This is a genomic window from Pseudomonas putida (genome assembly GCF_001976065.1).
Lineage (GTDB): Bacteria > Pseudomonadota > Gammaproteobacteria > Pseudomonadales > Pseudomonadaceae > Aquipseudomonas > Aquipseudomonas serbica.
The window spans coordinates 1-112,799 of the sequence record NZ_MNAH01000009.1 but is presented as its reverse complement, the minus strand read 5'-3'; the positions used below and the strand labels follow the sequence as shown (position 1 = coordinate 112,799).

Sequence of the window (112,799 nt, the reverse complement as noted above, 5' to 3'; positions counted from 1 at the left end):
GCTGACCCAAGTGACTGCCTGCGGTTCGATCTTCTATCCCGATCGCCGCGGCCAGATCGATGGCAAGATCGACCCGGCCATTGCCGTGCTCGATGCCGTGGGCCTGCTGTTCTACATCATCCCCGGCCTGATCGCGTTTGCCGTGGACTTCGCCACGGGTGCGATCTACTTCGAACCGGGCAAGACCGCCCAGGTCGATCCGGAAAAACTCAAGGACGCCATTGGCGTCGACGGCCAGGTCGATAACCTCAAGTTACAGTCTATTCTGCAGCGTGAACTGGGCCGCAGCTTGCCGCTGGATGATCCACGCCTGATCCAGCACAAGGGCAGCGCCCAGCAACTGGCCATGTTCGGCCTGCAACCCGCCGCTTAATCGGGGCACGACAAGGAACATCCGCACCCATGATCTCAAGCGTCGAACACGCCCGCCTGCTGCGGCTGGCGACCCGTGCCTCGGTAGCGGTGGCCTGCACGCTGATCGTCGCCAAAGCCATCGCCTGGTGGTTGAGCGGTTCGGTGAGCATGCTCGCCGGGCTGACCGACTCGACACTCGACGGCGTGACCTCGCTGCTCAACCTGCTGGCGGTGCACTACGCCTTGCGCCCGGCCGACGACGATCATCGCTACGGACATGGCAAGGCCGAGTCACTGGCGGGCATGGCCCAGGCGCTATTCATTGGCGGCAGTGCGGTGTTGATTGCGCTACAGGCAGTGGACCGGCTCAAGCATCCGGAACCGGTGGGCGCGCCGTGGATCAGCATCGGCGTGATCGTGTTCTCGCTGGGCCTGACCCTGGCGCTGCTGATGGTGCAGCATCGGGTGGTCAAGGCCACCGGCTCTAACGCCGTGCACGCAGACTCCCTGCATTACCGTTCAGACCTGCTGCTCAATGGCAGCATCCTGGTGGCGCTGGTGCTCGCCGGGTTTGGCTGGCATCAGGTCGACCCCTGGTTCGGCCTGGGGATTGCTGCGTACATCCTCTGGAGCGCAATCACCATCGCCCGGGCAAGCTTTGCGGTGTTGATGGATGAAGAATTGCCGCCGGATGTCAGCCAGCACATGCTGGAACTGGCCTGCAGTGTACCGGGGGTGTTGGGCGCCCATGACTTGCGTACGCGGATTTCCGGCAACCAGTGGTTTGTGCAGTTGCACCTGGAATTGCCGGGGGAACTGACCCTGTCAGTCGCCCACGGCATCAGCGACCAGGCTGCCGATGCGATTCATGCCGCCTACCCGCGGGCTGAAGTGTTGGTGCACGCCGATCCGCAGGAAGTCGTCCAGGCCGCCAAGGCTCAGAACGTCACCTGATAACCGCGACTGCTCAGGCAACCACCCTGGGCCTGACGGTAGGTCTGCACCACCGTCGGGTCCGGCTGGTAAGTATCGACCCGCGGATCAAAACCACTCTGCTCGACCGCCCAGCGGTAGCAATCGTAGCCATCCTGGTTGACCTGCTCCGGTGACTGACCGTTGGCCGGATAAGCCTCCACGTCGTAGCCATTGCCGCTCGCCAGCGGTTGGCCGGGCGGCTCGACCACCACGTAATCCTGAGTGCTTTCCTGATAGGCGTAATAGGCACCAGCCGCCAGGAACAACAACGAACCACCGATCCAGACTTCACGGGCGTAATCGGGCAGGTACTGGATGCGAATCCCGCGCGGTGGCTGCACTACTACATAACGCGGGCCTTGCGGGCGATACCAGTAGCCGCCGGAGTAGTAATAGTCCCGGCCACCGTAGGGCACCCGGTAGTCTCGGTCGGGAAAGCGGTCGATCACATGACCTGGACGATACTGCGGGCCGGGGCCCCAGCCATTGCCGTGACCACTGGGGCGACCCTGCCAATGGTTATTGCCATTGGACGGCGCGCCTGTGTAGCCATTCCAGTGCTGGTTGGGATCGTTGCGCCGCGGCTCGTCCTGATAGTAACCACGACGTGGCGGCTGAGTCTGTTGTACCGTGTCCGGTCGAGGCTGGATGGGCAGGTCGTTGGCCGGCAGTTGCGGCGGTGGCGGCGGCGAACGCACCCGGCTGTTGTAATCCGGCGCTGGACGGCTTTGCCCGTGGCCATTGTTGTGCGGATTCTGATTCTGGCCATTGTCCTGCTGCTGGCCATTTTGCGGGCGCGGCGGGTTGTTGCCGCCATGGCCCTGATTGCTGCCCTGATGGCCGCCGTCCCCGTGTTGTCCACCCTCGGGGCCGTGGTTTTGCGGCTGGTCGGCCAGCGAATGCGCGCTGACACTGACACATAACACACCAACACCGGCTAAACGCCAGATGCGCGATCTCATGCTTTTCCTCAATGCGGGTCAGGGCCTGTACATAAGACTGGAATTGCCCAGGCCGGTTCTGCAACAGGTTATCAGTCGCGCGACTTATTTAATGAGGGCGGGAGGAAAATCGCGGGCAAGAAAAAGGGGAGACCCGTCGGCCTCCCCTTGAGAACTTCGTCCGTGCTCGACGCTTTTGACGTCGGCTCACCTCACGCCGTCTTCTGGACAGTGTGCAGCTCGGGGGCCAGCACATCCCCTGTGGGGGTGGCGACCGCGGCGGGCCTGATTCGGCGGGCCGCTGTGGACTGTTTGTCCGAGCAGTGATTCTGGTGATAAGAATAGGCCTGGGGCGGCGGCAGAGGATTGCGAAGATTGCTGAAATAAACATCACTTGCGCAATTTTTAACCCTGGATAGATAATCTGTCGCAATAGTTATGACAAGGGACCGTTTGATGAGCAAACTTGACCGATACGACCTGAGCATTCTGGCTGAATTGCAGCGCGATGCGCGCATCTCCAATCAGGAGCTGGCCGAACGCATCGGCCTGTCGCCTTCACCCTGCTCGCGGCGGGTCAAGCAGCTGGAAGACGATGGCTACATTACCCGCCAGGTCGCCCTGCTCGACCGCAAGATGCTCGGCCTGAGCCTGACGGCGTACGTACTGATCGGCATGGACCGACACACGCCGGAGCGCTTCGAAAACTTCGAAGCCGCCATCCGCACCTTGCCGCAGGTACTGGAATGCAGCCTGGTGACCGGGATGGATGCCGATTATCAGCTCAAGGTGGTGGTGCCGGACATGGACCATTATCAGAAATTGCTGTTGGGGCATCTGACGCGGATTGAAGGGGTGACCAGTGTGCGTTCGAGTTTTGTGTTGAACCAGGTGTTGAACAGCACTGAACTGCCTTTGACTCATCTGCGCAGTTAAAATCGCCTTCGCTGGCGAGCCAGCTCCTACAGGGGTTCATATACGCTGGAGATTCATTGTAGGAGCTGGCTTGCCAGCGAAGGGGCCAGCACAGGCGACGAATAGCTGCGACACGCTGCCGCAGGTCAACGCCCAGCCAATGTCCATTGGCGTATACTCCGCGCGCCCTTTCAGCCTCGCCCGCGCCGGAGATGTTCAATGGATCCTGCAGTTTTTGAAGAGTGGATGATGACCGGCCTGGTCAGCATCCTTATCATTTTCATGGGTTTCATCGTCTGGGATCTGGCGAAAAAGTCCAAGGCCGGGCGGTTCGGCTCGTTTATCCTGTTTTTCGTGCTGGGGCTTGGCGTGGCGGCATTCGTCATCAAGAGCGTGGTGATCGGCCTGATCGAAACCGGCACTTTATAAACGCGCCGGCACCTCTTTCCACTGGCCCTGATCGAGCCCCTCGATCGACCAGTCACCGATCCTGACCCGCACCAGCCGCAACGTCGGCAACCCAACCGCCGCGGTCATGCGGCGCACCTGCCGGTTGCGGCCTTCGCGAATCACCAGCTCCAGCCAATGGGTCGGCACGCTTTTACGAAAGCGTACCGGCGGGTTGCGCGGCCACAACTGCGGCTCATCCAGTTGCCGCGCCTCGGCAGGCAGGGTCATGCCATCGTTCAATTCGACACCGTCACGCAAGCGCTGCAACTGCTCGGCGCTCGGCTCGCCTTCGACCTGCACCCAGTAGGTCTTGGCCAGTTTGTGTTTCGGGTCGGCGATGCGCGCCTGCAACTGGCCGTCATTGGTCAGCAGCAGCAGGCCTTCGCTGTCGCGGTCCAGCCGTCCTGCGGGGTAGATCCCCGGAACATCGATGTAGTCCTTGAGGGTCGAGCGCCCTTCTGCGTCGCTGAATTGCGTCAGCACATCAAAAGGTTTGTTGAACAGGATCAACCTGGGCTCGGCCGGTGGCGCCTTGGCGACACGGCGCGGGGCTGCGGGGGATGGTTTTGCGCCAGGGCGGCGGGAAACAGGACGTGGCGGACGGGACATGGCGTACAAACATCTAACGGTCAGGGCTGCCAATGCTAGTAGCCCGACCGTTAAATAACCATCGGCAAATCAGCGGAACGGTGGCTCGTCGAAGCTGCGCAGCTTGCGCGAGTGCAACGAATTGAGCTCGGTGCGCAGCAGATCCACGGCTTCGATGCCGATTTTCAAGTGCTGGCTGACCGCGCGCTCATAGAAGGCGTTGGCTGACCCTGGCAACTTGATCTCGCTGTGCAGGGGTTTGTCCGACACACAGAGCAATGTGCCGTAAGGTACCCGCAAGCGATAACCCTGGGCCGCGATCGTGCCGCTTTCCATGTCCACCGCCACCGCGCGGGACAGGTTGATCAGCGGCCGCTCCTGGGCCCAGCGCAACTCCCAGTTGCGATCGTCGTAAGTCAGTACGGTGCCGGTACGCAGGCGTTTTTTCAGTTCGTCACCCTTCTCGCCGGTGATGTTGGCCGCCGCCTGTTGCAGTGCGAGCTGCACTTCGGCCAGGGCTGGAATCGGAATATTCGGTGGCACGACCCGGTCGAGAATTCCATCACGGCGCATATACGCGTGGGCCAGCACGTAGTCGCCAATGGTCTGCGATTGGCGCAGGCCACCGCAGTGGCCGATCATCAGCCAGCAATGCGGACGCAGTACCGCCAGATGGTCAGTGATGTTCTTGGCGTTGGACGGCCCGACGCCGATATTGACCAGGGTCACGCCGTGACCGTCGGTGGCGATCAGGTGGTAGGCCGGCATCTGGTAGCGATGCCAGACCACGCCCGCGGCGATCGCCGAGGCTTCGCCGTGATCCATGCTCTTTTCGATGATCACGTTGCCCGGCAGCACCATGCGCACGAAGCGCGGGTCTTTGCGCAGTTGCTCCAGGCCATGGACGATGAACTGGTCGACGTAGCGGTGATAGTTGGTCAGCAGGATCCATGGCTGCACATGCCGCCAGTCGCTGCCGGTGTAATGCACCAGGCGGCGCAGGGAAAAATCCACCCGGGCGGCATCGAACAATGCCAGTGGCAGCGGATCGGTGTTTTCCCAATCGTACAAACCATCGGCAATTCCGTCGGTCGCCGCCGACAGGTCGGTACTGGGGAATACCCGCGCCAGCACGGCGGCGGTGACACCGGAACCGGCCAACTCATCACCCTGCTCGACCACGTACGGATAAGGAATGTTCTGCTGGCTGACACCGACTTCTACAGTCACGGTGAAGTCGTGCATCAACGGCACGAGTTGCTCCAGCAGGTATTTACGGAAGGCGGAGGGATGGGTGACGGTGACGCTGTAGGTGCCCGGCAACTGGACCTTGGCGTAGGCGCGCGTGGTCTGCGGGACTTCGCCCTGGCAGAGATAAGTCAGGCGCAGTTCGGGATAACGAAACATCGCCCGTTGTTCGGCGTCCGGCTCGACACGATCCTTGAGATAACGCTTGAGCGCCTGGCTCAGCGCGGTGGTTGCACGATTGTGCAAGAGCGCAAGCCGGTCTACAGCTTGCTCGGCGGTTTGAACGACAATAAAAGCTTCGGTCACGATCAGCATCCTGTGTTCTGACTTGCAGGCCTTCATCTTGCCTGTAACGTCGCTTCACGGGAACAGTGGCCACTGCACAAATAGAATGTTCACCACCGATCAATGTGGGCGCGGGCTTGCTCGCCAAAGCAGTAGATCATTCAACATTGATGCCGACTGAAAACCGCTTTCGCGAGCAAGCCCGCCCCCACAGGGTTGAGTGGCGCTCATCCGATTGTGTTCAGAATCCCTGCGGGGTGGACCGGGCGACAATGGCTTGCACATCCACCCCGCGCGGCAGCCCACCGTAAACCCGGCCGCCGCCATTCAAACGACTGGCGATAAACCCGTCACTCACCGCCGCATTCCCCGCCTCCAGCAACAGCTTGGCCTGCAACCCGAGCGCAATGTCTTCGGTCAATTGCCGGGCGCGGTATTGAATGTCGCCGGTGTCCTTGAAAGCGCTGTGCAGCTGGCTGATGTGCGCGGCCAGACGCTTGTCGCCATGACCATCGCCCAACTCGCTGAACAGAGCATCGAGCACACCCGGCTCCTTGGACAGGGCTCGCAGCACATCGAGGCATTGCACGTTGCCGGAACCTTCCCAAGTCGAGTTCACCGGAGCCTCGCGGTACAGGCGTGGCAGGATGCTGTCTTCGACGTATCCCGCCCCACCCATGCATTCGGCGGCTTCGTTGATCATGGCCGGCGCGCGCTTGCAGATCCAGTACTTGCCCACGGCCGTCACCAGCCGGGCAAACTTCGCTTCCTGTGCGTCATCCAGATGATCCAGCGCCCGGCCCATGCGCAGGCTCAAGGCCAGGGCGGCTTCGCTTTCCAGTGCCAGGTCCGCCAGCACGTTCTGCATCAAGGGCTGTTCGCTGAGCAACTTGCCGCCCACCTGGCGGTGGGCGCAGTGATGGCTGGCCTGGGTCAGTGCCTGGCGCATCAACGAGCTTGAGCCGACCATGCAATCGAAGCGGGTCATGGCGACCATCTCGATGATCGTCGGCACCCCGCGCCCCTCTTCTCCGACCATCCACGCCAGGGCACCGCGAAACTCCACTTCACTGGACGCATTGGAGCAGTTGCCGAGTTTGTTTTTCAGGCGCTGGATGTAGAACTGATTGCGCGTGTCGTCCGGACGATGCCGCGGCAGCAGGAAACAGGTCAGGCCCTTGTCCGTTTGCGCCAGCGTCAGGAAGGCATCGCACATGGGCGCCGAACAGAACCACTTGTGCCCCACCAGCTCGTAAGCCTGGCCAGGACCGCTGGCGCCCACAGGATACGCCTTGGTGGTGTTGGCCCGGACGTCGGTACCGCCCTGCTTCTCGGTCATGGCCATACCGATGGTAACCCCGGCCTTGTGGGCCATGCCGACGTTGCGCGGATCGTATTTCGTGGCGAGGATCTTTGGCAGCCATTGCTCTGCCAGGTCCGGTTGCAGGCGCATCGCCGGAACACTGGCGAATGTCATGGTCAGCGGGCAGCCGCTGCCGGCCTCGGCCTGACTGTGCAAGTACGTCATGGAGGCGCGGGCGACATGGGCACCGTCCTGCGGATGAGCCCAGGGCAACGAGGTCAGGCCATGCTCGACCGCTGTGCGCATCAACTCGTGATAGGCCGGATGAAATTCCACCAGATCGATGCGATGACCGTAGCGATCATGGCTGCTGAACACAGGTTTGTTCTGATTGGCCAGAAATCCCGCCGCCATCAGCGGTCCGCCAGCGAGAGCGCCGTATGCATCGATCCGCGACTCGGCCCAACCGGCCCCGAAACGCCGCAACCACTCCTGCAGGGGCAAGTCGATGCGATACAGGTTGACGCCATCCAGCGAAGGCGGCTGGTTGGTGACGTCGTGGGTTTCGGCGAACTGATGCAGGTTCATGACGGGGCTCCTTTGGTCAGCCAAGGGATTTCAGTTAAGCACCGCCCATTGGCCGAACAAAGTGTCATATCTGCCTAACTGTCGGCGCTTTCGCCCTGCTCTGCACAGAGCACTCGTCGATGAAGCGCGGCCTGCAAGTCCTCGAACTTCACCGGCTTGCTCAAATGGTCGATCTGCGCGCCGGTCGGGCAGCGCTCCCGGTCGGTACCCAGGGCGATCATGAACACCGGCAGTTGCGAGCAACCAGGCAACGCCCGGACCTGGCAGCACAGGGAAACACCGTCCAGAGACTGCAACTGACAATCGACCAGCACCGCATCGAAGCTTTCGCGCTGCAGCAAATCGAGTGCGGCGAGGCCGCTGTCAGCCGTTCGCACGCGGAATCCGAGTTTAAGCAACATACCGCGCATCACCAACTGACTGACGTTGTTGTCATCCACCAGCAATACGCTGCAATCCTGTGGCAGGCGCATTTGTGACCCTTCCCGCGTCGCAAGTGGCACGGCAGGCCGCTCCGGTGCCGGCACGTCAAACTCGACGTCCAGCTGGAAACGGCTACCGCGCCCCGGCTCGGAGCGGTGTGTCAGGCGTCCGCCGAGCAGCTCCACCAGTTGCCGGCAGATGGCCAGGCCGACACCCAGGCCGCCGTACTCGCGCGTCATCGAACCGTCGAACTGGAAAAAGCGCTGATACATCGTCGCCTCGCCAAGATCGGTGAAGCCGATACCGGTGTCGATCACCGCAAAGGACAATGCCAGTCGCTCGGGGCTGAGCGTTTTCCCAGTGACCCGCAGCGCCAGGCCACCCACCCGGGTGAACTTGATGGCGTTATCGAGCAAGCACTCCAGGCATTGCGCCAACTTTACGCTATCGCCGTGCAAGCGATCCGGCACACCGGGAGCCACGTCGACCTTGAAGTCCAGCGACTTACTCGAAGCATTACCATCGAACTGTGCGCGCAATGTCTCCACCACCGCGCGCAAACTGAAGGTAGCCGGGGTCGCCGTGAGCTTGCCGGCCTGCAGCTCTGTCAGGGTGAGAATGCCGTTGACCATGCGCATCATGTCCCGCGCCGACCCCGCAGCCGTTTGCTGATATTGCTCCAGCTCAGGGTCCATCTCGACGGTCTGCATCAGTTCCAGAGAACCGATCACGCCGTTCATGGGCGTGCGCAACTCGTGGGTCAGGGTGGCGAGGAATTCGTCCTTGAGCTTGTTGCTGTGTGCCAGTTGCTGGTTGAGCACCTCAAGCTTTTGCCCCGCGTCGAGCAGGGTTTGCGCCTGCTGCTCACGCATGGCATTGATACGGTCGGCGAGGGCCATGGACAGCAGCGCCACTTCGATGGCCGAGCCGATCTGGCTGGAGTACATGGTCAGGAAGACGTTGGGCAGGTAACCCAGCACCATCAGGGTATTGATGATGCCGCCGAGCAGAAACGCCGACCAGGCAATGATGAAATAACGCGCGACCCGCAACCCCCGCAGCCAGGCAAAAATACCCGCGGCAAAGATTACCACCGTGAAGGTCAGCGCCAGGGTCGTGGCCAGGCGCAAGGCCAGGGCGTAACTGGTCATCAGGGAAAGCCCGACCACCAGCGCGCCGAAGGCCACCAACGCCAGCAGCAAGCGATCCATCCAGCGGCTGAGGGTGGCGGTCTGCAGGAAGCTGCGCGCGAACTGGCTGCCGAATAACCCGGCGCAACCAATGAAAAAGGGCGTAGAAGCGTTGGCCCACCAGGGATTGTCGGGCCAGAAGTACTGCACGGCGGCGCCGTTCACAGACAGCTGATACAAGCCGAACGAGGCGATGTAGAAGATGTAGTAGAGATAGCTGGTGTCGCGCACGCTGAGGTAGATGAACAGGTTGTAGACCAGCATCCCCAGCAATACACCGTAGATCAGCCCCAACACATAGAGGCGCACCGGCTGGTCTTCGAGATACGCCGTACTGGACCACAGCGTGACCGGGGCCTGGATCGACCCCTGGCTTTGCAGGCGCAAGTACAGGGTTTGCGCCTGGTCAGGGGCAAAATTCACAGTGAACAGGTAGTTGTTCTGGCGGATTTCGCGACTGGCGAACGGCAAGGCATCGCCGGTCTGCCTGGCCAACTCATAATTGCCGCTTGCATCAGGCAGATACAGGTCAAGGTGATCGAGCGGTGGGTACGCCAACTCCAGCAGCCAGGTCCGGTGCGCAGACGGGTGGGTCGGGCGATAATGCAAATCGATTTTCAGCCAGAACACCGATCGCGAATAACCGGCATTGAGGGTGTCTTTATCATGCGCCTTGAAGTTGCCGGCCGCCGCCTGCGCACGGACATCAGCGACGGTCGCCTGACCACCCACATCTTCAAACACTTGCAGGGTTCGCCCGAGGGGAAGGCTTTGGGTGAGTTCATTGAACTCAACGGCGTTCGCCAAGAGGGGCAAACACAACACAAACATCAGCAAATAGCGCATTTATGCCCCAGCGTGGCCTGTCCGGTCTTGTCAGGAAGCCCCCCATTCCTTTTGAGTAGACGTAAACCGGTGACACCCATTATTGGTTTGGATCCACTCTAGCATAGCCGTTGATGGCTAATGAGCACTACAGAAATTTTTCCTACAACAGCTCTAGCACGGGCGTTCCAGCGAAGATTATTGAGTTAGAGCGGTTCTATCGAACAGAAAAGGACAAGGGCTTGAAAGCAGGTGTCATTTCCCGCATCAACGTTCATTGGCCGACGCCCGGAAAAAGATGTTTGGTGGTAAGCTCGCGCACCATGAATATCTACAGCTCTCGCCCCGTTGTCCTCTGTCTCTCCGGCCACGACCCAAGTGGTGGCGCCGGCTTGCAGGCAGATATCGAAGCCTTGCTCGCCCAGGGTTGCCATGCGGCTCCGGCCGTTACCGCCCTGACCGTGCAAGACACTGTCAATGTCACTGACTTTCGCGTCCTCGACCGTGAGTGGGTGTTGGCCCAGGCCAATGCCGTGCTCAACGATTCCGAAGTCGCCGCCGTCAAGCTAGGCATGCTCGGTTCCCTGGAAATGGTCGACACCGTGGTCGAACTGCTCTCGGCGCACCCGCACTTGCCAGTAGTCTGCGACCCGGTCCTGCGCGCCGGTGGCGGTGGACGCCTGGGCAAGGACGAAGTCGGCTATGCCATGCGCGAACGCCTGCTGCCGCTTTCGATCATCGCCACCCCCAACCTTCCCGAGGCCCGTATCCTCGCGGAACTGCCCGAAGGCACCGCGGACCAGTGCGCTGAAAAACTCCTGCCATTCGTCAAGCACCTGCTGATCACCGGCGGCCATGGCGACGAAACCGAAATCCACAACCGCCTGTACAGCCGCGATGGCTTGCGCGAAACCTATACCTGTCAACGCCTGCCTGGCAGCTACCACGGCTCGGGCTGCACCCTGGCCAGTGCGCTTGCCGGCCGTCTGGCCCAAGGTGAAAACCTCGCCAGCGCCGTACAGACTGCACTTAACTACACGTGGCGCACCCTGCGCGATGCGGAGCAGCTGGGCAAAGGCCAATTCGTGCCACGCCGCCTGCCACTGGACTTCTGTTCGTAACGCCATGAGGCCTGCTTGATGAAACTACGTGGCCTGTACGCCATTACCGACAGCCAGTTGCTGGCCGGTAAATTTCTTTCGTACGTAGAGGCGGCGCTGGAAGGCGGCGTCACCCTGCTGCAGTATCGCGACAAAAGCAGCGATGAAGCCCGTCGACTGCGCGAGGCCGAAACCCTGCGCGATCTGTGCGAACGCTACAAGACCCGGTTGATCATCAACGACGACGCCGAGCTGGCGGCACGCCTGAACGTGGGCGTGCATCTGGGCCAGACCGATGGCCCGCTGTCGCCAACCCGCGCCCTGCTCGGCTCGAAGGCCATCATTGGCTCGACGTGCCACGCGCAACTCGAACTGGCCGAGCAAGCTGCCAAGGAAGGCGCCACGTATGTCGCGTTTGGCCGCTTCTTCAATTCCAACACCAAGCCCGGCGCACCGACCTGCAGCCTCGACCTGCTCGACCAGGCCCGCCAGCAGTTGCACCTGCCGATCTGCGCGATCGGCGGCATCACCCTGGACAACGCCGCTCCGCTGGTGGCCCACGGCGTCGATCTGCTGGCGGTGGTGCATGGCTTGTTCGGCGCCGAGAGCACGGCTGAAGTGACCCGTCGTGCCCGCGCCTTTAACGAATTACTGAAAATCTGATTTGAGAGCCCGATCATGTCTCGTTCCGAAACGCTGTTTGCCAATGCCCAGAAACACATTCCCGGTGGTGTGAACTCGCCGGTTCGCGCGTTCAAGAGCGTTGGCGGCACGCCGTTGTTCTTCAAGCACGCTGAAGGCGCCTACGTCACCGACGAAGACGACAAGCGTTATGTCGATTACGTCGGTTCGTGGGGCCCGATGATCCTCGGCCACAGCCACCCGGACGTCCTGGACGCGGTGCGCAAGCAGCTTGAACACGGCTTGTCCTACGGCGCGCCGACCGAGATGGAAACCCAGATGGCTGATCTGGTGTGCTCGCTCGTACCGTCGATGGAAATGGTACGCATGGTCAGCTCCGGCACCGAAGCGACCATGAGCGCCATTCGCCTGGCCCGTGGTTTCACCGGTCGCGACAGCATCATCAAGTTCGAAGGCTGCTACCACGGCCACTCCGACAGCCTGCTGGTCAAGGCCGGCTCCGGCGCCCTGACCCAGGGCGTGCCGAGCTCGGCGGGTGTGCCCGCGGCGTTCGCCAAGCACACCCTGACCCTGCCGTTCAACGACATCGACGCCGTCGAGGCCATGCTCGCCGAAGTCGGCCAGGACGTGGCGTGCATCATCGTCGAGCCGGTCGCCGGCAACATGAACTGCGTGCCGCCGGCCCCAGGTTTCCTCGAAGGCCTGCGGAGCCTGTGCGACAAGCACGGCGTGGTGCTGATTTTCGACGAAGTGATGACCGGTTTCCGTGTTGCCCTCGGCGGCGCCCAGGCTCACTACGGCGTGACGCCGGACCTGACCACCTTCGGCAAGATCATTGGCGGCGGCATGCCGGTGGGCTGCTTCGGCGGCAAGCGCGAAATCATGTCGCGCATCGCCCCGCTGGGTCCGGTCTACCAGGCCGGTACACTGTCGGGCAACCCACTGGCAATGGCGGCGGGCCTGACCACCTTGCGCCTGATCAGCCGTCCCGGCTTCCACGACGAACTGACCGACTACACCACTCGCCTGCTCGACGGCTTGCAAGTGCGTGCCGATGCGGCCGGCATTCCATTCGTGACCACCCAGGCCGGCGGCATGTTCGGCCTGTACTTCAGTGGCGCCGACGACATCGTGACCTTCGATGACGTGATGGCCAGCGACACAGCCTTGTTCGGCCGCTTCTTCCACCTGATGCTGGAAGGTGGCGTCTACCTGGCGCCGAGCGCTTTCGAAGCCGGCTTCACCTCGATCGCCCACGGCGACGCCGAGTTGAAACTCACCCTGGATGCCGCCGAGCGCGCATTTGCAGCACTGAAGTAACGCTGTTGCGCTGACGCCGGCCATTGCCGGCGTCAGCTTTTACTTACGCTCCTGCCCTTTTTTCTACTCATCTGCTAATAATCCCCTGCAAAGTGGGCGATATATTTCCCGCGCAGCAGAAAAACGAGTAAAGACTTTGTAAGGTTGGCCCTGCTTATTTCATAATGCGCGCTTATTGGATCCCCTCGATGGGTCCGCGCGCCCCTCAGAGGTAAGTCGATTCCCATGAACCGCACCGGCCGCGCCCTTTCACTGGGCTGCCTGTTGCTCCTTCAGCCCCTGCTCGCGCTCGCACAAGCAGGCGGTAACTCGTTGTTAATCCCAGCGATGGGTCGCTGCACCCTCAATACCGAGCCGCAAGACCTGGCCCAGGCACTCGCCGCCTGCCAGAAAGCGTCTGATGAAGGGGATGCTCAAGCGCAATACGAGTTGGGTGAGTTCTACTACGACGGTAAAAACGCGCCACGGGATCTCAATAAAGCCCTGAGCTACTTCGAAAAGGCCTCGCTGCAAGGCCACGCCCAGGCACAATTCAAACTCGGCACCATGTTCTTTCATGGCGAAGGCGTACCGGCCAATAACATTCAGGCGTATATCGTGCTGAAGATGGCCGCGGTCAATGGCGCAGAAGAAGCGCTGGACACCGCCGACGAAGTGGCCGAGAAAATGCCCCGCCAGGAACTGGAAGTCGCCACTCAGGTGCTTGGGCAGATTTTCCGCAAATACCTGATGGAATTGCAGAGCGCCGATGGGCGTACGCCGTTCGCGCCGCTTCCCTGATTTCTGTATTGATCTGTCTGGCCCCTTCGCGAGCAGGCTCGCTCCCACAGTTGATTTCTGGTGTTCACAAATATTGTGTTCGCAGAAGATCCATTGTGGGAGCGAGCCTGCTCGCGAAGAGTGCGTTGAGCCTTACTTCTCAGGCATCGGCACCGGAAACGGCATCACATTGCCGACCGTGCCGCGGGCTTCGCTGATTTTCGGTGTGCCCAGGCGCTCGACCTCGTCGATACGCACGATCGAATGCATCGGCACGAAACTGCGCACGACGCCTTCGAATTGCGCCTTGAGCTTCTCTTCGCTCGGGTCTACGACTACCTGTGTGCGCTCGCCAAAGACGAACTCTTCCACTTCCAGGAAGCCCCACAGATCGCTCTGATAGATCTGCTTGGCGTACATTTCGAACACCTGGCCCTGATTGAGGAAAATCACCTTGTAGATTGGAGCTTCACGTTTGGTCATGGTGGGCGAGCAACACATCGAGGGATAAAAATGAGGGCGCGAACTATAGCATAGCCGCCAGACGCGCAGCGGTAGGAACCTGAGTACATGTTCCCTATAATGCGCGGTTCTTTGAATCACGTGATGACTCTCTCCATGGCCAAGAAGCTTTACATCGAAACCCACGGTTGCCAGATGAACGAGTACGACAGCTCGCGCATGGTCGATCTGCTGGGCGAACACCAGGCCCTGGAAGTCACCGCGCGCGCTGAAGATGCCGACGTGATTCTGCTCAACACCTGCTCGATCCGCGAGCGCGCCCAGGATCGTGTCTATTCCCAACTGGGCCGCTGGCGCGAATTGAAGTTGGCCAACCCGGAGATGGTGATCGCCGTCGGTGGCTGCGTGGCCAGCCAGGAAGGCGCCGCCATTCGCGATCGCGCGCCCTATGTCGACGTAGTGTTCGGCCCGCAGACCCTGCACCGCCTGCCGGAAATGATCGACGCCGCACGCAGCAGCAAGCTGCCGCAAGTCGACGTCTCGTTCCCCGAAATCGAAAAATTCGACCATTTGCCAGAGCCGCGCATCGACGGCCCGAGCGCCTACGTGTCGGTGATGGAAGGTTGCAGCAAGTACTGCACGTTCTGCGTGGTGCCCTACACCCGCGGTGAAGAGGTCAGCCGCCCGTTCGATGACGTGATTGCCGAAATCATTCACCTGGCCGAACACGGCGTGCGAGAAGTGACGTTGCTCGGGCAAAACGTCAACGGCTATCGCGGCAAGACCCACGACGGTCGCCTGGCGGATCTGGCCGAACTGATCCGCGTGGTCGCCGCAGTCGATGGCATCGACCGCATCCGCTACACCACCTCGCACCCGCTGGAATTCTCCGACAGCCTGATCCAGGCCCATGCCGACGTTCCGGAACTGGTCAAACACCTGCACCTGCCGGTGCAATCAGGCTCGGACCGCATCCTCGCGGCGATGAAGCGCAACCACACGGCGCTGGAATACAAATCCAAGCTGCGCAAACTGCGCGCCGCCGTGCCGGGGATATGCATCAGTTCGGACTTCATCGTCGGCTTCCCCGGCGAGACCGAAAAAGACTTCGAACAGACCATGAAGCTGATCCAGGACGTCGGCTTCGACTTCTCCTACTCGTTCGTCTACAGCCAGCGCCCGGGCACGCCCGCCGCCGACCTGGCCGACGAGACGCCGGAAGAACTGAAGAAAGAGCGCCTGAACGCCCTGCAACATCGCCTTAACCAGCAGGGTTTCGAGATCAGCCGACAAATGGTCGGTTCGATTCAGCGGATTCTTGTTACCGATTATTCCAAGAAAGACCCCGGTGAGCTGCAAGGCCGGACCGAGAATAACCGTATCGTCAACTTCCGCTGCGATAATCCGACCCTGATCGGCCAGTTCGCCGATGTGCATATCGACGCCGCACAGCCACACTCGCTGCGGGGCTCACTGATCCAGTAACGCCGAAGATCCCTGTGGGAGCGGGCTTGCTCGCGAAGAGGGCGTGCCAGTCGACATTAACGGGGCTGACACACCGCATTCGCGAGCAGGCTTGCTCCCACAGGGGACGGTGTTTGAAGCTGGAATATTTAAGAGCTTTCGCACCCGCGCCACTGGCGCTATCCTTGAATCATCCCAATTGCCCCAGGGCGGCTAAATACGACCTTGAACGCACCCATCGAACCACATCGTTTCATCCTCGAGCCCTTTGAGGCTCGCCGCTTCGCCAATCTGTGCGGGCAATTCGACGAGCATCTGCGCTTGATCGAACAGCGCCTGACCATCGAGATCCGCAACCGCGGAAACCAGTTCGAGCTGATCGGCGAGCCAAAACACACCACCTCCGCGGAAAACCTCCTGCGCCGCCTGTACCGGGAAACCAAGGGTACCGAGCTGTCGCCGGACATGGTGCACCTGTTCCTGCAGGAATCCGCCGTCGAAGAGCTGGACAACCACTCCCCCGCCGAAGCCTCCGTCGCCCTGCGCACCAAAAAAGGCATGATTCGCCCTCGCGGCTTGAATCAGTTGCGCTACGTGAAGGAAATCCTCGGTAACGATATCAACTTCGGCATCGGCCCGGCCGGTACTGGCAAGACCTACCTGGCCGTCGCCTGTGCGGTAGATGCGCTGGAACGCGAACAGATCCGGCGCATCCTGCTGGTGCGTCCGGCGGTCGAAGCGGGTGAAAAACTCGGTTTCCTGCCCGGTGACCTGTCGCAGAAAATCGACCCGTACCTGCGTCCGCTCTACGACGCGCTTTATGAAATGCTCGGCTTCGAATACGTCGCCAAGCTGATCGAACGCCAAGTGATCGAAGTTGCGCCACTGGCCTACATGCGTGGCCGGACGTTGAACAACAGCTTCATCATCCTCGACGAAAGCCAGAACACCACGGTCGAACAGATGAAGATGTTCCTGACCCGGATCGGCTTCGGCTCCACGGCCGTCATCACCGGTGACATCACCCAGGTCGACCTGCCTCGCGGCACCAAGTCCGGGCTGCACCACGTGATCGAAGTCTTGAAGGACGTGCCGGGCATCAGTTTCACGCACTTCCAGCCCAAGGACGTTGTGCGCCATCCATTGGTGCAACGGATTGTCGAAGCCTACGAGCGCTTCGAAACCAAGGCGGCCGATGATGCTGCCGCCAGGGATAGCCGACGCGATGCTTGAGCTTGATCTGCAAATCGCGACCCAAGCGCCTGCCCCTGGCGAAGCCGAGTTCCGCCAATGGTGCGAGCTGGCCCTGCGCCAGCGCACCGCCGACTCCGAGATGACCATTCGCCTGGTCGACGAGGCCGAAGGTCGCGAGCTGAATAACACTTGGCGGCAAAAGGATTACGCCACCAACGTCTTGTCGTTTCCTGCAGATGTGCCTGACGAATTTCTCGACATCCCGCTGCTGGGCGACCTGGTGATCTGCGTGGCCGTGGTCGAGCGTGAAGCCGCCGAGCAAGGCAAGGCACCCCAGGCCCACTGGGCGCATCTGGTGATCCACGGCTGCTTGCATCTGCTTGGTTACGACCATATTGAAGATGACGAAGCCGAAGAGATGGAAGCACTGGAACGAACGTTGCTTGCAGAACTGGGCTATCCCGATCCGTACGCGGACGACGAAATCGAAACATCCCCTACCGAAACAACAAAGGATTCAGAGTAATCGCTATGAGCGAAGATCGATCGAGCAACGGGCAGAAGTCTTGGCTGGGTAAGCTCACCCAGGCTTTTGCCCACGAGCCGAAGAACCGCCAGGAGCTGCTGGAGCTGCTGCGCGATGCACACCAGAACAAACTGCTGGACAGCGAAGCGCTGGCCATCGTCGAAGGCGCTATCCAGGTTGCCGACCTGCAGGTACGGGACATCATGGTCCCGCGCTCACAGATGGTCAGCATCAAGGCGACCCAGACACCTCGCGAGTTCCTCCCCGCCGTGGTCGACTCGGCCCACTCCCGCTACCCGGTGATCGGCGAAAGCCACGATGACGTGATGGGCGTGTTGCTGGCCAAGGACTTGCTGCCGTTGATCCTCAGGGAGAACGGCGACAGTTTCAACATCAAGGACCTGCTGCGCCCGGCCACTTTCGTGCCGGAGTCCAAGCGCCTGAACGTACTGCTGCGTGAATTCCGCGCCAACCACAACCACATGGCCATCGTCATTGACGAATACGGCGGCGTGGCAGGCCTGGTGACCATCGAAGACGTACTGGAACAGATCGTCGGCGATATCGAAGACGAACACGACGTCGAAGAAGACAGCTACATCAAGCCACTGCCCAGCGGCGACTTCCTGATCAAGGCCCTGACCCCGATCGAGAACTTCAACGAGTTCTTCGACAGCGAGTTTTCCGACGATGAGTTCGACACCGTTGGCGGCCTGGTGATGAGCGCGTTCGGACACCTGCCAAAACGCAACGAAATCACTGAAATCGGCGCCTATCGCTTCCGCATCCTGAACGCCGACAGTCGGCGGATTCATTTGCTGCGACTGACGCCTATCGCCCGGTAAAAACCTAAGGATTGAAATGCGCTGGACAACCCGCCCCGGCTGGCCCGGTAACCTGCTGGCCGTGGCGGCCGGTGCAATCACCACCCTGGCCCTGGCGCCGTTCGATATCTGGCCACTGGCACTGCTGGCGGTCGGGCTTTTCTATGCCGGCTTGCGTGAACTGAATCCACGCCAGGCCCTGGGGCGAGGCTGGTGTTTCGGCTTCGGCCTGTTTGGCGCCGGCACCAGCTGGATCTACTACAGCATTCATCACTTCGGCGGTGCGTCAGTGCTGCTGGCCGGTTTCCTGATGCTGATCTTCACGGCGGCGATTGCCTGGTTCTTCGCCCTGCCCGCCTGGATTTGGGCGCGCTGGCTGCGGCGCAACGAAGCGCCGCTGGCGGACACCCTGGCATTCGCTGCGCTATGGGTCGGCCAGGAGGCATTTCGCGGCTGGTTCCTGACCGGTTTCCCATGGCTCTACTCCGGCTACAGCCAACTGGACGGCCCCTTGGCCGGGCTCGCGCCTGTCGGCGGAATGTGGCTGATATCCTTCACCCTGGCCCTGACTGCGGCATTGATCTACAACGCCATGCGCCTGGTACGCACGGGACGCAAAGGTTTCATCGCCGTGGGCGTGGTGCTGCTGGCAGGTCCGTGGGTAGCCGGCATGGCGCTCAAGCAGCACGCCTGGACCAGCCCCTCCGGTGCGCCGTTGAGCGTCGCGGCGATCCAGGGCAACGTCGAACAGAGCATGAAGTGGGACCCGGCGCAGCTCAACGCGCAATTGGAGCTGTACCGCGACATGAGCTTCAGTTCGAAACGGGTCGATTTGCTGATCTGGCCGGAAACTGCGGTCCCGGTGCTCAAGGAGTCGGCCCAGGGCTACCTGGACATGATGGGTAAATTCGCAGCCGAGCGGGATTCGGCCATGATTACCGGCGTGCCTATCCGCGAAGTCGTCCACCAGCAGAAACGCTTCTACAACGGCATTACCGTAGTCGGCGAAGGCGATGGCACCTACCTCAAGCAGAAGCTGGTGCCGTTCGGCGAATACGTGCCGTTGCAGGATGTGCTGCGAGGCCTGATCGCGTTCTTCGACCTGCCCATGTCGGACTTTGCACGGGGCCCTTCCGACCAGGCCATGTTGCAAGCCAAGGGTTACCAGATTGCACCATACATCTGCTACGAAGTGGTGTACCCAGAGTTCGCCGCCGGCCTTGCCGCCCAAAGCGACCTGCTGCTGACCATCAGTAACGACACCTGGTTCGGCACGTCCATCGGCCCGCTGCAGCACTTGCAGATGGCACAGATGCGTGCACTCGAGGCTGGACGATGGATGATTCGCGCCACCAACAATGGCGTGACCGGCCTGATCAACCCATTTGGCCAGATCACCGCGCAGATCCCGCAGTTCGAGCGCGGCATTCTGTATGGCGAAGTGGTCCCGATGCACAACCTGACGCCTTACCTGCAATGGCGGTCGTGGCCGTTGATCATTGTTTGTGTGCTGCTGTTTGGCTGGGCGTTGATTGCCAGCCGGATGGCCAAGACGGTCTAGACCGACGACGCATGAACCCTGTAGGAGCTGGCTTGTCGGGTCGCCGCATCGCAGCGAAGAACGCCTTCGCCGGCAAGCCGGCTCCTACAGAACGGGGTCAACGGTAAAACAACCAATAACCGATCTGTCCCGCCGCCTCATTCAACAACTGTCCGTTGCGCCAGATCGCCTTGAACTCCGGCATCCAGCCACCCAGTGGCTCGCCGTTGTTGACGCTCAGGAATCCCACTGGCGCTGGTACCACTTCAAAACCTGCCTTGTGGAAACTCCAGACCGCTCGAGGCATGTGCCAGGCCTGAGTGACCACCACCACGCGCTTGATGCCTTCAGGCAACAAGACCTCGGCGCTGAATGTCGCGTTCTCCCAGGTGGTTCGACTTTGGCCTTCCTGCCAACGCACCGCCACGCCAAAATCATCGCGCAACGACTCAGCCATCAATTTGGCTTCAGTTGGCGGTGTGCCGTAATGCAAACCGCCACTGGTCAATATCGGCAAGCCCGAAGCCTTGGCCAGGCGAGCGGCATAGCGCATTCGCTCAAGGGCCACTCCGGTGGGCTGGTCACTGCCCCAGGCCAGATCACCCCGTTCGCGTCCGGCCCCCAGCACCACGATCGCATCGGCGCGCTGGGCCAAGGTTGCCCATTCGTCACGAGCCAAGGGAGCTTCACGCTCAAGGAGCCCGGCGCCCCATTGCACCATCACCGGCAGGCTCATCAACCAGAAGCCACCCACACCCAGCGCAAAGCACCCACCGGCAAGGCGCGGCCTTGAGCGGCGCAGCCACCAGGCAAGCACCAACAACAGGATTAGAACGCCGGGCGGCATCAGAAGGTGTTTAACGAAATAGCGAAAAGGCATCGGGCATCTCCTCAAAGATGCCCGAAGCCTAAGTGGGTTGACGCATTGCGACAATAAATACGGAAGGACTATGCTTCAAAAAACCGTGGAGCATGGCTCTATGCCTTATTTGAACTGCAGGGACCGGACCTTTACCGCGTCTCTGCCAGGTATTTTGTCCTTGAGCCAGATGATCTTGGCCGAACGTGGTGCGTCGAGTTGCTTCACTGCCTCAGACAAGCATCCCTGCGTCTCACGCTCACTGCGATCGAGGTACGCCTTGACCAGTGCAAACTCTGCGGGGCTCAGGCCCCGCAACTCCAGTTCCAAAGGGCGTTCGTCGCGCAGCCGACCAGCTGTTTTGGCTGCATCAAGGGCCATGCCCAAACGATCGATCAGTCTTTCGTACAACTCCGGTTTTGTAACTTTCTGCCGTGACTCAACCATCCCTCACCTCATTGGAAGATAAGACCTACTCCCCAGTTAGAGCTTAGCTTCCATCGACAAACCGGCTGGACGCCGCGACCAACGGCCCTCGCAGCGGTTTTTGCGAGACGCACGGCAGTAATCAGGGTTTCCCTCGATAGAGTGCGGTCATGTATGCTACGGCGCTTCCTGTAACTCCACTTCCAGCTCCTCTGGACACCGAAACGCCGAATTGGCGCGATCACCGTCCAGCGTCGCATTGAAGAGGATTAGGCCACCCCTATTCAGTTCAAAAGTAGCCATGCACGAACAATATCAGCCCCGTGAAATCGAAGCCGCCGCCCAGTCATTCTGGGACGAGCAAAAGTCCTTTGAAGTCAGTGAACAGCCAGGCAAGGAGACCTACTACTGCCTGTCGATGTTCCCTTACCCCAGCGGCAAGCTACACATGGGGCACGTGCGCAACTACACCATCGGCGACGTGATCTCCCGCTACCAGCGCATGCAGGGCAAGAACGTGCTGCAACCCATGGGTTGGGACGCCTTCGGCATGCCGGCGGAAAACGCCGCGATGAAGAACAACGTAGCGCCCGCCAAGTGGACCTACGAGAACATCGCCTACATGAAGACCCAGCTGCGCAGCCTGGGCCTGGCGGTGGACTGGTCGCGCGAAGTGACCACCTGCAAGCCCGACTACTACCGTTGGGAACAATGGCTGTTCACCCGCCTGTTCGAAAAAGGTGTGATCTACAAAAAAAGCGGCACCGTGAACTGGGACCCGGTCGACCAGACTGTCCTGGCCAACGAGCAAGTGATCGACGGCCGTGGCTGGCGTTCCGGCGCGCTGATCGAAAAGCGCGAAATCCCGATGTACTACTTCAAGATCACCGCCTACGCGGATGAGCTGCTGGAAAGCCTCGACGACCTGCCGGGCTGGCCTGAACAGGTCAAGACCATGCAGCGCAACTGGATCGGCAAATCCCGCGGCATGGAAGTGCAGTTCCCGTACAACGTCGACTCCATCGGCGAAACCGGCGCACTGAAAGTCTTCACCACCCGTCCGGATACACTCATGGGAGCGACGTACGTCGCTGTGGCTGCCGAGCACCACCTGGCCACCCTCGCCGCCAAGAACAACCCTGAGCTGCAAGCGTTCATCGCCGAATGCAAAGGCGGCAGCGTCGCCGAAGCCGACGTCGCCACCCAGGAGAAAAAAGGCCTGCCAACCGGCCTGTTCGTCGAGCACCCGCTGACGGGTGAAAAACTGCCGGTATGGGTCGCCAACTACGTGCTGATGCACTACGGCGACGGCGCGGTCATGGCTGTTCCGGCCCACGACGAGCGCGATTTCGAGTTTGCCCACAAGTACAACCTGCCGGTTAAATCGGTAGTGCGCACCAGTTCCGGTGACATCAACCCGGCGCCATGGCAAGACGCCTACGGCGAGCACGGCACGCTGATCAATTCCGGCGAGTTCGACGGCCTGGACTTCGCCGGCGCGTTCGACGCCATTGAAGTCGCGCTGATCAAGAAAGAACTGGGCGCCTCGCGCACCCAATTCCGTCTGCGCGACTGGGGCATCAGCCGCCAGCGCTACTGGGGCTGCCCGATCCCGATCATCCACTGCACCACCTGCGGTGACGTGCCGGTGCCGGAAGATCAACTGCCTGTCGTACTGCCAGAAGACGTCGTACCCGATGGCGCCGGTTCGCCACTGGCACGCATGCCCGAGTTCTACGAGTGCAGCTGCCCGAAATGCGGCCAGCCTGCCAAGCGTGAAACCGACACGATGGACACCTTCGTCGAGTCCTCGTGGTACTACGCTCGTTACGCCTCGCCGCACTTTGAAGGCGGCCTGGTAGAAAAATCCGCGGCCGACCACTGGTTGCCGGTCGACCAGTACATCGGCGGCATCGAACACGCGATCCTGCACCTGCTCTATGCGCGCTTCTTCCACAAGCTGATGCGCGACGAAGGCCTGGTGAGCTCCAACGAGCCGTTCAAGAACCTGCTGACCCAAGGCATGGTGATCGCCGAGACTTATTACCGTCGTGAAGCCAACGGTGCCTACACCTGGTTCAACCCGGCGGACGTCGAGCTCGAACGCGACAGTAAAGCCAAGGTCATCAGCGCCAAGCTGATCGCGGACGGCCTGCCGGTGGAAATCGGTGGCACCGAGAAGATGGCCAAATCGAAGAACAACGGCGTTGACCCACAGTCGATGATCGACCAGTTCGGCGCCGACACCTGCCGGCTGTTCATGATGTTCGCCTCGCCGCCGGACATGAGCGCGGAATGGTCCGACTCGGGCGTCGAAGGTTCGCACCGCTTCCTCAAGCGCGTCTGGCGCCTGGCTCAAGCGCACGTCACCCAGGGCCTGCCGGGCAAACTGGACGTCGCCGGCCTGAACGACGAGCAGAAAGCCATTCGCCGTTCGATCCACCAGGCCATCAAGCAGGCCAGCCACGACGTCGGCCAGAACCACAAATTCAACACCGCCATCGCCCAGGTGATGACGCTGATGAACGTACTGGAAAAAGCCGCGCAAGACACCGAACAGGATCGTGCACTGGTCCAGGAAGGCCTGGAAACCGTGACCTTGTTGCTGGCGCCGATCACCCCGCACATCAGCCACGAACTGTGGAATCGACTGGGTCACGCCGATCCGGTGATCGACGCCGCCTGGCCGGTGCTGGACGAGAGCGCGCTGGTGCAGGACAGCCTGACGCTGGTCATCCAGGTCAACGGCAAGCTGCGCGGCCAGATCGAAATGCCGGCCAGTGCCAGTCGCGAAGAAGTCGAAGCCGCCGCACGGGCCAACGAGAACGTGCTGCGCTTCGTCGATGGTCTGACCATTCGCAAAGTGATCGTGGTGCCCGGCAAACTGGTCAACATCGTCGCCAGCTAATTGGATCAGGCGCCTGGCCATGCCAGGCGCCGAACAAAACCTTTCGGGCCGCTCGATTGGCCCACATGGTTTCAAGGGGAGCAACACAATGATCAAACGCAACTTGCTGGTGATAGGCCTCGCAGTCCTGTTGAGCGCCTGCGGCTTCCAGCTGCGTGGCACCGGCACCACCGAACTGGCGATCAAGGAACTCGACGTGAGCGCCCGCGACGCTTACGGCGAAACCGTGACGCAACTGCGCCAGATGCTGGTAAGCAGCGGCGTCAAGGTCTACAACGGCGCCCCTTACAAACTCATCCTGACCAACCAGCAGGAATCCCAGCGTATCCTCAGCTACGCCGGCGCCGGTCGTACGGGCGAGTATCAACTGAGCACAGTGCTCAACTATGACATTCGCGGCCAGGGCAACCTGCCCCTGCTGAGCGACAAACTCGAAGTGCAGAAGGTGTTCATCCATGACGGCAACAACCTGGTAGGTTCCGACCAGGAGGCCAGCGATGCTCGCCGTGAAATGCGTCGCGAGCTGGTTCAACGCATGATGTTGCGCCTGCAGCAATTCACGCCGTCCCAGCTCGACCAGTTGCAGCAGACAGCCGAAGCCAAGGCCAAGGCGGAAGCCGCGGCGCTGGAAGCGGCGCAAAAGGCTGAGGCGCAAACGCCTCGTCAGTCGCCTCTCGAACTGCCTCAGCAGTAAGACTTACGGGGCGCCCTGGCGCCCCGTTTGCCCGCTTATGAAGCTCGCTCCCGCCCAACTCGCCAAACACCTGCAAGGCGCCCTCGCGCCGGTCTACGTCATCAGTGGCGACGATCCCTTGCTGTGCCAGGAAGCCGCCGACGCCATCCGCACGGCCGCCCGCCAACAAGGCTTCGACGAACGCCAGGTGTTCGCCGCCGACGCCAGTTTCGACTGGGGTACCTTGCTGCAAGCTGGCGCCAGCATGTCGCTGTTCGCCGAAAAACGCCTGCTGGAATTGCGCCTGCCTTCCGGTAAACCCGGCGATAAAGGTGCCGCCGCACTCATCGAGTACTGCTCGCGACCGGCCGAAGACACCCTGCTATTGATCAGCCTGCCGAAGCTCGATGGCAGCGCGCAGAAAACCAAATGGGGCAAGGCGCTGGTCGAAGGCCAACAGACCCAATTCGTCCAGATCTGGCCGGTGGATGCCAACCAGTTGCCCAGCTGGATCCGTCAGCGCCTGTCCCAGGCCGGACTGTCCGCCAGCCCGGACGCCGTTGAGCTGATCGCTGCCCGGGTCGAGGGCAACTTGCTGGCTGCTGCCCAGGAAATCGAAAAACTCAAGCTGATGGCCGAAGGCGGCCAGATCACCATTGAAACCGTACAGGCTGCGGTGGCTGACAGTGCGCGCTTCGACGTTTTCGGCCTGACCGACGCCATTCTCAACGGCGAAGCCGCCCACGCACTGCGCATGCTCGAAGGGCTTCGCGGTGAAGGTGTCGAGCCTCCGGTGATTCTCTGGGCCCTGGCCCGGGAACTGCGCCTGCTGGCCAACATTTCGTTGCAGTACAGCCAAGGCACGCCACTGGACAAGGCCTTCAGCCAGGCCAGGCCGCCGGTCTGGGACAAACGTAAACCGCTGATGAGCAAAGCCCTGCAACGCTATTCGGCACAACGCTGGGCGCAACTGTTGCTCGAAGCCCAGCGCATCGACGCGCAGATCAAGGGCCAGGCGGCGGGTTCGCCGTGGATGAGTCTGAGTCGCCTGACATTGTTGATGGCCGGGCAGCGATTGTCGTTACCTGCCGAATAAGATTCTTCCTACAAAACACACGTGCATTTGCGCTATAGACAGCCGCCCAACTTCAGCCGATGATTTGTCCCGCAAAAACCCCTCACTTGCGAGAGCCCATCATGAGTAAAAAGCCGTCCAGACACGGCCCCAACAAGGCCAAATCCATCGTCGCCCAGCCATTGTTCCGTAGTCGCCAGGAGCGCCCCGGCAAGGGCAAAGGCAGTTACCGCCGCGAAGCCTTCCAGTCTGACAACTGGGAGGCTTCTTACTTTCTGGCGGCCTGAAAGGCAAGCATCCGCTCAACATGTTAAGGTCTGTATCTGATTCGTTTTCCCTGGACCCGTGCATGCCCCTTTGTCTTTCCCGTCGTTGGCACTTTCGCCAATTGATTGCTGCCTCCAGCCTCATTTTGCTCGTCGCCTGCGCGGAAAAACCCACCGCCGCCGACGCCCAGCCGATTCAGTCACTGCCTGTTGCCACCGCCCCAGCGGTTATTCCACCCGTGGTTCCGACTGGCGAAAGTCTCGACATCCAGCCAACCCAGACCTTCGCCGAATGGCAGGCGGGATTTCGCAAGGACGCCCTGGCCGCCGGGATCCGTGCCGACCTGTTCGACCGCGCCTTCGCCAATGTCAGCTTCGACCCGAGCGTAATCCGCGCCGACCGTAGCCAACCGGAATTCGCCAAACCGGTGTGGGAATACCTCGATGGCGCCCTGTCGCCACTGCGCGTTCGCAAAGGCCAGGCACTGGTCGACCAGTACAACGGCATCCTGCAAAGCATCGAGCAGCGCTATGGCGTCGACCGCCAGGCCCTGGTTGCGGTGTGGGGCATGGAAAGTAACTTCGGCCAGTTCCAGGGCAGCAAATCGGTGATCAACTCACTGGCCACCCTGGCCTACGAAGGGCGTCGCCCCGGTTTCGCTCACGCGCAATTGATCGCCGCCCTGCAAATCCTCCAGCAAGGCGATATCGAACCCGAGAAAATGCTTGGTTCCTGGGCGGGCGCCATGGGCCAGACCCAATTCATCCCGACCACCTACAACACCCACGCCGTGGACTTCGATGGCGACGGTCGCCGCGATATCTGGGGAAGCGCCACCGACGCCCTGGCGTCGACTGCCCACTACCTGCAAAGCTCCGGCTGGCAAAAAGGCCAGCCATGGGGCTTTGAAGTACAACTGCCAGGCAGTTTCGACTACGTCCTCGCCGATGGCTCGATTCGCAAGAGCGTCGCCGAATGGCGGCAACTGGGTGTGGTCCTGCCCAATGGCGGCCAGTTCCCGGCAGGCTCCGAACAATTGTCCGCAGCGCTGCTGTTGCCGGCAGGCTATCGCGGCCCGGCCTTCCTGGTGCTGGACAACTTCCGCGCGATTCTCAAGTACAACAACTCGTCGTCCTACGCCCTGGCGGTGAGCCTGCTGGCCGAGCGCTTCAATGGCGCAGGGTTGATCAGCGGCACGTGGCCCAAGGACGATCTGCCCCTGAGCCGCACCGAGCGGATCGAACTGCAAAATCTGTTGAGTGCCCAGAACTACGACGCGGGCACTGCCGACGGAATCATTGGCGCCAATACCCGCAAGGCGATCCGCAGCGCCCAGCAGTCGTTTGGCTGGCCGGCGGATGGTTACCCGACGCACAAGTTGCTGGAAGGATTGCGCAACCGCTAAGCGCCTTATCCACTGTAGGAGCGAGCTTGCTCGCGATGGACCCGAGATCGCTGCGTTTAACCGGTAAACACGCGCAATCGTTTTACGACCATCGCAAGCAAGCTTGCTCCTACCGCCTGACGACGTTTTGTTCCAGGATCAGTTGCTGGTCCCCTGCATCCAGCTTCACCAAGGCGCCCATTGGCAACGTCAGGTTCGGATTGCAGTGCCCGCTGCGCCACCCGGACAGCACCGGGATGCCAAAGGGTTCCAGGGTCTGCTTGAGCAATCGATCCAGAGCCTGCGGCTCTACCCCCGCTACATCACCCACCAGAACCCCGCGCAGCTTGCGTAATACGCCCGCCAGGCGCAGATGGGTCAGCAGCCGGTCGATGCGATACAGCGGCTCGTTGATGTCCTCGATAAACAGAATGACACCTGCAGCATCAATCTCGTAAGGCGTGCCCATGGTCGCGGCAATCATCGACAGGTTGCCACCTAGAAGGCGCCCAAAAGCGACACCCGGCACGATCGTGGTCAAAGGGCGGCCAACCGGGTGGGTAAGCACCATACCAGCCCTGCACTGCCCTCTGAGCATGTTGAAGAACGAGGACTCGGTCGGTGGCAGCCGTTCGCCCAGCAGATCGGCGTTGAGCAGCGGGCCATGGAAGGTCACGAAACCCGCGTAGCGGCTGATCGCCAGGTGCAGCGCGGTGATGTCGCTATAGCCAATGAATGGCTTGGCATTTTGGCGCAGCAGCTGGAAATCGATGCGATCCAGCAACCGAGGGGTACCGTATCCGCCGCGCAGGCAAATAATCGCATCGACCTCAGGGTCCATGAACGCGGCGTGCAGGTCGTTGAGTCGCACATCGTCGCTGCCGGCCAGGTAGCCATCCTTCTCGAACACCCCGGGAAATATCCGCAGTGAATGACCGCGAGCACGCATCCAGGCGATGGCTTTCTTGGTGTCCAGCGCGGCCGGACCTGCTGGCGCGATAACACCGATCAGCCCTTTCATCGGCAAGGCCGGTACAGGGGTGTGGGGAATGAGCGTCGGGTCAGGTCTTGCGTTCATCCATGGATCTCCCTGCGTGAAAGCATCAAACACACATTAGTCAGGAACGTAGATAAACAGAAGCGGATCAAGCATCGCGTAGTCGCAGGAAAAGACCGATGTCGTTGTGAGACACGCAAAAAAAGCCCGCAAGGCCGATTGAACGTTGCGGGCTGTGTTTTCATGGCCGAATCAGGACGACATCAACTCGGCCTTGACCAGCTTCGCCTGCTCGTCGGCGTGGTACGAGGAGCGTACCAGGGGGCCGGAAGCAACGTTCTTGAAGCCCATTTTGTAACCTTCCTCGGCGAACCAGGCGAAGGTGTCCGGGTGCACGAAACGCTGCACCGGCAAGTGGCTGCGTGACGGCTGCAGGTACTGGCCCAGGGTCAGCATGTCGATGTCGTGTTCGCGCATGCGCTTCATGACCTCGATGACTTCTTCGTCGGTTTCGCCCAGACCCAGCATCAGGCCGGATTTGGTCGGGATGTGCGGCATCATCTGCTTGAAGCGTTGCAGCAACGTCAGCGACCACTGGTAGTCCGAACCCGGACGCGCAGCCTTGTACAGGCGCGGCACGGTTTCCAAGTTGTGGTTGAAGACATCCGGTGGCTCGGCAGCGGTGATTTGCAGGGCGATGTCCATGCGGCCACGGTAGTCCGGGACCAGGGTTTCGAGCTGTACGTTCGGCGACAGTTTGCGGATTTCGCGGATGCAGTCGGCAAAATGCTGGGCACCGCCGTCGCGCAGGTCGTCGCGGTCGACCGAGGTGATCACCACGTACTTGAGTTTCAGGTCGGCGATGGCGATGGCCAGGCTTTCCGGCTCGTTGACGTCCAGTGGCTTCGGACGGCCGTGGCCGACGTCGCAGAACGGGCAACGACGGGTGCAGATGTCACCCATGATCATGAAGGTCGCGGTGCCGCCGGAGAAGCACTCGCCCAGGTTCGGGCAGGAAGCTTCTTCGCACACGCTGTGCAGCTTGTGTTTACGCAGCAGGGCCTTGATGCGGTCGACTTCCGGAGAGACCGGAATACGCACACGAATCCAGTCCGGTTTCTTCGGCAGTTCGGTGGTCGGAATGATCTTTACCGGGATGCGTGCAACCTTCTCGGCGCCGCGCAGCTTGACGCCGGCTTCAACCTTGGCACGCGGGGCCGGGCGCTCGGAGACATCGAGCGTCGGGATCATGGTTTGCACTGCATCAGTAGTCATATCAGTCGATTCCGCCCGTCAGGGTCGTCTGCTCAGCATAGTCGAGGTGTTTGACGAGCTGCGCGCGCAGCCGGGCACTAACCTCGGCAAATTCAATCGATCCTGCGTGATCGCTCAGCTGGGTCATCGCCAGCCCGGCGTAGCCGCAGGGATTAATCCGTCGAAACGGTTCCAGGTTCATGTCCACGTTCAGGGCCAGGCCGTGAAAGGAACAACCGTGGCGGATCCGCAGACCCAGGGAAGCGATTTTCGCTCCATCGACATACACACCCGGCGCATCCGGCTTGGCCGCGGCGGTCACGCCGTAACTGGCGAGCAGCTCGATCAGGCATGACTCCATGCGACTCACCAGGTCTCGTACGCCGAAACCCAGCTTGCGTACATCCAGCAACAGGTAGGCCACCAGTTGCCCGGGGCCGTGATACGTCACCTGGCCACCGCGGTCGACCTGCACCACCGGGATATCGCCCGGCAGCAGCAGGTGCTCGGCCTTGCCGGCCTGGCCCTGGGTGAAGACTGGCGGGTGCTCGACCAGCCAGATCTCGTCGGCAGCGTCGCTGCCCCGTTCGTTGGTGAAGCGCTGCATGGCATGCCAGACCGGCTCGTAAGCCATCTGGCCAAGCTCGCGAAAGCCCAGCGTGCCGGACATCACAGCACCATGTGCACGAAACCGGTTGCCCGCAGTTCGCTGTTGATGTTGTACAGCTGGTCCTGGTCGGTCGCAACGATGTGCAACTGGATCGTGGTGTACTTGCCGTTGGTGCTCTGGCGCTCATCCACGCGGTCATGGTTGATCGTCGCGTGTTTCTTGACGATCTCGATGATCTTGTCCTTGTTGCCCACACCGGTATCGCTGATCACCTTAACCGGGTAATCAACGTTGGGGAATTCGATCTTGGGCGCCTTTACTTCGGTATCGGTCATGGCGTAACGGCCTCGTAAGCGTAAGCCGTGGCGACGGCATGGCCCCACGCCGGGTCAGCGCGGGGCCATGCTGGTGCACACTATCAGTTGAACAAGCCGTAGAAGAATAGACGGATGCTATCCCACATGCGACGGAAGATACCACCCTCTTCTATGCCATCCAGGGCGATGAGGTCGGCGCTGTGCACCACCTTGTCTTCCAGTTTGACTTCGACTTTACCGATCACGTCGCCCTTGGCGATTGGCGCAATCAGTTGCGGGTTCATGGTCATGCTGGCGGCAAGCTTTTTCAGCTGGCCTTTTGGCAGGGTCATGGTCAGGTCTTCAGCCAGGCCAGCCTTGACCTGGTTGGTGGCGCCTTTCCAGACCGGAGCCTGGGCCAGCTCGGTGCCCTTCTGATAGAAGGTCTGCGTTTCGAAGAAGCGGAAACCGTAGGTCAGCAGCTTCTGGGTTTCGGCGGCGCGGGCCACTTCGCTGTTGGTGCCGAACACTACGGCGATCAGGCGCATGCCATCACGTACGGCCGAAGACACCATGCAGTAGCCGGCTTCGTCGGTGTGGCCGGTTTTCAGGCCATCGACGGTCTTGTCGCGCCACAGCAGCAGGTTGCGGTTTGGTTGCTTGATGCCGTTCCAGAAGAACTCTTTCTGCGAGTAGATCGCATAGTGAGCCGGGTCTTCGTGGATGATCGCGCGGGCCAGCACGGCCATGTCGTGAGCCGACGAGTAGTGCTCGGGGTTCGGCAGGCCGGTCGGGTTCATGAAGTGGCTGTTGGTCATGCCCAGGTCAGCCACGGTCTTGTTCATCATGTCGGCGAACGCGTCTTCGCTGCCGGCGATGTGCTCGGACAGCGCAACGCTGGCGTCGTTACCCGACTGGATGATGATGCCGTGCAGCAGGTCGCTGACGGTCACCTGCGAGCCGACCTTGATGAACATCCGGGAACCGCCGGTACGCCAGGCGTTTTCGCTGACGGTCACCGGATCGTTTTCACCGATCTGGCCACGACGGATTTCGAGGGTCGCGATGTACGCGGTCATCAGCTTGGTCAGGCTGGCTGGCGGCAGACGCTGGTCACCATTGTTTTCGACCAGCACGTTGCCGCTGCTGGCGTCCATGAGCACGTAGGCCTTGGCGGCCAATTGCGGTGGGGACGGCATCATCTCGACCGCGAATGCGGCAGGCGAGAGGAGCAGCGGGACTAGAAGGCACAGGCGTTTGGCAAAGGTGGTGATGTTCATCCGTCTCTCGAAATCGCTAATGGAAACTGCCCGAAGGCAAAACTAATCAAATAACCTTCTAACGGGTTATCGCGTGTTCAGTTGCTCACTCCAGCCACCCTTTGCCGGGCTTTTGTTCTTCGACGAGCCAACAACCTGGTTCACCCCCCAAAACCGCAGATGAACCGTCAATCAAGTTCTACGTATTACTCAGTCACGACACTTGGCGAACCGAGATTGGCCAGGCGCACGCTGTTCTGCACTTGCTGGATTTCACCCGGCGAACCGATCGGCCCCAAGCGTACCCGATGCAGGGTCTGTTGATTGCGCACGATCGAGCTGATGAACACCGGAGCGCTCACCATCCCGCTGAGCTTGGACCTCAGCAGTTCGGCAGCGTCCGGGTTGGCGAACGCGCCCACCTGCAGATACTGGCCAGACGCTGGTGCAGAAGCGTTTTTTTTTGCATCCAGTTGTACCGGGACAACGGCGGCGGCGTGTTGCTGCGGCGGTGGCGTCCATTGCTCGACGGTGCCGGCCGAGGCCGTGATCACCGGGGCGCTATTCTGCGCGACTTTCGGCTCATTGAGCATCAATGGCGCCGGACGGCCTTTGGCTGCCCACCATTGCTGCGGATCGATGCCTTCGACCTTGACCCGCGCGGTGCCGGTTTCGGCATACCCGAGCTTCTTGGCGGCGGCATAGGACAAGTCGATGATCCGGTCCGAGTAGAACGGACCGCGGTCGTTGACCCGCAGGATCACGGACTTGTTGTTGTCCAGGTTAGTCACCCGAACGTAACTCGGCAGCGGCAAGGTCTTGTGGGCGGCACTCATGCCATACAAGTCATACACTTCGCCGTTGGCAGTGTTCTGACCGTGGAATTTGGTGCCGTACCAGGACGCGGTACCCGACTGCACGTAGGTCTTGGACTCTTGCAGCGGGAAGTAAGTCTTGCCCAGCACCGTGTACGGGTTGGCCTTGTACGGGCCGGTGTGCAGGGTTGGCGTGGCGTCCGGGATACGCGAAACGTCGACGTCCCACCATGGCGCGCCATCCTTGTGCGCACGGTTGATGTCCAGCCCCGGCGCCGAGCGCACGGCGGTGGACGACTTCTGCGCCGGCGCGCGGCTGGTCGAACAACTGGCGACCAGCACTGCCAACGCGGCAAATGCCATCAGCTTCAGGGGTTTATTCATAGGCAATGCCCGCATTACTTGACGCCCCGTGCTTGGACCAGCTGTTCAGACAGTTGATGTACGGCCATGGCGTACATCACGCTGCGGTTATAACGCGTGATCGCGTAGAAATTCTTCAGGCCCATCCAGTATTCAGGGCCATTGTCGCCTTCCAGCCGGAATGCGGTAACCGGCATATCATCGCGCAGCGCATCATGACTTGACCAGCCCAGGGCCCGCAACTCTCCAACGGTTTTAGTCGGTTCGATACCGGTGGTCAAACCTTCGTCCACCTGCTCACCCCGCACATCGGCGCGACTGACCACCGGCTCGCCGGCCACCCAGCCATGGCGCTTGAAATAACTGGCGACGCTGCCGATGGCATCGTCCGGGTTGTTCCAGATATTGATGTGGCCGTCTCCGTCGAAGTCCACCGCGTAGGCGCGAAAGCTGCTGGGCATGAACTGCGGCAAGCCCATGGCGCCGGCGTACGAGCCCTTGAGGGTCAGCGGGTCGACCTGCTCTTCCCGGGCCAGCAGCAGGAACTCACGCAATTCCTTGCGGAAAAATTCGGCACGGGGAGGATAGTCGAAACCGAGGGTCGACAAGGCGTCAATTACCCGGAAATTACCGGTATTGCGGCCAAAAAAGGTCTCAACGCCGATAATCGAGACAATTACCTGCGCCGGCACGCCGTATTCCTGCTCGGCACGGGCCAGTACGGCCTCATGCTGGCGCCAGAAGTCGACGCCACGGGCAATACGCGCATCGGTGATGAACATCGGCCGGTATTCGTTCCACTGCTTGACCCGCTCGGCGGGTTTCGAAATGGCGTCCAGGATCGATTGTTTACGCTGCGCCTCGCGGAACACGCCCATCAGCTGCTCACCGGCGAAGCCATAGTCGCGGGTCATCTCGCCGACGAACTCGGCCACTTGGGGCGAGCCTTCGTAATCGCCGGCCGACGCTTGCGGCGCAGTGCCAAGGATGCTTACCAGGCCGACCCATGGCGCGTATCGAGTCGCCCAGCCACGCATTACTTGCATTGAACTCTTCACCTTATTCAAACCTGCGCGATCCACTTGCGATGGGTATGGATCGACATCAAAACCCCAAACGCTGACAGCAGCGTTACCAGCGAAGTTCCTCCGTAGCTAATGAACGGCAACGGCACCCCCACCACCGGCAACAGGCCGCTGACCATACCGATGTTGACGAAAACATACACAAAAAATGTCATGGTCAAGGCGCCCGCCAGCAATTTGCCGAACAGTGTCTGCGCCTGGGCGGTGATCACCAGCCCACGACCGATCAACAGCAGGTAGATCAGTAACAGGGCGCAAATGCCCACCAGGCCGAACTCTTCCCCCAGTACCGCAATGATGAAGTCGGTGTGGCTTTCCGGCAGGAAATCCAGGTGTGACTGGGTGCCCAGCAACCAACCCTTGCCGAACACACCGCCGGAACCGATGGCGGCTTTGGACTGGATGATGTTCCAGCCGGTGCCTAACGGGTCACTTTCCGGGTCGAGGAACGTGAGGACGCGCTGCTTCTGGTAATCGTGCATCACGAAATACCACATGGCCACGGACACCGGCACGGCGGCAGCGAGCACGCTGAGGATCCAGCGCCAGCGCAGGCCGCCCATGAACAGCACAAAGGCGCCCCCCGCCAGAATCAGCAATGAAGTGCCGAGGTCGGGCTGACGCACGATCAGGATGAATGGCAAGCCGATCAGAAACAGGCTCACACCCACATGCTTGAGTTGCGGCGGCAAGGTGCGCTTGGACAGGTACCAGGCGATGGTCGCCGGCATCAGGATCTTCATGAACTCCGAAGGTTGGAAGCGGATCACACCGGGAATGTTGATCCAGCGCGTGGCGCCCATGGCGTTGTGACCCATGATGTCGACCACTACCAGCAAAAGCACGCCGATCACGTAACCGACCGGTACCCAGCGAGCCATGAAACGCGGCTCTAACTGAGCGATAACGATCATCGACACCAAGCCGATGCCGAACGACGTGGCCTGCTTGGCCAGCAAATCCCAGCTCTTGCCACTGGCCGAATACAACACGAACAGGCTGCCGGCAGCCAGGGTCAGCAGCAGAATCAGGAGCGGACCGTCGATGTGCAGGCGTTGCAGCAGCGTCGCACGACGACGCATCACATCCTCGCTGGAGAGCATGCGATCAAAATTATTCATCACGGGGCGGTTGCCTCTGCACTGATAGGGGCGGCGTATTCGGGCTTCAAGCGGCCGTCCGGGCCCAGGAGCCAGGCGTCCATGACTTGACGCACCACCGGCGCGGCGACGCCAGAGCCGGATTCACCGTTCTCGACCATCACCGACACCACGATCTTCGGATCGTCCGCCGGGGCGAAACCAACGAACAGGGCGTGGTCGCGATGACGCTCCTGGACCTTGGAACGGTCGTACTTCTCGCCTTGCTTGATCGCAACCACCTGGGCGGTACCACTTTTGCCGGCAATCCGGTATTGCGCGCCGATCGAGGCCTTGCGCGCGGTACCCCGGGCGCCGTGCATGACCTGCTGCATGCCATGGTTGACCCGCGTCCAGTCCGACGGATCGCGCAGGACGATGTCCGGCATCGGGTTCTCGTCCACCGGCTTCTCGCCTTCGATGGTCTTGGCCAGGTGCGGACGGTTCCAGATGCCCTTGTTGGCCACCAGTGCCGTGGCCTGGGCCAGTTGCAATGGCGTCGACTGCATGTAGCCCTGGCCGATCCCGAGGATCAGTGTTTCACCCGGGAACCACGCCTGGCGACGGGTCGCCCGCTTCCATTCCCGGGTCGGCATCAACCCCGGCGACTCTTCGAACATGTCCAGGGAGACCTTCTGGCCAATGCCGAACTTGGTCATGTACGCCGACAACCGATCGATCCCCAGCTTGTGGGCCAGGTCATAGAAGTAGGTATCGTTGGAGCGCATGATCGCCGTATCGAGGTCGACAAAGCCGTCACCGGTACGGTTCCAGTTACGGTATTTGTGATCGTAGTTGGGCAGCATGTAGTAACCCGGGTCGAACACCCGGGATGAAGCGGTCACCACACCCGCATCCAGCCCGGCGATCGCTACCGCCGGCTTGATGGTCGAACCCGGCGGGTACAGGCCACGCAGGACTCGGTTGAACAGCGGCCGGTCGATGGAGTCGCGCAGCTCGGAATAGGCCTTGAAGCTGATGCCGGTGACGAACAGGTTCGGGTCGAAACTCGGCTGGCTGACCATCGCCAGTACTTCACCGGTTTTCGGGTCCAGGGCCACCACCGCGCCGCGACGCCCGCCGAGTGCGGCTTCGGCGGCTTCCTGCAGCTTGATGTCCATGCTCAGGACGATGTCCTTGCCGGAAATCGGTTCGGTACGCTTGAGCACCCGCAAGACGCGACCGCGGGCGTTGGTCTCGACTTCCTCGTAACCCACCTGGCCGTGCAGCTCCGGCTCGTAGAAACGCTCGATGCCGGTTTTGCCGATGTGGTGGGTGCCGCTGTAATTGACCGGATCGAGCGACTTCAGCTCTTTCTCGTTGATCCGCCCCATGTAACCCACCGAGTGGGCAAAATGCGCGCCCTGTGGATAGTGGCGGACCAGTTGCGCGACCACTTCCACCCCGGGCAGGCGGAACTGGTTCACGGCAATGCGGGCGATCTGCTCTTCGGTCAATTCAAACAGGATCGGTACCGGCTCGAACGGACGTCGCCCCTGGCGCATGCGCTTCTCGAAAATCACCCGGTCCTCGGGCGTCAACTCCAGCACTTCGACGATCACATCGAGCACTTGCTGCCAGTCACCGGAGCGCTCGCGGGTCATGCTCAAGCTGAAGCTGGGGCGGTTGTCGGCAATCACCACGCCGTTGCGGTCGAAAATCAAGCCGCGGGTCGGCGGAATCGGTTGCACATGGACGCGGTTGTTTTCCGACAGGGTCGAGTGATATTCGTATTGGATGACCTGCAGGAAATACAGGCGCGCGATCAGCACACCAATGAGCAGCACCACTGCAATGGCCCCGAACACGACGCGGCCACGCACCAGACGGGCGTCTTTTTCGTGGTCCTTGATGCGGATCGGTTGGGACATGAGGGCGCAACTACTTGTGGTAAGGGTGACCGGACAGCACTGTCCAGGCACGATACAGCTGCTCGCCGATGAGGATGCGCACCAGCGGGTGCGGCAACGTCAGCGGTGAAAGCGACCAGCGCTGATCGGCACGGGCGCAGACTTCCGGCGCCAGCCCTTCGGGGCCGCCAACCATGAAATTCACCGTGCGCGAGTCCAGCCGCCAGCGGTCGAGCTCGACCGCCAGCTGCTCGGTGCTCCAGGGCTTGCCGTGGACTTCGAGGGTGACAACGCGCTCGTTCGGCCCGACCTTGGCCAACATGGCTTCGCCTTCCTGACGGATGAAGCGCGCCACGTCGGCGTTCTTGCCACGGGTATTGAGCGGTATTTCCACCAGTTCAAGCGCCAATTCGGACGGAAGACGCTTGGCATATTCATGCCAGCCTTCTTCCACCCACTTGGGCATGCGTGAACCGACGGCGATCAGTCGCAGTCGCACAGCCGTTCCTTATTCCTGGTCTTTATTGAGCTTGGTGAAATGCTCATGACCGACTTCAGGGCTGTGGTGCTTGCCGTCAGCGGCACGGCTCTGCTCGGCACCTTTCCACAAGCGCTCCAGGTCGTAGAACTGGCGGGCATTGGAGGTCATCATGTGAACGATCACGTCGTCCATGTCCAGCAAGACCCAATCGCTGTCGCCCTTGCCTTCTTCACCCAGCGGCTTGATACCCAGGGCTTTGACGGCCTCGCGGACCTTGTCCAGCATCGCGCCGATCTGGCGGTTGGAAGTACCGGTGGCGATGATCATGTAGTCAGTGATGCTCTGCTTGTCGCGAACATCGATCACCAGCACGTCCTGGGCCTTGACGTCTTCCAGGGCGGCTACGGCGATCTTGACCAGCTCGTCGCCTTTTGGCGGCTCGGCAGCCAGGACTTTCTCAGGCAGCGGCGCGCTCTTGAAGGTGCCTTTGCGTTTTACTTTGCTTTCGTTGTTGCTCGTCATATAAAACTCGTTTTGCTCGTATGTTCGGGCGCTTCAATACACGTTGTTGCCACGTGCCTTGAGGCACCCCTATTCAGTTCGACGCACGGTAGAGCCCGTGCGCATCGATGTAGGCCAGGACCGCGTCGGGCACCAGGAAACGTACCGACTTACCGCTGGCCAGCAGTTGACGGATCTGGGTGGCGGATACCGCGAGCGGCGTCTGCCAGACGAATGCAATCTGTCCGCTCGACCCCTTGAGGGCCAGCGGGTCGCTCACCGAGCGCGCTGCCAGCAGGTTGCGCAAGGCATCCGGCGGTTCGCTGTCGGCATCCGGGCGTTGCAACACCAGGATATGGCAATGCTGGAGCAACTCTTCCCAGCGGTGCCAAGTGGGCAGGCCGCAAAATGCGTCCCAGCCCAAAAGCAGAAAAACCTGGGTCTCGGCGGCCAGCTCGGCACGCATCAGTTCCAGGGTATCAATGGTGTAGGACGGTTTGTCCCGCTGCAATTCGCGGGCGTCCACCACCAACGGCGCCACTCCGGCTACCGCGCACTCGACCATCGCCAGACGGTCTTTCGCCGACACCTGCGGCGTGCCCCGATGGGGCGGCCTGGCACTGGGTGTCAGGCGCAGCTCATCGAGCGCCAGCGACTCGGCGACTTCCAGCGCACCACGTAGATGGCCGATGTGCACCGGGTCGAAGGTCCCGCCCAGTACGCCGATGCGTCGAGGGGCTGGCACGCTGGCGGCTACCGGGGCTGACGGGTCGAGGTCGCCCAAGTCAGACCGGCTCCTGTCCGCGCAACTGGCCATCACCGACCACGACGTACTTCTCGCAGGTCAGGCCTTCGAGACCGACCGGGCCGCGGGCGTGCAGCTTATCAGTAGAAATGCCGATCTCGGCACCCAATCCGTATTCGAAGCCATCGGCGAAGCAGGTCGGGGTGTTGATCATCACCGACGAAGAATCGACTTCAGCCACGAAACGCCGGGTGTCGCCCTGATGTTCGCTGACAATCGAATCGGTGTGATGGGAGCCGTAATGGTTGATGTGCTCGATGGCCTGGTCAAGCCCGTCGACCACGCAGATCGACAGGATGGGCGCCAGGTACTCGGTGCTCCAGTCTTCTTGCGTGGCCGGCACGGCATCGATGATGGCCCGGGTGCGTTCGCAGCCACGCAGTTCGACGCCTTTTTCGCAGAACTGGGCCGCCATCGCAGGCAGGAAATCTTTCGCAACGGTTTTATCGACCAGCAACGTCTCCATCGCCCCGCAGATGCCGTAGCGGTAAGTCTTGGCGTTGAACGCGATGCGCTGGGCTTTCGCCAGGTCGGCGTGTTCGCTCACGTAAACGTGGCAGATACCGTCCAGGTGCTTGATCACCGGCACGCGGGCGTCACGACTGACACGTTCGATCAGGCCACGGCCACCACGGGGCACGATGACATCGACGTATTCGGGCATGGTGATCAGTGCGCCAACGGCAGCGCGATCAGTGGTTTCGACCACTTGGACCACGGCGGCCGGCAGATCGGCCTCGGCCAGGCCACGCTGGATGCAGGCGGCGATGGCACGGTTGGAATGAATGGCTTCGGAGCCGCCGCGCAGGATGGTCGCGTTGCCGGACTTCAGGCACAGGCTGGCCGCATCGATGGTCACATTCGGCCGGGACTCGTAGATGATCCCGATCACGCCCAGCGGCACGCGCATCTTGCCCACCTGGATACCTGACGGACGATAGCTCATGTCGCGGATCGCGCCGACCGGGTCGGGCAGCGCCGCGACCTGACGCAGGCCAACGATCATGCCATCGATACGCGCCGGGGTCAGCGCCAGACGCTCGAGCAGGGCCGGTTCCAGACCATTGGCGCGACCAGCCGCCAGGTCCAGCTCATTGGCAGCGGTCAATTCGCCGCGGGCGGCATCCAGCGCATTGGCAGCCGCCTGCAACGCGCGGTTTTTCTGCGCGGTGCTGGCACGGCCGATGACGCGGGAAGCCTCGCGGGCAGCGCGACCCAGGCGGGTCATGTAGTCAAGAACGGACTCAGTCATGGTCTGGAGTGGTCTTTGCTAAGGTCTTGGTAAAGAGTAAAGCGGCAGATTATAGCTGTCGCGTCCGCCGACTAACAGCGGTGACGGGCGGATGGTCGAAATCGAGGGCAATTTGCCGACGTTCAGCCGGGATTAAGCTGCAAATTGTTATCATCACGACTCAATCAGCCCTGATAAACGCCGTTCATCATGACCAACCTGACTGTCCGTGCGTCCGCCATGAGCCTGCCCAAGGGCCTCCCGGACGCGTTCTTCGACCGCGACGCCCAAGTTCTCGCCCGCGATTTACTCGGAAAAGTCATTCGCCACCGGGTCGACGACCTGTGGCTCAGCGCCCGGATCATCGAGACCGAAGCCTATTACTGCGCAGAAAAAGGCAGCCACGCCTCCCTCGGCTATACAGAAAAGCGTAAGGCTTTGTTTCTGGACGGTGGGCACATCTATATGTACTACGCCCGCGGTGGCGACTCGCTGAACTTCAGCGCCCAGGGTCCGGGTAACGCGGTACTGATCAAATCCGCCTACCCTTGGGTCGATGAACTGAGCGGGCCGGCGAGCCTGGCGCAAATGTTGATGAACAACCCTGACGCCCAGGGCCGCCCTCGCCCCTCGCAAAAGCTCTGTGCGGGGCAGACACTGCTCTGTAAGTCGTTAGGCCTTAAGGTTCCCGTCTGGGACGCCAAGCGCTTTGATCATGAAATATTACTGGTGGAAGATGTCGGCCAGACACCCGCCCACATCATCCAGGCTGCACGCTTGGGCATTCCCCATGGTCGCGACGAACACCTGATGTATCGCTTCGTCGACGCGGCCTATGCCGCGTATTGCACGCGGAACCCGCTGCGACGGGGTCAGGTCGAAGGTCGCGACTATATCCTGCTGACCTGACAATGCACGGAACATGAAACTGAAGGAATACCCTGTGGGAGCGAGCCTGCTCGCAATGAGGCCAGTACATTCAACATCATTACTGACTGAAGCTGCGCCATCGCGAGCAGGCTCGCTCCCACAAGGGCCAATTGAACATTCAATGGAGTTGTTTTTATGGGCCCATGGCTCGATAGCGTGACCGGCTGGTTGACGGTCAACCCGCAATGGCTGGCGGCGGCGGTATTCATCGTGGCCTTTGTCGAATGCCTGGCGATTGCCGGCCTTATCGTGCCTGGCACCGTGTTGCTGTTCGCCGTAGCGGTACTGGCCGGCAGCGGCGCACTGTCATTGAGTGAAACCCTGCTGCTGGGGTTTCTCGCCGGCGTGCTTGGCGACGTGATTTCGTATTTCCTCGGCCGGCATTTCCATCAGAACATCCGGCGCCTGCCAGGCTTGCGTCATCACCCGGAATGGATCGCCGGAGCTGAGGCATATTTCCAGCGCTACGGCATCGCCAGCCTGATGGTCGGGCGCTTCATCGGCCCCTTGCGCCCCATGCTGCCAATGGTCGCCGGGATGTTCGACATGCCATTCCCGCGATTCTTCGCCGTGAGCCTGCTGGCTGGCGCGGGCTGGTCGGTGGCGTATTTGTTGCCGGGTTGGGCAACGGGCGCGGCGATTCGCTTGCCACTGCCCGAAGGCTTCTGGCTTGAAGCCGGCATCGTCGCCGGCAGCATTGCGGTCATGGTCGGGCTGAGCGCAACCAGTAGCCTGCGCCGCCATCGCAAGGCCACGGTGTTCATTGCCGGCATGAGCCTGCTGATCCTGGCGGGGCTGTTTATCGGCTATCCGCACCTGAACGCCCTCGATCAGGGAGTGATGACCCTGGTGCAGGAACACCGCAGCTCGATGCTCGACGAAGTGGCAGTGGTCTTCACCCTCATAGGCGAATTTCGCAACATGCTGATCTTCAGCGCCTTGCTGGTGGTGCTGCTGCTGATTACCCGGCAATGGCGGCAGCTGTTCTTCGCCACCACCACCCTGCTCTGCACCGCGCTGGGCAATACCCTGACCAAACACTTTTTTGCCCGGGTGCGCCCGGAAGTCTTGAGCGACCCGCTGACCAGCTACAGCATGCCCAGCGGCCACGCATCCGGATCGTTTGCGCTGTTCCTGACCCTCGCCGTACTCGCCGGCCGCGGACAACCCCCGCGCATGCGCCTGACCTGGCTGTTGGTGGCGTGCCTTCCGGCACTGGCGATTTCCCTGTCCCGTGTCTACCTCGGCGCACACTGGCCGACGGATGTGCTGGCGGGTGCGATGCTCGCGTCCTGTGTTTGTGCGGCGAGCCTGTGGCTGAGTCAGCGCCAGACGTCGCTCAATGCCATGCCGCCCAAGGTATGGTGGCTGGTGCTGCCGTCGCTGGTGGCGCTGTTCGGATTCTTTGTGTTGCGGCATCTACCGCACACGATGTTGCGGTATTCCTATTAAATAAATATTGAGCCAACCTCAAGTCACCCCTTCCCCCCAAAAAAATCCCGCTCAAAATGAGCGGGATCGTTGTGACAAGTAATAACTCACCTTCAATATGGAAGGCAAACTACCAATTCGGAACAAGCAATGATTATTTGAAATCCGGGATAGTGTCTAAAGCGTCAGCAGCCCGTTTCTCAAGATATTTATCCAGACTCCCGTAATACTGCTTAAATACGGCAGTGAGCTCACTGTCTACCTTATCCCGGATTTCTACATACCCTGCAGCCGGATTGCGCTCAATCAACTCATCGGCGATTTGACGCCAAACATATGTCTGAATAAAAAATACTCATCCTTTTGCGAGGGATGAAATACATCCAAATCAGCAGGTTCAACAATTTTACTATCCATAATTAAATCTCTCCTTGTTATGCCGACCCAAAAAGTTGGGAGCACAAGGAGAAACCAAATAATAGAGCACCCCATTACAAGTATTTTAATCTTTAAATTAGGACAAAATAATTAAGCAAACAACTCGCCCTGCAACTCATCCAGCAACGCCTGAATTGCATCCAGCCGTTGCTGCGGATCATCGAGTTGCAGCAGGTCGATCTTGTCCACTTCGGCAAACGGCAACAGGTAAGCCAGCTGATTGGCCAGCGACTGCTGCCCGGTCGCCTCCGTGCCCATGTTCAGCGCTTCGACCATGGGATGTTCGGCCAGGGCCTTGAGCAGCGCCACCAGATCGGCGTCCTCATCCTGCAGCGGCTGCTCGGGTTCGTCTTCCAGCCATTCGACCTGGGCGAGGATCAGCTGGTCGCGCTGGACTTCGGTGGTCAACACGTTGAACCGTCGCCCTCCCTCAACCCGTATCCCCAGCAGGCCGTTGTCCTGCTGCTGAAAATCGGTGATACGCGCCTCACAACCGACCATGGCAAAGCCCTGCGGCGCGATACCGACTTCACTCCCCTCGAGGATGCACACCACGCCGAAGCCGCCGCCCTGTTTCATGCAGCGACCGATCATGTCCAGGTAACGCGCCTCGAAAATCTGCAGGTCGAGGATGCAACCCGGAAAAAGCACCGTGTTCAGCGGAAAAAGCGGCAGACTCATAGACATATTCCTTACACCACCATCGACACCGCCAACGGCAGGAATACCGCCGTGGCCACGCCCATCAAACTCATCGCCAACGCCGCGAAGGCGCCACATTCGTCACTTTCCTGCATCGCCACCGCAGTGCCGACCGCATGGGCAGTCATGCCCAGCGCCATGCCGCGCGCCTCGGGGCTGTGGACACCGAGCCGGGTCAACAGGCTCGGGCCGAAGATCGCCCCGATCACCCCGGTGATCAGCACGAACACCGCCGCCAGTGCGGCGACGCCGCCAATCTGCTCGGCCACCAGCATGGCGATGGGCGATGTCACCGATTTCGGCGCCATGGTCATCAGGATCATGTGCTCGGCCCCGAACCACCAGCCCAACAGCACCCCCATGCCCGTGGCGACCACGCCGCCTATCACCAGCGTAGTAAATATCGGCCAGAACAACTGCCGAATACGCCGCAGGTTGAGGTAAAGCGGCACGGCCAACGCGACCGTCGCGGGGCCGAGCAGAATGCTGAGGATCTCGGTGCTCTTGCGGTACTCGGCGTAGGTCAGGCCGCAACCCACCAGCACACCGATCACCAGCAACATGGAGACCAGCACTGGCTGCAAAAAGATCCAGCGGGTTTTCTCGAACGCCGCCAGCACCAGTTGATAGGCGCCGAGCGTGATGCCGATGCCGAACAAGGGATGATGAATCACCGACGTCCAGGCGCCGTGCCAGTCAAGGATCATTGGCCGTCCTCGGGATGAACATGGCGCTTGACCATGCGTTGCATGAGGACGCCGGCGAAGGCCATCGACAGCAGCAATGACAAAACCAGCGCACCGACAATGGCCCAGAAATCAGCAGCGATATCTGCCGCGTACACCATCACCCCCACGGCCGGCGGTACCAGCAGCAACGGCAGGTAACGCAGCAGGCTGCTGGCTGCGAGGTTCAGCGGTTCACCGACCTGGCCACGACAGATCAGAAAGATAAGCAACAGCAGCAGGCCGACAATCGGCCCCGGCAGGATGGGCAAAAACAAATGGTTGATCGCGGTGCCGAGCAATTGAAACAGCACCAGCCAGGTCAGGCCACGTAACAACATCAAAAATCTCCCGCAAAACCGTCACCCGCATTGGCCCACGCATTATAAGCACGCTTGCGCTATGGACCGGCATTCGCCATAAGCATGGTCTGTTGACCCCAGCCTATTGCCATGGTGATCTAAAGTGGTAAATCCGGGAGGTCAAATCCCCCCACCTAAAAACTATAAAATCGATGAACCCAAGGAGAGTCTCAATGCCCTATGTACCCGTTGCAGAGCTCAAAGATTATATCGGCAAGGAACTCGGACGTTCCGAATGGCTCACCATCGATCAGGAGCGCATCAACCTGTTCGCCGAAGCCACAGGGGACTTTCAGTTCATCCATGTCGACCCGGTCAAGGCCGCGCAAACGCCATTCGGCAGCACCATTGCCCACGGCTTCCTGTCGTTGTCGCTGATTCCAAAGCTGATGGAAGACATCCTCGTCATGCCGCAAGGCCTGAAGATGGTGGTCAACTATGGCCTGGACAGCGTGCGGTTCATTCAGCCGGTCAAGGTCGACTCGAAGGTGCGCCTCAAGGTCGAACTGTCCGAGGTCACCGAGAAAAAACCCGGCCAACTGCTGCTCAAGGCCATCGCCACATTGGAAATCGAAGGCACGGACAAACCGGCATACGTCGCCGAATCCCTGTCGCTCTGCTTCGTGTAAGCGCTTTCGGGTGCGAAGCAGCACAGGCTGTTTCGCACCTGCTGCTTTTCTCCCGGCTGTATATGGACAGATAGCTGCGGCATACTCGGTCGCCTAATTGCCCGGAACCCGCTATGCGCCCATTTGCACTCCTCGCCTTGACCCTGATGCTCACCGCTTGCGGCGACGGCGAATCGCTATTGCCCGCAGATGCCCGCCTGCCGGACGGTGGACGCTATCGCGGTGAACTGGTCAACGGATTGCTGCAAGGCCAGGGGCGCATCGACTACCCGAACGGCAGCTGGTATGCCGGCGAGTTCGACCAGGGCCAGTGGCATGGCCAGGGTGAATGGCATGGCAGCAATGGCGAAGTCTACCGCGGGCAATTCAAGCAAGGCCTGTTCGATGGCCTGGGCTCCCTGACCACCAGCGCCGGCAGCTACAACGGTGGTTTCAAGCTTGGCCGCCGCGACGGTGAAGGCACCCTTAAAGAACACGGCATGCTTTACCGTGGTGAATTCAAGGCCGATCAGTATTCAGGGCTCGGCCGCCTGGAGCTCGAAGATGGCAGCGCCTACCAGGGCCAGTTCGCCCATGGCAAGCCCAATGGCGATGGCCAACGCAGCGACGGCAACGGCAATCAATTCACCGGGCACTTTGTCGACGGTCAACTGGAAGGCAACGGAACCTTCAACAGCGCCGAAGGCGATATCTATGTCGGCGGGTTCAAAAACAACCAATTGCACGGCAAGGGTCGTTATGAAAACGCCGACGGCGACGTATGGCTGGGTCAATTCAAGGAAGGCTCGCTCAACGGCAAGGGCGAATTGATCGGCGCCGATGGCAGCCATTACATCGGCCACTTCAGCGACTGGCGCTTCACCGGCCAAGGCCGCTTGAACCTGGCCGACGGCAGCTTCTACACCGGCCAGTTCGACAACGACAGTTACTCCGGGCGCGGCACCCTGGTCCTCACCGACGGCACCGTGCTCGATGGCACCTGGATCAACGGCCAGCGCGTGCGCGACGCCGAGGGCAAATTGCTGCCCGACGCCCTCGAGCTTGGCTTGCTGGCCCAGGGGCGCTTGCTTGAGGAGGCGCTCACCAACGTGCCAGCCTCGACCCCGGTGGTGGAGCTGTACACCCTGACCCTTGGCGGCGACGGCAAGCAGAGTGTGTTCCTGCGCGAATCCGACTATGTCGCGAACATGCTCACCAGCCGCTTCGGCGCCTATGGCCAGATCCGCCTGGTGAACCATCGCGACCATCTCGGCGACCGCCCGATGGCGACCCGGGAAAACCTGCGCCGCGCCGCCCTGACCCTGGCCGAACGCAGTGGCCCGGAAGACCTGGTTTTCATCTACCTCACCAGCCATGGCACCAGCGAACACGAACTGGTGCTTGACCAGCCGCGCATGGAGCTGGCGGATCTGCCGGCCGACGAGCTTGCCGCCGTTCTTGCCCCGCTGAAAAACCGCGACAAGATCATCGTGATTTCGTCCTGCTACTCCGGCGGTTTCATCCCCGCCCTGAAGGACGAACGCACCCTGATCATGACCGCCGCGCGTGCTGACCGCGTGTCCTTCGGCTGTACCGAAGAAGCCAACTTCACCTACTTCGGCGACGCCCTGTTCGCCCAGGCGCTGAACCAGACTGATGATCTGGAGCAAGCCTTCAAACTGGCCAAGGCCACCGTCGCCGAACGCGAGCTGGCGGACAATTTCGAAGCCTCCGAACCGCAGATCTGGGCACCGAAAACCGTGCTCTCCCACTGGCAACTGTTACGTAGGCAGCAGGCACGAAAAGCCCTGCAAAGTGTCTCCATTGACAGCAAGGATGCAAAGAACAACTAAGCTGAACAGTATCAAGGGAGAAACACTATGTACTTGACGCCTCAGCACGTATTGCTCGCCGGAGCCACCGGCTTGACCGGTGAACACCTACTCGATCGCTTGCTCAACGAGCCAACGATATCGCGCGTATTGGCCCCCTCGCGCCGGCCGCTGGCCGAGCATCCGCACCTGGAAAACCCCGTGGGCGACCCCATTGAGTTTCTGCCGCAGCTGAACGGCCGCGTCGACATCGCCTACTGCTGCCTGGGCACCACCATCAAGCAGGCAGGCTCTGAGCAGGCGTTTCGCGCGGTGGATCTGGACATGGTGGTGGCATTCGCCAAACGTGCCCGGGAGATGGGTGCACGGCACCTGATCGTGATCAGCGCCCTGGGGGCCGACCGCAGATCCTCGATTTTCTACAACCGGGTCAAAGGCGAAATGGAATACGCATTGCGCGCGCAGAACTGGCCGCAACTGACCATCTGCCGTCCGTCGTTGCTGCTGGGCGAACGCACCGAGCCGCGCCTGGGCGAGCAGTTCGCCGGGCCCTTGTCGAAATTGATTCCCGGCAAATACCGAGGCATAGAAGCCTGCCAATTGGCCCGCGCGATGTGGCGCCTCGCGTTGGAGGAGCAGGATGGGGTGCGGATTGTCGAGTCGGATGAATTGAGGAAGTTAGGCAAATAAATGGCGGCGTCCGGGAGGACGCCTTCGCGAGCAGGCTCGCTCCCACATGGGCCTTGTGAACGACACAGATTCAATGTGGGAGCGAGCCTGCTCGGGCGAAGTGCTCTCCTACAATCCGCCGGTCGCCTGGAAGCTCACGCCGATCACCGTCAGCAACGACAACGGCAACAACAGCGTGTCGAGCAACGCACTGGCCGGCAAATCAACACCCGGATAACTCGGTGCCTCGGCGCCGAAACGATCCATCGCGCAACAACCGCCATTGAGCGCGTACAAATCCAGCCGCGTCCCGGAGTACACCACTGGCGCCCCCGGTTTGGCCGCATCCAGCGTACGTACTGTGGCACACCCACCCAGCTGTAGCGCCAGCACTACCACCAACCACTTATTCATCGCTGGTCAGATGGTATTCGCCCCAACGCGGCAGCATGTCCTGGGGAATGTTCAGCAAATTGAGGATCCGCGCTACGACGAAATCGATCAGATCGTCGATGGTTTGTGGCTGATGATAGAAACCTGGCGATGCCGGCAAAATCGTCACACCCATGTTCGACAACTTGAGCATGTGCTCCAGGTGAATGCTCGAGTATGGCGCTTCACGAGGCACCAGAATCATCTGCCGGCGCTCCTTGAGCGTGACATCGGCGGCACGTTCGATCAGGTTGTTGCAAGCGCCCGTCGCGATGGCGGACAGGGTCCCGGTGGAGCACGGCACCACCACCATCGCCGCTGGTGCGCCGGAGCCCGAGGCCACCGGCGACATCCAGTCTTCCTTGCCGTAGACCCGAATCTGCCCGGCGGCAGCTCCGGTATATTCGGTGAGGAAGGCTTGCATCATCTGTGGCTTGGCCGGCAGCGTGACGTCGGTTTCGGTGGCCATCACCAGTTGCGCCGCCTTGGAAATCAGGAAGTGCACTTCGCGCTCTTCGCGCACCAGGCAATCGAGCAGGCGCAAGCCGTACTGGGCACCAGAAGCGCCAGTCATCGCCAGCGTGATGCGGTCCGGGCCGTTACTCATTTGAGCGCCTCGGCCAGCTTGCCGTGCAGGCCGCCGAAGCCGCCGTTGCTCATGATCACCACATGGGTGCCCGGCTGGGCCTGACTCTTGACCCGTTCGATGATGCCTTCCAGCGAGTCGCTGACAATCGACGGTACTGTGCACAGCGCCGCGGTGCCTGCCAGATCCCAGCCGAGATTGGCCGGTGCATACCAGATCACCTGATCAGCATCGTTGACGCTCTCCGGCAAGCCGTCACGGTGCGCGCCAAGCTTCATGGAGTTGGAGCGCGGTTCGATGATCGCAATCAACGGCGCATCGCCAATGCGCTTGCGCAGGCCGTCGAGTGTGGTGGCGATGGCTGTCGGGTGGTGGGCGAAGTCATCGTAGATGGTGATGCCACGCACCTCTGCGACTTTTTCCATCCGTCGCTTCACGCTCTTGAAGGCGCTCAATGCAGCGATGCCCATGGCCGGCACCACGCCAACATGGCGCGCCGCGGCCAAGGTGGCCAATGCGTTGGCCACGTTATGCTGGCCGGTCATGTCCCAATCGACCACGCCTTGAGCGACGCCTTCGAACATCACTTCGAACTTCGAGCCATCTTCGCTGAGCAGCTTGACCTGCCACTGCCCGCTAGCACCTGTGGTTTGTACCGGGGTCCAGCAGCCCATCTCGATGACGCGCAGCAGGGCGGGTTCGGTGGTCGGATGAATCACCAGGCCCTCGCTCGGGATGGTCCGCACCAGATGGTGGAACTGTCGCTCGATCGCCGGCAGATCCGGGAAGATATCAGCGTGATCGAACTCCAGGTTGTTCAGGATCGCCGTGCGCGGGCGGTAATGAACGAACTTGGAGCGCTTGTCGAAGAACGCACTGTCGTACTCATCGGCTTCGATTACGAAAAATGGCGTATCGCCCAGGCGCGCCGAGACCGAGAAGTTCTGCGGCACACCGCCGATCAGGAAGCCCGGGCTCATGCCCGCGTGCTCCAGCACCCAGGCAAGCATGCTGCTGGTGGTGGTCTTGCCATGCGTACCGGCGACCGCCAATACCCAGCGGCCTTGCAGCACGTGGTCGGCCAGCCATTGCGGGCCGGAGACATACGGCAGGCCTTTGTTCAGCACGTATTCGACCGCCGGGTTGCCGCGCGACATGGCGTTGCCGATGACCACCAGATCGGGGGCCGGGTCCAGTTGCGCCGGGTCGTAGCCTTGGGTCAACTCAATGCCCTGCGCCTCGAGCTGAGTGCTCATCGGCGGGTAGACGTTGGCATCGGAGCCGGTCACGTGATGGCCGAGCTCTTTGGCCAAAACCGCCATCGAACCCATGAAAGTGCCGCAGATACCCAGAATATGAATGTGCATAGTCGACCTCGTAAAACATGGCCGCAGGTTAGCGTAGGGGGGAAAAAATCGCACCTTTGTTTCGTCCCCTAGGATGTCATCACCAGCAGGCTAGCTCCCACAGTAGATCTGCGGCAGTTTCAAAATTGCGAATTCAGCCCATAACCCTGCGGGAGCGAGCCTGCTCGCGATTGGGCGCGACACGACCTATCGGGCTATGCCGTGTTTACGCAGCTTTCGATACAGGGTATTGCGACTGACCCCCAACTGTTCAGCCGTATTCGTCATATGCCAGCGTGTGTGCTCCAGCGCATTCAACAGCGCCAGTTTCTCGGCATCTTCCAGGGGATGCTCGCAAGGCGCTTCAATGGTCGGCATAACCACCGGCCGCGCCTGGCGGATCATCGCTGGCAGATCCTCCAGGCCGATCCGTCCGCCGTCACACAACGCCGCCAACGTACGCAATACATTGCGCATTTGCCGCACGTTGCCTGGCCAGGCGAATCCCAACAACGCCTCGCGCGCCGCCCCGTCGATCCGCACGGATTCCCCGCGCGCCTCTTCGGCCAGCAAAAAGTCGAGCAACTGCGATTTGTCACTGCGCTCGCGCAACGCCGGCAACGCGACTTCCAGCCCATTGAGCCGGTAATACAGGTCCTCGCGGAAACTGCCGTCCTGCACCCGCTCCAGTAGATTGCGGTGCGTGGCACTGATGATCCGCACGTTGACCGATTCCGGCTCGCCACCGATTGGCACCACTTGCCGATCTTCCAGCACACGCAGCAAACGGGTCTGCAAGGCCAGGGGCATGTCGCCAATTTCGTCGAGGAACAAGGTCCCGCCATCGGCCTGCTGCAGCTTGCCGCGCATGCCCTCCTTGCGCGCGCCAGTGAAGCTGCCGCCGCGGTAACCAAACAGCTCGCTCTCGATCAGGCTTTCGGGGATCGCCGCGCAGTTGAGGGCGACGAAGGCTTTTTCCGCGCGCTGGCTGGCCTGGTGCACAGCCTTGGCGAAAGCTTCCTTGCCCGAACCGGTTTCGCCGTTGATCAGCAATGGCACGTCCCGCTCGTATACGCGCAGGGCCTTGCGGAAATCCGCCTGCAACGTGGGATCGCCCAGGCAGATGCCCGCCAAGCGCGGGCGTTCTTCAACCGCGGGAGCCGGCACCAGCGGCACTGGAACTGTACGGGATTGCCCGCGCAACACCGCGAACAACTTGCGTCCGTCACGGCTACGCAGTGGCCAGCTGGCACTGGCGTTGACGCTCGCGCGGCCGAGCAATTCGTCCAGTGAGCAGTCGAAAAACGCTTCCACCGGCTTGCCCAGCAAGCCGCCACGGATATGCCCCAACAGGTTCAGCGCACTTTGATTGACTGCACAGATCCGCCCTTCACCGTCGAACGCCAGCAGCCCTTCGCTGAACAAACCGACGGACTCGGCCTGCAAATGAAAACGCAGCAGCCATTGATTTTCGAAACAACGCAGGAAATAGCAGCTCTCGATCATCTTCGCCGAAAGATTGACCAAGGCCATGGTATGGAACTGACTCTGGCGCGACACCTCGTGCCGGGCAGATGACACATCAAGCACCGCCAACAACTCGCCGTGCGGATCGAATACCGGGCTAGCCGAGCAGGTCAGGCCCGTGTGTCGCCCACGGAAATGTTCGTCCTGGTGAATGGTCAGCGATTGGCGCTCCACCAGGCAGGTGCCGATACCATTGGTGCCTTCGCAGGCCTCGCTCCAGTCGGCTCCCAGCCAGAGGCCGGCACGCTCGAAAATCTTGCGTTCGGCCGGTGCCGTCACGCAATTGAGGATCACCCCGCGCGCATCGGTCAACAGCACGGCGTGGCCGGCACCGGAGAGCTGTTGATGAAGACTGGTCATTTCATTGCCGGCGATGTGCAGCACCTGTTGCAAGCGCTCGCGGCTTTCCAGGACGCGGCCATGCTCCAAAACCGTCGGCGCCATGTTCAGGGCCGGGTCGAGGTGATAGTCCTCAAGGCAGCGCAGCCAGGAACGAGCGATGGACGGGTCGCTGCCAGGCCCCTGCAGGTGCGCCTTACCCTGGGCTACGGTCAACACCTGCTGGGCATGGCGACTCAAATGGTTGTCGTGCATTTCTTATTATTCTCCCGGGGCTCGGCGACCCGTGCATGCGGTGATGCCGAGCATCCTCCAGCCCGGCCTGCTTTGCAATGCTGGCAAGACCGGCCAGTCACAGCCTGTGCCAGAAACGGTACAAAGTGTCACGGACGCTGTACCGAAAGCGTCACAAGCACTCCCCGCCCGTCCGACAAAAACCACGCAAGGCCTTGATTTACCTGAGCTGCAAGGCGGTGGCCCGGCCCTTGCTCTACGCTTAAAGCAAGCGCACATGCGCGTCTTCCTTATAAGCACAAGAACCAAGGAGAAACCATCATGCGTTACGCTCACCCCGGTACTGAAGGCGCAATCGTTTCGTTCAAGAGCAAATACGGAAATTACATCGGCGGCGAGTTCGTCGCGCCTGTCAAAGGTCAGTACTTCACCAATACCTCGCCAGTGAATGGCCAACCCATTGCCGAATTCCCACGCTCCACGGCCGAAGACATCGATAAGGCCCTGGATGCTGCCCACGCGGCGGCCGATGCCTGGGGCGCAACGTCCGCCCAGGCACGCTCGCTGGTGCTGCTGAAAATTGCCGACCGCATCGAACAGAATCTGGAATTGCTGGCGATCACCGAATCCTGGGACAACGGCAAGGCCGTGCGTGAAACCCTCAACGCCGACATCCCGCTGGCCGCCGACCATTTCCGCTACTTCGCCGGCTGCATCCGCGCCCAGGAAGGCAGTGCTGCTGAAATCGACGGCAACACCGTGGCCTATCACATCCATGAACCGCTGGGCGTGGTCGGGCAGATCATCCCGTGGAACTTCCCGATCCTGATGGCCGCGTGGAAACTCGCCCCGGCCCTGGCCGCCGGCAACTGCGTGGTGCTCAAGCCGGCCGAGCAAACCCCGCTGGGCATCACCGTACTGGTCGAGCTGATCGGCGACCTGCTGCCACCGGGCGTACTGAACATCGTCCAGGGTTACGGCAAAGAAGCCGGCGAAGCCCTGGCCACCAGCAAACGCATCGCCAAGATCGCCTTCACCGGCTCGACCCCGGTCGGCTCGCACATCATGAAATGCGCGGCGGAAAACATCATTCCGTCCACCGTGGAGCTGGGTGGCAAGTCGCCGAACATCTTCTTCGAGGACATCATGAAGGCCGAACCGTCCTTCATCGAAAAAGCCGCCGAAGGCCTGGTGCTGGCGTTCTTCAACCAGGGCGAAGTCTGCACCTGCCCTTCCCGCGCCCTGGTGCAGGAATCGATCTACGACGAGTTCATGGCCGTCGTGATGAAGAAAGTCCTGCAGATCAAACGTGGCGACCCGCTGGACACCGACACCATGGTCGGCGCCCAGGCGTCCGAACAGCAATTCGACAAGATCCTTTCGTACCTGGAAATCGCCAAGGGCGAAGGCGCCGAGCTGCTGACCGGCGGCAAGGTGGAAAAACTCGAGGGCAACCTGGCGAGCGGGTATTACATCCAGCCGACCCTGCTCAAGGGCACCAACAAGATGCGCGTGTTCCAGGAAGAAATCTTCGGCCCGGTGGTGAGCATCACCACCTTCAAGGACGAAGCCGAAGCCCTGGCCATCGCCAATGACACCGAGTTCGGCCTSGGCGCCGGCCTCTGGACCCGCGACATCAACCGCGCCTACCGCATGGGTCGCGCGATCAAGGCCGGGCGTGTCTGGACCAACTGCTACCACCTCTACCCGGCACACGCCGCRTTCGGTGGCTACAAGAAGTCCGGCGTCGGCCGTGAAACCCACAAGATGATGCTCGAYCACTATCAGCAGACCAAAAACCTGCTGGTGAGCTACGACATCAATCCGCTGGGCTTCTTCTAACCTGGCGCGACACCGCGTAACGGCTTTCGCTGGCAAGCCAGCTCCTACAGATCGTGCAATACCTGTCGGGGCTTGCCGCCAGCGAGGGCGTCTTCCGGGGCTGGATGCCCAATTTTCCAAGCTATGCTGATAAAACCTGTTTCTGCACTTGAGACCCGTAGCATGGCAACACCAGGCAAGCCTTCCTCGCTCACCTTCAAGGTCATGGCGTACCCGGCTGGAATTCTCCTCGTCACCTGGGCGGTCATGAAGCTGCTCGACAGCCAATTTGACCTGACGTTGTTGGCAGATACCAAGGTCTGGCTGTCAGGTTTTGCGGATTGGCTTGGGCTGCAAACGCCCATGCCAAACTGGTCGCTGCTGATGATTATCGCGATTCTGATCGGCACGCTGTCTGTGGCGATCTACTACGCCCGCATCACTGACGGCGCTTACGTTGAGCTTCACGAGATCGAGCGAAAAATTTACAAAAAGAACAACCCCCAGTTTCCACAACTGACCGATGACCAGACGCTGCTGATGGAAGCCTTGGCCTATCATGCGAACTTCAGGAAAATTGCCAACCTGAACTCGGTTTGCAAACTTGTCTCACTCAGCACGGCAGAAGTTGAAACCGGCCTGAAGCAACTCCAGGTCAAGGGACTGGTGCGGCAAAAAGTGACACGGGGCACGTTTGGCACCACCATTTATGAACTGACCCTGGCAGGCAAGGATTATGCGCTGGAGCGGCTTGCGCTCACGTAGTCCAGACGTACGCGGGGCTTGCCCCTCGGCCGAATTCGTATCACGCAGAGGCCGGCCATTCCCAATGCACGAAGCGAACGATCTGGACGCATTGTCAGGCGCATTCAACCTGCTGTGCCATTTAAAAATCTTCCGCCTCGGGCGCACGGAAGGCCTTGCTGTAGTAGCCGGACGGGTCGAAACAGCAAACGTGCTTTTTGCCGGATGCGAGCATATCGCAGGCATCGCCAATTCGTTTGGCGCGTGTCTTGAGTTGCTTGGCTGAAGTAATCCAGTGGATCCAGTCGACTCGTGCGAGGGTCGTTGCAGTGTTCCAGACTTTATGCGCCTCGGGGGTGGCAGCCAGTGCTTCCTGCAAGTCTGCCGGGATGTCAGGCTCGGGCTCCTTCTTCACCGGGGCCAGTTCCAGTGTGACGATGTCCCCAGGGGCCGCGCCCGCGGCTTCGAGTAACGCTCTGCTTACCCGCAGCCAATGACTCAGCTGACCATCCGGCTCAAGGGTTGCCTGGAAAGGGTGCCCGTCGATTGTGCCTTCAACGGTCGTCCTGCCTCGCCTCGGAAGCCGTTCACTCGCCTCTCTTGGCAGTACGACGTACACCCATGACCTATCATCACCCGGCTTTGCCGGACGGATAAGCTTCGCTTCGAATCGGGATTTCACATCGATTGTGGTCATTACACTCCTCCATCTGATACGCCTGACTCGGCATTCCTACAGCCGTTGACGGTTTCGCTGCTGTTTAACCTTGTACATCTCGCGCCAGGTCCGAGGGTCCGGAGGGGTATCGGAGAAAAGTGAAAGAAACCTGATCCATCTGGACGAGCCAATAGCTAAGGGGGGCTTCAAGTATCGACTAATCGGTGGATGACTGAACAGTGCAGGGTTTCACCCAGCTGAATCAGACTGCTGCGTCTCACGCCCGATGGTCGTTGCCTTTCGCCTGTCTCCGGCCTGTGGCTAAGCTTAATGAATCGGGGTGCATTGAAACCTGGGTGATTGCGACCAACTGCGGATCCGGGCAGGCGTCACCAGGGTGCGCCTGCAGGAGACGACCATGTACGCGGTGATAAGAACCTATCTGGGTAGCGGCGCAAAGCAGCTTTTCGAACGTTTGGAAGAACGCAGGACCGACGTTGAAGCGGCCCTGCGACAAGTGCCTGGCCTGGTCAGCTACACGCTGCTCAATACCGGTGATGGCGGTACGGCGGTGACTGTCTGCACGGACAAGGCCGGCAGCGATGCGAGCTTGAAAGTGGCGCGGGAGTGGATTCAGAACAATGCATCGGACATCCGCGCGCAGCCGCCGATCGTGACGGAAGGTCCGGTCATTGTGCAAATCACGTGATCACCCTGACGGTTACCCGGGCACGTGGTTCGTCCAGCATAACGAATCAAGCCCCGAGGAGTCGGGGCTTGATGGTCAGACGGTATCAGGACTTGCGTCCCCCGCCTCCGCTCATATCATCATCCTTGCGTCCCATTCCAGTGGACTTGTCGCGGTCATCGGCAGTGTTGCCGCCGCGTCCGCTGCCTTGCCCGCCGGTGGACGATTGGTCAGCCCTGTTGGACTGTTGCCCGCCTGAAGCCTGGCCACCTTTTTGGCCTGGTTTGTTCATGTTTTCCTTGTCGTCGGCCCATTCGCCTCCGCGGTTGGTTCCCTGCCCGCCTCCGGCCATGCGATCGCTGTCACGCGATGCTTGTCCGCCAGAAGCCTGACCGCCTTTTTTGCCGGCATCAGCCGCCTTGTCCCGATCAGTGGAAAGATTGCCGGGATTTTTATTTCCTGTATTGGCCATTTCTATTCACCTCTGCATCGTTGGTACGAGCGTGGGCTCGTATACGTCGGAGGACGGGTAAAACAGAAAGTTTGAAAGGAATTACAGCGCTCGCGACGAGTGGATCCGGCTGTTTGGTTCCATTAAAAACCCGCGCAGACGATGGACGGCCAGGGCCTGATGCTGGGGCGTTTTGCGAAGGTATCCAGACCAATCCCTCGATGTTAACTAGACTTGATGTGTCCTCCATGCCTCATACCCAGGTGGTCAATCGATGACTGAACACATCGTGCATTTTCACTGCCAGATCGATCAGGGCACCACCGAGCGCTTCCGCGACTGTTGTCTGGAAGCCATCGACCAGGGCGCCACCTCGTTGCTGCTCAACCTGTCCACGAGCGGGGGTAGCACCAACTTTGGCTTCACCCTCTATACCTTCCTCAAGTCTTTGCCGGTACCGCTCTGCGCGATCAACGCGGGCAACATCGAGTCCATGGGCATCATCATGTTCCTGGCGGCCGGCCGGCGTATCACCTCGCCCCACTCACGCTTCCTGATTCACCCGATGAACTGGTACTTCAGCCAGAAATCGGTGGACCACCAGCGCCTGCGTGAATACCTGTCGAGCCTGGACAACGACCTGGCGCGCTACGTGCAGATCTTCACCCTCGAAACGGCCGACGCCGAGACCAAGCTGGATATATTCCATTGCCTTTCGGCGGAAGAAAAAGTCATCGCGGCCCACGAATCCCTGGCCTATGGCATTGCCCATGAAATGAAGCAGATGATGTTTGCCGATGACGTCAAACACTGGAAAGTCAGCGGTGGATGAACAAGGCGCACTGCGGTTTCGGCTTTCTGTCATCCCGATGGAACATTGACAACAGCCCAGCCTCTATCGCAACACCAGCGAACCCGAGGATGGCATGATGATCGACTCATTGACCGGTATGAAGCCAGGCGAGCGCTACACCGTCGAGAGCCTTGAACGCACACGACATTTCCCCGGCTTCTTTCTCGACGGCAAGTATTACCTGGGACCCGAACTGATGACCGCTGTCGGGTGGCTGGAAGGTCAGCAATTTTTTTATGACGAACTTGATCCCACGGGCGAACCGGTATTCCCGGATCGGCTCGCTGGGCGCATCGAAGACCTGACGCTGGTTCTGGCTGATGGCGCTCGCCTGAAACTCAACAAGGTCCGATTCAACGCCCCGCTGGATTCACCTTCGCCAGCGGGTGGCCGGCGCGACAACGAGCGCAGACCTTCCCTGCTGGCTGCGGTATGCGCCTCGTTGTTGCTGGGTGGATGCCTGTATGCGCTCAGCCGTCGTGGACGGCGTGAGCGCTTGCGGCCGCCTACTCGGTGACCGCTGCAAGGTGGTCCGCCGCGGGCTCTGCACTGCCGATCGGCGCATTGAGCAGCAGGAAGTACGCCAGGGCCGAACACAGCGCCACCACCGCACTGATCATGAACGCTGTGTTGAACGATCCCGAGTACTGGATGCTGAAGCCGGTGACGATCGGCGCGACGGAGCCGGCGATGTAGCCGCCGAAGTTCTGGATCGAACCGAACGAGGCCACCCGGCGGCTGTCGACGATCGTGTTGACGATCATCCAGGCCGTGGCGCTGGCCATGTTGATGCTGAACAGCGCCAGGCACAGCAGGATGATGCAACCGGTCAGGCCCGTGACAATCGACAGCGGCAAGGTGAACAGCGCCGCCAGTACCAGCCCCGTGATCACGCCGAACTTGCGGCTGGCCAGGATGCTCATGCCACGGCGCACCAGCATGTCACAGAAGCGCCCGGCAACGATGGTGCCGACCGCGCCAAAACCATAGGCCAGCGACACCAGCCACGCGGTCTTGTACAGGTTCATGCCATGCTCGCGCTCGAAGTAACCGGGCAACCAGGTCAGGTGCAGCCACAGCATGTAGATCACGCCCATGAAGCCCAGGACCGCACCCCAGGTACTGCGGTGTTTGAACAGGTCGAGCCAGCCGGCGAAGTAGGAGACCTTCGGTGCCTGCGCATCGACTGCCTGCACGCGGGTCTGTTTCTCGGTGGGTAACGGCTTGCCTTCAGCCGCCAGCTCGGCCAGGTATTGCGCCTTGCTCTTGTAGAAGGCCAACCAGCACACGCCCAGGACGATTCCGATCGCCCCGGTAATGATGAACATGCCGCGCCAGCCGAAGTTGACCATGAACAGCGTCAGCAACGGTGGCGCCAGGCATGGGCCAAGGCAGGTCGACGACCAGACGATGCCCGTCGGGGTCCCGCGCTCATTGGCATCGAACCATTCGGACAGGGCCTTGGCCGCCGAGGGAAACATCGGTGCTTCGCCAATTCCCAGCAACACGCGCAGGCCCATGAAGCCGGCAAAGCTGTTGACCATGCCAAAAGTCGACTGCGCCACCGACCAGGCCAGCAGCGAGGCGCCCAGGGCGATCTTGCTGCCCAACCGATCGATGATCAGGCCCATTGGCAACTGCGCAAACGCGTAGGCGATGGAGAACGCCGACAACAGGATGCCCATTTGCGAGGGGCTGATCATCATGTCCTTCTGGATCGAGGTGTTGGCGATAGACAGCGCACTACGGTCCAGGTAGTTGACCATGCCGATCAATAGCAGGAAGACAACGGTGATGCGTTGATACTTCTTCAGTGGGTTCATCTGATGGCCTTTATTATTGTTATTGAAGCGATGTAGAAGCGAGCTTGCTCGCGAAACACTTGAGCACGACGCGTTTATTCAGAATGCACGCGTCATCGTTAACAACCTTCGCGAGCAAGCTCGCTCCTACAGAGGGAATCAGGTAAGCGCCGGCAGTTGCAACTGCGCGGCCGTCTGGTTGAGCTCGTCCACCACCTTCTGCGACAGGCTCAGGCCTTCGTCCAAGGCCTGCTCACGCAGCTTCAGGCCCGCCTGGCCCGGCAGGCGCACCGGGCGCTCGGGGTCGACCGCTCGACTGCCCAAAATCAACTTGCTGAGGAACGAGGTTTCGTCAGTGAACGCATCAAGCCCGCCGAAGAAGCGTGGGTCGATCACCACGGTCGTGGCCGAGGCGCCCCACTGCTCCGGGCCGTCCTTGCGCCCGTGACCGGCGAGGCCCGAGGTCAGGGCCTCGACCAGGATCGCCAGGGCAAAACCCTTGTGCCCGAAGGCCTGTCCACCCAAGGGGAGGATGCTGCCCGGCGGGGTGCTGAAAAAATCGGCCGGGGCGTCGCTCACCCGGCCTTCGTTGCTCATCAGCACCGGGTGCGGCAGTGGGCTGCCGGCGTCGCGACACTGGCCGACCAGCGCCAGGGTCACGGTTGACATGCTCACATCCAGCAGGATCGGCGCGCCCCGGGTCGGGATACCGGCGGCAATCGGGTTCGGCGTGTAGATCGGGTCGATCCCGCCGTGGGCGCACACCAGCCCGACCGACGGGTCCGAGGAATACACCATGGCGACGAGGCCACGGTCGGTGTAGGGCTTGAGGTAAGCAGCCAGGCAACCGATGTGCGCGGCACGGCGCACCACGGCGATACCGATGCCCTGCTCCGTGGCGCCCTTGGCCGCGCTGTCCAGCGCACGGCTGACACAGTAGGGACCGAGCACGTAGTGACCGTCGAACAGGCTGGAAATACCGCTGTCGGACACCCGTTCGAGGTTCTCGGCCCTGGCCTTGACTTGCCCGCTGAGCATGCCGCCGATATAGCGGCTGACCAGGTTGAGGCCGTGAGTGCGATGGCCCAGCAATTCCCCTTCGAGCAGCACCCGGGTCACCACCTGGGCGACCTCGGCATCGGCTCCGGCTTTTTCGAACAGTTGCTCGACGAACGCGGTCAGCGTTGGCGCGGCGTAGCGTTTAGCTTCAGTCATAGATGCTGCTCCCTGATCAATTCAACGCCGCTGTGGTGTGCTTGCCATCGACCAGGCGTTGCAGGCCCAGCGGGTTGGCGTTTTTCAAGGCATCGGGGAGCAATGCATCGGGTACGTTCTGGTAACACACCGGGCGCAGGAATCGATCGATCGCCAGGGTGCCGACCGACGTGCCGCGGGCATCGGAGGTGGCCGGGTAAGGCCCGCCGTGGACCATGGCGTCGCACACCTCGACACCGGTCGGGTAACCGTTGAGCAGCACCCGGCCGACCTTCATTTCCAGCGCGCCGAACAATTCACCGAAGGCAGCGAGATCATCGTCGTCGGCCAGCAGCGTGGCGGTGAGCTGGCCGCGCAAGGCAGCGACAGCGCGCATCAATTCAGCCTTGTCCGCGGCCTGGACGACCACCGTGCAAGGGCCGAACACCTCCTCCTGGAGCAATTCATCCTGATCCAGCAGCAAGCTGATATCGGCCTCGAACAGTTGCGGCTGCGCCTGGTTGCCCGCTTGCGACAGGCCGCTCAAATGTTTGATCCCAGGGTGCGACCGCAACGCCTGCAGGCCTTTGCCGTAACTGTTCAGGGTGCCTGGATTGAGCATGGTCTGCGGGGCCTGTTCGGCCATGTGCCCGGTCAGTTGCTCGATGAAGCTGCTGAACGCCGGTGAGCGAATACCCAGCACCAGCCCGGGGTTGGTGCAGAACTGGCCACAGCCCTGCACCACCGAGGCGGTCAGCTCCCGGGCCATTGCCGCGCTGCGGTTGGCCAGGGCCTGGGGCAGCACCAGCACCGGATTGATGCTCGACATCTCGGCGAACACCGGGATCGGTTGCGGCCTGGCGGCCGCCATGTCACACAGGGCGCGGCCACCCTTGAGCGAGCCGGTAAAGCCCACTGCCTGGATACCCGGATGCTTGACCAGCGCCTCGCCGACGCCGGCACCGAAGATCATGTTGAACACGCCGGCCGGCATGCCCGTGCGCTCGGCCGCCCGAATCAGCGCCTCGGCGACCCGCTCGGCGGTGGCCATGTGCCCGCTGTGGGCCTTGAACACCACCGGGCAACCAGCGGCCAGGGCGGCGGCGGTATCGCCTCCCGCCGTGGAGAACGCCAGGGGGAAGTTGCTGGCGCCGAATACCGCCACCGGGCCGACGCCGATGCGGTACTGGCGCAGGTCCGGACGCGGCAAAGGGTTGCGTGCCGGCAGCGCCTGGTCGATGCGTGCGCCATAAAAATCACCACGACGCAGCACTTGGGCAAACAAGCGCATCTGGCCACTGGTACGCCCGCGCTCACCCTGGATCCGCGCGCTCGGCAGCGCCGTCTCCTGACAGGTCAGGGCGATGAAATCCTCGCCCAGCGCGTCGAGTTCATCGGCAATGGCCTCAAGGAATTCGGCGCGGCGTACTGCCGGCAGCGTGCGAAACGAGGCAAAAGCTGCGCTCGCGGCCGCCACCGCGGTATCGACTTCCGCCAGGGTGGCCTGATGGAAAGCGCCAGGCAGACGTTCGCCAGTGTCGGCGTCGATGCTGTAGACCAGGGTGTCGCCCAGGGCACTGCGCTGGCCGGCAATGAAGTTGTATCCGGAAAATTGCATGGTGTTCGCCTTGTGAAAGTTGCGGGGCTGTCAGTCAGGTCACGGCGCCGATCTGCCAGGGCACGAATTCGTTTTGCCCATAGCCGTGTTGTTCGCTCTTGCTGCGTTCGCCGGAAGCGATTCGCAGCATCTGCGCGAAGATGTAGGCGCCGCGTTCTTCAATGCTGGTGGAACCGTCGGCGATGCCGCCGCAGTTCACGTCCATGTCTTCTTCCTGGTGCTCGAATACGCGGTTGTTGGTCGCCAGCTTGATCGAAGGCGCTGGTGCGCAGCCGTAGGCCGAGCCACGGCCAGTGGTGAAGGCGATCAGGTTGGCGCCACCGGCGACCTGTCCGGTGGCCGAGACCGGGTCGTAGCCTGGGGTGTCCATGAACACCAGGCCCTTGGCCCGGACCGCTTCGGCGTACTGGTAGACATCCACCAGGTTGCTGGAGCCGGCCTTGGCCACCGCGCCCAGGGATTTCTCGAGGATGGTGGTCAGCCCCCCGGCCTTGTTGCCGGCCGAAGGGTTGTTGTTCAGTTCGGCGTTCATGCGGCGGCAGTAGTCTTCCCACCAATGGATGCGCGCGATGAGCTTTTCCCCTACTTCGCGGCTTACGGCGCGGCGCGTCAGCAAATGTTCGGCGCCATAGATCTCCGGGGTCTCGGAAAGAATCGCGGTGCCACCGGCCGCCACCAGGCGATCCACCGCATTGCCCAGCGCCGGGTTGGCGGTGATGCCCGAGTAACCATCCGAGCCACCGCACTGCAAGCCGACGATCAGGTGGCGCGCACTGACCGGCTCGCGTTGCACCTGGTTCGCCTTGGCCAGCAAGGCCTTGACCTGCTCAATGCCACTGGCGATGGTTTTCGAGGTGCCGCCGATGCCCTGGATGGTAAACGCGCGCAATTGGTCGCTGGCCGTGAGCCCCTGGGTCTCGAGCAGGCTTTCGATCTGGTTGGTTTCACAGCCCAGGCCGATGATCAGCACCGCGGCAAAGTTGGGGTGAACGGCGTAGCCTCCGAGCGTGCGGCGCAACAGGCCCAGGGCTTCGCCGCTGGGGTCCACGGCGCAACCGGCGCCGTGGGTCAGCGCCACGACACCGTCGATGTTCGGGAAGGCGGCCAACGCCTCGGGATGGATGTCCCGACGAAAGTAATCGGCCACGGCCCGGGCCACGGTCGCCGAACAGTTCACCGACGTGAGAATGCCGACATAGTTGCGCGTCGCCACGCGGCCGTCGGCACGCACGATGCCCTGGAAGACGGCTTCGGTGACTGGCGATTCGTGGGTATCCACGCCAAAGGCGTAGTCCCGGGCAAAGTCGACCATCTCCACGTTGTGCACATGCACATGGTCACCCGCTTCGATGGGCTGTGACGCAAAGCCGATGATCTGCCCGTAACGACGCAGGGGCTGACCTTGCTCCACGCGCTGGGTAGCGACTTTATGCCCGGAGGGAATCGGCTGGCGCACGATGACTGCTTCGGCTTCCAGGCTCAAGCCTTCTGGCAGGACCTGGCGTGCAATCACTACGTTGTCCAAGGGGTTGAGGCGAATCACGGCAGGGTCGCCGGTCCGTGTACTGGCTATCAGTTGCATGGGACCTCTCAGGCTATAGCGGCCGACTTTTTGTTATGGCGTCACCCGTTGTGTGCAGGGTGAATCTGCGCCAACTGTAAGGAGCCAACCCAAGGATTCCCAATGAGATGATCCGATCAATTGATAACCCGTGGTTATCAAATCACCCTATTGCGCCCTGAAGTAGTCGAGCAGTGTACGAAGCGCCGCCGATTTAGGTCGGGAGCGCAAGGTCATCAGGCCAATGTGGGCCATGGAGATCGGCAGTTCGACCGGCAGGAGGGTGACCATGCCATAGCGCGCGTAATGCTCGGCCACGTCGTTGGGCACCACCGCGATCATGTCCGAAGCCTCGAGCATCGCCGTGGTGGCCAGGATCGAGGCGGTTTCGACGATATCCAGCGCCTGCACCATGCCGCCGGCTTGCAGTGCACTTTCCACCCGGCGGCGCATGGGGCTGCCCATCGGGTGCAGGATCCAGGTCTGGCCGATCAGGTCGGCCAACTGCAAGGGCAAAGAACCCGCCAGCGGGTGGCCAACACGGGCTACCACGCGCATCTGCTCGCCGTTTTCGAACGGTTCGATGTCCAGGCCCTGGCTGTCGCCCTGATCCGGCAACCGCCCCAGCACCACATCGAAATCTCCGCGCAGCAAGGCTGGTAGCAAAGTGTCGCTGGTCCCGACCTCGATGGAAATTCGCACCTTGGGGTGATCACGCTTGTACGCCAGCACCGCCTTGGTCAGCAGCGTCGGCACCGGCCCCATCACACTGCCGACCCGCACCAGCCCCGTGGCACCGCGCGCGAGTTCCGCGATCTGCTCCCGGGCATGCTCAAACTCATGCAGCGCGCCCTGGGCGTAACGGATCATCACCTCGCCATACAGGGTCGGCTGCATACCGCGCGGCAGTCGGTCGAACAGGCGCACGCCCAGTCGCGCCTCCAGTTGCTGCAGCAGCAGACTGGCTGCAGGTTGCGAGGTGTGCATCGCCGCGGCCGCCCGGCGCAGGTTGCCAAGCTCGCCCAAGGCATTGAGCAAGGTGATCTGCCGGCTGGAAATCTTCAGGGCAGCGACATTGCGCAGTTCGGGCGCCGTGGTTTCTGGCTCGATAGACATATCAAATTCGATATCGATAATTAGGAAATCGCGATTATGCCTGTATCGCCTGGCGATCTACAGTCGGGTCTTCCTATGGTCAGCAGAACAAGAATCCACCATGAGCATTCGAATCACTCACCTGAGCGTGCGCGACATCCGATTCCCCACTTCCCTGTCCCTGGACGGCTCCGATGCGATGAACAGCGCGCCGGACTACTCCGCCGCCTATGTCGTGCTGCACACCGACGCCCCTGGCGGCCTCGAAGGCCACGGCCTGACCTTCACCATCGGCCGTGGCAACGAAATCTGTGCCGCGGCCGTGCAATCCCTGGCCCCGCTGGTGGTGGGCCTGACGCTGGAAGAGATCGTCGCCGACATGGGCACCTTCTGGCACACCTTCACCGTGGGCGACAGTCAACTGCGCTGGCTGGGCCCGGAAAAAGGCGTGATCCACCTGGCCACCGCGGCCATCGTCAACGCCATCTGGGACCTGTGGGCCAAGCACGAAGGCAAACCGGTGTGGAAGTTGCTGGCCGACATGACCCCGGAGCAACTGGTACGCTGCCTGGACTTCAGCTACGTCACCGACGTGCTCACCCCCGAGGAGGCCATTGCCCTGCTGCGCCGCCAAGTGCCGGGCAAAGCCCGACGCGAGGCGCAAATGCTCAGTGACGGCTACCCCGGCTACACCACTGCACCGGGCTGGCTGGGCTACAGCGAAGAAAAGATGCGCCAACTGGCGCGCGCGGCGGTCGAGGATGGCTGGACCCACATCAAGCAGAAAATCGGCGCCAACCTGGAAGACGACATCCGCCGCGCCACCATCCTGCGCGAAGAAATCGGCTGGGAACGCAGCCTGATGATGGACGCCAACCAGGTCTGGGGCGTCGACGAGTCCGTCGCCAACATGCGCCGCCTGGCCGCATTCGATCCGCTGTGGATCGAAGAGCCGACCAGCCCCGACGACATCCTCGGCCACGCCAGCATCCGCCAGCGCATCGCACCGATCGGCGTGGCCACCGGCGAGCACTGCCACAACCGGGTGATGTTCAAGCAGATGTTCCAGGCCGGCGCCCTGGACTTCTGCCAGCTGGACGCCGCCCGGCTGGGTGGGCTCAATGAGGTGTTGATCGTGTTGCTGATGGCCGCCAAGTTCGACATCCCGGTCTGCCCCCACGGCGGTGGCGTCGGTCTGTGCGAGTACGTGCAGAACATCGCGTTGTTCGACTACATCGCCGTCTCGGCCTCGCTGCACAACCGGGTCCTGGAATACGTCGATCACTTGCACGAACACTTCCTCGACCCGGTGGTGATCCGCCGCGGCCGCTACATGCCGCCGCAACGTCCGGGCTACAGCATTGAAATGAGCGCTGAGACACTGGAGCGTTATCGGTTCCCGGATGGCGCGGTGTGGCTGGATATCGCTCGCGGTTGAGCAGGACGCACGCCTTCGACCCACGACCCGACACCGAAAGGATCTAATGCCCTTGAGGGGTCGGGTCTAAGCTCAACGGTGAGCCCCAAGCCAATCTATCAGGTTGATCCTATCAATCGCACCTTCGCGCAAGCCTCATCGAAGGGCTGCGCCAGGACCTGGAGCGTATAATTGATCGAAGGATCATGCACTCGGGTGGGTGTGGTAGATCTTGCTGACGATCGTCCACTTCCCTTCCACCTTCAGCAGGTTGAAGAAGTCGGTGAAGCGGTATCCTGATATGTCGTCGGTATCGACCCGGGCATTGGCGGCGGTGCCAACGATGTCGATGCGAACGATCGCGGCCTTGGCTTCCGGGGATGGGCGGAAAGCGTTGTCGATGACGTCATACAGATTCTGGATCGCACCGCCGACGAGCTTGTCTTTGTCGACCCCGAACAGGGTCGCCTGCTCGTTGAATGCAGGTTTCATCAAGGTGCTGTCAGCCTTGGCGCCGCCTTCGTTGTACTGACTAAGCACGTCGACGATTGCGTTGTATTCCTGGACGTATGTTGGATTGCTCATGATGTACTCCTGATTGCGTGTTTGCGGTTCTCATTGGCCAGTCGGCCAATCGTCATCATCCGGCGGTGTGTCACTGACGCCATGACGATACGATTGGCAATATCTATGCTTTTTGTGCGACCGAATTGCCCCGTGAAGGCTCAAGGGCCGCCCTCTCCCATTTGGCAATGACCAAGGGTGCGATGGCATTCCCCAATACGTTCAAGGTGGTGGTACCGCTGTCGATGATCCTGAAGATGCCCGCGATCAATGCCACCCCTTCCAGCGGAAGACCGGCTGAAGCCAATGTTGCAGACAGGATAATGATGGCAAAACCAGGTACGCCGGCAGCGCCTTTGGAGGTCAGCACCATCGTGACCACCAATAGAATCTGCTGGGAAAGCGACAGGTCGATACCATAGAGTTGGGCGACAAAAATCGTCGCCACGCCCAGGAAAATCGAAGCACCATCAAGATTGAACGCATACCCCACCGGCACGACAAAGCTGACGATACGGCGTGCAACGCCATAGCTCTCCAGCTTGCTCATCAGTTGCGGCATCACCGCTGCCGACGCGGCACTGGAGAACGCAAGGAGCAGCTCATTTCGAAAGTACTTGATCAGCTTGAAGATGTTCTCGCCGATGAGATAACAAATGCCGCCGAGGACCACCAAGGCAAAAACAATCAGTGCCAGGTAAACCACACCAATCAGCTTGAGCAAGGGCAATAGTGAGGCAAAGCCAAAGGTCGCAACGGTAGCGCCGATCATGCCAAATACACCGATCGGTGCGTAGGCCATGACGATTGAGACAACCTTGAACATTGCATCGGAAATACCCTGAACCACCGCGACCACTGGCGCACTCTTCTGCCTTGGCAGCGAGTTCAACGCCATGCCGAACAACACGGCGAAGAACAGCACCGACAGCAGCTTCGCTTGCGCCATGGCCACGAAGACGTTGTCGGGAACGATGTTCTGCACTATCACCAGAGCACCCTTCGAAGGTTCCATCGTGATGGCCGCAGCACTATGGGTAATGCCCGAAATATCGGTGCCCGTACCCGGCTCGAAGAGGTTTGCGAAACACAACCCCATCACGATAGCCAGGCCAGTGATCGCAAAGAAGTACCCCAGCGACTTTATGCCCATACGGCCAAACGACTTGTTATCGCCGCCGCCGGCGATGCCCAGGATCATGCAACAGAACACGATCGGCACGACCACCATCTTCATCATCTTGATGAAGATATCGCCAAGCGGTTTCAGGACCTCTGCGCTAACCCAGGATTGATACTGCGGATGGGTATTGAAATACCAACCGACGAGCACGCCAAGCACCAGCCCGGCAATGATTTGCCACACCAAGGGAATGCGTTTCATGTCTAGCCTTCTTGTTGGAGTGAAAGGACTGCATTAATTGGCAGTTGCTAGAGTCATGAGCTTCCAGCTCACTTGAGTTCAAATGGCACAACAGGGTTGTGCCAACAGGTTGTTATTTTGCGAAGAGCTGGCTCATATCCTTGAACGCCTTGAATTCAAGGGCATTACCACAAGGGTCAAACAAGAACATGGTGGCTTGCTCGCCGACTTGCCCTTTGAAACGAACGTAGGGTTCGATCACAAACTCCGTGCCGAAAGACTTCAAGCGCTCGGCCAGCGCTTCCCATTCTTCCCAGCCCAGGATGATGCCGAAGTGCGGAACAGGTACGTCGTGGCCATCTACCGGGTTGCTATGGACACTTTCCTGGGAAGCGGTTTTCGGGTGTTCGTGAATCACCAGTTGATGCCCATAAAAGTTGAAGTCAACCCACTGGTTGCTGGAGCGACCCTCTTCCAGGCCGAACACTTCGCCGTAAAAGGTGCGCGCGCCAGCCAGGTCGTAAACGGGGATTGCGAGGTGGAAAGGCGAGAGACTCATCAGAACTCCATTTTTATTGTCGGTGAAGGGACAGGCACATCGTAGAGCGGCTCACGCAGCAAAAAAATCAATATAATTTTCTTAGAAACACAATTAATATTTGTGAATGATCAAAGAACTGAAAACACTTATCGCCGTTGCTCGGGAAGGAACTTTTGCCGCTGCCGGCAACAAGATAGGCCTCACCCAGGCTGCGGTGAGCGCCCAGATCCAGCGTCTGGAGGCTGAGTTCGGCTTCGAGATATTCGACAGGAAGGGGCGCTCGGCCCACCTCAACAGGATGGGCCACCAAATACTCCTGCAAGCACAAGAGCTGCTTCGCCTCTACGACAATCTGGGCTCCACCACAGTCGGACTTGCGGCGAGTGTCCTGGTGAACATTGGCGCCATCGCTTCCGTGCAACGATCCCTGTTACCGAACGCATTGGCCAGGTTTCACCAACAATGCCCGCAGTGCCGTACCCGTGTAATCCCGGGGCTATCGATGGAGTTGGTCAACCTCGTGGATGCCGGTGAAATCGACATGGCGGCAATCATTCGTCCGCCTTTCTCGCTGCAAAGTGATCTGCGCTGGACGACCCTGGCGCTTGAGCCCTACCGTCTGGTCGTTCCGCGGGATGTGCCGGGAGAAGACTGGTCAGAACTGCTTTGCAGCCAACCGTTCATTCGTTACGACCGCTCATCATTCGGGGGCAGACAGGTGGATCGCTTCCTTCGTCAGATGCATTTCACCTTGCGTGAGGTTTGCGAGCTGGATGAACTGGAGGCGATCGTCAAGCTGGTTGAAAATGGTGTGGGCGTAGCTTTGGTGCCGCAGACAGCCAACCATCAGGATTGGCCCGCAGGTGTGCGAGCGCTCGATCTCGGACAGCACACTTTCCACCGTGATATCGGCCTCGTGCACAGGTCTCGCCAGAGCTTTACCGAGCCGGTGCGGATACTCGCCCAACTTATCAGTGAGCAAGTACAGATCAACGCTCAATAAAACCCTGACGGCAAAAGATTGCCGGTCGGCGCAAATGCCATCAATCGCATTGATCGACGACCTTGATCTGCGTCAGCCCTACCAGTCCAGCCTGCCAGAGCACCTCGTCTGGCGTTGCGTCCGCGTTGGGCATGATCAGGCTGTTCTCGCCATCCCCAAAATGCAGTTGCAGCAGGTGCATCGCCGCTTCGTGGATGGGCAGCCGAGGTTGCTCGAGTTCGAACACGTGGCTGCGAGGCTCGCCGTTGAACAGATATTCCACGGTGTAGTTATGCATGGGAATTCCTCGAGAGTGCCCTGCCCTTTGATGCCAGGCTTGTCCTTTAGCCAATGATCGGCGGCAAAGGTTCGATTCTTTGCTTGCGCGCCACATATGGATATCCGTAAATTTGATTATCCATATATTGGGCCTACCCAATGATCACGCCTCCCGAGGTATTCAAAAGCCTGGCTGACGAGACCCGTGCCCGCGCCACCTTGCTGATCGCCCACCAGGGCGAGCTGTGTGTCTGCGAGTTGATGTGCGCGCTGGACGACAGCCAGCCGAAGATCAGCCGCCATCTCGCGCAGCTGCGCAGCAGCGGGCTGCTGCTGGATCGCCGTCAGGGCCAGTGGGTTTATTACCGCCTCAATCCGGACCTGCCTGCCTGGGTGCACGAGATCCTGCAGGTGACGTTGCAGGGTAACGCCAATTGGTTGCACAACAACGCCTCCCGCCTGCAGAACATGACACGCTGTTCGACGGCACGCAGATCCCGAACCAGCCCACTGATCAAAAGCCGCGCATCCTGCTGCTGTACGGCTCGAACCGCGAGCGCTCGTTCAGCCGGCTGCTGGTCGAAGAAGCCGCTCGCCTGTTGGAGCACTTCGGCGCAGAGACGCGCATCTTCAATCCGTCCGGCCTGCCCCTGCCCGACGATGCGCCTGTCGCCCCACTCAGGGCAAAACGCTGGCGGTGATGCAAGTATGCGGCGGCTCCCAGTCATTCAACGTGGTCAATCAGCTGCGTGTGCTGGGACGCTGGATGCGCATGTTCACCATCCCCAATCAGTCTTCGGTGCCGAAGGCGTTCATGGAATTCGATGAGGCGAGCCGGATGAAACCGTCGACCTACTACGACCGGGTCGTCGACGTGATGGAAGAACTGGTGAAGTTCACCCTGCTGCTGCGCGACCGCCAGGCGTTCCTGGTGGATCGCTACTCTGAACGCAAAGAGAGCGCCGAACAGCTCATGGCCCGGGTCAATCAGCGTTCCATCTGAGGTTAATGCCAGCGTCACGCGCGACTGATCTCCAGCGTGGCGCGCAACCCTTTAGGGCTGCGATTCTCCAGCTTGACCTGGCCACCCAGGCGAACGGCAATGGCCTGGACGATGGTCAGTCCCAGGCCTGCCCCCTGGTCATTGCCGCGGCTGTAGAAACGCTCGAAAAGCCGATCGCGATCGTCCTCGTTGATACCCGGGCCCTCATCTTCAACGCAAAGTTCGTAACCGTTCTCCCTGGCGGCCAGCGTTACCTTGATGAGCCCATGCGGTGGAGAAAAATTCGCGGCATTGGTAACCAGGTTGTTCAGGGCAATATCGATCGCTGCGGGGTCGACCCTGACAAGGCCGATGTCGTCGCTGACGTCGAAAACCAGTTCCAGATCCTTGCTCAACAGCCAGGGAGTGAGCTGGATCAGGCTGCCGCGCACAGCGGCGGCCAGATCGACAGGTACAGGCAGTTGCGTACCGGGTTTCGGCTCGATACGCGCCATCGTCAGCAATTGATTGACCAGCCGGCTGGTACGGTCGACGCCGGCAATCAGGTGTTCAAGCGAAACCCGACGTTCCTCGTCATTGCCCGCTTGCATCAGGTTTTCGGCATGCACCCGGAGCACCGCCAGTGGCGTGCGCATTTCGTGGGCGGCGTCAGCGATGAAGCGCCGCTCACGCCCCATGACTTCCTGGATCTGCGCGAGCATGCGATTCAGGGCTGCCTGCATCGGCTCAAGCTCGGTGGGCAGCGGCGTCAGTTGCAAGGGCTCCAGTGAACCAGGCTGCCTGGCCCGCAGTGTGGCCGCCATATTGACCAGGGGTTTGAGCCCCCAACCGATGGCCAGCCAGATCATGGCGGCCAGCAGCAGACTCCCCAGGATGTTGGGCCACAGCGTGTGGCTGACGATCCGGTCTACCAGGTCCGCTCGAACGTCGTCGCGTTCGCCCACCCAGATGCGCAAATTGTTTTGTTTGTCTTCGAGCAGGAAGGCCCGCCAATGCCGGTTGTTCAGGTCGACGACATCACTGAAGCCTGGGGTAGCCGGTGGGGCACTGAAGGACGGTGAGCTCGCCGTGTGCACCAGCACCTCACCCTTGAAGTTCCAGACCTGAAAGGCAATCTTGGTTTCATAGGGATGGCCGTCGACCTTGGGTGCCGCCTCGCTCAAGGCCTGGTTGAAGGCCTGGTACAGATCGGAATGTTCCTTGCTCGCCAAGGGCATGCGCATGACGCCTTGCAAAAGACGCGCGTTCTGGGCCAATTGGGCATCGTAGACTTCGGCAATTTCGTGGTTGCTGTCGTACAGGTTGAGCAGGCTGATCACTGTCAGGCCAGCGAGCATCAAGCCAATGATCAAGGTCAGGGTGCGACGCCTGATCGAGGTCATCGACGCTCCTCCACCAGATAACCGATTCCGCGGATGGTGCGGATCAGGTCGGTAGAGAACTTTTTACGCAGGTGGTGAATGTGCACTTCCAACGTGTTGCTTTCGGCTTCTTCGTTCCAGCCGTAGAGCAACTGCATCAGATGATCGCGAGTCATCACCCGTCCCGGTGGCGAGAGCAGTTCATGGAGCAACTGGTATTCCTTGGGTGTCAGGGCGACGGGCTCGCCCTTGTAACTGACTTGCTGGGTGCCCGGGTTGAGGCTGATACCGGCGTGCTCGATCAGCGCTTGTGCGCGGCCGGCGCTGCGGCGCAGGAGCGCACGTATGCGCGCTTTCAGCTCGGCCAGGTCGAAAGGCTTGATCAGGTAATCATCGGCGCCGGCATCCAGCCCGGCAATGCGGTCTTCAGTGGCGTCCCGCGCCGTCAGGATCAGCACGGGCAGATTGGAGCCACTTTCACGCAAGCGCCGCAGCACCTGGAGGCCGTCCATGCGTGGCAGGCCAAGGTCGAGTACCGCCAGATCAAAGATTTCGCTGAGCAGCGAGTGCAAGGCACTGCTGCCGTCCTGCAACCAGTCGACGGTGTAGCCTTCACGGCTGAGGGCCTGGTGTATGCCCTCGCCGAGTGCCACGTCATCCTCTATCAGTAATAGGCGCACACGGACTCCTGTCAGCCAAGTTTCTTGTTCACTTCCACCAACAACGCTTCAATCTCTTTGCGGCGCCCGGCATCGGCGGATTCGCGGCCGGGACGAGGCGCGGCCAGCAAGGCTTTTTGCAGTGCGGCCTTGGCCTCGACATATCGCTTCTGACGGTAGAGGTGATCTCCCCAAAAGTACAGGCTGTCGATGCCATTGGGGTTCATTTGCAAGGCCACTTTGAGCAATTGTTCGGCCTTGTCCGAGTCGCCAAAACCGATGGGCCAACCTGGCACCCGGTCATACAGCGCACCGAGGCTGGTGTAGGCAGAGCCTTGCAGCGCCTTGGGGTCCAGGGCCAGGGCTTTTTCCAGGTCGGCCTTGGCATCCTTGACCTTGCTCAGCGCACCGAGGCCGCCCTGGGCACCGGCCCAACTGCTGGTGACGATACCGGACCAGATCCAGGCTTCCGCCACGGCCTGGCGCTCCTGGGTGAAGCTTGATGCTTGCGCGGCGAGTTTTTCGAAGGCCGCGGTGCGTTGTCCCTCCGGCAACTCGTACTGAATGTGCGCCCAGCTTTGCTGGATCCCGTTGAGGCGTTGCTGGTCGGCGGCATCCAGCGCCCAGGCACTCTGGCTCAATACACCGCACAGCAGGCAGGCAATGATCTTGTTCATGGCTTGAGATTCTCCTTGTCAGGTTTCTGGCTCAGGTGGCGGATCAGCGGCAGTTGCTTGCGCAAGCCGCGGTCCACCAGATGTGGTAGCAGGCTGTTGAGACGAACGAAAAAGCGTTCCGGCCAGCCCAGGTACAAGTCACGACGGTCACCGGCGATGGCGTGAATCACGGCGGCTGCCACGGCTCGCGGATCGTCGACGTTGGCCTTGAGCGCATCGTTGAGCGCCTGGGCAGCCGGGCTGTTCATGCTGGTGCGGGTGGCTCGAGGGGCGACGTAGAGCACGCTGACCCGGGTATCCGCCAGCTCCCGGCGCAGGGCTTCGGAGAACCCGCGCAGGGCAAACTTGGTCGCGCAGTAACTGGCATAACCAGGGTAGCCAATGGAGCCATAGGTCGAGCCGACGTTGACCACCATGGCACTGTCGGCCTGCTTGAGCAGTGGCAGCAGCAGTTTGGTCAGGCAGATCGGCGCGCTGATGTTCACCGCCAGCATCGCGTTGATCTCACTGTCGTCCAGCTGTTCGAGCATGGCGAAATGATTGACCCCGGCGGCATTGATCAGCAAGTTGATGCCGCCGATGCTTTCGGCTTCCGCCAGTACTTCTCGGCGCTCTGAGAGCAGCGTCAGGTCCGCCCCGATCCAGAACAGGTTGCGCGGGTACAGCTCGAGCAGCGGCACCAGCGGTTGCCGATTGCGTGCCACCGCCAAGACCCGGGCACCACTGGCGCACAGGGCCGTGGCGATGGCCAGGCCGATGCCGCCGCTGGCTCCGGTCAACACCACGCGGGCTTCAGACAGGCGCATGCAGATTCTCCCCGTCATGGGGCAGGCCGCGGAACATATCGGTGTACAGCCGGTAGACCACTGTGGAGGCGTGAATGACAGCGGCCTGATCGTCCGGGTCTTCCAGCTGGTTCATGAGTCGACGGTAGGTCTGCATGTGTTCGATATCCAGTGAACCGTGGGAACTGAGGTAGCTGAAGGCGCTTTGCGGCAGATCCAGGTGTTCGCGAATGCTGTCGGCGGCCTGGGTGGCCAGGGCGATGCTGGTGCCTTCGAGCACGTTGACCATGCCGAACAGCCCCACGGGGTTGCCCCGGGCAATCAGGTCGTAGAGGAAGCTGACCATCAACTCGATCGGCATGGACGGACGCCCGGTGCGTACAGCATCCTTGTCGCCGCCGCACGCCTCGATGTCATCAAGCACCCACTTCTCATGGCCATATTCATCCTCGATGTACTCACAGACTGCTTCTCGCAGCCATTCCAGGCGCGACGGCAGGCGCGCGCCGCAAGCCATCATCAAGGGGACGGTATGACGCACGTGGTAATAGGCCTGCGCGAGAAAGGCCTGGTAACTGTCCAGGCTGACCTTGCCCTCCACGGCATCCCGGATGATCGGCAAGTTGAACAGTTCGGCACGTTGTTGTTGCGTGGCTTCTTGCAGCCTGTCAAAAAAACTCATGGTGCGGTTTCCTCGGAAAATGCGGATTCGCTCAGTTGCTCCCGGTAGCGTTCGATAATGGCGTCACGCCGGGGCCGGCCATTGGCGGTGAGCAAACCATTGGCGGCGGTGAAAGGTTGATCGAGACGGGTCCAGCGATGGACCTGGGCATACCCGGGTAAAGCCTCGTTGGCCTGGCTGACGGCGGCGGCCAGTTGTTCCTCGGTGCAATCGGGGCGATGGGGCCACAGCAGCGCATGGTTGTGCGCCAGGGCCTCGCCATGGACGAAGGCCTGGGCGATCAGCCCGCGCTGGGTCAATTCGGCCTCCACCCACTCCGGATTCACATTGCGCCCGAAACTGGTGACGAACTGATGTTTCTTGCGGCCCTTGAGGTAGAGAAAACCCTCGGCGTCGAACTCGCCAAGATCGCCGCTGGGCCACCACTGCGCGGTGTGCGGCGCCTCCCCCAGATAGCCCAGCAAGGTTGATCCCTTGATCAGCACTTCGCCGTCCTGCGCCAGGCGAATCTGCACATGGGGCAAGGGCTGTCCAACACTGCCAGGGCGATGCGCTTGCGCACGATTGAGGCAGACCACCGATGCACATTCCGACAGTCCATACCCTTCGTAGACCGGCAAGCCCACCCGTTCGGCACGCCGCAGCAGGTCCCCGGACACCCGGGCGCCGCCCACGGCGGCAAAACGCAGGTGCCGTGGGTCGAAGGCTTTCTGCTCGGCAGCACTGACGAGCATCAGCAGCAACTGCGGCACCAGGATCAGGCTCTGGGGCGACCGGCTGGCCAGGCATCCCAGCAGTTGGGGCACATTCACACCGCTGGCCCCCTCGATCCCCAGGGTCTTCGCGCCAGGCAGGCTCAAAGTCGCACCGGCATACAGCGCCGCATAACAACCGATGTTCTCCAGCAAAATGGCGAGCGGCAGCAGCGCCAGATGGTGCTGCGGGTCGGTGGGCTTACTGGCCAGGTACAGCTCGCGACTGACCCGCAAGATGCTGTCTGCACCCAAGCACACCCCTTTGGGCGTACCCGTGGTACCGGAAGTGAAAGTCAACTTGGCCGTGCCTTCAGGCATCCGGTTCGGGCCGCTGAAGGTGCGGCGCCAGAACTCGCCGTCCTTGTGATAACCCGCCGCGAGCAGTTCGTCGTGCAGATGCGGCTCGGCAATGACCCGTTCGGCGCGGCTTTGCTCCAGGCAATGAGTACGTTGCGCCGGGCTGAAAAAGCCCGGCAAGGCCACACAGGTCAGGCCGGCGAACAGTGCAGCCAGATCCCAGAGCATGGCGTCAACGCCGTTGTCCAGCGCCAGGGCCACGACCTCGATCTGTTCATCGCGCAGTCGCTGCTGGCGGTCCATTACTTCGGCATACAGCGTGGCGTAGTCCAGTTTCAGCTGATCGCCCCACAACGCAGTGGCGTTTGCCCTACCCTCGGCATGCTTGCGCAGGGTCTGCATGAAACCTTCCACTTCAGGCGACATCGCAGCAACCCTCACTGGACGTTGGCAATCCCAGGCGGCTGAACATCCCGATATTGCGCAGATGAATGAATCCGGCGCGGATGTTGCCAACGTGAACCCAAGGCTTGCTCTCGTAGTAACTGCCCCAGGCGTGACGGTCCTCACCGAGTCGCGCAGGGTCGGCGGCGCACAGCGTGACAGGCTTCAAACCCAGGCGATGAAAGCTGTTGACCAACCCCAGGTTGCCGGTAAAAGCCACCCATTCCAGCCCCCCCATGGCCAGCAGATAGGTCATGGCGATGATGCTCAAGCGAGCGTTTGCGGTGTCGCTGGCGGCCAGATTGCCCACCTCGACGATGGCCGATCGGTCTACGCAATGGTCTGCCGTGGCACTGATCAGCGGATCGATCGCCTCGTCCAGGTAACACTCAAGAAACAGCGGTCCGTCGCTCGCCACGCGTACACCGACCACGGCACACAGTGCGTTGGACGCATCGCTCATGCCGAACAGTTGCGGCATGAAATGGCGAATGTCGGCCCCGTGGGCCTTGCGAAATCGTTGCTGGATAAAGATTTCGAAGGCGTTCCGTTGCGGGTCGCCAGGCAAGGCCTTGGCAAGGTGCAAACGCGGCGTTTCGGCCTGGCCAAATTGCAGCGGCAACTGAACATTCCAGTTGAAATCGGACATTGAAAAACACCTCCCCCGGATCTATTGGTGAGAAGTATCGAGGGCATTTCTTAACGAAGTCTGAAGGTGCCAAAAGGATGAGCAAAAGTGCTCTTCAGATTTGCTTAAGGCTCGGCCGGCAGTGTGGCCACCGCCGGTTCGATCTCGACCGGAACCAGGCTGCTCGAGTGAGTCGGCGGCCAACGACGTTCACGAGGCCCAAGATGACCCGCGAAAACACAGCGCCACGCTACGGAAAACTGTCGATCACCTTGCACTGGCTGATGCTGGCGCTATTTGTCGGCGTGTACGGCTGCATCGAAATCAAAGGGCTGTTGCCGCGTGGCAATACCTTCAAGGGCCTGTTTCTCGGGCTGCACGGCGTGTTCGGGCTGAGCATTTTTGCACTCGTCTGGATCCGTTTGCTCGCACGCCTCACCCCGCGCCCGCCCATCACACCGGCATTGCCTGCCTGGCAAACGGGTATGTCCCACCTGATGCATCTGGCCCTGTACGTCTTGATGATCGCCACACCGCTACTGGCCTGGCTGATGCTGGCGGCAGCGGGCAAACCGGTGCCCTACTTCGGCTTTTTCCTTCCGGCTCCGGTAATGGTCGATCCTGACCTGGCCAAGCAATTGAAGCATTGGCACGAACTGCTCGGCAGCACCGGCTACTGGTTGATCGGCCTGCATGCGGTGGTGGGTTTGTTCCATCATTACTACATGCGCGACAACACCTTGACCAGGATGTTACCCAAGCGCTGAGGGCGTTCTGCAGCGCAAGGTTTCGAGCATACTGACCCTGTCTTGCACAGCCATCGGCGGGAACCTTCCAGATGATCTCGATTGAACTGCACGCGGCCCGGCGCGACGAGCTGCAGACCATTGAAAACCTGATGCAGTTCTACACCTATGATTTTAGCGAGTGGTTGCCGCTTCCCCTGGGCGAGCAGGGTTTTTTCAGTATCCTGCCCCTCACCGACTACTGGCGCAAACCCACGACCCAGGCCTTTCTGATCAAGGTCGACGGGGAGCTGGCCGGCTTCGTGACCGTGGACGACGACACCCATGTGCCCGATGCTCGCCACAACATCGGGTACCTGTTTGTCAGTCGACGCTTTCGTGGCCAGGGTGTCGCCAGGTTTGTCGTGTCCACCCTGTTGAACCGGCTCCCCGGCCGATGGCAAATTTTCCATGTCGAGGCGAACCAGCCGGCACGGTTGTTCTGGGCAGCCGTGATACCCGGGCTCACGCAAAACCGGTTCAGCCTTCATCAGCTGTCGATCCAGGGGTTGCCGAGCAGCGTTTACTGCTTTGAAAACCCATAACCCCTGTAGGAACCGGCTTGCCGGCGAAGGCGTTTGAAAGACCAACACAGGCTCAAGGACGTCTTCGCTGGCAAGCCAGCTTCTTCAGGGTGCAGGCGCAGGTAGCCCCCTTTCTAATTCCAAATCATCTTTGTCGGACAATATGTAGTGACTATAAATATTCACTACAAAACCGTTGACGCCTTCGATTTGCCCTTGCATGATGCAGACATCTCCCCGATCGGGAGTACTGGCAACACGCTTGAGCAAGCTCGTCTGACCGCCGAGCTGTTTTTTCCGGATACACGCTGCCCACAAGGCAGATTGAAGAAGCTGACCTGGCCTGAACGTCCAGTACAAGGGCGAGAAGCGCTGGCGATCCATCCTCATGATGCTTGTGGCCGACCCTGAAAACGTCGGCAGGGGCCAAAGGTTATCGCCGCTTCTCTTCGTTGTGACGCTATTGCGTAGCAGTTATTCAACACGACTACATGCAACAGACGCGGGACCCTGTCGATTTTGGCGGACGACTGCTGACGTCCTGGTTTCGGTGCCAGGGATCAACTAACCGATGGGCTACATGTATTAGCGAATCAACTTTGAAAGATCACCAAATGGTCAAGGGGGCTTTATCATGAATCTGAACAATCAACCCACTATCGAAGAACTGGCTCGTATGTTCGCGGCTAAAAAAGACAGCCACGACAGCCATATTCTCTGGATCAGCAAATCGGGCCAGGTACATATCGACTGCCTGTCGCCGCATGCCCATGAAGCGGAGTTCGACCAGAACAACCAGAACCTGCTCGCCCGACTGAAAATGTACCGTCGCGGCCAGGGCTATGTCGGCAAGAAAGCCGCGGCCGACAAGGACTTCATCGGGAATGTTCTGCAAACGCTGAAACAGGCGTGGGACTCGTTGCAGAACCAGAACGAAGTTCGGGTGATTGATCGGTTCTACTGATTAACATTTAACTCTTTCAAAAAAGGGCCTGCTCCCAAAAAGAGCAGGCCCTTTTTATTTTCCTGTCTGCAAACTAACCACTGCAGGAAGGGCGCAGTGATCAGTAAAAATCGGTACCCGGTACCAGGTCCATAAACGCCAACGCTGCTGCACTGTGATAATTGTTCTTGCGCCGAAGCAGCGCGGCCCCGCGCCTGGGCCCCTCACCCAGCAATGGAATCCGGCGCAATGCACGCTCTGCAGTAGCGATGGGTTCCGGAAGGATCGTTGCCATGGCGGTGTGCTGAATGACTTCGGCGAGCTGTTCGTCATCCGTAACGCCGGCAACATCGTGCCCTCCTACAGCCCCCATCCAGGTGGTGTGTCGGCCACGGTGGAGTACGCGGTCGCGGTGCTCGGCGTGACCGACATCGTGATCTGCGGTCATTCCGACTGCGGCGCGATGACGGCAGTTGCCAAGTGCACATGCATGGACCACCTGCCCGCCGTCAGCGGCTGGTTGCAACACGCCGAATCGGCCAAGGTGATCAACCAATCCCGGCCCCACGCGGATGAGGCGGCCAAAGTCAGTTCGATGGTGCGCGAGAATGTCATCGCCCAGCTGGCGAACATCCAGACTCACCCGAGCGTACGCCTGGCTCAGGAGAAAGGCCTGCTGAACCTGCATGGCTGGGTGTACGACATCGAGACCGGCTCGATCGATGCCCTGGATGGCGGCAGCCGCACGTTCGTGTCGCTGGCCGATCACCCGAGGACTTGCGCCGTGTATGGCAAGGCCGTCGAAGCCGCCTGAGCTCGACCGCAGCGATCGCCCAGGCAGCCGCTGCGGATATTTTTTAGCGTTTGACCGACAGATCGACCTGGGTCATGCGACTGCGAATGGTGAAGACACCATCGCCCGAAAGAATCGCGCTGCGCGCAAACAGGCGCCCGCTCTCCCAGTTCGACAAGCCCAGTTCCGGCTTGTTGAGTGCGTACTGACCATCGACCCAACGGGTGATCCCGTTGCCGACAAAGGGCGCGTTGACCGCGTTGTAGAAGCGTTCCTGTGTCGCGGCATCTTCACTGAGCAGCGACACGGTGAATTGCGGGCTGTAGCGGTTGAACAAGGCGATGGCGCTGTCCAGGTCGTCAACGATCTTCAGGCTGACCTCCGGGGTCTCTTCCCACTCCCACTCGCGACCCAGTTGATCTTGCGGCAAAGGTTCGGCCTGTGCTTCGGTGCGGTAGCCTTCGGCGCGGTAGACCTCGACGCTCGCGGTTTGCCAACCCGCCGGCAGGAACGATTCGCTGCCTTCCACGATGTGCAACTTGCAGCCCTGGCCACGAGACTGGCCAGCCTGTTGCAGCGCATCGAGAAACAACGGCACCAGCTCAGCGGCGCGATCGCGGTGGATCAGGCAGACGTTCAGGGTGTTGCAGACCTTGCGGTCGAGGGAGTTGCGCACCACGGCGGCGAAGCGCGTGGCATCGGCATCCGTGTGGGCGATCAACCAGGCGCCACCGGTACCGTGCAGGCTGACGGCGGTGCCGGCCTGCTGCGCGATGCTGCCCAGTTGACTGACGGCGCGCCCCGAACCGCGGGCCACGGCCAAGGACAGGCGGCGGTCGGCGAACATTGCCCAACCGGCGGCGTGATTGACGCTTTCCACCAGCGACACCGCACCGGTCGGCAGGCCGGCGTCATTCAGCGCCGGGTCCAGTGCGTGGGTGACGATGGCCTGGGCCGTGCCCAACGCATCGCTACCAATGCGCAGCACCGCGGTGTTACCGGTGCGCAACACACCGGCGGCATCGGCGAAAACGTTCGGCCGACCTTCGAAGACGAATGCGACGATGCCCAGCGGCGAGACCACTTGCTCGACTTTCCAGCCGTCGTGTTCGACGCAGCTGATGACTTTGCCACGGGTGGCCGACGCATCGCGCCATGCGCGCAGGCCTTTGATCATGTCGCGGCGCATGCGCTCATCGGCCAGCAAACGCGTGGTCGAACGGCCACGGGCCTTGGCCCGTTCGATGTCGGCCTGGTTCGCAGCCTCGATCAAGGCCCAGCACTCAGGCGTCTCCAGACGTTGGGCGAACTCATCGAAGAAGGCGCTGATGGCCTGGTCCGACACCGTCGACAACGCCTTGAACGCCGCCTCGGCACGCTCGATCGCGACGGCCGCCGCTTGCTGGTCTGCCACCGGGATCAGCAACAGTTCACCGCTGACCTGCTCCACCAACAGGTGGTCACCGGGTTGAAAGCGAGCCGCCAGTTCGGGGCTGACCACGGTGACACGATTACCGGCGAAAGGGATCGGCGTGCCAGCGACTAGACGTTCGAGCGCAAGAGACATGAAGCGGTTACACCATGCAATGGGCGGGCGGAAAATGTATAGCAAAAGTCACTGAGCGTCACCCGCCCCCATATCCATAGAGCCAGCACCATTGCTGTGGGAGCGAGCCTGCTCGCGAAAGCGGTCTCACCGTTAACATTGATATCGACTGACAGCACCTCATCGTCGGAACGCTGCCCGGAGCCGGCTCGCTCCCACAGGGTTTGCGTTCAGGCCGGACGTTTTGCGCGAACTACGTATCAAAGTGTGTACAGCCCCGCCCCCGACACAACCCGCACTTAAATCCCCGCACAAACGACACAACGCAGATACACCCGGTTGATGAAATAAGCCTCAACGGGCAATCCCCCGCCCGACATCCCTGCCTCGAAGGAGATCAACCATGAGCGCCACTATTTCATCGGCCGTCAAAGGCCTGCACCTGAACCTTGACCGAGCCGGAAGCTGGATCGCGCCATTGACCCTGCGGGTGTTCCTTGCGTGGGAGTTCTTCGAGTCAGGCCTGGAGAAATTCAACGGCGAGAACTGGTTCGCCGACATCCAGGACCGCTTCCTGTTTCCGTTCAACCACCTGCCAGCCACCCTGAATTGGGAACTGTCGATGTGGGCAGAGCTGATCTGCGCCCTCGCCCTGCTGGTGGGCCTGGCCACGCGGTTCTCGGCAATCAGCCTGATCGTGGTGACCATTGTCGCGACCGCCGCGGTGCACTGGCCGGCCGACTGGTCGACCTTGAGCGAACTGGCCCAGGGTTACTCCATCAGCAACAAAGGTTTCGGCAACTTCAAGCTGCCGCTGATCTACCTCGCCGCCCTGGTGCCGCTGGTCCTGTCAGGCCCCGGCAAGTTCAGCCTCGATGCCTTGCTGGCCCGCTGTTTCTGGCGTCGCCATCAACACTGATACGTAACAGCATTGCATCTGCGGCTCGTTCTGCGCGCGAATGTCGCGGGCAGTGCTCGCCACCTGGTTGTACGTGGTGGTTACCCGTGCGTTGTTTGTCATCTGGCCCATGGAAGGCACGCCGGTGCGTTATGCAGACGATCCGTTGATCCGCTCACTGCTACTGTCCCTGACTGGCATCGGCGGCCCGGCGATTGTCGATGCGTTGAATGATGCGAAGTTTTGATCATTGCGCCTCTTCAGGGTCGCTTCGATGAAGCGACTGTCGCTTGCACCTGCGGGTCAGCCCAGGAAAACCGGTACACCGTCGCCGACACACCCGGATGACACTGCCCGTTATCGGCCTGCGCGCCGACAATCGACCATTGCGCCCGGGTGTTCTGCCCCAGTGCCCGTGCAGCCTCGGGCTTGAAGCAGCGGCCCAGCACGTCGGCCGGCACCAGGGCATAGGCCTGCGGGTGTTCGCGCAACCATTGCGCCGCCCTTTCCACGGTGGAGTCGAGCATGCCGAAGTGTACGATCGGCTGACGGGCGAACAGCCAGTGCCCTTCGCTCCAGTTGACCAATACGAGGTCGGCGCCCTGGGTCAGGGTGTTGGCCTGTGCCATGAGCACTTGATTGGGATTGGTCCCGTCCCTGATCGGCTCGACAAAACCCCGGGCGAACCACAGCACGAACCAGGTGGCGACCAATGCCGGGAACACTCGCCGAAATCGCCGGCGCTGCCTGAACCAACGCTGCAGCAACCAGGGCACCAGCGGCGCCGCCACCAGCACCAGCCCCGGCAACGCCGGGTAAATGTACAACTTGCGCTTGCCGCTGCTGATGCAGAAAAACAGCACCACCAGCGCCACCCAGCCGAGCAACACCAGCACCCGGCCATCGCGTTTTTGCAGCTGACGGCGCCAGGCGGGCACCAGCCACGGCAAGACCAATACCAGCGGCAGCCAATACTGGGGAATGACGTTGGTAAAGAAGTACCAGAAAGGTTCACGGTGATGCCAGGCGGCGGCATAGCGTCCGGCGGTCTGGCGCAGGAGGATTTCCCGCGCATAGGCGATTTCGTCAGCGCTGCCATTGAGCGTTATGGACAAGGCCAGGGGCAGCAGCCAGACCGCAATCGCGGCCAGCATGAAGCCAAATCCGAGCAGCCACTTGCGCGCCTGCCCCGGCATCGCCACCACCCCCGGCCAGCCCTTGCGTAGCGCGTAGGCATAGGGGATCAGCAGCAACGCCGGCAGAAAGCCGACGCCTTTGGTGATCACGCCGATGCCCATCGCCGCGCAGCCCACATGGAACCAGCGCCAGGCCGGTCCGAGCAGCAGATGACGCGCCAGGCCGTACAAGCCCAGGGTCGTGAACAGAATCAGGAAACTGTCGATCTGCCCAGTGCGCAGGATGCTGTAGGTCTGGTAGGTCGCCAGGTACAACAGCGCTGCGATGCGCCCGATGCGCTGGGTCCACAACCGACGGCCAAGGTCGTAGACCATTGCCGTCACCGTTACCGCCGAAAACAGCCCTGGAATATACAACGCGATGTTGGGCATGCCGGTGAGCCAGACGAAGAACGCCACCGTCCACATGAAGATGGGCGGCTTGTCGCCGTAGATCTCACCGGCACGGTGCGGGATCAGCCATGAGCCGTTGTGCAGCATCTCCAGGGCCACACCGAGGAAGCGTTCTTCGTCCACATTCTGCGCCTGACGCCAGCCCAGACCGGCGCCGATCAACAGCAGGGCAAACAGCATCAGGCCCAGGCACTCGACCCTGGGCGACAACGATCTGCGCATCGGTTATTCCTTCAGGCTTTTGCTTTTGGCAATCAGTTGCAGATTGCGCAAATAGACGATGGCGCCAAAGGCCTGGCCGACGATAAAAACCGGGTCCTGGCGATAGATCGCGTAGGCGAACAGCAGCGTGCTGCCGACGATGCTCAAATACCAGAAGCTCACCGGAATCACGCTGCGTTTTTTGTATTCGCTGTACAGCCACTGCAAGACAAAGCGGCCGGTGAAGGCGATCTGGCCGGCGAAACCAATCACCAGCCACAAGGTTTCACGAGTCAGCATCATCCTTCGAACTCCTGGGCATGGGTGTGCAACCGCGTGCGCTTGATCAGCCACCAGACGCCGATCAGGTCAAGTACGCCCACCAGCGCGCGGTCGAGATTGCCGTACTTGGACACCCCGGCCGTGCGCGCGCGATGGTTGACCGGATGGACTATCATTCGGCCGTTGTGGCGCTGGATCAACGCCGGGATGAATCGATGCATGTGGTCGAAATACGGCAGGCGCAGAAACGCCGCGCGCTCGATCAGCTTCAAGCCGCAGCCGGTGTCCGGTGTGGAATCCTTGAGCAAGCGACGGCGCAGGCCGTTGGCAAAACGCGAAGCCCAGCGCTTGCTTGCGGTGTCGCGGCGGTTGACCCGGTGACCGGCCACCAGTTGCACGTCGCCCCTGCCCCGCTCGCCGCGCACCAGCGCGAGCATGCCGGGAATATCCGCCGGATCATTCTGGCCGTCGCCGTCGAGGGTCGCCAGCCATTGCCCGCGCGCTTCCAGTGCCGCGTGATAGAGCGATGTGCTCTGCCCCAGCGAGCGTTGGTGATGGAGGATGCGCAAGGCGCTCAGGCCGTTGTTTTTGATTTGTCGCAGCTCGTGCAAGGTGGCGTCGGTACTGCCATCGTCGACGACAATGATTTCATACGCTTCGTTGGCCAGCGCCTCGCGCACCTCTTCAAGCAGCGGCTTGAGATTGTTCGCTTCGTTCTTCGCCGGAATCAGTACCGATACAAATATGTCTTGGCTCATGGAGTCCCCTCGCCCTTCTGGGTTTACCGTTTTCAGCGGCGAACGTTTCAAATCTGATAAAACTGCCGATACCACTGCACAAAGGCCCCGACACCGGTTTCAACCGACACCCGCGGGCGAAAGTCGATCCACGCTTGCAGCGCCGAGACATCGGCCCAGGTCTTGACCACATCACCGTCCTGCATCGGCATGAAATTGCGCCGGGCCTTTGTGCCCAATGCCGTTTCCAGGCACCTGATAAAATCCAGCAGCGCCATGGGCTCGCCGCGACCAATGTTGAACAGGCGGTTGCAACCCTGGCCAGGTACGTCCGCCACCGGCGGCCGTGTGCGCAGGCGGGCGATGCTTTCGACGATGTCGTCGATGTAGGTGAAGTCCCGCGCCATCTCGCCCTGGTTGTAGACGTCGATGGGCTGGCCGTTGAGGATCGCCTGGGTGAATTTGAACGGCGCCATGTCGGGCCGGCCCCAGGGCCCGTAGACGGTAAAGAAGCGCAGGCCACTGGCCTTCAAGCCGTACAGATGGCAGTAACTGTGGGCCAGCAGCTCATTGGCCCGTTTGGTGGCCGCGTACAACGAAACCGGGTAATCGACGGCATCTTCGACGCGAAAAGGCATGCTGCGGTTGCTGCCGTACACCGAACTGCTCGACGCATAGATCAGGTGTTCGGGGCGATGGTGCCGACAGGCTTCCAGCACATTGAGGAACCCCACCAGGTTCGACTGGCCATAGGCATCCGGTTGGTCCAGCGAATAACGCACGCCGGCCTGGGCTGCCAGGTGCACCACTTCGCTGAACCGCTGCTCGCGGAACAAATCCATCAAGGCCGGTTTGTCGACGATGTCCATTTTCAGGAAGCGAAAACCCGGCAGGGACTGCAGTTCCCTGAGGCGTGCCTGCTTGAGCGCGACATCGTAGTAGTCGTTGAGGTTGTCGATACCGACCACGTCATGACCGTCCTGGCACAAGCGCCTGGCCGTATGAAAGCCGATGAATCCGGCGGCGCCGGTGACGAGAACCGTCACGAGGCGTCCACTCGAGAGGAGGCACCGGGCGATGCCGTGTGACTGCTGATAAACCAGGCCTGCTTCATGTTCTGTTTCCGTTCATGACATTTCTAACGTGTTGCTCGGTCATGAAGCTTGTAAAACAGAAATATTGCAGTTTCGCTGGCGTCGATAAATTTCAGGGGTTTTCCTGCACAAACGCCACTACTTCGCATCCCCGCCATGGGGTTTGTAAAACTTGAACAAGCCGATGTTGGCGGTATTGGTGTACTCCCTGGCCCAATCCGGATTCACCGTGCGGTCATGAAAATACAGCGCCCCCTTGGTGCGATCCGGCAATTGCTTGTTCAGCGCCTTGCGTGCGATTTCCTTCGCCATCGCATAAGGCACCTCTTCCTGCACTGAGTCGGAACGACCGTCGCACCACCAGGAGAACTGGCAGTTCTTGCTCTGCGAACCCTGCTTGACCACACCGCACACGGTATCGGGAAAACCTTGGTGGCCAAGGCGGTTCATGACCACATTGGCCACCGCTTCCATGTCGATCGCGTTCTTGCCCTTGGCTTCCCAGTAGATCGAACGGGCGAGACAGGTGATGGCGTCATCCAGCGGCGCTTTCCCCACCGGGTCCACGGCCTGGACCTCGGGCTGGGTAATGGCTTCGGACCTGGGTGCCGACGCGGGGCTGCTGTTTTGCGCGGCCTTATGCTCCAGTACCTCGGCTTTGTCTTCAGCGACTTTCTGTTTGTTCTCCTGGTCGGCGGCGAATGCCGGGACAGCGAGCAGGGTCAGGGCGAGGAAGGTGGCTATCCAGTCTTGGCGCATGGTCGGGCACTACTCTCTAGGCAGTATCGCTTCAGTGTAGTATTGAAATGATTGCACACGGCAGGCCAGATCCCGGAAAAAGGCATTGCGCTCAAGGGGGGCACTTCGCGCATCATGGGTGCAGTCAGCTCAAGGAGGATTTCCATGCATTTCCTGTCGTCCACTCTTCGCCTTGCCGGGTTTTCACTGGGTCTTGTCTTTGCCACCACCGCACTGGCGAGCGAAGAGTCGCAACTGATCGAATCGATCAACCTCTTCCGTGGCCAACTGCAACGTTGCGCCGGCCAGGTGTCATCGGAACTTCCGCCGTTGTCGGCCGACCCACGGCTGGTGCTGTCCGCTGCCAGCGTCGGCAACCTGCAACAGGCCATGGCCAGCGCCGGTTATCCGATGAAGAACGTGCAGGCGATCAGCCTGAACGGGCCGCGGGACGCGCCCTCGGCCATGAAAGCGATCCAGGAGAGTTTTTGCCAGATCGTGCTCGACCCGCAGTTCGTCGACGTCGGCGTCAGCCGCCAGGACCGCGAGTGGCGCATCGTCCTGGCCCGTCCCTTGTTGAGCGCACGCTTGGGCGATTCGCAGGCCGAAGGGCAAAAACTGCTGGCCGAACTCAACATCGCGCGCAGCCGCCCCCGCCAGTGCGGGGCGCAATCCTTCAACGCCACTACGCCGTTGACCTGGGACGCTATCCTGGCGAGCGCCGCCGAAACCCAGTCGCGCAGCATGGCCAACAACAACTATTTCGACCACAAGGATCGCGACGGCCGCACCCCAGGCGACCGCGCGGAGCTCGCGGGCTACGACTTCCAGCAGATCGGCGAAAACATCGCCGCCGGCCAGGACAGCGTGCGCAAGGTGGTCGACGGCTGGCTGGCCAGCCCCGGCCATTGCGCCAACCTGATGAATCCGCAGTTCCGCGACCTGGGCGCGGCGTATGCGGTCGATCCGAAGAGTGATGCGGGGATTTACTGGACGGTGATGTTTGGGGCGAAGCAGTAGTCGCCGGCTCCCCAGCGACTTGAGATGGAATTCTCCGTGACCTGATCCAGGCCATTGATCGTTTCACGGAGAAGCCCATAGGCGTGCGCGTTGAATATTGGCTAATTGCTGTTGATGACTAAAAAACAGTTCATCATAGAGCCCGTCGATCAGCCGGTTACTCATAGTGATTGGACGCCCTCGCCCGTTGTTCTTAGTCTGCGCTCAACACATCCGTTGACAGCGGACCCTTCATTCAAGTGCGAGCGGCGCCAAGCGAGGATTTCATGACGGAGCGAGTCTTGATCGATGGGTTCTCCCGGCGCGTGGATTATCTGCGCCTGTCGGTCACCGACCGCTGCGATTTCCGCTGCGTGTATTGCATGGCCGAGGACATGCAGTTCCTGCCGCGCCAACGGGTGTTGACGTTGGAAGAGATCTATCAGGTGGCGCAGAGCTTCGTCGCACTGGGCACGCGCAAGATCCGCCTGACCGGGGGCGAGCCGCTGATCCGCCCGGGCGTGGTGCAGCTGTGCGAGAAGATCGCCGCCCTGCCCGGCCTGCGTGAACTATGCATGACCACCAATGGCTCGCAGTTGGCCAGGCTTGCCGACCCCCTGTTCGAGGCCGGGGTCAAGCGCCTCAATATCAGCCTCGACTGCCTGGACCCGCAACGCTTTCGCGAGCTGACCCGAACCGGCGACCTGGCGCAGGTGATCAAGGGCATCGACGCCGCCAACAAGGCCGGCTTTCGCAATACCAAGCTCAACTGCGTGGTGATGAAGGGTCGCAACGATCACGAGATCAACGATCTGGTGAGCTTCGCCATCGACCGCAACCTCGACATCTCCTTTATCGAAGAAATGCCCTTGGGCCTCATCGATGAGCACAGCCGCGCGCAGTCCTTCTATTCCAGTGCCCAGGTTCGAGAGCGGATCGCCGAGCGCTACACGTTGATTGACTCCGCCGAGTCGACCCAGGGCCCTTCGCGCTACTGGCGCCTGGCCGAGGCGCCGCAGATTCGCCTGGGGTTCATTTCCCCCCACAGCCACAACTTCTGCGGCACCTGCAATCGGGTGCGGCTGACCGTCGAGGGTCGACTGCTGCTGTGCCTGGGCAACGAGCACTCTGTCGATCTCAAGGCCGTGTTGCGCAGTCACCCCGGACAACCGGAACGTCTGGAACTAGCCATTATCGAGGCCATGAAGCTCAAGCCTTACCGGCACACTTTCGAAGTGAACGATGATGTCCAGGTCATTCGCTTCATGAACATGACAGGCGGCTGATAACCATGATCGTCAGGCCCAAGCCTAACCTGATCGGCGTCCTGACTTCGCTCAAGGGCTCGATCGCCAAGCGCATTGCCCTGCGCAGCCTCCAGTGGCGACTGGCTGCAACCGATGCCTAATGGCAACACCACCGATGTGAGTGGGCAGATTCTGCTGCAGGCAGGCCAGCAGTGCTCCTCACTCAACGAATCCGGGGCGATCAACGACTGGCGCTATCGTGCGCAATATCGAGCGCGACGTCCTCGCCGCACTGGGCGTGACGGAGCTGCCGCCAACGCTTGAGCCGGTGGATTTCGTGTTGAGTTGATACACAAAACCTGCAGGCTGCCGGTTCGAGCCCAGTACGCCGGTAGGCTCTACCCTGACAGGCGACTACCCAAAGCCCGGCGTCACGGCTAAAGTCACTGGCTCAAAGCGCCTCTGCAAGGAACATTCGCTTGAGCCCCACGCCCACCCCGAACACCCCGTCAGCGCACACAAAGCCTGCAGCAATCAGCCTGCAAGAAGCATTTCGCTTCTGGCTCAAGCTCGGCTTCATCAGTTTCGGCGGGCCGGCGGGGCAGATTTCGATCATGCACCAGGAACTGGTCGAACGCCGGCGCTGGATCTCCGAGCGGCGATTCCTGCATGCGCTCAACTATTGCATGTTGCTGCCTGGCCCCGAGGCCCAGCAACTGGCGACCTACATCGGCTGGCTGATGCACCGGACCTGGGGTGGCGTGATCGCCGGAGGGTTGTTCGTGCTGCCGTCACTGTTCATCCTGATTGCCCTGTCGTGGGTGTACATCGCCTTCGGTGAGGTGCCGGCGGTGGCCGGGTTGTTTTACGGGATCAAGCCTGCCGTGACCGCCATCGTGCTGCAGGCGGCACATCGGATCGGCTCCCGGGCATTGAAAAACGGCTGGATGTGGGGCATTGCCGCCGCATCATTCGTGGCTATTTTCGCGCTCAACGTGCCGTTTCCGCTGATCGTGCTGGGGGCGGCCATCATCGGGTATTTTGGCGGGCGTCTGGCACCCGAACAGTTCCGCACCGGTGGCCACGGCGCTGCGCAAAAATCCTTCGGCGCGGCGGTGATCGATGACGACACACCGACGCCTGAACACGCCCGCTTCAGTCGCTGGAAATCACTGCGCCTGGCCCTCATTGGCGCGGTGTTGTGGACGCTGCCGATGGCCACGCTCACCGCCCTGTTCGGCTGGGAAGGCACGTTGACGCAGATGAGCTGGTTCTTTACCAAGGCGGCGTTGCTGACCTTCGGCGGTGCGTACGCGGTGCTGCCCTATGTGTACCAGGGCGCGGTCGGCCACTATGGATGGCTGACGCCGACGCAGATGATCGATGGCCTGGCGCTCGGCGAAACCACCCCCGGGCCACTGATCATGGTCGTTGCCTTCGTCGGTTTTATCGGCGGCTACGTGCATCAGGTGTTCGGTCCCGATCAGGCCTTTTTCGCCGGTGCGGTTGCCGCCATGCTGGTGACCTGGTTCACCTTCCTGCCTTCGTTCCTGTTCATTCTCGCCGGCGGCCCCTTGGTGGAATCGACGCACAACGAACTCAAATTCACCGCGCCGCTGACAGCGATCACGGCCGCTGTGGTCGGGGTGATTGTCAATCTGGCGTGCTTCTTTGGCTATCACGTACTGTGGCCCAAAGGCTTCGACGGTCACCTGGATTGGCCTTCGCTGCTGATCGCGATCGCGGCGGCCGTTGCCTTGCTGCGGTTCAAGCGTGGGGTGATCGAAGTGTTGTCCGGTTGCGCCTTGATCGGATTGGGCGTGCACCTGCTTCGCTGAAAACAGACGTTTACAGCGTTCACTTTCACCCCTAGTATCCAGTCACTGCGGATAGCTCGTTATCCGCCACCGACGATTTCCCCTGCTGGAAACCTGAGTCATGAGTACCTCACCGTCAGAGCATCACTTGCTGGATGTCTCGATCCTGACCACACCTGTGTTGGTCGCGGACGGCATTGCCTCATGAAACGCATCGTCAACCTGCCCATGGCCCTTCGCCGCTCCAAACTGCGCCACTCCGCACGCCCGCCGGATAGCCCCCTGCTCGCCTGATCGCGTCCACGACGCGTCGAGCCCCCAGCTTTTCGCTATCGCTGCCAGCCCGCGGCGGGTCTTTATCCGTCGTCGTGCCCTGGCCTGAATCCGTGCGTCCGCGGGACGCCCACGTGAGTGACGAACAATGAAATTCGCAGCCCTTGAAGACGCCCAATCCTTTTTGGCGAACAACCCCGATATCGACATGATCGAGCTGTTCATTCTCGATGCCAACGGTGTGCCGCGCGGCAAGCTGTTGCACCGCGAGGAACTGCTGGCGGTGTATGAGAGCGGTCGCCCGCTGCCCAGCACCATTCTCGGCCTGACCCTGCAAGGCGATGACGTCGAGAACTCCGGGCTGGTCTGGGAGGTGGGCGACATCGACTGCCGCGCCTATCCGCTCGAAGGCAGCCTGGTGCGTTTGCCGTGGCGGCAGATTCCGACGGCGGCGGTGCAGGTCAGCATGCACCCGCAAGAAGGCATGCCGGCGAGCATCGCAGACCCGCGTCATCTGCTGATCAAGGTCATCGACCGCCTGCAAGCCGAGGGATACTACCCGGTGATGGCGTGCGAACTGGAGTTCTATCTGCTGGATGCCAAGCGCGACCACAACGGTCGTCCGCAACCGGCGCTGGACGCGGACGGCGGTCGACCGCGACACACTCAGGTCTATGGCCTGCGCGAACTGGAGCAGATCGAACCCTTCCTCGCCGACCTCTATGCCGCGTGCAAACTCCATGGCATCCCGGCGCGCACGGCGATTTCCGAGTACGCCCCGGGGCAAGTGGAAATCACCCTGGAACATGGCGATGCCTTGCAGGCGATGGATCAGGCGGTGCGTTACAAACGACTGGTGAAGGCCGTGGCCCACAAGCACGGCATGCAGGCGACGTTCATGGCCAAACCCTTCGATCACCTGGCGGGCACCGGCATGCACATGCACGTCAGCATCGCCGACGCCGAAGGCCGCAACCTGTTCGCCTCCGAGGACCCCGCCGGCACCCCGCTGCTGCGCACGGCCATCGGCGGCATGCTCGCCAGCCTGCTCGATTCGCTGTTGCTGTTCTGCCCCAACGCCAACTCCTACCGGCGTTTCCAGGCCAACAGCTATGCGCCGCTGGCCCCGACCTGGGGCGTCGACAACCGCACCGTCAGCCTGCGTGTGCCCGGCGGCCCGGCCAACAGCCGGCACATCGAACACCGCATCTGCGGTGCCGACGCCAACCCGTACCTGGCCGCGGCGGCGATCCTGGCCGGCATCCATCGCGGCATCAGCGAGAACCTCGACCCGGGGGAACCGGTACAAGGCAACGGCTACGCGCAAGCCACGCAATTGCTGCCGACCGACTGGCTGACGTCACTGACGGCGCTGGAAAATTCGGTGTGGGCGCGGGACGCATTGGGCCAGGAATTCCTGGGGGTGTATCTGGCGGTCAAGCGTGCAGAGTATCGACAGTTCATGGCTGAAGTGGGTGAACAGGATTGGCGTTGGTATTTGACTGAGGCGTGAGCCTGTTAATCAGCCAACCCGCGCCCCTGTGGGAGCGAGCCTGCTCGCGAAAGCGGTGTATCAGTCACTACAAGTGCTGAATGTGCCGGCCTATTCGCGAGCAGGCTCGCTCCCACAAGGATCGCGCTGTCTGTCTACCTCTTTTCGCCTGGGCATGAACATGACTCAACCACGCTGCAATTCCTACTACACCGCCACCCTCAACCACGAAACCGACTACCCCACCCTGCAAGGCCAGCACCGCGTCGACGTCGTCATCATCGGCGGCGGCTTCACCGGCGTCGCCACGGCGATCGAACTGGCGGAAAAAGGCCTGAAGGTCGCCATCGTCGAAAGCCACAAGATCGGCTGGGGCGCCACCGGGCGCAACGGCGGCCAGGTCACCGGTAGCCTCTCGGGTGAAGAAGCGATGCGCAAACAGATGCGTCGCACCCTGGGCGAAGACGTCGATGACTTCATCTGGCACCTGCGCTGGCGCGGGCACCAGATCATCGAGCAACGGGTGGAGAAATACGGCATCGCCTGCGACCTCAAGCACGGTCACCTGCACGCCGCGTACAAACCGGTGCACATGGACGGTTTGCGCAAGGACTACGACGAAGCGCTGCGCCGTGGCATGGGCGACGACGTCAGCCTGCTCGACCGCAGCCAGGTGCGCGACCTGCTGCAAAGCGACCTTTACCACGGCGCGATCAAGAACACCCGCAACATGCACCTGCACCCGCTCAACCTGTGCATCGGCGAAGCCCGCGCAGCGCAAAGCCTCGGCGCGTTGATCTTCGAAAACAGCGAAGTGCTGGAGATCATTCACGGCGACAAGCCAGGCATACGCACCGCCCACGGCCGCATCGACGCCAACCAGGTGCTGTTGGCCGGCGACGTCTATCACAAACTGGAACCGGGCAAGCTCAAGGGCAAGATCTTCCCGGCCATGGGCGGCATCGTCACCACCGCGCCGCTGGGTGACCTGGCCCAACAGATCAACCGCGAAGACCTGGCCGTCTATGACTGCCGCTTCGTACTCGACTATTACCGCCTGACCGCCGACGGCCGCCTGTTGTTCGGCGGTGGCGCCAACTACAGCGGCAAGGATTCGCGCGACATCGCCGCCGAGTTGCGCCCGTGCATCGAACAAACATTCCCGGCACTCAAAGGCGTGGCCATCGATTACCAGTGGAGCTGCGCCATGGGGATCGTGATCAACCGCATCCCGCAACTGGGCAAACTCTCGGACAACGTCTGGTACTGTCAGGGCTACTCCGGCCACGGCATCGCCACCACCCACATCATGGGCGAAATCATGGGCCGCGCGATCACCGGGCAGCTTGAAAATTTTGATACCTTCGCCGCCTGCCAACACATCCGCGTGCCCATGGGCGACCTGCTCGGCAACCCGATGCTGGCGGCGGGGATGTGGTATTACCAGATGCTGGAGCGGTTGCGATAGGTCTGCACAGATAGCTGGAACAACAAAAATCCAACTGTGGGAGCAAGCTCGCTCCCACAGTTTGTGTTTCCGTGAGACATAACGCTCAAGCCTCCACCTGCACCACCTCGATCCCCAACTTGCGGTAATCCTCGACGTTGCCCGTCGCCACATGCCGCTCCGTGATCAGCGTGTGCAGGCGCTCGCAAGGCGCCACCACGAACGGCTCCACCGCGCCCAGCTTGTCCGCCGTGGTGACTGCGATGACCTGCCTCGCGCTGTCGAGCATCGCCTGTTTCACCGGCACTTCATCGAAATGCAGTGAGCTGATGCCGACTTGCGGATGAATCGCACAGACCCCGGTAAACAACAGGTCCGCCTTGATGCCTTCGAGCAAGCGCAGGGTTTCATGGCCGCTGGCCGACAGGGTCGCAGGGTTGAGTTGGCCCCCTGCCAGGATCACCTTGATGCCTTTGAATTCGGACAAGGTAATGGCCGTCATCGGCGACGCGGTCACCGCCGTGATGCAGATGTCCGAAGGCAACAACCGCGCGATCTGCAACGTGGTGGTGCCCGAGTCGAACATCACGATCTGGCCATTCTCGACCCGACTCGCCGCCAGCTGCGCCAGACGGGTTTTGACTTCGTCGGTTTCGCTGATCCGGGTGAAGTAGTCCTTGCCCGTGTCCTTGGGGCGCGGCAACGCCCCGCCATGCACCCGCTGCACCAGCCCGGCATTGTCCAGCTCCGCGAGATCCCGGCGAATGGTGTCCTCGGAAACCGCGAAATGCTGGCTCAATTCGGACGCCATGACCTTGCCGTCACGCTCCAGGATCAAGAGAATTTTCTGTCGGCGCAGATGAGGAAGCTCGGTTGCGGAATGCTGATCGTGCATGGTTTTGCCTGTTTATGCGTGAAGTTGCTGGTTTGCCGAGATTAGCCAAACAGTGCAGCAAACACAAACCCCAAGCCATGTATCAATTCTTTCGATCTTTCAAATCACCAAGGCGAATTTTTTATTTGCGTGCGACCTGTTCAAGATGAGCGCCATCACCCCTGTATCGGAAACAAACGTCATGAATATCAATTTCGCCTTTGCCTGCATGGTCGTCGTCTCGTTCACCATCGCCCTGGCGCACACCTGATCGCAAACAGCTCGCACTAAGTAATTGCCCCGTACAGAACGGTGCCTTCAGGCCCGTTCTCGCTTTTTTAACTCCATCGCTGTGATCGCTCGATGAGTTAAAACCACGCTTCTCAGAACAATGCCTATTGGCCACCGCTGGTCGACAAAACCCGCTGTAATTAAACCCTGCAAAATTTACTGATCTAGTCTGAGTGCAAGTTCGGCTGGAGCGCACTCCATGTCATTGACCGAAGAGCAAAAACCGCAGCGACGCAAGGAAATGCGCCTGTTTCTGTTTCTTGTCGTCTGCCTGTTTCCGCTACTTTCAGTCGCCATCGTCGGCGGTTACGGTTTCATCATTTGGTTTTTCCAGATGCTCTACGGCCCACCCGGACCACCCAACTAAAAGCCTTCCATCAGAGCCTGTTGGAGTCAGCCATGGACGAACCCCTGCACATAGCCAGCCTTGTGGTACTTGCCCGACCTGAACTGTTTGATGCCGTCAAAGCCAACCTGCGCCTATTGGACGGTGTGGAGTTACATCAGGAAAGTGCCGCCGGCAAACTGGTGGTAGTCCTCGAGGCCGTACACGAAAACCAGATCCTGCAACGCATCGATCAAATCAACAATTTGCCGGGCGTGCTCAACGCCGCGCTGATCTATCACGAAATTCTCGATCCCGCGGGAGACATCCAATGAACATGTCGCGCCGAGCATTCGTCAAGGCCCAGGCGGCCGCCATCGCAGCGTCCGCAGCCGGCCTGCCGATCTTCACCACGGCCAGCAACCTGGTGACCGAGGCGGACATGGTCACCCTGGACTGGAACAAGGCGCCCTGCCGTTTCTGTGGCACCGGGTGCAGTGTGATGGTCGCGACCCGGGACAACCGAGTGGTCGCCACCCATGGCGACGTCAAGGCCGAAGTGAATCGCGGGTTGAACTGCGTGAAGGGCTATTTCCTGTCCAAGATCATGTACGGCGTTGACCGCCTGACTCAGCCGCTGCTGCGCATGACCAACGGGAAGTACGACAAGCAGGGCGAGTTCCAGCCGATCAGCTGGGACAAGGCTTTCGACATCATGGAAGAAAAATTCAAGCAGGCCCTGAAAAACAAGGGACCCGAATCGATCGGCATGTTCGGTTCGGGGCAATGGACGGTGTGGGAAGGTTATGCCGCCAACAAGCTCATGAAGGCCGGCTTTCGCAGCAACAACATCGACCCCAATGCCCGTCATTGCATGGCCTCGGCGGTGATGGGATTCATGCGCACCTTTGGCATGGATGAGCCGATGGGTTGCTACGACGACATCGAGGCCACCGACGCCTTTGTGCTGTGGGGCTCGAACATGGCGGAGATGCACCCGATCCTGTGGAGTCGGGTCACCGACCGGCGCCTGAGCTATCCGCACGTGAAAGTCGCGGTGTTGTCGACCTTCGAACACCGCAGCTTCGAACTGGCCGACATCCCCATGGTGTTCAAGCCGCAAACCGACCTGTTGATTCTCAACTACATCGCCAACCACATCATTGAAAGCGGCGCGGTCAATCAGGATTTCATCAGCAAGCACACGCGCTTCGCCAAGGGCGCCGACGATATCGGCTACGGCTTGCGTGCCGATGATCCGCGGGAAAAACAGGCGAAGAATGCCGACAAGGCCAATACCTGGACGGACATGTCCTTCGAGCAGTTCGCCGCGTTCGTCAAACCCTACACCCTTGAACGCACTGCCAAAGAAACCGGGGTCGCACCCGAGCGCATCAAGGCCCTGGCCGATCTCTATGCCGATCCCAAGTGTAAAGTCGTGTCGTTCTGGACCATGGGCTTCAACCAGCACACCCGCGGGGTGTGGGCCAACAACCTGATCTACAACATTCATTTGCTCACGGGCAAGATCAGCGAACCGGGCAACAGCCCTTTCTCGTTGACCGGCCAACCGTCGGCCTGTGGCACCGCGCGCGAAGTCGGGACTTTCTCCCACCGCCTTCCCGCCGACATGGTGGTAACCAACCCGAAACACCGCGCCACCGCCGAAAAAATCTGGAAACTACCCACCGGCACCATTCAGGAGAAAGTCGGCTTTCATGCGGTACAACAAAGCCGCATGCTCAAGGACGGCGTACTTAACGTCTACTGGACCCAGGCCAGCAACAACATGCAGGCCGGGCCCAACATCATGCAGGAAGTCTTGCCGGGCTGGCGCAACCCGGAAAACTTCGTGATCGTCTCGGACGTCTACCCCACCGTTTCCGCCCAGGCCGCCGACCTGATCCTGCCCAGCGCCATGTGGGTGGAAAAAGAAGGCGCCTTTGGCAACGCCGAACGCCGCACGCAATTCTGGCATCAGTTGGTCAGCGCACCGGGGGACGCCAGGTCCGACCTATGGCAATTGGTGGAGTTTTCCAAGCGCTTCACCACCGATGAAACCTGGCCCGCCGAATTGCTGGCCAAGGCGCCGGAGTACAAGGGCAAAACCCTGTTCGAGGTGCTGTTCAAAAATGGCCAGGTGGACGAGTTTCCGGTGGAGCAGATCGAGTCCGGCTACAAGAACGATGAAGCCAAGGCCTTCGGTTTCTACCTGCAAAAGGGTCTGTTCGAAGAGTACGCCCAGTTTGGTCGCGGCCATGGCCACGACCTGGCGGCCTTCGATCGTTACCACACCGAGCGTGGCCTGCGCTGGCCTGTGGTTGACGGCAAGGAAACCCGCTGGCGTTACCGCGAGGGGCTCGACCCCTACGTGGAAACGGGCAGCGAAGTACAGTTCTACGGCTATCCGGACAAGAAGGCGATCATCTTCGCCCTGCCCTATGAGCCACCGGCCGAAGCTCCGGATGCCGACTACCCGTTCTGGCTGAGCACCGGCCGGGTCCTTGAACATTGGCACACGGGCACCATGACCCAACGGGTCGATGAACTCTACAAAGCCGTGCCGGACGCGCTGGTCTACATGCACCCCGAGGACGCCAGGGCCATGAAGGCACGCCGCGGCAGTGAAGTGAAACTGATCAGCCGGCGCGGCGAAATGCGTGCTCGCATCGAAACCCGCGGGCGCAACAAACCGCCACGCGGCCTGGTGTTCGTGCCGTTTTTCGATGCCAACAAGCTGATCAACAAGGTCACGCTCGACGCCACCGACCCGATCTCCAAGCAGACCGATTACAAGAAATGCGCCATCCGCATCGAGTTGATCAGCGTGGCTTGAGGAGAACCGCCATGACTTTTCGCATCCTGCCGTTGTTCCTGCTCGCCGTGATGGGCGCGGTGATCGCCGCCGAGGTCGACTACCCACTGGATGCACCGGGCCCGGACGGACGCCGGCCCGGCGGCACCCTGACGCAAAACGCGCCTGCGCCACCACTGGCCGAGGATGAAAACAAGGACCTCAAGCGCGAGCGCAATTATCCTGACCAACCGCCAACCATCCCCCACAGTATTCGCGGCTATCAGATCGACAGGAACGGCAATAAATGCCTGTCCTGCCACAGCCGGGCCAACAGCCCACGCAGCCAGGCGACGATGATCAGCATCACCCACTACATGGACCGCGACGGCCAGGCGCTGGCGGCCGTCTCACCGCGTCGCTACTTCTGCAACCAATGCCATGTGCCGCAAAAAGATGTGCTGCCGCTGGTGGGCAACAGCTTCGAGACCATCGACAAAATCCTGCAAGACGACGCCAACGCGGCGCAGAAACCTTGAGGAGGCGCCATGAAAGCACTGTTCGCCCTGCTTAAGGACTACTGGGGCATCCTGTGTCGGCCGAGTGTGTATTTCAGCCTGGGTTTTTTGACACTGGGCGGTTTTATCGCCGGGATCATTTTCTGGGGGGGATTCAACACGGCACTGGAACTGACGAACACCGAGAAATTCTGCATTTCCTGCCACGAGATGCGCGATAACGTGTTTGTCGAACTGCAGGACACCATCCACTACACCAACCGCTCGGGCGTGCGTGCGAGTTGCCCGGATTGTCACGTGCCCCATGAATGGACCCACAAGATCGCACGTAAGATGCAGGCATCGAAGGAGGTCTGGGGCAAACTGTTCGGCACCATCGACACCCGCGACAAGTTCCTCACCCTGCGCCGTGAACTGGCGGAACATGAATGGGCCAGGCTCAAGGCCAACGATTCGCGCGAATGCCGCAACTGCCACAACTTCGAGTTCATGGACTTTACCCGCCAGGGCAAACGTGCGGCGGCCATGCACTCGACCTCACTGGCCAAGGGAGAGGCAACCTGCATCGACTGCCACAAGGGCATTGCGCACAAGCTACCCGATATGAGCGGCGTCAAAGGCTGGTAGCTGTTCAGTTGCTCGCGACATGATCCACATGGTCGGCCGTCACCAGTGACTTCAACGACGCATCGAACTGTTTCAACGCATTCACCTGCAACACCGTTTGCTGATTGATCTGCGCGGCAATCTGCGGCGCGGCCTTGCCATGCACCCACACCGAGGGCATCTGCTTGGCACGTGAACCTGCAGCCTGGCCGATGTATTGCAGGTTCGCATCGTAGAACTTGGCCACGAACCGCGCTTCAACCTGATTGTTGCGTTTCGACACCAGGCGACTGTAGCTGTCGAGCATCACCACCACATCCGAATGCGCCTGCAGCGCCGCATCAAGGCTGTCGTATACCGTCACCGCCGCGAACTCTTTGTGCAACGATGCCAGCAACCATCCGATCGCCCGTTGCGGATCGGAACTGTCGACGAACGCCTGGCTGATCCGCGAATCCAGCCCGGGGTTCTGCGCCCCCTTCACCGCCACATCGTGGTAGCTCTCCAGGTATTGCTGGGTATTGAGGGTGTTTTGGCTGTAGAGCACCGCCACTGTTTGCGAGTGTTGCAAACGGGTGGCGCTGTCTGCAATCGACGGGAAGTGGCAGGTCGCATCGGCAGCAATGGCCGGTGCAGTGGCAGCGATGCCACCGCTGAATACGGCGACAAAAGCCAGCAGGGTCGAGAGTCTCATCGCGCTTATTCCTTCAATGGCGAGATCGGTATCACGCTATCTTCCTCCCTTGGTGGAAAAACTGAACTTGCATTGCTTGATGATGGGTATCGAGCAAATGAATGGTTGCTATGACGGCACCTGCTCGCCGGGTTTTCCGCAGGCACCGACCTGAGGCACCAGATGAATATCGACACGCCGGTTGGCCGCGCGCCCTGCTTCGCTGTCGTTGCTGGCGATTGGCTGGCTGTCGGCAAAACCCTGCACAGCGAAGCAACTGTCGGGAATATCTCCCATCCGCTGCATCCAGCTGCGCACCGCTGAAGCGCGAGCATGGGACAACTGCAAATTCTGCTCGGCATTGCCCTTGGCATCGCTGTGCCCGGCGATGACGATCAACCAGTCAGGTTGGGCCTTGATGTCGACCAGGGCACTGATCAAGACCTTGGTCGAGCCGGGCTTGAGCTCGGCACTCCCGGGGGCGAACAGGGACAGGCTGTCCAAACGTACGGGCTCGGGCACCACGGCTGGCGTCTGGAAGACACTGGTGAGGCGATTCACGCCCTCCTTGCCCGGGTTCGCCAGCCAGGTTGTCCATACGACACCCGCAGCCAAGGTAATTGTCGCGGCAGCCGCGAACAGCCAAGGGACAACATGATGCCTCCTTCTCTGCTGACCGCCCGCCAGCACCACAGGCATCGGTGGTGTCGGCAGGACCACCACCGGCATCACCTGGGGCGGTTGCGGCAGTCTCGTGGATAACGCCACCGCGTCGAACAGCCCATGGGATTGTCCATGGCTCTGGGCGTGGCTCTGCGCAAGTCGCTGCAGCAGGCTATCGACTTGCTGGCGCAGAGCGTGCAAGGAGCCCGGCGGGGGCTGCCCCTCTTGACCCAGTCGTGCATGCAGGCGCTCCAGCCCAGCGCCCAATTGGGCAATGGCAGGCAGACTCCAGTGTTGCAGCTCCAGGCTGCGCAACAGGGGCTGCAGGCGCGCGAACAGCCAAGCCAGGATGTCCAGGCGCGCCGGCTCCATCGCGGGCCACAGGGTCGGCCATTCGCAGACCAGCGCCTCGGTCAGCGCTATACCCTGAGTCATGCCCTCGAGGCCATGACGGTGACTACGGGCCAGTACGAAAGCCGCGGCTGTTTGCAACTCCGCACCGTTGTGCTGGAACAACGCCAGGCACAACTGCTCCACCTTGGCCCAATCCACATCCGGGCAGGCCGGATGACTCAGTCTGGCCAATTCCTCCCGCAGCACCTTGAACTCACTGAAGGCACTTGGATCACCGCCGAGCCTGATTCGCATTTCAAACAACGCTGTCATCGCGCATTCCTTTTGTTAACCAATTCCCGACATCGACAGGTAGTGCTGGCGCTTCAAGTGACGCACCAGGACATTGCCACCTGGCGTCAGGCTGGTGCCGAAGGTCACACGCCGCCCCCCTATGAGTTGCACCTCGAGGCTGTACTCCAGATGACCCGGTCGGGTCTGGGGCAAGAGCTCGATGCCAATCGTGGCCACCCGCGGCTCGTACTTGGCCAGGGTGTCGGCCATGGCACTCATCAGTCCATGCGCCGATCCGGGCAGGCCCTGGAGGATCTGACCCATGTCCGGCAAGCCATAATCGGGCAGATGCTCGAGCGCGCCGGCCCGGCTGTTGAGGATGCGGCGCAGGTTGTCCAGCACCGAGAGCGTGCACTGATCCTCTTCGGCGACCTGATGCAGGTCCAGTTCGCCGTCGAAGTTCTGCAGGAGTGTCTCGTACAGGGAGGGATTGAGATCGCCCATCCGTTACTCCTTGGCCAGCGGGCGCAGGGTAAGGCGGTTGCCCCCCAGCTCGATCACCCGCACCCGGTCCGGGTCGAGGTCATCGCGGGCCAGGGTCAGGCGCCAGCTATCGGTCCGGCTATCGAACTCCCGGAACAAGGCAACCACGGCAACGTAGCGTGCCTGCTTGTCCAAGGGGATGTTCAGTTGCGCGCCCTCGTCGGGCTTGATCACCAGGGTTCGCTTGTCCAGCAGGTCGACACTCAGCACGCGCTCATCATGGCTGAGCAAGCTGTCGTAGTTCGCCCTTTCCAGCGCCTTGCGGTCGCGCAGTTGATACACCCGCACCAGGGTCGGCACGGATAACGCATTCATGTCGATCCCGGCGGTGTTCAGTGCCGCGCGCCCGCTGAGGTCCAGGCGCAGTGTTTTCACTTGTTTGTAGAAAATCGCCTCGGTGGTCGAGGTCGTTGCGTCTGTCACGCTCTGGGTCACCCCGCATCCGCCGAGCACTACACCGAACGCGGCGATAGCCAATGATTTAGAAACGGTACGCGACATACTTTATCTCCCTTTCCCGGGGGTTGTCCTGCAGGCCTTGATAGCGGCCCAGGTTGATCGTGACGGTGGTGCTTTCGCCGGCCTGCCAGGCATCGCTGCCCAGGCCCAGCACCCCGGTCATGCCCAGCAAAATCTGCGCTCGTCCCAACAGCGGTGTCGGCAGGCTGTGCAGGGGCAACGACAGCTGCAGCTTTGCAGTGCAGCGCCAGCCCAGATACACGCGCAGCAATGCCCGCAGATCGTTGTACAACTGGCCACCCGGCAGCCAGCCACGTGCCTCGTGCCGGTCTTCGGTGAACAGCGCCAGGTGCAGTTGACTGTTTGCGTCGTAGGCGACACAGCCCAAGGGTGTGCCCTGGGACAGTCGCACCGGCTGTGTCGGGGACAGCCTCGCCGGTTGCGCCAATAGCACTTTGCGCGGCCAGTGGGGAGTCACCTGTGTACGGGTTTCGGGGGCCAGCAGCTTGACCAGCGCAGCGATGCCTTCGGCGTTGCGGGTGGGCAGGCGCATCACGCTGAGCAAGGCAAGGAAGCGCGATATCGGCGTGCCAACCTGCCTGGCCGTTCCGGGAATGCCCAGGCCAATCAGCCCCAACAGGCATTGCGAAGTCGCATCCGAGCCGCCGGCTTCGAAGGTTGCCGGATAGGAGTACTTGCGCCATATCCGGTAGAACTGGGTAAAGATCCGGTGGTTGAAAATGTCCAGGAAGGCTTCAAGCGCCTCGTGCCCCTCCCGTCGTTGGGCGATATCGTCCAGAAAAGCCGTCGGCAATGGCGAGTCCACACCGTACAGACCCAGCAGGCGCGTGCGCACTGTGGCCGGACGCCCAGGGTGTTTGTCGTCGGTTTCGATCGCCTTCAATTCACCGGCAGGGAAACCCATGCCGGGGTCTGGTCGAAAACGTACCGGGTCATCCGCCGGCGACGTTGTGCTGCCCAGTGGCGGGTGGTCGGGCAACGCCCGTTCGAGCAACTGGCAGAAGCGATACAGATCGGCTTCGGCCACCCGCCCCTGCAGTGCCTCGAGCAGACCGCCGGCTTTCAGCCGGGAATACGCTGACTGTGGTTCTCGTTCCATCGCAGGCACTTCCCAGAAGGTTGAAGGATCAGCGTGAGCTGGTTGTAGAGGTGGATGTCGGCGTAGAGGCCGAAGAACCGATTGAGCATTTCGCCGAACAGGCTGATGTCGCCCTCTGCGCTGAAGCCGTTGGCGTCCAGGGTGACTTCGATATCCACCCCGCGCAGCAGAAAGCCCTTTTCGAAGCGCTGCACCAGGTGGTGGCCGACCTCGACAATCGCGGCCAGGCGACGCCGGTTCAACTCACTGCCCGTCCAGTCGTACAACGCCAGCGTGCCGCGCAGCACTTCAGCGTTGTCGAGCATCGGCAGGAAATTCGAACCGAGATGGCTCAGCACCCGCCAGTGGAAGCGGTCGCGGTTGGGCGGATAGCACGGCAAGGTCGGCGCACACAGGTTGCGCACTCGCAAATCGACCTCGATCGATTGCACCGGCGTGTCGAGCAAGGTGCCTTGCAGAGCCTTGCGCGGCAGCTGGCCGTGGGTGCCAGTCAAGCGCAACGACAGGCTTTCGCTGGTGTCGAGTCGATCCTGATCGAAACCTTCGCCGCCCAGGATCAGCCAGGTGTCATGCAGGCCATTGGGGCCGCGCTTGAGTCGTGTATGGAAATAACGCTCGGGCGCTTCGTCACGCAACATGCCGCCCTTGTGACGAAAGCTGGTGAACGGCACGTATTCGTGGCGCACGGCACTCTTTGACGCAGTGACCCGATCCACCGAGTAGATTTCCGTATGACCGTCCTGCAAACGCATGGGACGAAGCAGGTAATCGGTTTGCAAGGGCGCCAAGGTCATGGGGTCGGACTCCAGCGTGAACAGGTTGATCACCGGCACGCAATTGAGGCGAATGTGCTCGGCGTTCGGCGTGAACGCTTGGGGCAACGGCTCGCTCAGCACCACCTCGAGTTCGAACCAGGGGGTATTCGGTGCCAGCTCCACCTGTTCGAGCCCGCAGAGGGTCACGAACATGAACTTCTCGCGAAAGGTGAAATACTCAAGCAGCAACTGATAGCCGCTGAAGGCACTGTCGCCTTTGGGCCACAATCGATCCTCATCGGCAAACCCCTTGGGCGAAAAATAACCCTCCAGCAGAGAGCGGCCCGCCTGGTCAGGCAGGCGTACATACAAGGCTTGAGCATTCAGGGTCAGCGCCTGATGCAGCGCACTGGCCAGTGCGGCATCGGCATTGAGGTACAACGGCAGGCGGCTCAGGTCGATCTCGCTGCAGTCGGCCATTGCCCCGCAAGTAAAGCGCAGTCGCAACAGCGAGCGACCGTCCGGTTCATAAGCCATCTGCACCGTTTCCAGCGCCAGCGGCTGTAATGTCAGGTCCTGAGTCGTGGTGTAGCGGCACCGGGTACGCAGCGGACCGATGGGTTGCGACAACACTTCGAAGCCGCTGGCGATCCGCTGGCTGCGCTTCATCTGTGCGAGCTCAGGCATCAGCTCGACAATCGAGAGCGATGGAATGGTGCGCAGGTAATGCGGCCAGAGCAGGCTGACCAGGCCTTCGGTCAGCTCCGGCAGGTCATCGTCGAGTTTTTCCCGCAGCCGCCCCATCAGGAAGGCAAAACCTTCAAACAGGCGCTCCACATAGGGGTCGCGCGCGCCCGACTTGTCCAGGTTCAGTTGGGCCGCCCGGTCCGGAAAGGCCTCCGCGAACTCCTTGCCGGCCTCGCGCAGGTAGCGCATCTCGGCGTCGAAATATTGCAGTGTCAGATTGTCGATGCTCACAGTAAGAATCCTGATAAAAGAGGTTTAGCCACAAAGTACTGCGGCACGTACCGGGTCGACCGCCACCAGCGCTGCCAGCAGCGCCTCCATCCGCCGGGCCAAGGTGGGCTTGTCCGCGTCATTGCGTTGAGCCTTCAAGCGCAACAGCTTGAGCAGGCGCGCCTTGACCTCGAAACTCAGTTCCGATTCCCATTCCGCCAGCCCATGGCGTTGCCCGCTGGCATCCAGTTCGCCCAGCAGGTGAATGGCCAGTTCGCTCTTGCCGTATTGCTCGGCCACCCGTGCCATCAGCAGGCGCAACAGCCAGCGCTGGCGACCGGTATGGATGCCCGGGCGTGCGGCCAGCCAGGCCAGTGAGTGTTCGACGCCGTCGCTGTCGGCCTGGGCCAGGGCTTCACCTTCGAGTGACAGGATCTCGGGGTCTGCGCCGGTCGCCGCAACGGGCGGCGCCGACAGCCATTGCTGAGGGCGATTGCCACAGACGTGCTGGCCGATCCACTCGCGGGTGGTCTCGTCCGCCAGGGGCGACCCGTCGCTCCAGCACAATGCCTCCAGCCCCGGCAATCGCTCGAGGAACATGCCCAGGTCGCGCTTGGCAATGTCGGCCCAGCTGTCCTGTGGCGCAGGCTGCTTGCTCAGTGCCTGGTAGTGGTACCACTGCAGATCCAGCCAGAAATGGTTCACGCCTTCGGCGAAAATCCGCTCCACCAGATCCAACAGTTCATTGAAGCTCTGTTGCAGATGCAGGCGCTTGAGTTGTGCCCGGTATTCGCCACGGGGTGGTGTCAGGCGAGTCTTGCCGCTGGCATCCTGGAGCGGAGCTTCATGCACGGTGTCCCAGCGCAGGCTTTTCATCAGTCGATGCGCCGCCAACCAACCCTGGGGCTGCTCGCGCAGATAACCGGCCAACGCCCGGCCGCTATCCAGCAGGTCGCGCCCTGACTTGATGGCCGTGGGGTCGGGGGCGGCCGTTCGGGTGTTCGTCTCAAAGCTGGCGCTGTTCTGCGGGACCAGCGCGTCGACCCCGCCGGACTGCGCCAGCCGCGCAGACAACGCGGCATACAGCGCACCGAGGGCGGGACGCTGATCCTGTGGCCAGGCAGCCAGCCCGTGCGCCAGCCAGGCCAGCGCCGCCACCGTACGCTCGGCCTCGTTCTTCACCACTTCGGGGTACCGCGACAGGGTGTCGAGCACTTTGCTGCTCGCCAGCCACTCCAGCGCCATCTTGCGGCTGTTGGGACGCGCAGGCAGCACCTGGACGGCGTAGCGTTCCAGCATTGCGGCCAACAGGTTCAGGCCGTCGGCCAAACCCGCTTCGCCATCCCTGTGCAAGCGTGCCCATATGTAATAAGTGACCACCCGCAGATCCTTGCAGGATCCGGCCAGCAGGGTCTGCGCCAGCTCGATGACCTGTTCGACATCGGCCCCGGACAGTTTGTTGACCTCCTCACGCATGCGCTGGAAATCATCATCGCAGGCCGGGTCTTCTCCTACGGGCAAGTCCGCGCCGATCGGCTGCAACCAGGATTGCCAGTGCCCTGCCTGCGCCCGGGCAAGGCCCAGGCCATCGCGCTCCCCCAGGCAACGTTCGATCAATCTGTCCAGGCTCATTCAAACCTTCCGTTCAGTGCATAGGGCACGGCTTTTTCGTCCTTGCCGAGAAAGATCTGCGCCGGCAACTTGAAGCCGCGCAGCTTGAGCAACGCCATCGGCCCCGCCCCCAGTTCGGTGCGTAGGTACCAGGTCAGGCCGATGCCATCGGGCGCCTTGAGCACCACGCGAAAACGGCTGTCGCCATCGTCCAGTGGCGTGACCAGGGCTTGCTCCAGCAGGCGGATCAGGCCCCAGGTGCCCGGGTAATCGCCAAACAGCCGTTCGTTGGCCTGCACGCTGGTCCAGGTCAGGCTCGCGCCGGGGTATTGGCTGCGACCCGGCCAGTTGAAGCGCTGCCAGCTTTCCTTCTGGTTGAAGTACTCGTGCTGTTCGCCGTTGAGGGTGAAGGTGGTCTGCACCACGTCGCGCACCGGTTTGCCTTGCAGTTCGAAACTCAAGCCCATGCCGCCGTCGGTAAACAGCACGTCGGCCAAATGGCTGAGCTGGTTGATCGCCTGGATGAACTGCGGGTTGAAGCGCAGGCCCTGGCTGTGTTGTGCGTCGGCCACCCAGCGGCTGCCTTCCTTGCGCAGCAAGCCACCGAGTTCACGCTGCAGAAATTGCTCGAGGCGCCCGGAGTCGGCGCGGATGATCTGCCCGAGCATCGGCAACGAGGCGTCGCTGGCAGTGGCCGCAAAGGGGTAGCGGCCGGTGAAGGCGTCGTCCCATTCACTGACGATCGCCCGTTGCCACTGGCGGTTGAGGCTGCTGGCCGAGGGTTGCAGGACGCGCTGCCAGGCCTGTTCCAGCGGCTGCACGAACAGGGTCTGGCCGATGCCGCCCCACTCCGCGCCGAGGCTGGCGGCGAGCTGGCTGCCGTAGGCGCGGGTGTCGGTGAGGTCGATGCTTTTGCCCTGGAACACGGTCTGCGCCAGGGTCTGGGTCATGTCCTGCGGGTCGGCGGCATGGTTCACCTGCTGCAGGGTCAGGCGCGTGCGTGTGACCTGGTTGAGGAAGGCTTGCAGGCTCAGGCGCTCACGCTCGTCCTGGCCCTCGGGGGTTTTGCCGAGCAGGGCCAGCAGCGGACCGAAGGTGGCGTCCAGGGGGCCTTTGGGTCCCTGCAGTGCCTGCTCGATCAGCGGCCCTGGGGCCTGGGCGATCAGCTTTTGCGCCGAGCTGATCAGCGAGTCGGCCAACGCCTGGGTGCGTGTGCCGGCCTGTCCTTGGTAGGCCAGGGTGTTCATCAGGGCGATCAGCGGCGACTGGCGCACGTCGCTCATCAGGGTCAACTGGTCGATCACCTCGCCCAGGCTGTTGGCCGGCTGCCAGCGCAGGCGGTTGAGAAACTTCAGCCAGGCGCTGGCGTAGTCCTGGAAGTAGCGCCGGGTCAGGCGTTCACGCAGCATGTCCGGGGTCAGCTCGGCGGCGATGTCACCGGGCTGGTCGCTGAGCACCCAATCGATCTCCTCGCGCCGCGCCTCGGCGATGGCGTCGATCGCCGGGCGCACCTGGCCTTCCCAGGCCTGGCGGGTGAACACCCCCGGCACGCTGGCCGTGTTGACGAACAGCGCCCGTGCCTCGGTGTCGCCGACCAACTGTTGCAGGTTCAACGCTGGGTAATGGTTGGCGGCCTCATCGAGGACGGTTTTATACAGGCTGGCTTCGGCATTGCGCTGGCCCAACTGGCCGAGCAGTAGCTGACGAACCTGGGCCACCCGCTTCGGGTCGGCCGCGATGCGCCAGTCCGGGTGCGCCGCCAGCTGCTCGCCATAAAATTGCCAGAGTGTTGGCGACAGGCCGTGCCACAGTCCCGGCGAAACCCCGGCGCCGCTCGGCTCGAGCGGGCCCAGGACCTTGACCAGAAAGGCCGCGTCGGCTTTTTCCGGGCGCGCCAGCATCAGGTAGGCTTTGAGGTATTCGTAGGCCTGCGGTGCGCGCTTGAGGCGTTCGGGGCTGTCGGCGGGGAGCTTGGTCAGGGCAGCGAGTTGTTGCTGCAGGCTGGCCACCGCCGGGTCGAGCAGCAGGCGCTGGTTGGCCTCGACGTAGGTGGGCCAGAGCATTTGCAGCAGTTGTGGGTTTTTGTTCAGGCCGAAGCGCTGGTACCAGGGCGTGCCGTGGGTGGCGCGGTATTCCAGGCGGCCCAGTTCGCGGGTCAGGTCATTCAGGGCGAGGAATTGTTCGTCAGGGGTTGATGAGTGTTGCAAGGTCGCCAGCGAAGTTTGCACCTGGGCGATGTGCACGCGGTTGGTGGCGAAGGACAGTAGCATGCCGGCGCTCCAGGCCAGTGCCAAGGCGAGCATCAGGGCCTGCGCAATGCGGATCGCGGGCCAGCCGAGTCGACGGGCGTGTGATTTTTTATCGCCGAGCACGCCTTGCCATACCGGCGCTATCGACCAGAAGTGACTGTGGTTATTGGGATCCGGCGACACCTCCGGTAACGGCAGGCTGAACCACAACCCGCGCAACGGCACGCTCCCGGCCAACTCGTCGAGCAACGGTGCCAGCGCCTGACGCCAACGGGCGATGCCCTCGCTCTGCAGATCGCGGGACAGGCGCAGCAAAAAGTCATGCTGCATCTGCCCACGCATCTGCTCCAGGCCCTCCTGGCGCAGGGGCTCGAGCAATTGCTCCAGGCGACTCTCCAGTTCGACGACAGTGAAACCGGCGGGCAACGCGCACCCCACCGGCTGCATCGGGCGCCCGTGCTGAAGCCAGCCACTGTCGCAGACCTGCCACAGGTGCAGCGGCAACTGCCAATGCAGCGCTCGCGCCAGATCGCACAGACGCCGCGCGTTTTCGCCGAGCGCCACGGCGTCGGTGGTCTGTTCCTTGTTCAAGGCCCAGACCACGCCATCGAAGGAACGCCAGCGGCTCAAACGCTGCCATTGGCTGAACAGCATTGGCGCCTGCACGCTACCGCCGAAAAGAAGCACGGTGTCCTGTGCATGCAGGAAGTACCGGGTGGTCAGACCGGGGACGATGGCTTCGATCTGTTCAGGTTCGCCGACGACCAGGAGCACGCGCACCTTGAGGTGCCAGAAGGGGCCGTAGTGCTTGCGCAAATCTGCGAGTGCATTGGCGCACTCGTCTGGTGGAGGTGCCTTGGTGTTCGGCAAGGGCAGTAGAGGCTGAGTGCCCATCACCAGCTTGTGAATTCCTTTCTTCAGGATCAACCAGATCGAACCTGCCAGGCTGAACAGCAGAGCCCAACACATCAGTCCTTTGAGCAGCAGATCCACCCACATGGCTTGGCTCACAGGACCGCGCCCTGTCCACAACCACCAGGTCACGCCACCCACCGTGACCACTACGGCCACGACCAGCGCCAGCAACAGCGCCGTCGGCCAGGACGATATTTTTGGAGCTTCAGCTATCTGCATGATCGGACTCCACAATGCCCAGGGCCAGGGTGTGTTGAGGGTCATTCGCCAACCAGGCACAAGGCACGCCATGCTGCTCGGCATACCAGGCAGCCAGGGTTTGCACGACCATGGCCTCGAGGTTCTGCAGCGCACCAAAGTTGGCGTCTTGCAGGTGTTGGCGGGTGTTCCAATCCATGACAGACAGCGGCGGCATGTCGGGTTGAGAGAACGACACGCATACCGGGGCCGAAGACTTCAGCTCGCTCTGTTGCGACGCCCGCTCGGCTACCGACGCCAGGCTCTCGGCATCCGCCGCGAACCACTCCCCGCGAGACAAGCGCACCCGACCTCGCGGGCCGAGCAACCACAACACGGCTGCCTCGCCCGCAGGCATGTGACTCTGTGCCTCGGGCGGCGAAGAGTGGCAACCGGCACAAAGAATGCGGATATCCCAGGCTGCCCCATGCAACCGATCAATGATCGAGTCAAGGCTCTGCATGCCTTGCCAGGGCTCGGGTTGTTCGGGCAACTGCATTTGCGGACAGCACTGCTTCATCTGTTCGACAAAGGCTTGCCAGGCGTCCAGTGAACCTTGCCAGTAACAACACACTGGCTGCACCACCTCGGGTTCCGTACGCTGCTCGACCCACTGCAGGGCCAGCAACGCTGCCAGTTGTCGTTCGCGCTCGGCGACATCGCGTCCAAGTACCTGGAGCAGTCGAATCGCCGGGCCCTCGGGCGTCGTCTCTGGCACTGGGGGTTGATGCTCAGGACTGAACAGGCTTTGTCGATGTTCGGGCGAACTGCAGGCGGCGCCCAACAGCACCGATTCGATCAACCCGACTTTCTGGCGATGGTGGGTCCACCAGGAGTGCTGAACCCGCGTGGCTGCATTGGCATGGTATCGCGCGACATGCCAGTTGAAACGGTAGTACAACACGCGCAACATCAGTGACAGCAACCACAACACTGCCACGCCAATCATCACACCCCAGACGGTGAAAATATAAAGTAAAGCTCGGAAGATATTCACAGAGTCACCCCGCCCAAGGTCGTACGTGTCCTCCAGAACGGCGCCACCAAACACCAAACTCAGCAGTGCTGCGCCGCTAACCAGCCATTGCTTGTAATTGGGGGGTTGCGCCTGCGGATAGGGGGCGTACTTGGGAGCCACTTTCATGGGGCCACCAACGTGTCGGCGCACTGCAACTGACGTAGCAGCGGCGATCCTTGTTTGGTGCATTGTGTTGTCAACTGACTGGCTGCAGTGCAGCCCATTCGCCCTTCGGCGTATTTCACTTCGGACATGACTGTGGCTCCGGTAAATGCAACGGGGTCTTGATCGGGTATTCGGGACTGCCGTAGGCGTAGCAGGAGGTGGTGACTTGCAGTTCTTCGCAGGGCAGGAAGTGCACGGTGAGGCCGCAGACTTTTTGGCCCGTGTAGTCAGGGACTGGGACGACTTTGCTGTGTTGGCGTTTTTGAGCTCGAATATTATTTCTCCAAACCAAGTAGTTCGCTTCATCCGCAAACCCAGGAAAGCCGTCTGAACTACCGACTCCTGTTTCCCAATCAATACGTACGGTCATACCCGGCTGCCAATGTGCCGGCGCGATATAGCAACAGCCGCCCCCGCCCCCCTGATAAGGCCCGATGATGTCGATACCCGAACGGCCATCGACACTGAAATGGTTGATTGCCCAGTGAGTGTGATTGATGGCGTCGAGCGTGCTGGCCTGAGCATGTTGTGCAAACAGGCTGCCGATCAAAGCGCCCACGACGACGGCCCGTTCGCACCATGGGCGGGCTTTGAACTCGGCCCTGCGGTCCTGTGCCACGCCTAGAAAAAAAAGTTCAGGCCGATGCATTTTTCACCTCATCAGCCTGGACATGGAACGCTTCCCACAGCGCTTCGATGTCTTGCATGGCCTGGGCC

108 protein-coding genes and 6 pseudogenes (1 of these 114 running past the window's edge) are annotated in these 112,799 nt (G+C 61.1%); 49 read left to right on the top strand and 65 right to left on the bottom strand.

All coding sequences use genetic code 11. From position 1 onward, the window contains the following. Positions 1-373 carry the 3' portion of a periplasmic Zn2+ metallochaperone PmcY gene (pmcY, locus tag BKX96_RS25740; RefSeq protein ID WP_077185819.1) on the top strand. Its footprint begins 47 nt before the window's first position, so only the last 373 of its 420 coding nucleotides appear in the window; its start codon lies off the left edge, out of view; the stop codon is at positions 371-373. A 29-nt stretch (positions 374-402) separates the two neighbouring features. Beyond that, complete coding sequence (locus tag BKX96_RS25735; RefSeq protein ID WP_077185818.1) at positions 403-1,308, top strand: cation diffusion facilitator family transporter; 906 nt, start codon at positions 403-405, stop codon at positions 1,306-1,308. Here the strand turns inward: BKX96_RS25735 and BKX96_RS25730 are convergent. Then, a complete protein-coding gene (locus BKX96_RS25730; RefSeq protein ID WP_077185817.1) occupies positions 1,293-2,291 on the bottom strand; it encodes a DUF6515 family protein in 999 nt (332 codons plus the stop codon). The two genes, BKX96_RS25735 and BKX96_RS25730, sit on opposite strands and share 16 nt — an antisense overlap. Before the next feature lie 435 nt (positions 2,292-2,726). Between BKX96_RS25730 and BKX96_RS25725 the strand changes: the two genes are divergently transcribed. Next, positions 2,727-3,206 carry an Lrp/AsnC family transcriptional regulator gene (locus BKX96_RS25725; protein WP_007894448.1) on the top strand — a complete coding sequence of 160 codons (480 nt, stop codon included), beginning with the start codon at positions 2,727-2,729 and terminating at the stop codon, positions 3,204-3,206. A 198-nt stretch (positions 3,207-3,404) separates the two neighbouring features. After that, positions 3,405-3,614 carry a DUF2788 domain-containing protein gene (locus BKX96_RS25720; protein ID WP_046815823.1) on the top strand — a complete coding sequence of 70 codons (210 nt, stop codon included), beginning with the start codon at positions 3,405-3,407 and terminating at the stop codon, positions 3,612-3,614. Here the strand turns inward: BKX96_RS25720 and BKX96_RS25715 are convergent. From BKX96_RS25715 to BKX96_RS25700, 4 genes are all read right to left on the bottom strand, one after another. Next, positions 3,609-4,244 (bottom strand): pseudouridine synthase, encoded by a 636-nt coding sequence (locus BKX96_RS25715; protein WP_077185816.1) that lies wholly within the window; start codon positions 4,242-4,244, stop codon positions 3,609-3,611. The two genes, BKX96_RS25720 and BKX96_RS25715, sit on opposite strands and share 6 nt — an antisense overlap. Positions 4,245-4,313: 69 nt before the next feature. Beyond that, the gene (gene amn, locus BKX96_RS25710; RefSeq protein ID WP_178134371.1) at positions 4,314-5,813 is read right to left on the bottom strand and encodes an AMP nucleosidase; all 1,500 of its coding nucleotides are present in this window, start codon (positions 5,811-5,813) and stop codon (positions 4,314-4,316) included. A 184-nt stretch (positions 5,814-5,997) separates the two neighbouring features. Continuing rightward, positions 5,998-7,647 (bottom strand): acyl-CoA dehydrogenase family protein, encoded by a 1,650-nt coding sequence (locus BKX96_RS25705; protein ID WP_046815825.1) that lies wholly within the window; start codon positions 7,645-7,647, stop codon positions 5,998-6,000. A 74-nt stretch (positions 7,648-7,721) separates the two neighbouring features. Further along, entirely contained in the window at positions 7,722-10,106 is a 2,385-nt protein-coding gene (locus BKX96_RS25700; RefSeq protein ID WP_077185815.1) for a hybrid sensor histidine kinase/response regulator, read from the bottom strand. Positions 10,107-10,408: 302 nt separating this feature from the next. On the opposite strand from BKX96_RS25700, the gene BKX96_RS25695 reads away from it, so the two are divergent. From BKX96_RS25695 to BKX96_RS25680, 4 genes are all read left to right on the top strand, one after another. Beyond that, positions 10,409-11,206: a hydroxymethylpyrimidine/phosphomethylpyrimidine kinase gene (locus tag BKX96_RS25695; protein WP_046815827.1), complete on the top strand. Its 798-nt coding sequence runs from the start codon at positions 10,409-10,411 to the stop codon at positions 11,204-11,206. Between the two features lie 18 nt (positions 11,207-11,224). Then, positions 11,225-11,848 (top strand): thiamine phosphate synthase, encoded by a 624-nt coding sequence (gene thiE, locus BKX96_RS25690; protein ID WP_077185814.1) that lies wholly within the window; start codon positions 11,225-11,227, stop codon positions 11,846-11,848. 15 nt (positions 11,849-11,863) lie between these two features. Next, entirely contained in the window at positions 11,864-13,147 is a 1,284-nt protein-coding gene (gene hemL / locus BKX96_RS25685) for a glutamate-1-semialdehyde 2,1-aminomutase (protein WP_077185813.1), read from the top strand. Between the two features lie 225 nt (positions 13,148-13,372). Then, a complete protein-coding gene (locus tag BKX96_RS25680) occupies positions 13,373-13,927 on the top strand; it encodes a tetratricopeptide repeat protein (protein WP_046815830.1) in 555 nt (184 codons plus the stop codon). Between the two features lie 132 nt (positions 13,928-14,059). Here BKX96_RS25680 and BKX96_RS25675 read toward each other — a convergent pair whose 3' ends face one another. After that, on the bottom strand, positions 14,060-14,389 hold the full coding sequence (locus BKX96_RS25675; protein WP_008066015.1) for a DUF1820 family protein: 330 nt from the start codon (positions 14,387-14,389) through the stop codon (positions 14,060-14,062). A 135-nt stretch (positions 14,390-14,524) separates the two neighbouring features. On the opposite strand from BKX96_RS25675, the gene miaB reads away from it, so the two are divergent. From miaB to lnt, 5 genes are all read left to right on the top strand, one after another. Beyond that, entirely contained in the window at positions 14,525-15,853 is a 1,329-nt protein-coding gene (miaB, locus tag BKX96_RS25670) for a tRNA (N6-isopentenyl adenosine(37)-C2)-methylthiotransferase MiaB (RefSeq protein WP_179092181.1), read from the top strand. Between the two features lie 204 nt (positions 15,854-16,057). Further along, the gene (locus BKX96_RS25665; protein WP_046815832.1) at positions 16,058-17,065 is read left to right on the top strand and encodes a PhoH family protein; all 1,008 of its coding nucleotides are present in this window, start codon (positions 16,058-16,060) and stop codon (positions 17,063-17,065) included. Next, positions 17,058-17,552 carry an rRNA maturation RNase YbeY gene (gene ybeY / locus BKX96_RS25660; RefSeq protein WP_046815927.1) on the top strand — a complete coding sequence of 165 codons (495 nt, stop codon included), beginning with the start codon at positions 17,058-17,060 and terminating at the stop codon, positions 17,550-17,552. The genes BKX96_RS25665 and ybeY overlap by 8 nt, the downstream gene beginning before the upstream one ends. Before the next feature lie 5 nt (positions 17,553-17,557). Continuing rightward, positions 17,558-18,397, top strand: a complete 840-nt coding sequence (locus tag BKX96_RS25655; protein ID WP_046815833.1) for a CorC family transporter — start codon at positions 17,558-17,560, stop codon at positions 18,395-18,397. A 16-nt stretch (positions 18,398-18,413) separates the two neighbouring features. Beyond that, positions 18,414-19,937, top strand: a complete 1,524-nt coding sequence (gene lnt / locus BKX96_RS25650) for an apolipoprotein N-acyltransferase (RefSeq protein ID WP_046815834.1) — start codon at positions 18,414-18,416, stop codon at positions 19,935-19,937. A gap of 97 nt (positions 19,938-20,034) precedes the next feature. On the opposite strand, the gene BKX96_RS25645 is transcribed toward lnt, so the two are convergent. Both BKX96_RS25645 and BKX96_RS25640 read right to left on the bottom strand, forming a co-directional pair. Next, complete coding sequence (locus BKX96_RS25645) at positions 20,035-20,796, bottom strand: YdcF family protein (RefSeq protein ID WP_077185811.1); 762 nt, start codon at positions 20,794-20,796, stop codon at positions 20,035-20,037. Between the two features lie 105 nt (positions 20,797-20,901). Beyond that, a complete protein-coding gene (locus BKX96_RS25640; RefSeq protein WP_046815836.1) occupies positions 20,902-21,222 on the bottom strand; it encodes a hypothetical protein in 321 nt (106 codons plus the stop codon). Between the two features lie 280 nt (positions 21,223-21,502). Between BKX96_RS25640 and leuS the strand changes: the two genes are divergently transcribed. The 5 genes from leuS (at position 21,503) to BKX96_RS25615 (ending at position 27,529) form a co-directional block, all read left to right on the top strand. Next, positions 21,503-24,109, top strand: a complete 2,607-nt coding sequence (gene leuS / locus BKX96_RS25635) for a leucine--tRNA ligase (protein WP_077185810.1) — start codon at positions 21,503-21,505, stop codon at positions 24,107-24,109. A gap of 88 nt (positions 24,110-24,197) precedes the next feature. After that, positions 24,198-24,803: an LPS-assembly lipoprotein LptE gene (locus BKX96_RS25630; RefSeq protein ID WP_046815928.1), complete on the top strand. Its 606-nt coding sequence runs from the start codon at positions 24,198-24,200 to the stop codon at positions 24,801-24,803. A 37-nt stretch (positions 24,804-24,840) separates the two neighbouring features. After that, positions 24,841-25,878: a DNA polymerase III subunit delta gene (holA, locus tag BKX96_RS25625; protein WP_046815838.1), complete on the top strand. Its 1,038-nt coding sequence runs from the start codon at positions 24,841-24,843 to the stop codon at positions 25,876-25,878. Positions 25,879-25,979: 101 nt separating this feature from the next. Next, positions 25,980-26,144: an alternative ribosome rescue factor ArfA gene (gene arfA, locus BKX96_RS25620; protein ID WP_046815839.1), complete on the top strand. Its 165-nt coding sequence runs from the start codon at positions 25,980-25,982 to the stop codon at positions 26,142-26,144. Between the two features lie 62 nt (positions 26,145-26,206). Next, on the top strand, positions 26,207-27,529 hold the full coding sequence (locus tag BKX96_RS25615; RefSeq protein ID WP_046815840.1) for a lytic murein transglycosylase: 1,323 nt from the start codon (positions 26,207-26,209) through the stop codon (positions 27,527-27,529). A 109-nt stretch (positions 27,530-27,638) separates the two neighbouring features. Here the strand turns inward: BKX96_RS25615 and BKX96_RS25610 are convergent, their stop codons facing one another. From BKX96_RS25610 to BKX96_RS25550, 13 genes are all read right to left on the bottom strand, one after another. Continuing rightward, on the bottom strand, positions 27,639-28,586 hold the full coding sequence (locus BKX96_RS25610; RefSeq protein WP_046815841.1) for a S66 peptidase family protein: 948 nt from the start codon (positions 28,584-28,586) through the stop codon (positions 27,639-27,641). A 171-nt stretch (positions 28,587-28,757) separates the two neighbouring features. After that, positions 28,758-29,780 carry a lipoyl synthase gene (gene lipA, locus BKX96_RS25605; RefSeq protein WP_046815842.1) on the bottom strand — a complete coding sequence of 341 codons (1,023 nt, stop codon included), beginning with the start codon at positions 29,778-29,780 and terminating at the stop codon, positions 28,758-28,760. A gap of 1 nt (position 29,781) precedes the next feature. Beyond that, positions 29,782-30,429, bottom strand: a complete 648-nt coding sequence (gene lipB / locus BKX96_RS25600) for a lipoyl(octanoyl) transferase LipB (RefSeq protein WP_034148130.1) — start codon at positions 30,427-30,429, stop codon at positions 29,782-29,784. Beyond that, positions 30,429-30,704 (bottom strand): DUF493 domain-containing protein, encoded by a 276-nt coding sequence (locus tag BKX96_RS25595; RefSeq protein WP_003215438.1) that lies wholly within the window; start codon positions 30,702-30,704, stop codon positions 30,429-30,431. Before BKX96_RS25595 ends, lipB begins: the two co-directional genes overlap by 1 nt. 83 nt (positions 30,705-30,787) lie before the next feature. Next, the gene (locus BKX96_RS25590) at positions 30,788-31,945 is read right to left on the bottom strand and encodes a D-alanyl-D-alanine carboxypeptidase family protein (protein WP_077185809.1); all 1,158 of its coding nucleotides are present in this window, start codon (positions 31,943-31,945) and stop codon (positions 30,788-30,790) included. 185 nt (positions 31,946-32,130) lie between these two features. Beyond that, positions 32,131-33,138: a septal ring lytic transglycosylase RlpA family protein gene (locus tag BKX96_RS25585; RefSeq protein ID WP_046815844.1), complete on the bottom strand. Its 1,008-nt coding sequence runs from the start codon at positions 33,136-33,138 to the stop codon at positions 32,131-32,133. Next, entirely contained in the window at positions 33,138-34,148 is a 1,011-nt protein-coding gene (mltB, locus tag BKX96_RS25580) for a lytic murein transglycosylase B (RefSeq protein WP_046815845.1), read from the bottom strand. Before mltB ends, BKX96_RS25585 begins: the two co-directional genes overlap by 1 nt. Positions 34,149-34,165: 17 nt before the next feature. Next, positions 34,166-35,269: a rod shape-determining protein RodA gene (gene rodA / locus BKX96_RS25575; RefSeq protein WP_046815929.1), complete on the bottom strand. Its 1,104-nt coding sequence runs from the start codon at positions 35,267-35,269 to the stop codon at positions 34,166-34,168. 38 nt (positions 35,270-35,307) lie between these two features. Then, the gene (gene mrdA / locus BKX96_RS25570) at positions 35,308-37,197 is read right to left on the bottom strand and encodes a penicillin-binding protein 2 (RefSeq protein WP_077185807.1); all 1,890 of its coding nucleotides are present in this window, start codon (positions 37,195-37,197) and stop codon (positions 35,308-35,310) included. 10 nt (positions 37,198-37,207) lie between these two features. Continuing rightward, the gene (rlmH, locus tag BKX96_RS25565; protein WP_007937439.1) at positions 37,208-37,675 is read right to left on the bottom strand and encodes a 23S rRNA (pseudouridine(1915)-N(3))-methyltransferase RlmH; all 468 of its coding nucleotides are present in this window, start codon (positions 37,673-37,675) and stop codon (positions 37,208-37,210) included. 9 nt (positions 37,676-37,684) lie between these two features. Then, a complete protein-coding gene (gene rsfS, locus BKX96_RS25560) occupies positions 37,685-38,179 on the bottom strand; it encodes a ribosome silencing factor (RefSeq protein ID WP_008065972.1) in 495 nt (164 codons plus the stop codon). A 73-nt stretch (positions 38,180-38,252) separates the two neighbouring features. Continuing rightward, positions 38,253-38,942 carry a nicotinate-nucleotide adenylyltransferase gene (gene nadD, locus BKX96_RS25555; protein WP_166619555.1) on the bottom strand — a complete coding sequence of 230 codons (690 nt, stop codon included), beginning with the start codon at positions 38,940-38,942 and terminating at the stop codon, positions 38,253-38,255. Between the two features lies 1 nt (position 38,943). Beyond that, complete coding sequence (locus BKX96_RS25550) at positions 38,944-40,215, bottom strand: glutamate-5-semialdehyde dehydrogenase (protein ID WP_077185805.1); 1,272 nt, start codon at positions 40,213-40,215, stop codon at positions 38,944-38,946. Between the two features lie 189 nt (positions 40,216-40,404). Between BKX96_RS25550 and BKX96_RS25545 the strand changes: the two genes are divergently transcribed. Together BKX96_RS25545 and BKX96_RS25540 are read left to right on the top strand one after the other, a co-directional pair. Then, a complete protein-coding gene (locus BKX96_RS25545) occupies positions 40,405-41,103 on the top strand; it encodes a DNA-3-methyladenine glycosylase (RefSeq protein ID WP_077185804.1) in 699 nt (232 codons plus the stop codon). Between the two features lie 156 nt (positions 41,104-41,259). Next, positions 41,260-42,576, top strand: a complete 1,317-nt coding sequence (locus BKX96_RS25540) for a bifunctional DedA family/phosphatase PAP2 family protein (protein ID WP_077185803.1) — start codon at positions 41,260-41,262, stop codon at positions 42,574-42,576. A gap of 507 nt (positions 42,577-43,083) precedes the next feature. Here the strand turns inward: BKX96_RS25540 and BKX96_RS25535 are convergent. Genes BKX96_RS25535 through BKX96_RS25525 form a run of 3 tightly spaced genes read right to left on the bottom strand, consistent with a single transcriptional unit; the run spans position 43,084 to position 44,761 of the window. Beyond that, on the bottom strand, positions 43,084-43,674 hold the full coding sequence (locus BKX96_RS25535; RefSeq protein ID WP_046815851.1) for an LON peptidase substrate-binding domain-containing protein: 591 nt from the start codon (positions 43,672-43,674) through the stop codon (positions 43,084-43,086). An 11-nt stretch (positions 43,675-43,685) separates the two neighbouring features. Beyond that, entirely contained in the window at positions 43,686-44,402 is a 717-nt protein-coding gene (locus BKX96_RS25530) for an LrgB family protein (RefSeq protein ID WP_046815852.1), read from the bottom strand. Continuing rightward, complete coding sequence (locus tag BKX96_RS25525) at positions 44,399-44,761, bottom strand: CidA/LrgA family protein (RefSeq protein ID WP_046815853.1); 363 nt, start codon at positions 44,759-44,761, stop codon at positions 44,399-44,401. The genes BKX96_RS25530 and BKX96_RS25525 overlap by 4 nt, the downstream gene beginning before the upstream one ends. Positions 44,762-44,955: 194 nt before the next feature. Here BKX96_RS25525 and BKX96_RS25520 point away from each other — a divergent pair, with 194 nt between their 5' ends. From BKX96_RS25520 to BKX96_RS25510, 3 genes are all read left to right on the top strand, one after another. Further along, positions 44,956-45,411 carry a MaoC family dehydratase gene (locus BKX96_RS25520; RefSeq protein ID WP_046815854.1) on the top strand — a complete coding sequence of 152 codons (456 nt, stop codon included), beginning with the start codon at positions 44,956-44,958 and terminating at the stop codon, positions 45,409-45,411. Between the two features lie 113 nt (positions 45,412-45,524). Next, positions 45,525-47,243: a C13 family peptidase gene (locus BKX96_RS25515; protein WP_077185802.1), complete on the top strand. Its 1,719-nt coding sequence runs from the start codon at positions 45,525-45,527 to the stop codon at positions 47,241-47,243. Between the two features lie 27 nt (positions 47,244-47,270). Continuing rightward, positions 47,271-47,912 carry an oxidoreductase gene (locus tag BKX96_RS25510; protein WP_046815856.1) on the top strand — a complete coding sequence of 214 codons (642 nt, stop codon included), beginning with the start codon at positions 47,271-47,273 and terminating at the stop codon, positions 47,910-47,912. Between the two features lie 108 nt (positions 47,913-48,020). Here BKX96_RS25510 and BKX96_RS25505 read toward each other — a convergent pair whose 3' ends face one another. The 4 genes from BKX96_RS25505 to BKX96_RS25490 form a co-directional block, all read right to left on the bottom strand. After that, on the bottom strand, positions 48,021-48,305 hold the full coding sequence (locus BKX96_RS25505) for a YceK/YidQ family lipoprotein (protein WP_077185801.1): 285 nt from the start codon (positions 48,303-48,305) through the stop codon (positions 48,021-48,023). Beyond that, positions 48,298-48,930: a flavin prenyltransferase UbiX gene (gene ubiX / locus BKX96_RS25500; RefSeq protein ID WP_046815858.1), complete on the bottom strand. Its 633-nt coding sequence runs from the start codon at positions 48,928-48,930 to the stop codon at positions 48,298-48,300. Before ubiX ends, BKX96_RS25505 begins: the two co-directional genes overlap by 8 nt. Then, positions 48,927-50,276: a UDP-N-acetylmuramate:L-alanyl-gamma-D-glutamyl-meso-diaminopimelate ligase gene (gene mpl, locus BKX96_RS25495; protein WP_077185800.1), complete on the bottom strand. Its 1,350-nt coding sequence runs from the start codon at positions 50,274-50,276 to the stop codon at positions 48,927-48,929. The genes ubiX and mpl overlap by 4 nt, the downstream gene beginning before the upstream one ends. Before the next feature lie 186 nt (positions 50,277-50,462). Next, entirely contained in the window at positions 50,463-52,376 is a 1,914-nt protein-coding gene (locus BKX96_RS25490; RefSeq protein ID WP_077185799.1) for a sigma-54-dependent Fis family transcriptional regulator, read from the bottom strand. A 300-nt stretch (positions 52,377-52,676) separates the two neighbouring features. On the opposite strand from BKX96_RS25490, the gene exaC reads away from it, so the two are divergent. Both exaC and BKX96_RS25480 read left to right on the top strand, forming a co-directional pair. Further along, positions 52,677-54,197 (top strand): acetaldehyde dehydrogenase ExaC, encoded by a 1,521-nt coding sequence (gene exaC / locus BKX96_RS25485; RefSeq protein ID WP_077185798.1) that lies wholly within the window; start codon positions 52,677-52,679, stop codon positions 54,195-54,197. Between the two features lie 162 nt (positions 54,198-54,359). Beyond that, the gene (locus BKX96_RS25480; RefSeq protein WP_077185797.1) at positions 54,360-54,941 is read left to right on the top strand and encodes a hypothetical protein; all 582 of its coding nucleotides are present in this window, start codon (positions 54,360-54,362) and stop codon (positions 54,939-54,941) included. Between the two features lie 121 nt (positions 54,942-55,062). Here BKX96_RS25480 and BKX96_RS25475 read toward each other — a convergent pair whose 3' ends face one another. Beyond that, positions 55,063-55,617: a YdeI/OmpD-associated family protein gene (locus BKX96_RS25475; protein WP_077185796.1), complete on the bottom strand. Its 555-nt coding sequence runs from the start codon at positions 55,615-55,617 to the stop codon at positions 55,063-55,065. 379 nt (positions 55,618-55,996) lie between these two features. Between BKX96_RS25475 and BKX96_RS25470 the strand changes: the two genes are divergently transcribed. After that, positions 55,997-56,287: a hypothetical protein gene (locus tag BKX96_RS25470; protein ID WP_046817305.1), complete on the top strand. Its 291-nt coding sequence runs from the start codon at positions 55,997-55,999 to the stop codon at positions 56,285-56,287. 85 nt (positions 56,288-56,372) lie between these two features. Here BKX96_RS25470 and BKX96_RS25465 read toward each other — a convergent pair whose 3' ends face one another. After that, a complete protein-coding gene (locus BKX96_RS25465; RefSeq protein ID WP_046817304.1) occupies positions 56,373-56,738 on the bottom strand; it encodes a KGG domain-containing protein in 366 nt (121 codons plus the stop codon). 253 nt (positions 56,739-56,991) lie between these two features. On the opposite strand from BKX96_RS25465, the gene BKX96_RS25460 reads away from it, so the two are divergent. After that, entirely contained in the window at positions 56,992-57,549 is a 558-nt protein-coding gene (locus BKX96_RS25460; RefSeq protein WP_046817303.1) for an ATP-dependent Clp protease proteolytic subunit, read from the top strand. A 97-nt stretch (positions 57,550-57,646) separates the two neighbouring features. Then, a complete protein-coding gene (locus BKX96_RS25455; protein WP_077185795.1) occupies positions 57,647-58,087 on the top strand; it encodes a short chain dehydrogenase in 441 nt (146 codons plus the stop codon). Here BKX96_RS25455 and BKX96_RS25450 read toward each other — a convergent pair. The 5 genes from BKX96_RS25450 to BKX96_RS25430 all read right to left on the bottom strand — a co-directional run bounded on the left by BKX96_RS25450 (position 58,077) and on the right by BKX96_RS25430 (position 64,861). Next, entirely contained in the window at positions 58,077-59,393 is a 1,317-nt protein-coding gene (locus BKX96_RS25450) for an MFS transporter (protein ID WP_046817301.1), read from the bottom strand. The two genes, BKX96_RS25455 and BKX96_RS25450, sit on opposite strands and share 11 nt — an antisense overlap. 138 nt (positions 59,394-59,531) lie before the next feature. Continuing rightward, positions 59,532-60,587, bottom strand: coding sequence for an Ldh family oxidoreductase (locus BKX96_RS25445; RefSeq protein WP_077185794.1), 1,056 nt, complete (start codon positions 60,585-60,587; stop codon positions 59,532-59,534). A 16-nt stretch (positions 60,588-60,603) separates the two neighbouring features. Beyond that, positions 60,604-62,184: an aldehyde dehydrogenase (NADP(+)) gene (locus tag BKX96_RS25440; RefSeq protein ID WP_077185793.1), complete on the bottom strand. Its 1,581-nt coding sequence runs from the start codon at positions 62,182-62,184 to the stop codon at positions 60,604-60,606. A gap of 34 nt (positions 62,185-62,218) precedes the next feature. Continuing rightward, a complete protein-coding gene (locus BKX96_RS25435; RefSeq protein WP_077185792.1) occupies positions 62,219-63,766 on the bottom strand; it encodes a UxaA family hydrolase in 1,548 nt (515 codons plus the stop codon). Between the two features lie 147 nt (positions 63,767-63,913). Beyond that, entirely contained in the window at positions 63,914-64,861 is a 948-nt protein-coding gene (locus BKX96_RS25430) for a LysR family transcriptional regulator (protein WP_077185791.1), read from the bottom strand. Between the two features lie 100 nt (positions 64,862-64,961). Here BKX96_RS25430 and BKX96_RS25425 point away from each other — a divergent pair, with 100 nt between their 5' ends. Continuing rightward, entirely contained in the window at positions 64,962-66,278 is a 1,317-nt protein-coding gene (locus BKX96_RS25425) for an L-fuconate dehydratase (RefSeq protein ID WP_077185790.1), read from the top strand. A gap of 183 nt (positions 66,279-66,461) precedes the next feature. Here the strand turns inward: BKX96_RS25425 and BKX96_RS25420 are convergent, their stop codons facing one another. The 3 genes from BKX96_RS25420 to BKX96_RS25410 form a co-directional block, all read right to left on the bottom strand. Further along, complete coding sequence (locus BKX96_RS25420) at positions 66,462-66,842, bottom strand: nuclear transport factor 2 family protein (protein ID WP_077185789.1); 381 nt, start codon at positions 66,840-66,842, stop codon at positions 66,462-66,464. 103 nt (positions 66,843-66,945) lie between these two features. Next, positions 66,946-68,205, bottom strand: a complete 1,260-nt coding sequence (locus tag BKX96_RS25415) for a cation:dicarboxylate symporter family transporter (protein WP_077185788.1) — start codon at positions 68,203-68,205, stop codon at positions 66,946-66,948. Positions 68,206-68,317: 112 nt separating this feature from the next. Next, a complete protein-coding gene (locus BKX96_RS25410) occupies positions 68,318-68,743 on the bottom strand; it encodes a VOC family protein (protein ID WP_077185787.1) in 426 nt (141 codons plus the stop codon). A gap of 106 nt (positions 68,744-68,849) precedes the next feature. Here BKX96_RS25410 and BKX96_RS25405 point away from each other — a divergent pair, with 106 nt between their 5' ends. Then, positions 68,850-69,728 (top strand): LysR family transcriptional regulator, encoded by an 879-nt coding sequence (locus BKX96_RS25405; protein WP_077185786.1) that lies wholly within the window; start codon positions 68,850-68,852, stop codon positions 69,726-69,728. Positions 69,729-69,768: 40 nt separating this feature from the next. Here BKX96_RS25405 and BKX96_RS25400 read toward each other — a convergent pair whose 3' ends face one another. After that, positions 69,769-70,005 (bottom strand): hypothetical protein, encoded by a 237-nt coding sequence (locus tag BKX96_RS25400; protein ID WP_077185785.1) that lies wholly within the window; start codon positions 70,003-70,005, stop codon positions 69,769-69,771. A gap of 140 nt (positions 70,006-70,145) precedes the next feature. Between BKX96_RS25400 and BKX96_RS25395 the strand changes: the two are divergent. Next, positions 70,146-70,457: pseudogene (locus BKX96_RS25395) on the top strand (metalloregulator ArsR/SmtB family transcription factor); the annotation flags it as partial. A 5-nt stretch (positions 70,458-70,462) separates the two neighbouring features. After that, positions 70,463-70,989, top strand: a pseudogene (locus BKX96_RS25390) (NAD(P)H-dependent oxidoreductase). A gap of 14 nt (positions 70,990-71,003) precedes the next feature. Here the strand turns inward: BKX96_RS25390 and BKX96_RS25385 are convergent. The 7 genes from BKX96_RS25385 to BKX96_RS25355 are packed head-to-tail and all read right to left on the bottom strand — an operon-like array spanning position 71,004 to position 77,298. Further along, positions 71,004-72,371: an ATP-binding protein gene (locus BKX96_RS25385; RefSeq protein WP_077185784.1), complete on the bottom strand. Its 1,368-nt coding sequence runs from the start codon at positions 72,369-72,371 to the stop codon at positions 71,004-71,006. Beyond that, positions 72,368-73,030, bottom strand: a complete 663-nt coding sequence (locus BKX96_RS25380) for a response regulator (RefSeq protein WP_046817293.1) — start codon at positions 73,028-73,030, stop codon at positions 72,368-72,370. The genes BKX96_RS25385 and BKX96_RS25380 overlap by 4 nt, the downstream gene beginning before the upstream one ends. Positions 73,031-73,041: 11 nt before the next feature. Beyond that, on the bottom strand, positions 73,042-73,686 hold the full coding sequence (locus tag BKX96_RS25375) for a tetratricopeptide repeat protein (RefSeq protein ID WP_046817292.1): 645 nt from the start codon (positions 73,684-73,686) through the stop codon (positions 73,042-73,044). Beyond that, positions 73,683-74,492, bottom strand: a complete 810-nt coding sequence (locus tag BKX96_RS25370) for an SDR family oxidoreductase (RefSeq protein WP_077185783.1) — start codon at positions 74,490-74,492, stop codon at positions 73,683-73,685. The genes BKX96_RS25375 and BKX96_RS25370 overlap by 4 nt, the downstream gene beginning before the upstream one ends. After that, a complete protein-coding gene (locus tag BKX96_RS25365) occupies positions 74,479-75,153 on the bottom strand; it encodes an iron-containing redox enzyme family protein (RefSeq protein ID WP_046817290.1) in 675 nt (224 codons plus the stop codon). The genes BKX96_RS25370 and BKX96_RS25365 overlap by 14 nt, the downstream gene beginning before the upstream one ends. After that, complete coding sequence (locus BKX96_RS25360) at positions 75,150-76,631, bottom strand: AMP-binding protein (RefSeq protein ID WP_077185782.1); 1,482 nt, start codon at positions 76,629-76,631, stop codon at positions 75,150-75,152. The genes BKX96_RS25365 and BKX96_RS25360 overlap by 4 nt, the downstream gene beginning before the upstream one ends. After that, a complete protein-coding gene (locus BKX96_RS25355) occupies positions 76,621-77,298 on the bottom strand; it encodes a thermostable hemolysin (protein ID WP_046817288.1) in 678 nt (225 codons plus the stop codon). The genes BKX96_RS25360 and BKX96_RS25355 overlap by 11 nt, the downstream gene beginning before the upstream one ends. A 203-nt stretch (positions 77,299-77,501) precedes the next feature. Between BKX96_RS25355 and BKX96_RS25350 the strand changes: the two genes are divergently transcribed. Further along, on the top strand, positions 77,502-78,044 hold the full coding sequence (locus BKX96_RS25350; protein ID WP_077185781.1) for a cytochrome b: 543 nt from the start codon (positions 77,502-77,504) through the stop codon (positions 78,042-78,044). Between the two features lie 71 nt (positions 78,045-78,115). Further along, positions 78,116-78,607, top strand: coding sequence for a GNAT family N-acetyltransferase (locus BKX96_RS25345; RefSeq protein WP_077185780.1), 492 nt, complete (start codon positions 78,116-78,118; stop codon positions 78,605-78,607). An 84-nt stretch (positions 78,608-78,691) separates the two neighbouring features. Here the strand turns inward: BKX96_RS25345 and BKX96_RS25340 are convergent, their stop codons facing one another. After that, positions 78,692-78,970, bottom strand: a complete 279-nt coding sequence (locus BKX96_RS25340; RefSeq protein WP_077185779.1) for a hypothetical protein — start codon at positions 78,968-78,970, stop codon at positions 78,692-78,694. A 250-nt stretch (positions 78,971-79,220) separates the two neighbouring features. On the opposite strand from BKX96_RS25340, the gene BKX96_RS25335 reads away from it, so the two are divergent. After that, positions 79,221-79,550 (top strand): hypothetical protein, encoded by a 330-nt coding sequence (locus tag BKX96_RS25335; protein ID WP_046817284.1) that lies wholly within the window; start codon positions 79,221-79,223, stop codon positions 79,548-79,550. Positions 79,551-79,650: 100 nt separating this feature from the next. Here BKX96_RS25335 and BKX96_RS25330 read toward each other — a convergent pair. Next, a pseudogene (locus BKX96_RS25330) lies at positions 79,651-79,851 on the bottom strand (transcriptional regulator CynR); the annotation flags it as partial. Between BKX96_RS25330 and BKX96_RS25325 the strand changes: the two are divergent. After that, positions 79,846-80,343 (top strand): annotated as a pseudogene (locus BKX96_RS25325) (carbonic anhydrase); the annotation flags it as partial. The pseudogenes BKX96_RS25330 and BKX96_RS25325 overlap by 6 nt on opposite strands. 43 nt (positions 80,344-80,386) lie before the next feature. On the opposite strand, the gene BKX96_RS25320 reads toward BKX96_RS25325, so the two are convergent. Then, the gene (locus tag BKX96_RS25320) at positions 80,387-81,889 is read right to left on the bottom strand and encodes an aldehyde dehydrogenase family protein (RefSeq protein WP_077185778.1); all 1,503 of its coding nucleotides are present in this window, start codon (positions 81,887-81,889) and stop codon (positions 80,387-80,389) included. 382 nt (positions 81,890-82,271) lie between these two features. Here BKX96_RS25320 and BKX96_RS25315 point away from each other — a divergent pair, with 382 nt between their 5' ends. Together BKX96_RS25315 and BKX96_RS25310 are read left to right on the top strand one after the other, a co-directional pair. Further along, positions 82,272-82,787 carry an HvfX family Cu-binding RiPP maturation protein gene (locus BKX96_RS25315; RefSeq protein WP_077185777.1) on the top strand — a complete coding sequence of 172 codons (516 nt, stop codon included), beginning with the start codon at positions 82,272-82,274 and terminating at the stop codon, positions 82,785-82,787. 7 nt (positions 82,788-82,794) lie between these two features. Continuing rightward, positions 82,795-83,013, top strand: a pseudogene (locus BKX96_RS25310) (hypothetical protein); the annotation flags it as partial. Between the two features lie 13 nt (positions 83,014-83,026). Here the strand turns inward: BKX96_RS25310 and BKX96_RS25305 are convergent. The 5 genes from BKX96_RS25305 to BKX96_RS25285 all read right to left on the bottom strand — a co-directional run bounded on the left by BKX96_RS25305 (position 83,027) and on the right by BKX96_RS25285 (position 87,428). Then, positions 83,027-84,577, bottom strand: a complete 1,551-nt coding sequence (locus BKX96_RS25305; RefSeq protein WP_077185775.1) for an ArnT family glycosyltransferase — start codon at positions 84,575-84,577, stop codon at positions 83,027-83,029. A gap of 3 nt (positions 84,578-84,580) precedes the next feature. After that, positions 84,581-84,859 (bottom strand): lipid-A-disaccharide synthase N-terminal domain-containing protein, encoded by a 279-nt coding sequence (locus BKX96_RS25300; RefSeq protein ID WP_046817278.1) that lies wholly within the window; start codon positions 84,857-84,859, stop codon positions 84,581-84,583. Continuing rightward, positions 84,856-85,596: a glycosyltransferase family 2 protein gene (locus BKX96_RS25295; protein WP_077185774.1), complete on the bottom strand. Its 741-nt coding sequence runs from the start codon at positions 85,594-85,596 to the stop codon at positions 84,856-84,858. Before BKX96_RS25295 ends, BKX96_RS25300 begins: the two co-directional genes overlap by 4 nt. 47 nt (positions 85,597-85,643) lie before the next feature. Beyond that, complete coding sequence (locus BKX96_RS25290; RefSeq protein WP_046817276.1) at positions 85,644-86,621, bottom strand: NAD-dependent epimerase; 978 nt, start codon at positions 86,619-86,621, stop codon at positions 85,644-85,646. Between the two features lie 186 nt (positions 86,622-86,807). Beyond that, a complete protein-coding gene (locus BKX96_RS25285) occupies positions 86,808-87,428 on the bottom strand; it encodes a cell wall hydrolase (RefSeq protein ID WP_077185773.1) in 621 nt (206 codons plus the stop codon). 144 nt (positions 87,429-87,572) lie between these two features. Between BKX96_RS25285 and BKX96_RS25280 the strand changes: the two genes are divergently transcribed. From BKX96_RS25280 to BKX96_RS25260, 6 genes and pseudogenes are all read left to right on the top strand, one after another. Then, on the top strand, positions 87,573-88,427 hold the full coding sequence (locus tag BKX96_RS25280; RefSeq protein ID WP_077185772.1) for a CAP domain-containing protein: 855 nt from the start codon (positions 87,573-87,575) through the stop codon (positions 88,425-88,427). Between the two features lie 266 nt (positions 88,428-88,693). After that, positions 88,694-89,692, top strand: coding sequence for a GTP 3',8-cyclase MoaA (gene moaA, locus BKX96_RS25275; RefSeq protein WP_046817273.1), 999 nt, complete (start codon positions 88,694-88,696; stop codon positions 89,690-89,692). 5 nt (positions 89,693-89,697) lie between these two features. Beyond that, positions 89,698-89,805, top strand: a pseudogene (locus tag BKX96_RS33635) (bestrophin family protein); the annotation flags it as partial. Positions 89,806-90,132: 327 nt separating this feature from the next. Next, positions 90,133-91,491, top strand: a complete 1,359-nt coding sequence (gene chrA / locus BKX96_RS25270) for a chromate efflux transporter (RefSeq protein WP_077185771.1) — start codon at positions 90,133-90,135, stop codon at positions 91,489-91,491. Positions 91,492-91,891: 400 nt separating this feature from the next. Next, positions 91,892-93,256, top strand: coding sequence for a glutamine synthetase family protein (locus tag BKX96_RS25265; RefSeq protein ID WP_077185770.1), 1,365 nt, complete (start codon positions 91,892-91,894; stop codon positions 93,254-93,256). A gap of 160 nt (positions 93,257-93,416) precedes the next feature. Then, on the top strand, positions 93,417-94,703 hold the full coding sequence (locus BKX96_RS25260) for an NAD(P)/FAD-dependent oxidoreductase (RefSeq protein WP_077185874.1): 1,287 nt from the start codon (positions 93,417-93,419) through the stop codon (positions 94,701-94,703). Positions 94,704-94,788: 85 nt separating this feature from the next. On the opposite strand, the gene BKX96_RS25255 is transcribed toward BKX96_RS25260, so the two are convergent. Continuing rightward, positions 94,789-95,577: a DeoR/GlpR family DNA-binding transcription regulator gene (locus tag BKX96_RS25255; RefSeq protein ID WP_077185769.1), complete on the bottom strand. Its 789-nt coding sequence runs from the start codon at positions 95,575-95,577 to the stop codon at positions 94,789-94,791. 469 nt (positions 95,578-96,046) lie between these two features. Here BKX96_RS25255 and napE point away from each other — a divergent pair, with 469 nt between their 5' ends. The 5 genes from napE to BKX96_RS25230 are packed head-to-tail and all read left to right on the top strand — an operon-like array spanning position 96,047 to position 100,111. Beyond that, entirely contained in the window at positions 96,047-96,214 is a 168-nt protein-coding gene (gene napE, locus BKX96_RS25250) for a periplasmic nitrate reductase, NapE protein (protein WP_046817268.1), read from the top strand. 32 nt (positions 96,215-96,246) lie between these two features. Next, a complete protein-coding gene (locus tag BKX96_RS25245) occupies positions 96,247-96,507 on the top strand; it encodes a chaperone NapD (protein WP_077185768.1) in 261 nt (86 codons plus the stop codon). Continuing rightward, positions 96,504-99,008: a nitrate reductase catalytic subunit NapA gene (gene napA / locus BKX96_RS25240; RefSeq protein WP_046817266.1), complete on the top strand. Its 2,505-nt coding sequence runs from the start codon at positions 96,504-96,506 to the stop codon at positions 99,006-99,008. The genes BKX96_RS25245 and napA overlap by 4 nt, the downstream gene beginning before the upstream one ends. An 11-nt stretch (positions 99,009-99,019) precedes the next feature. Continuing rightward, the gene (locus BKX96_RS25235; protein ID WP_046817265.1) at positions 99,020-99,505 is read left to right on the top strand and encodes a nitrate reductase cytochrome c-type subunit; all 486 of its coding nucleotides are present in this window, start codon (positions 99,020-99,022) and stop codon (positions 99,503-99,505) included. Positions 99,506-99,514: 9 nt separating this feature from the next. Next, on the top strand, positions 99,515-100,111 hold the full coding sequence (locus BKX96_RS25230; protein WP_046817264.1) for a cytochrome c3 family protein: 597 nt from the start codon (positions 99,515-99,517) through the stop codon (positions 100,109-100,111). Between the two features lie 4 nt (positions 100,112-100,115). Here BKX96_RS25230 and BKX96_RS25225 read toward each other — a convergent pair whose 3' ends face one another. The 10 genes from BKX96_RS25225 to tli1a form a co-directional block, all read right to left on the bottom strand. Next, positions 100,116-100,784, bottom strand: coding sequence for an ATPase (locus BKX96_RS25225; protein ID WP_077185767.1), 669 nt, complete (start codon positions 100,782-100,784; stop codon positions 100,116-100,118). Between the two features lie 108 nt (positions 100,785-100,892). Next, positions 100,893-102,092 carry an OmpA family protein gene (locus BKX96_RS25220; protein WP_046817263.1) on the bottom strand — a complete coding sequence of 400 codons (1,200 nt, stop codon included), beginning with the start codon at positions 102,090-102,092 and terminating at the stop codon, positions 100,893-100,895. A gap of 15 nt (positions 102,093-102,107) precedes the next feature. Beyond that, positions 102,108-102,557, bottom strand: coding sequence for a type VI secretion system baseplate subunit TssE (tssE, locus tag BKX96_RS25215; protein WP_046817262.1), 450 nt, complete (start codon positions 102,555-102,557; stop codon positions 102,108-102,110). Between the two features lie 3 nt (positions 102,558-102,560). After that, on the bottom strand, positions 102,561-103,097 hold the full coding sequence (tssJ, locus tag BKX96_RS25210) for a type VI secretion system lipoprotein TssJ (RefSeq protein WP_046817261.1): 537 nt from the start codon (positions 103,095-103,097) through the stop codon (positions 102,561-102,563). Next, entirely contained in the window at positions 103,078-104,175 is a 1,098-nt protein-coding gene (gene tssG / locus BKX96_RS25205) for a type VI secretion system baseplate subunit TssG (RefSeq protein WP_077185766.1), read from the bottom strand. Before tssG ends, tssJ begins: the two co-directional genes overlap by 20 nt. Further along, entirely contained in the window at positions 104,139-105,908 is a 1,770-nt protein-coding gene (tssF, locus tag BKX96_RS25200; RefSeq protein WP_077185765.1) for a type VI secretion system baseplate subunit TssF, read from the bottom strand. Before tssF ends, tssG begins: the two co-directional genes overlap by 37 nt. A gap of 24 nt (positions 105,909-105,932) precedes the next feature. Next, positions 105,933-107,519 (bottom strand): type VI secretion system protein TssA, encoded by a 1,587-nt coding sequence (tssA, locus tag BKX96_RS25195; protein WP_046817258.1) that lies wholly within the window; start codon positions 107,517-107,519, stop codon positions 105,933-105,935. Further along, complete coding sequence (locus BKX96_RS25190; RefSeq protein WP_256721629.1) at positions 107,516-110,881, bottom strand: ImcF-related family protein; 3,366 nt, start codon at positions 110,879-110,881, stop codon at positions 107,516-107,518. Before BKX96_RS25190 ends, tssA begins: the two co-directional genes overlap by 4 nt. Beyond that, positions 110,868-112,043: a KPHS_23130 family T6SS system protein gene (locus tag BKX96_RS25185; protein WP_077185764.1), complete on the bottom strand. Its 1,176-nt coding sequence runs from the start codon at positions 112,041-112,043 to the stop codon at positions 110,868-110,870. Before BKX96_RS25185 ends, BKX96_RS25190 begins: the two co-directional genes overlap by 14 nt. 115 nt (positions 112,044-112,158) lie before the next feature. After that, a complete protein-coding gene (gene tli1a / locus BKX96_RS25180) occupies positions 112,159-112,731 on the bottom strand; it encodes a Tli1a family immunity protein (RefSeq protein WP_082240510.1) in 573 nt (190 codons plus the stop codon). Positions 112,732-112,799 lie beyond the last annotated feature (68 nt).

Excerpts from the sequence above, each read along its gene's own strand:
- BKX96_RS25735 (WP_077185818.1), top strand. The coding sequence starts at position 403 with ATGATCTCAAGCGTCGAACACGCCCGCCTGCTGCGGCTGGCGACCCGT.
- BKX96_RS25730 (WP_077185817.1), bottom strand. The coding sequence starts at position 2,291 with ATGAGATCGCGCATCTGGCGTTTAGCCGGTGTTGGTGTGTTATGTGTC.
- BKX96_RS25725 (WP_007894448.1), top strand. The coding sequence starts at position 2,727 with ATGAGCAAACTTGACCGATACGACCTGAGCATTCTGGCTGAATTGCAG.
- BKX96_RS25720 (WP_046815823.1), top strand. The coding sequence starts at position 3,405 with ATGGATCCTGCAGTTTTTGAAGAGTGGATGATGACCGGCCTGGTCAGC.
- BKX96_RS25715 (WP_077185816.1), bottom strand. The coding sequence starts at position 4,244 with ATGTCCCGTCCGCCACGTCCTGTTTCCCGCCGCCCTGGCGCAAAACCA.
- amn (WP_178134371.1), bottom strand. The coding sequence starts at position 5,813 with ATGAAGGCCTGCAAGTCAGAACACAGGATGCTGATCGTGACCGAAGCT.
- BKX96_RS25705 (WP_046815825.1), bottom strand. The coding sequence starts at position 7,647 with ATGAACCTGCATCAGTTCGCCGAAACCCACGACGTCACCAACCAGCCG.
- BKX96_RS25700 (WP_077185815.1), bottom strand. The coding sequence starts at position 10,106 with ATGCGCTATTTGCTGATGTTTGTGTTGTGTTTGCCCCTCTTGGCGAAC.
- BKX96_RS25695 (WP_046815827.1), top strand. The coding sequence starts at position 10,409 with ATGAATATCTACAGCTCTCGCCCCGTTGTCCTCTGTCTCTCCGGCCAC.
- thiE (WP_077185814.1), top strand. The coding sequence starts at position 11,225 with ATGAAACTACGTGGCCTGTACGCCATTACCGACAGCCAGTTGCTGGCC.
- hemL (WP_077185813.1), top strand. The coding sequence starts at position 11,864 with ATGTCTCGTTCCGAAACGCTGTTTGCCAATGCCCAGAAACACATTCCC.
- BKX96_RS25680 (WP_046815830.1), top strand. The coding sequence starts at position 13,373 with ATGAACCGCACCGGCCGCGCCCTTTCACTGGGCTGCCTGTTGCTCCTT.
- BKX96_RS25675 (WP_008066015.1), bottom strand. The coding sequence starts at position 14,389 with ATGACCAAACGTGAAGCTCCAATCTACAAGGTGATTTTCCTCAATCAG.
- miaB (WP_179092181.1), top strand. The coding sequence starts at position 14,525 with ATGGCCAAGAAGCTTTACATCGAAACCCACGGTTGCCAGATGAACGAG.
- ybeY (WP_046815927.1), top strand. The coding sequence starts at position 17,058 with ATGCTTGAGCTTGATCTGCAAATCGCGACCCAAGCGCCTGCCCCTGGC.
- BKX96_RS25655 (WP_046815833.1), top strand. The coding sequence starts at position 17,558 with ATGAGCGAAGATCGATCGAGCAACGGGCAGAAGTCTTGGCTGGGTAAG.
- lnt (WP_046815834.1), top strand. The coding sequence starts at position 18,414 with ATGCGCTGGACAACCCGCCCCGGCTGGCCCGGTAACCTGCTGGCCGTG.
- BKX96_RS25645 (WP_077185811.1), bottom strand. The coding sequence starts at position 20,796 with ATGCCTTTTCGCTATTTCGTTAAACACCTTCTGATGCCGCCCGGCGTT.
- BKX96_RS25640 (WP_046815836.1), bottom strand. The coding sequence starts at position 21,222 with ATGGTTGAGTCACGGCAGAAAGTTACAAAACCGGAGTTGTACGAAAGA.
- leuS (WP_077185810.1), top strand. The coding sequence starts at position 21,503 with ATGCACGAACAATATCAGCCCCGTGAAATCGAAGCCGCCGCCCAGTCA.
- BKX96_RS25630 (WP_046815928.1), top strand. The coding sequence starts at position 24,198 with ATGATCAAACGCAACTTGCTGGTGATAGGCCTCGCAGTCCTGTTGAGC.
- holA (WP_046815838.1), top strand. The coding sequence starts at position 24,841 with ATGAAGCTCGCTCCCGCCCAACTCGCCAAACACCTGCAAGGCGCCCTC.
- arfA (WP_046815839.1), top strand. The coding sequence starts at position 25,980 with ATGAGTAAAAAGCCGTCCAGACACGGCCCCAACAAGGCCAAATCCATC.
- BKX96_RS25615 (WP_046815840.1), top strand. The coding sequence starts at position 26,207 with ATGCCCCTTTGTCTTTCCCGTCGTTGGCACTTTCGCCAATTGATTGCT.
- BKX96_RS25610 (WP_046815841.1), bottom strand. The coding sequence starts at position 28,586 with ATGAACGCAAGACCTGACCCGACGCTCATTCCCCACACCCCTGTACCG.
- lipA (WP_046815842.1), bottom strand. The coding sequence starts at position 29,780 with ATGACTACTGATGCAGTGCAAACCATGATCCCGACGCTCGATGTCTCC.
- lipB (WP_034148130.1), bottom strand. The coding sequence starts at position 30,429 with ATGTCCGGCACGCTGGGCTTTCGCGAGCTTGGCCAGATGGCTTACGAG.
- BKX96_RS25595 (WP_003215438.1), bottom strand. The coding sequence starts at position 30,704 with ATGACCGATACCGAAGTAAAGGCGCCCAAGATCGAATTCCCCAACGTT.
- BKX96_RS25590 (WP_077185809.1), bottom strand. The coding sequence starts at position 31,945 with ATGAACATCACCACCTTTGCCAAACGCCTGTGCCTTCTAGTCCCGCTG.
- BKX96_RS25585 (WP_046815844.1), bottom strand. The coding sequence starts at position 33,138 with ATGCGGGCATTGCCTATGAATAAACCCCTGAAGCTGATGGCATTTGCC.
- mltB (WP_046815845.1), bottom strand. The coding sequence starts at position 34,148 with ATGCAAGTAATGCGTGGCTGGGCGACTCGATACGCGCCATGGGTCGGC.
- rodA (WP_046815929.1), bottom strand. The coding sequence starts at position 35,269 with ATGCGTCGTCGTGCGACGCTGCTGCAACGCCTGCACATCGACGGTCCG.
- mrdA (WP_077185807.1), bottom strand. The coding sequence starts at position 37,197 with ATGTCCCAACCGATCCGCATCAAGGACCACGAAAAAGACGCCCGTCTG.
- rsfS (WP_008065972.1), bottom strand. The coding sequence starts at position 38,179 with ATGACGAGCAACAACGAAAGCAAAGTAAAACGCAAAGGCACCTTCAAG.
- BKX96_RS25550 (WP_077185805.1), bottom strand. The coding sequence starts at position 40,215 with ATGACTGAGTCCGTTCTTGACTACATGACCCGCCTGGGTCGCGCTGCC.
- BKX96_RS25545 (WP_077185804.1), top strand. The coding sequence starts at position 40,405 with ATGACCAACCTGACTGTCCGTGCGTCCGCCATGAGCCTGCCCAAGGGC.
- BKX96_RS25540 (WP_077185803.1), top strand. The coding sequence starts at position 41,260 with ATGGGCCCATGGCTCGATAGCGTGACCGGCTGGTTGACGGTCAACCCG.
- BKX96_RS25535 (WP_046815851.1), bottom strand. The coding sequence starts at position 43,674 with ATGAGTCTGCCGCTTTTTCCGCTGAACACGGTGCTTTTTCCGGGTTGC.
- BKX96_RS25530 (WP_046815852.1), bottom strand. The coding sequence starts at position 44,402 with ATGATCCTTGACTGGCACGGCGCCTGGACGTCGGTGATTCATCATCCC.
- BKX96_RS25525 (WP_046815853.1), bottom strand. The coding sequence starts at position 44,761 with ATGTTGTTACGTGGCCTGACCTGGCTGGTGCTGTTTCAATTGCTCGGC.
- BKX96_RS25520 (WP_046815854.1), top strand. The coding sequence starts at position 44,956 with ATGCCCTATGTACCCGTTGCAGAGCTCAAAGATTATATCGGCAAGGAA.
- BKX96_RS25515 (WP_077185802.1), top strand. The coding sequence starts at position 45,525 with ATGCGCCCATTTGCACTCCTCGCCTTGACCCTGATGCTCACCGCTTGC.
- BKX96_RS25510 (WP_046815856.1), top strand. The coding sequence starts at position 47,271 with ATGTACTTGACGCCTCAGCACGTATTGCTCGCCGGAGCCACCGGCTTG.
- BKX96_RS25505 (WP_077185801.1), bottom strand. The coding sequence starts at position 48,305 with ATGAATAAGTGGTTGGTGGTAGTGCTGGCGCTACAGCTGGGTGGGTGT.
- ubiX (WP_046815858.1), bottom strand. The coding sequence starts at position 48,930 with ATGAGTAACGGCCCGGACCGCATCACGCTGGCGATGACTGGCGCTTCT.
- mpl (WP_077185800.1), bottom strand. The coding sequence starts at position 50,276 with ATGCACATTCATATTCTGGGTATCTGCGGCACTTTCATGGGTTCGATG.
- BKX96_RS25490 (WP_077185799.1), bottom strand. The coding sequence starts at position 52,376 with ATGCACGACAACCATTTGAGTCGCCATGCCCAGCAGGTGTTGACCGTA.
- BKX96_RS25480 (WP_077185797.1), top strand. The coding sequence starts at position 54,360 with ATGGCAACACCAGGCAAGCCTTCCTCGCTCACCTTCAAGGTCATGGCG.
- BKX96_RS25475 (WP_077185796.1), bottom strand. The coding sequence starts at position 55,617 with ATGACCACAATCGATGTGAAATCCCGATTCGAAGCGAAGCTTATCCGT.
- BKX96_RS25470 (WP_046817305.1), top strand. The coding sequence starts at position 55,997 with ATGTACGCGGTGATAAGAACCTATCTGGGTAGCGGCGCAAAGCAGCTT.
- BKX96_RS25465 (WP_046817304.1), bottom strand. The coding sequence starts at position 56,738 with ATGGCCAATACAGGAAATAAAAATCCCGGCAATCTTTCCACTGATCGG.
- BKX96_RS25460 (WP_046817303.1), top strand. The coding sequence starts at position 56,992 with ATGACTGAACACATCGTGCATTTTCACTGCCAGATCGATCAGGGCACC.
- BKX96_RS25455 (WP_077185795.1), top strand. The coding sequence starts at position 57,647 with ATGATCGACTCATTGACCGGTATGAAGCCAGGCGAGCGCTACACCGTC.
- BKX96_RS25450 (WP_046817301.1), bottom strand. The coding sequence starts at position 59,393 with ATGAACCCACTGAAGAAGTATCAACGCATCACCGTTGTCTTCCTGCTA.
- BKX96_RS25445 (WP_077185794.1), bottom strand. The coding sequence starts at position 60,587 with ATGACTGAAGCTAAACGCTACGCCGCGCCAACGCTGACCGCGTTCGTC.
- BKX96_RS25440 (WP_077185793.1), bottom strand. The coding sequence starts at position 62,184 with ATGCAATTTTCCGGATACAACTTCATTGCCGGCCAGCGCAGTGCCCTG.
- BKX96_RS25435 (WP_077185792.1), bottom strand. The coding sequence starts at position 63,766 with ATGCAACTGATAGCCAGTACACGGACCGGCGACCCTGCCGTGATTCGC.
- BKX96_RS25430 (WP_077185791.1), bottom strand. The coding sequence starts at position 64,861 with ATGTCTATCGAGCCAGAAACCACGGCGCCCGAACTGCGCAATGTCGCT.
- BKX96_RS25425 (WP_077185790.1), top strand. The coding sequence starts at position 64,962 with ATGAGCATTCGAATCACTCACCTGAGCGTGCGCGACATCCGATTCCCC.
- BKX96_RS25420 (WP_077185789.1), bottom strand. The coding sequence starts at position 66,842 with ATGAGCAATCCAACATACGTCCAGGAATACAACGCAATCGTCGACGTG.
- BKX96_RS25415 (WP_077185788.1), bottom strand. The coding sequence starts at position 68,205 with ATGAAACGCATTCCCTTGGTGTGGCAAATCATTGCCGGGCTGGTGCTT.
- BKX96_RS25410 (WP_077185787.1), bottom strand. The coding sequence starts at position 68,743 with ATGAGTCTCTCGCCTTTCCACCTCGCAATCCCCGTTTACGACCTGGCT.
- BKX96_RS25405 (WP_077185786.1), top strand. The coding sequence starts at position 68,850 with ATGATCAAAGAACTGAAAACACTTATCGCCGTTGCTCGGGAAGGAACT.
- BKX96_RS25400 (WP_077185785.1), bottom strand. The coding sequence starts at position 70,005 with ATGCATAACTACACCGTGGAATATCTGTTCAACGGCGAGCCTCGCAGC.
- BKX96_RS25385 (WP_077185784.1), bottom strand. The coding sequence starts at position 72,371 with ATGACCTCGATCAGGCGTCGCACCCTGACCTTGATCATTGGCTTGATG.
- BKX96_RS25375 (WP_046817292.1), bottom strand. The coding sequence starts at position 73,686 with ATGAACAAGATCATTGCCTGCCTGCTGTGCGGTGTATTGAGCCAGAGT.
- BKX96_RS25370 (WP_077185783.1), bottom strand. The coding sequence starts at position 74,492 with ATGCGCCTGTCTGAAGCCCGCGTGGTGTTGACCGGAGCCAGCGGCGGC.
- BKX96_RS25365 (WP_046817290.1), bottom strand. The coding sequence starts at position 75,153 with ATGAGTTTTTTTGACAGGCTGCAAGAAGCCACGCAACAACAACGTGCC.
- BKX96_RS25360 (WP_077185782.1), bottom strand. The coding sequence starts at position 76,631 with ATGTCGCCTGAAGTGGAAGGTTTCATGCAGACCCTGCGCAAGCATGCC.
- BKX96_RS25355 (WP_046817288.1), bottom strand. The coding sequence starts at position 77,298 with ATGTCCGATTTCAACTGGAATGTTCAGTTGCCGCTGCAATTTGGCCAG.
- BKX96_RS25350 (WP_077185781.1), top strand. The coding sequence starts at position 77,502 with ATGACCCGCGAAAACACAGCGCCACGCTACGGAAAACTGTCGATCACC.
- BKX96_RS25345 (WP_077185780.1), top strand. The coding sequence starts at position 78,116 with ATGATCTCGATTGAACTGCACGCGGCCCGGCGCGACGAGCTGCAGACC.
- BKX96_RS25340 (WP_077185779.1), bottom strand. The coding sequence starts at position 78,970 with ATGGATCGCCAGCGCTTCTCGCCCTTGTACTGGACGTTCAGGCCAGGT.
- BKX96_RS25335 (WP_046817284.1), top strand. The coding sequence starts at position 79,221 with ATGAATCTGAACAATCAACCCACTATCGAAGAACTGGCTCGTATGTTC.
- BKX96_RS25320 (WP_077185778.1), bottom strand. The coding sequence starts at position 81,889 with ATGTCTCTTGCGCTCGAACGTCTAGTCGCTGGCACGCCGATCCCTTTC.
- BKX96_RS25315 (WP_077185777.1), top strand. The coding sequence starts at position 82,272 with ATGAGCGCCACTATTTCATCGGCCGTCAAAGGCCTGCACCTGAACCTT.
- BKX96_RS25305 (WP_077185775.1), bottom strand. The coding sequence starts at position 84,577 with ATGCGCAGATCGTTGTCGCCCAGGGTCGAGTGCCTGGGCCTGATGCTG.
- BKX96_RS25300 (WP_046817278.1), bottom strand. The coding sequence starts at position 84,859 with ATGATGCTGACTCGTGAAACCTTGTGGCTGGTGATTGGTTTCGCCGGC.
- BKX96_RS25295 (WP_077185774.1), bottom strand. The coding sequence starts at position 85,596 with ATGAGCCAAGACATATTTGTATCGGTACTGATTCCGGCGAAGAACGAA.
- BKX96_RS25285 (WP_077185773.1), bottom strand. The coding sequence starts at position 87,428 with ATGCGCCAAGACTGGATAGCCACCTTCCTCGCCCTGACCCTGCTCGCT.
- BKX96_RS25280 (WP_077185772.1), top strand. The coding sequence starts at position 87,573 with ATGCATTTCCTGTCGTCCACTCTTCGCCTTGCCGGGTTTTCACTGGGT.
- moaA (WP_046817273.1), top strand. The coding sequence starts at position 88,694 with ATGACGGAGCGAGTCTTGATCGATGGGTTCTCCCGGCGCGTGGATTAT.
- BKX96_RS25265 (WP_077185770.1), top strand. The coding sequence starts at position 91,892 with ATGAAATTCGCAGCCCTTGAAGACGCCCAATCCTTTTTGGCGAACAAC.
- BKX96_RS25260 (WP_077185874.1), top strand. The coding sequence starts at position 93,417 with ATGACTCAACCACGCTGCAATTCCTACTACACCGCCACCCTCAACCAC.
- BKX96_RS25255 (WP_077185769.1), bottom strand. The coding sequence starts at position 95,577 with ATGCACGATCAGCATTCCGCAACCGAGCTTCCTCATCTGCGCCGACAG.
- napE (WP_046817268.1), top strand. The coding sequence starts at position 96,047 with ATGTCATTGACCGAAGAGCAAAAACCGCAGCGACGCAAGGAAATGCGC.
- BKX96_RS25245 (WP_077185768.1), top strand. The coding sequence starts at position 96,247 with ATGGACGAACCCCTGCACATAGCCAGCCTTGTGGTACTTGCCCGACCT.
- napA (WP_046817266.1), top strand. The coding sequence starts at position 96,504 with ATGAACATGTCGCGCCGAGCATTCGTCAAGGCCCAGGCGGCCGCCATC.
- BKX96_RS25235 (WP_046817265.1), top strand. The coding sequence starts at position 99,020 with ATGACTTTTCGCATCCTGCCGTTGTTCCTGCTCGCCGTGATGGGCGCG.
- BKX96_RS25230 (WP_046817264.1), top strand. The coding sequence starts at position 99,515 with ATGAAAGCACTGTTCGCCCTGCTTAAGGACTACTGGGGCATCCTGTGT.
- BKX96_RS25225 (WP_077185767.1), bottom strand. The coding sequence starts at position 100,784 with ATGAGACTCTCGACCCTGCTGGCTTTTGTCGCCGTATTCAGCGGTGGC.
- BKX96_RS25220 (WP_046817263.1), bottom strand. The coding sequence starts at position 102,092 with ATGACAGCGTTGTTTGAAATGCGAATCAGGCTCGGCGGTGATCCAAGT.
- tssE (WP_046817262.1), bottom strand. The coding sequence starts at position 102,557 with ATGGGCGATCTCAATCCCTCCCTGTACGAGACACTCCTGCAGAACTTC.
- tssJ (WP_046817261.1), bottom strand. The coding sequence starts at position 103,097 with ATGTCGCGTACCGTTTCTAAATCATTGGCTATCGCCGCGTTCGGTGTA.
- tssG (WP_077185766.1), bottom strand. The coding sequence starts at position 104,175 with ATGGAACGAGAACCACAGTCAGCGTATTCCCGGCTGAAAGCCGGCGGT.
- tssA (WP_046817258.1), bottom strand. The coding sequence starts at position 107,519 with ATGAGCCTGGACAGATTGATCGAACGTTGCCTGGGGGAGCGCGATGGC.
- BKX96_RS25190 (WP_256721629.1), bottom strand. The coding sequence starts at position 110,881 with ATGCAGATAGCTGAAGCTCCAAAAATATCGTCCTGGCCGACGGCGCTG.
- BKX96_RS25185 (WP_077185764.1), bottom strand. The coding sequence starts at position 112,043 with ATGAAAGTGGCTCCCAAGTACGCCCCCTATCCGCAGGCGCAACCCCCC.
- tli1a (WP_082240510.1), bottom strand. The coding sequence starts at position 112,731 with ATGCATCGGCCTGAACTTTTTTTTCTAGGCGTGGCACAGGACCGCAGG.